The organism is Pseudomonas sp. 51_B, from assembly GCF_017491595.1.
Lineage (GTDB): Bacteria > Pseudomonadota > Gammaproteobacteria > Pseudomonadales > Pseudomonadaceae > Aquipseudomonas > Aquipseudomonas promysalinigenes.
The window spans coordinates 1-115,343 of record NZ_JAFGYW010000007.1 but is presented as its reverse complement, the minus strand read 5'-3'; the positions used below and the strand labels follow the sequence as shown (position 1 = coordinate 115,343).

The 115,343-nt window shown below is 60.7% G+C and carries 99 protein-coding genes (1 of these 99 running past the window's edge); 37 read left to right on the top strand and 62 right to left on the bottom strand.

The features are described from left to right. From lon to J5M56_RS10905, 4 genes are all read right to left on the bottom strand, one after another. On the bottom strand, positions 1–192 hold the 5' portion of the coding sequence (gene lon / locus J5M56_RS10920; RefSeq protein ID WP_060477874.1) for an endopeptidase La. The gene continues 2,229 nt to the left of window position 1, outside the view; 192 of the gene's 2,421 nt are visible here — the first part of the coding sequence; the start codon lies at positions 190–192; its stop codon lies beyond the left edge, outside the window. A gap of 152 nt (positions 193–344) precedes the next feature. Beyond that, positions 345–2,756, bottom strand: coding sequence for a glucose/quinate/shikimate family membrane-bound PQQ-dependent dehydrogenase (locus J5M56_RS10915; RefSeq protein ID WP_207936832.1), 2,412 nt, complete (start codon positions 2,754–2,756; stop codon positions 345–347). 42 nt (positions 2,757–2,798) lie between these two features. Continuing rightward, positions 2,799–4,145: a carbohydrate porin gene (locus tag J5M56_RS10910; protein ID WP_207936830.1), complete on the bottom strand. Its 1,347-nt coding sequence runs from the start codon at positions 4,143–4,145 to the stop codon at positions 2,799–2,801. A 297-nt stretch (positions 4,146–4,442) separates the two neighbouring features. Next, positions 4,443–6,482: a TonB-dependent receptor gene (locus J5M56_RS10905; RefSeq protein WP_207936895.1), complete on the bottom strand. Its 2,040-nt coding sequence runs from the start codon at positions 6,480–6,482 to the stop codon at positions 4,443–4,445. Positions 6,483–6,645: 163 nt separating this feature from the next. Between J5M56_RS10905 and J5M56_RS10900 the strand changes: the two genes are divergently transcribed. Then, positions 6,646–6,867: a VF530 family protein gene (locus J5M56_RS10900; protein ID WP_060477870.1), complete on the top strand. Its 222-nt coding sequence runs from the start codon at positions 6,646–6,648 to the stop codon at positions 6,865–6,867. A gap of 1 nt (position 6,868) precedes the next feature. Further along, complete coding sequence (locus tag J5M56_RS10895) at positions 6,869–7,504, top strand: Pr6Pr family membrane protein (protein ID WP_207936828.1); 636 nt, start codon at positions 6,869–6,871, stop codon at positions 7,502–7,504. A 172-nt stretch (positions 7,505–7,676) separates the two neighbouring features. Here J5M56_RS10895 and J5M56_RS10890 read toward each other — a convergent pair whose 3' ends face one another. From J5M56_RS10890 to J5M56_RS10880, 3 genes are all read right to left on the bottom strand, one after another. Further along, positions 7,677–8,435 carry a siderophore-interacting protein gene (locus tag J5M56_RS10890; protein ID WP_207936826.1) on the bottom strand — a complete coding sequence of 253 codons (759 nt, stop codon included), beginning with the start codon at positions 8,433–8,435 and terminating at the stop codon, positions 7,677–7,679. Next, on the bottom strand, positions 8,428–8,970 hold the full coding sequence (locus J5M56_RS10885) for a PadR family transcriptional regulator (RefSeq protein ID WP_207936825.1): 543 nt from the start codon (positions 8,968–8,970) through the stop codon (positions 8,428–8,430). The genes J5M56_RS10890 and J5M56_RS10885 overlap by 8 nt, the downstream gene beginning before the upstream one ends. An 85-nt stretch (positions 8,971–9,055) precedes the next feature. After that, positions 9,056–12,193, bottom strand: a complete 3,138-nt coding sequence (locus J5M56_RS10880) for a transglycosylase domain-containing protein (protein ID WP_207936823.1) — start codon at positions 12,191–12,193, stop codon at positions 9,056–9,058. A gap of 378 nt (positions 12,194–12,571) precedes the next feature. Here J5M56_RS10880 and J5M56_RS10875 point away from each other — a divergent pair, with 378 nt between their 5' ends. Then, on the top strand, positions 12,572–13,990 hold the full coding sequence (locus J5M56_RS10875) for an amino acid permease (protein ID WP_207936821.1): 1,419 nt from the start codon (positions 12,572–12,574) through the stop codon (positions 13,988–13,990). A 51-nt stretch (positions 13,991–14,041) separates the two neighbouring features. On the opposite strand, the gene J5M56_RS10870 is transcribed toward J5M56_RS10875, so the two are convergent. Then, positions 14,042–15,661, bottom strand: coding sequence for an FMN-binding glutamate synthase family protein (locus J5M56_RS10870; RefSeq protein ID WP_186477578.1), 1,620 nt, complete (start codon positions 15,659–15,661; stop codon positions 14,042–14,044). An 88-nt stretch (positions 15,662–15,749) separates the two neighbouring features. Here J5M56_RS10870 and J5M56_RS10865 point away from each other — a divergent pair, with 88 nt between their 5' ends. Further along, on the top strand, positions 15,750–16,055 hold the full coding sequence (locus J5M56_RS10865; protein ID WP_186477579.1) for a DUF3077 domain-containing protein: 306 nt from the start codon (positions 15,750–15,752) through the stop codon (positions 16,053–16,055). Positions 16,056–16,114: 59 nt separating this feature from the next. Here J5M56_RS10865 and J5M56_RS10860 read toward each other — a convergent pair whose 3' ends face one another. Further along, positions 16,115–20,410 (bottom strand): DEAD/DEAH box helicase, encoded by a 4,296-nt coding sequence (locus J5M56_RS10860; protein WP_207936819.1) that lies wholly within the window; start codon positions 20,408–20,410, stop codon positions 16,115–16,117. Between the two features lie 91 nt (positions 20,411–20,501). On the opposite strand from J5M56_RS10860, the gene J5M56_RS10855 reads away from it, so the two are divergent. Continuing rightward, a complete protein-coding gene (locus J5M56_RS10855; protein ID WP_060477862.1) occupies positions 20,502–20,915 on the top strand; it encodes an NUDIX domain-containing protein in 414 nt (137 codons plus the stop codon). Here J5M56_RS10855 and metR read toward each other — a convergent pair. Beyond that, positions 20,899–21,816, bottom strand: coding sequence for a transcriptional regulator MetR (gene metR / locus J5M56_RS10850; protein WP_060477861.1), 918 nt, complete (start codon positions 21,814–21,816; stop codon positions 20,899–20,901). The two genes, J5M56_RS10855 and metR, sit on opposite strands and share 17 nt — an antisense overlap. 197 nt (positions 21,817–22,013) lie before the next feature. Here metR and J5M56_RS10845 point away from each other — a divergent pair, with 197 nt between their 5' ends. Further along, positions 22,014–23,009, top strand: coding sequence for an alpha/beta hydrolase (locus J5M56_RS10845; RefSeq protein WP_207936817.1), 996 nt, complete (start codon positions 22,014–22,016; stop codon positions 23,007–23,009). A 53-nt stretch (positions 23,010–23,062) separates the two neighbouring features. Here J5M56_RS10845 and J5M56_RS10840 read toward each other — a convergent pair whose 3' ends face one another. The 6 genes from J5M56_RS10840 to J5M56_RS10815 all read right to left on the bottom strand — a co-directional run bounded on the left by J5M56_RS10840 (position 23,063) and on the right by J5M56_RS10815 (position 29,571). Next, positions 23,063–24,391 (bottom strand): sigma-54 dependent transcriptional regulator, encoded by a 1,329-nt coding sequence (locus J5M56_RS10840; RefSeq protein ID WP_186477583.1) that lies wholly within the window; start codon positions 24,389–24,391, stop codon positions 23,063–23,065. Next, positions 24,388–26,292, bottom strand: a complete 1,905-nt coding sequence (locus tag J5M56_RS10835) for an ATP-binding protein (RefSeq protein WP_207936815.1) — start codon at positions 26,290–26,292, stop codon at positions 24,388–24,390. Before J5M56_RS10835 ends, J5M56_RS10840 begins: the two co-directional genes overlap by 4 nt. 69 nt (positions 26,293–26,361) lie before the next feature. After that, positions 26,362–27,096 carry an amino acid ABC transporter ATP-binding protein gene (locus J5M56_RS10830; protein WP_060477857.1) on the bottom strand — a complete coding sequence of 245 codons (735 nt, stop codon included), beginning with the start codon at positions 27,094–27,096 and terminating at the stop codon, positions 26,362–26,364. After that, positions 27,093–27,764: an ABC transporter permease subunit gene (locus tag J5M56_RS10825; RefSeq protein WP_060477856.1), complete on the bottom strand. Its 672-nt coding sequence runs from the start codon at positions 27,762–27,764 to the stop codon at positions 27,093–27,095. Before J5M56_RS10825 ends, J5M56_RS10830 begins: the two co-directional genes overlap by 4 nt. Continuing rightward, complete coding sequence (locus J5M56_RS10820) at positions 27,765–28,511, bottom strand: amino acid ABC transporter permease (protein ID WP_060477855.1); 747 nt, start codon at positions 28,509–28,511, stop codon at positions 27,765–27,767. Positions 28,512–28,653: 142 nt separating this feature from the next. After that, a complete protein-coding gene (locus J5M56_RS10815; RefSeq protein ID WP_186477585.1) occupies positions 28,654–29,571 on the bottom strand; it encodes a glutamate/aspartate ABC transporter substrate-binding protein in 918 nt (305 codons plus the stop codon). 336 nt (positions 29,572–29,907) lie between these two features. Between J5M56_RS10815 and J5M56_RS10810 the strand changes: the two genes are divergently transcribed. Further along, positions 29,908–34,041, top strand: coding sequence for an NEL-type E3 ubiquitin ligase domain-containing protein (locus tag J5M56_RS10810; RefSeq protein ID WP_207936813.1), 4,134 nt, complete (start codon positions 29,908–29,910; stop codon positions 34,039–34,041). 34 nt (positions 34,042–34,075) lie between these two features. On the opposite strand, the gene glpD is transcribed toward J5M56_RS10810, so the two are convergent. The 4 genes from glpD to J5M56_RS10790 all read right to left on the bottom strand — a co-directional run bounded on the left by glpD (position 34,076) and on the right by J5M56_RS10790 (position 39,102). Further along, on the bottom strand, positions 34,076–35,605 hold the full coding sequence (gene glpD / locus J5M56_RS10805) for a glycerol-3-phosphate dehydrogenase (RefSeq protein WP_186477587.1): 1,530 nt from the start codon (positions 35,603–35,605) through the stop codon (positions 34,076–34,078). 249 nt (positions 35,606–35,854) lie between these two features. Then, positions 35,855–36,610 (bottom strand): DNA-binding transcriptional repressor GlpR, encoded by a 756-nt coding sequence (gene glpR, locus J5M56_RS10800; RefSeq protein WP_060477851.1) that lies wholly within the window; start codon positions 36,608–36,610, stop codon positions 35,855–35,857. A gap of 99 nt (positions 36,611–36,709) precedes the next feature. Then, positions 36,710–38,209, bottom strand: coding sequence for a glycerol kinase GlpK (gene glpK / locus J5M56_RS10795; RefSeq protein ID WP_060477850.1), 1,500 nt, complete (start codon positions 38,207–38,209; stop codon positions 36,710–36,712). A gap of 41 nt (positions 38,210–38,250) precedes the next feature. Next, positions 38,251–39,102 carry an MIP/aquaporin family protein gene (locus J5M56_RS10790; protein WP_186477588.1) on the bottom strand — a complete coding sequence of 284 codons (852 nt, stop codon included), beginning with the start codon at positions 39,100–39,102 and terminating at the stop codon, positions 38,251–38,253. A gap of 301 nt (positions 39,103–39,403) precedes the next feature. Here J5M56_RS10790 and ybaK point away from each other — a divergent pair, with 301 nt between their 5' ends. Continuing rightward, a complete protein-coding gene (gene ybaK, locus J5M56_RS10785) occupies positions 39,404–39,874 on the top strand; it encodes a Cys-tRNA(Pro) deacylase (protein WP_186477589.1) in 471 nt (156 codons plus the stop codon). A gap of 37 nt (positions 39,875–39,911) precedes the next feature. On the opposite strand, the gene J5M56_RS10780 is transcribed toward ybaK, so the two are convergent. Both J5M56_RS10780 and argF read right to left on the bottom strand, forming a co-directional pair. After that, complete coding sequence (locus tag J5M56_RS10780) at positions 39,912–41,021, bottom strand: ABC transporter ATP-binding protein (protein WP_060477847.1); 1,110 nt, start codon at positions 41,019–41,021, stop codon at positions 39,912–39,914. Then, the gene (gene argF, locus J5M56_RS10775) at positions 41,018–41,938 is read right to left on the bottom strand and encodes an ornithine carbamoyltransferase (RefSeq protein WP_060477846.1); all 921 of its coding nucleotides are present in this window, start codon (positions 41,936–41,938) and stop codon (positions 41,018–41,020) included. Before argF ends, J5M56_RS10780 begins: the two co-directional genes overlap by 4 nt. A 385-nt stretch (positions 41,939–42,323) precedes the next feature. Between argF and J5M56_RS10770 the strand changes: the two genes are divergently transcribed. Together J5M56_RS10770 and grxD are read left to right on the top strand one after the other, a co-directional pair. Continuing rightward, the gene (locus J5M56_RS10770) at positions 42,324–44,432 is read left to right on the top strand and encodes a molybdopterin oxidoreductase family protein (RefSeq protein WP_207936811.1); all 2,109 of its coding nucleotides are present in this window, start codon (positions 42,324–42,326) and stop codon (positions 44,430–44,432) included. 91 nt (positions 44,433–44,523) lie between these two features. After that, positions 44,524–44,859: a Grx4 family monothiol glutaredoxin gene (grxD, locus tag J5M56_RS10765; protein ID WP_010952251.1), complete on the top strand. Its 336-nt coding sequence runs from the start codon at positions 44,524–44,526 to the stop codon at positions 44,857–44,859. A 57-nt stretch (positions 44,860–44,916) separates the two neighbouring features. Here the strand turns inward: grxD and bfr are convergent, their stop codons facing one another. Together bfr and J5M56_RS10755 are read right to left on the bottom strand one after the other, a co-directional pair. Further along, on the bottom strand, positions 44,917–45,393 hold the full coding sequence (gene bfr, locus J5M56_RS10760) for a bacterioferritin (protein WP_060477844.1): 477 nt from the start codon (positions 45,391–45,393) through the stop codon (positions 44,917–44,919). Between the two features lie 201 nt (positions 45,394–45,594). Beyond that, positions 45,595–45,816, bottom strand: coding sequence for a bacterioferritin-associated ferredoxin (locus J5M56_RS10755; RefSeq protein ID WP_060477843.1), 222 nt, complete (start codon positions 45,814–45,816; stop codon positions 45,595–45,597). 214 nt (positions 45,817–46,030) lie between these two features. Here J5M56_RS10755 and J5M56_RS10750 point away from each other — a divergent pair, with 214 nt between their 5' ends. Further along, on the top strand, positions 46,031–46,633 hold the full coding sequence (locus tag J5M56_RS10750; protein WP_060477842.1) for a peroxiredoxin C: 603 nt from the start codon (positions 46,031–46,033) through the stop codon (positions 46,631–46,633). Between the two features lie 180 nt (positions 46,634–46,813). Here the strand turns inward: J5M56_RS10750 and rnt are convergent, their stop codons facing one another. Together rnt and pyrC are read right to left on the bottom strand one after the other, a co-directional pair. Further along, positions 46,814–47,488 (bottom strand): ribonuclease T, encoded by a 675-nt coding sequence (gene rnt, locus J5M56_RS10745; RefSeq protein WP_060477841.1) that lies wholly within the window; start codon positions 47,486–47,488, stop codon positions 46,814–46,816. Then, on the bottom strand, positions 47,485–48,531 hold the full coding sequence (gene pyrC, locus J5M56_RS10740; protein WP_060477840.1) for a dihydroorotase: 1,047 nt from the start codon (positions 48,529–48,531) through the stop codon (positions 47,485–47,487). The genes rnt and pyrC overlap by 4 nt, the downstream gene beginning before the upstream one ends. A 130-nt stretch (positions 48,532–48,661) precedes the next feature. Here pyrC and J5M56_RS10735 point away from each other — a divergent pair, with 130 nt between their 5' ends. After that, positions 48,662–49,597 (top strand): OmpA family protein, encoded by a 936-nt coding sequence (locus J5M56_RS10735; protein ID WP_207936809.1) that lies wholly within the window; start codon positions 48,662–48,664, stop codon positions 49,595–49,597. A 142-nt stretch (positions 49,598–49,739) separates the two neighbouring features. Then, a complete protein-coding gene (locus J5M56_RS10730) occupies positions 49,740–50,957 on the top strand; it encodes an argininosuccinate synthase (RefSeq protein WP_060477838.1) in 1,218 nt (405 codons plus the stop codon). 69 nt (positions 50,958–51,026) lie between these two features. Here J5M56_RS10730 and J5M56_RS10725 read toward each other — a convergent pair whose 3' ends face one another. After that, positions 51,027–51,470, bottom strand: a complete 444-nt coding sequence (locus J5M56_RS10725) for a hypothetical protein (RefSeq protein WP_186477594.1) — start codon at positions 51,468–51,470, stop codon at positions 51,027–51,029. A gap of 303 nt (positions 51,471–51,773) precedes the next feature. Here J5M56_RS10725 and J5M56_RS10720 point away from each other — a divergent pair, with 303 nt between their 5' ends. Next, entirely contained in the window at positions 51,774–52,400 is a 627-nt protein-coding gene (locus J5M56_RS10720; RefSeq protein WP_060477836.1) for a response regulator transcription factor, read from the top strand. A gap of 42 nt (positions 52,401–52,442) precedes the next feature. Here J5M56_RS10720 and J5M56_RS10715 read toward each other — a convergent pair whose 3' ends face one another. The 4 genes from J5M56_RS10715 to metG all read right to left on the bottom strand — a co-directional run bounded on the left by J5M56_RS10715 (position 52,443) and on the right by metG (position 55,870). After that, positions 52,443–52,619, bottom strand: a complete 177-nt coding sequence (locus J5M56_RS10715) for a hypothetical protein (protein WP_186477595.1) — start codon at positions 52,617–52,619, stop codon at positions 52,443–52,445. Between the two features lie 103 nt (positions 52,620–52,722). Then, entirely contained in the window at positions 52,723–53,361 is a 639-nt protein-coding gene (gene nth / locus J5M56_RS10710; RefSeq protein WP_060477835.1) for an endonuclease III, read from the bottom strand. A gap of 114 nt (positions 53,362–53,475) precedes the next feature. Further along, the gene (locus J5M56_RS10705; RefSeq protein ID WP_207936808.1) at positions 53,476–53,781 is read right to left on the bottom strand and encodes a hypothetical protein; all 306 of its coding nucleotides are present in this window, start codon (positions 53,779–53,781) and stop codon (positions 53,476–53,478) included. A 49-nt stretch (positions 53,782–53,830) separates the two neighbouring features. Beyond that, complete coding sequence (gene metG / locus J5M56_RS10700; protein WP_207936807.1) at positions 53,831–55,870, bottom strand: methionine--tRNA ligase; 2,040 nt, start codon at positions 55,868–55,870, stop codon at positions 53,831–53,833. A gap of 156 nt (positions 55,871–56,026) precedes the next feature. On the opposite strand from metG, the gene apbC reads away from it, so the two are divergent. Then, the gene (apbC, locus tag J5M56_RS10695) at positions 56,027–57,121 is read left to right on the top strand and encodes an iron-sulfur cluster carrier protein ApbC (RefSeq protein ID WP_186477598.1); all 1,095 of its coding nucleotides are present in this window, start codon (positions 56,027–56,029) and stop codon (positions 57,119–57,121) included. A 190-nt stretch (positions 57,122–57,311) separates the two neighbouring features. On the opposite strand, the gene J5M56_RS10690 is transcribed toward apbC, so the two are convergent. Beyond that, complete coding sequence (locus J5M56_RS10690) at positions 57,312–57,521, bottom strand: cold-shock protein (RefSeq protein WP_016488765.1); 210 nt, start codon at positions 57,519–57,521, stop codon at positions 57,312–57,314. A 327-nt stretch (positions 57,522–57,848) separates the two neighbouring features. On the opposite strand from J5M56_RS10690, the gene dcd reads away from it, so the two are divergent. Then, positions 57,849–58,415 carry a dCTP deaminase gene (gene dcd, locus J5M56_RS10685; protein WP_008096785.1) on the top strand — a complete coding sequence of 189 codons (567 nt, stop codon included), beginning with the start codon at positions 57,849–57,851 and terminating at the stop codon, positions 58,413–58,415. 98 nt (positions 58,416–58,513) lie between these two features. Next, positions 58,514–58,738 carry a hypothetical protein gene (locus J5M56_RS10680; RefSeq protein ID WP_207936802.1) on the top strand — a complete coding sequence of 75 codons (225 nt, stop codon included), beginning with the start codon at positions 58,514–58,516 and terminating at the stop codon, positions 58,736–58,738. A 3-nt stretch (positions 58,739–58,741) separates the two neighbouring features. On the opposite strand, the gene pdeM is transcribed toward J5M56_RS10680, so the two are convergent. From pdeM to J5M56_RS10600, 16 genes are all read right to left on the bottom strand, one after another. Next, entirely contained in the window at positions 58,742–59,401 is a 660-nt protein-coding gene (pdeM, locus tag J5M56_RS10675; protein WP_207936801.1) for a ligase-associated DNA damage response endonuclease PdeM, read from the bottom strand. Continuing rightward, on the bottom strand, positions 59,398–61,845 hold the full coding sequence (locus J5M56_RS10670; protein ID WP_207936799.1) for a ligase-associated DNA damage response DEXH box helicase: 2,448 nt from the start codon (positions 61,843–61,845) through the stop codon (positions 59,398–59,400). Before J5M56_RS10670 ends, pdeM begins: the two co-directional genes overlap by 4 nt. A 65-nt stretch (positions 61,846–61,910) precedes the next feature. After that, the gene (locus tag J5M56_RS10665; RefSeq protein WP_207936797.1) at positions 61,911–63,026 is read right to left on the bottom strand and encodes a succinylglutamate desuccinylase/aspartoacylase family protein; all 1,116 of its coding nucleotides are present in this window, start codon (positions 63,024–63,026) and stop codon (positions 61,911–61,913) included. A gap of 96 nt (positions 63,027–63,122) precedes the next feature. Further along, positions 63,123–64,781, bottom strand: coding sequence for an ATP-dependent DNA ligase (locus J5M56_RS10660; RefSeq protein WP_186477603.1), 1,659 nt, complete (start codon positions 64,779–64,781; stop codon positions 63,123–63,125). Continuing rightward, entirely contained in the window at positions 64,778–65,794 is a 1,017-nt protein-coding gene (locus tag J5M56_RS10655; RefSeq protein ID WP_186477604.1) for a ligase-associated DNA damage response exonuclease, read from the bottom strand. Before J5M56_RS10655 ends, J5M56_RS10660 begins: the two co-directional genes overlap by 4 nt. A 197-nt stretch (positions 65,795–65,991) precedes the next feature. Continuing rightward, positions 65,992–68,433, bottom strand: a complete 2,442-nt coding sequence (locus tag J5M56_RS10650; RefSeq protein ID WP_207936795.1) for a penicillin acylase family protein — start codon at positions 68,431–68,433, stop codon at positions 65,992–65,994. 145 nt (positions 68,434–68,578) lie between these two features. After that, positions 68,579–68,779, bottom strand: coding sequence for an SEC-C metal-binding domain-containing protein (locus tag J5M56_RS10645; protein WP_060477824.1), 201 nt, complete (start codon positions 68,777–68,779; stop codon positions 68,579–68,581). A gap of 6 nt (positions 68,780–68,785) precedes the next feature. Further along, entirely contained in the window at positions 68,786–69,262 is a 477-nt protein-coding gene (locus J5M56_RS10640) for an LEA type 2 family protein (RefSeq protein WP_207936794.1), read from the bottom strand. Between the two features lie 2 nt (positions 69,263–69,264). After that, positions 69,265–69,741, bottom strand: a complete 477-nt coding sequence (locus J5M56_RS10635; RefSeq protein ID WP_060477822.1) for a YchJ family protein — start codon at positions 69,739–69,741, stop codon at positions 69,265–69,267. Between the two features lie 377 nt (positions 69,742–70,118). Further along, complete coding sequence (locus J5M56_RS10630) at positions 70,119–71,006, bottom strand: FRG domain-containing protein (RefSeq protein ID WP_207936792.1); 888 nt, start codon at positions 71,004–71,006, stop codon at positions 70,119–70,121. A 131-nt stretch (positions 71,007–71,137) separates the two neighbouring features. Beyond that, complete coding sequence (locus tag J5M56_RS10625; protein ID WP_207936790.1) at positions 71,138–72,142, bottom strand: hypothetical protein; 1,005 nt, start codon at positions 72,140–72,142, stop codon at positions 71,138–71,140. A gap of 54 nt (positions 72,143–72,196) precedes the next feature. Next, on the bottom strand, positions 72,197–72,598 hold the full coding sequence (locus J5M56_RS10620; protein ID WP_207936788.1) for a hypothetical protein: 402 nt from the start codon (positions 72,596–72,598) through the stop codon (positions 72,197–72,199). 779 nt (positions 72,599–73,377) lie between these two features. Next, positions 73,378–74,013: a hypothetical protein gene (locus J5M56_RS10615; protein WP_207936786.1), complete on the bottom strand. Its 636-nt coding sequence runs from the start codon at positions 74,011–74,013 to the stop codon at positions 73,378–73,380. Positions 74,014–74,088: 75 nt separating this feature from the next. Further along, a complete protein-coding gene (locus tag J5M56_RS10610) occupies positions 74,089–74,664 on the bottom strand; it encodes a hypothetical protein (protein WP_207936784.1) in 576 nt (191 codons plus the stop codon). 154 nt (positions 74,665–74,818) lie between these two features. Then, positions 74,819–76,084, bottom strand: a complete 1,266-nt coding sequence (locus J5M56_RS10605; protein ID WP_207936782.1) for a site-specific integrase — start codon at positions 76,082–76,084, stop codon at positions 74,819–74,821. Positions 76,085–76,311: 227 nt separating this feature from the next. Continuing rightward, the gene (locus J5M56_RS10600) at positions 76,312–76,806 is read right to left on the bottom strand and encodes a DUF6231 family protein (RefSeq protein ID WP_207936780.1); all 495 of its coding nucleotides are present in this window, start codon (positions 76,804–76,806) and stop codon (positions 76,312–76,314) included. A 158-nt stretch (positions 76,807–76,964) separates the two neighbouring features. Here J5M56_RS10600 and J5M56_RS10595 point away from each other — a divergent pair, with 158 nt between their 5' ends. From J5M56_RS10595 to J5M56_RS10585, 3 genes are all read left to right on the top strand, one after another. Beyond that, on the top strand, positions 76,965–77,660 hold the full coding sequence (locus J5M56_RS10595; protein ID WP_207936778.1) for an OmpA family protein: 696 nt from the start codon (positions 76,965–76,967) through the stop codon (positions 77,658–77,660). 285 nt (positions 77,661–77,945) lie between these two features. Then, on the top strand, positions 77,946–78,221 hold the full coding sequence (locus J5M56_RS10590) for a DUF1145 domain-containing protein (RefSeq protein WP_060477819.1): 276 nt from the start codon (positions 77,946–77,948) through the stop codon (positions 78,219–78,221). Next, positions 78,214–78,972 (top strand): collagen-like protein, encoded by a 759-nt coding sequence (locus J5M56_RS10585; RefSeq protein ID WP_207936776.1) that lies wholly within the window; start codon positions 78,214–78,216, stop codon positions 78,970–78,972. The genes J5M56_RS10590 and J5M56_RS10585 overlap by 8 nt, the downstream gene beginning before the upstream one ends. Before the next feature lie 36 nt (positions 78,973–79,008). Here J5M56_RS10585 and J5M56_RS10580 read toward each other — a convergent pair whose 3' ends face one another. After that, the gene (locus J5M56_RS10580; RefSeq protein WP_207936774.1) at positions 79,009–79,473 is read right to left on the bottom strand and encodes a CopD family protein; all 465 of its coding nucleotides are present in this window, start codon (positions 79,471–79,473) and stop codon (positions 79,009–79,011) included. Between the two features lie 98 nt (positions 79,474–79,571). Here J5M56_RS10580 and dinG point away from each other — a divergent pair, with 98 nt between their 5' ends. The 6 genes from dinG (at position 79,572) to J5M56_RS10550 (ending at position 87,757) form a co-directional block, all read left to right on the top strand. Further along, positions 79,572–81,716 carry an ATP-dependent DNA helicase DinG gene (gene dinG, locus J5M56_RS10575; RefSeq protein WP_060477816.1) on the top strand — a complete coding sequence of 715 codons (2,145 nt, stop codon included), beginning with the start codon at positions 79,572–79,574 and terminating at the stop codon, positions 81,714–81,716. A gap of 81 nt (positions 81,717–81,797) precedes the next feature. After that, entirely contained in the window at positions 81,798–84,035 is a 2,238-nt protein-coding gene (locus J5M56_RS10570; RefSeq protein ID WP_207936773.1) for a beta-galactosidase, read from the top strand. Between the two features lie 144 nt (positions 84,036–84,179). Beyond that, positions 84,180–85,325, top strand: a complete 1,146-nt coding sequence (locus J5M56_RS10565; RefSeq protein ID WP_207936893.1) for a serine hydrolase domain-containing protein — start codon at positions 84,180–84,182, stop codon at positions 85,323–85,325. A gap of 99 nt (positions 85,326–85,424) precedes the next feature. Continuing rightward, positions 85,425–86,402 carry an OmpA family protein gene (locus tag J5M56_RS10560; protein WP_186477608.1) on the top strand — a complete coding sequence of 326 codons (978 nt, stop codon included), beginning with the start codon at positions 85,425–85,427 and terminating at the stop codon, positions 86,400–86,402. Between the two features lie 19 nt (positions 86,403–86,421). Continuing rightward, a complete protein-coding gene (pdxH, locus tag J5M56_RS10555) occupies positions 86,422–87,069 on the top strand; it encodes a pyridoxamine 5'-phosphate oxidase (RefSeq protein WP_186477609.1) in 648 nt (215 codons plus the stop codon). Positions 87,070–87,292: 223 nt separating this feature from the next. Continuing rightward, positions 87,293–87,757, top strand: coding sequence for a glycine zipper 2TM domain-containing protein (locus tag J5M56_RS10550; RefSeq protein ID WP_060477812.1), 465 nt, complete (start codon positions 87,293–87,295; stop codon positions 87,755–87,757). A 150-nt stretch (positions 87,758–87,907) separates the two neighbouring features. On the opposite strand, the gene J5M56_RS10545 is transcribed toward J5M56_RS10550, so the two are convergent. The 7 genes from J5M56_RS10545 to J5M56_RS10515 all read right to left on the bottom strand — a co-directional run bounded on the left by J5M56_RS10545 (position 87,908) and on the right by J5M56_RS10515 (position 95,456). Next, a complete protein-coding gene (locus J5M56_RS10545) occupies positions 87,908–89,515 on the bottom strand; it encodes an NAD(P)/FAD-dependent oxidoreductase (protein ID WP_186477610.1) in 1,608 nt (535 codons plus the stop codon). Positions 89,516–89,619: 104 nt separating this feature from the next. Then, positions 89,620–90,294: a hypothetical protein gene (locus J5M56_RS10540; RefSeq protein WP_207936772.1), complete on the bottom strand. Its 675-nt coding sequence runs from the start codon at positions 90,292–90,294 to the stop codon at positions 89,620–89,622. 217 nt (positions 90,295–90,511) lie between these two features. Then, on the bottom strand, positions 90,512–91,213 hold the full coding sequence (locus J5M56_RS10535; protein ID WP_046787727.1) for an ATP-binding cassette domain-containing protein: 702 nt from the start codon (positions 91,211–91,213) through the stop codon (positions 90,512–90,514). Beyond that, a complete protein-coding gene (gene livG, locus J5M56_RS10530; RefSeq protein ID WP_186477612.1) occupies positions 91,214–91,981 on the bottom strand; it encodes a high-affinity branched-chain amino acid ABC transporter ATP-binding protein LivG in 768 nt (255 codons plus the stop codon). Next, on the bottom strand, positions 91,978–93,234 hold the full coding sequence (locus tag J5M56_RS10525) for a high-affinity branched-chain amino acid ABC transporter permease LivM (protein WP_207936771.1): 1,257 nt from the start codon (positions 93,232–93,234) through the stop codon (positions 91,978–91,980). Before J5M56_RS10525 ends, livG begins: the two co-directional genes overlap by 4 nt. After that, positions 93,231–94,154, bottom strand: coding sequence for a high-affinity branched-chain amino acid ABC transporter permease LivH (livH, locus tag J5M56_RS10520; protein WP_145187715.1), 924 nt, complete (start codon positions 94,152–94,154; stop codon positions 93,231–93,233). The genes J5M56_RS10525 and livH overlap by 4 nt, the downstream gene beginning before the upstream one ends. Positions 94,155–94,340: 186 nt before the next feature. Continuing rightward, a complete protein-coding gene (locus J5M56_RS10515; protein WP_060477806.1) occupies positions 94,341–95,456 on the bottom strand; it encodes a branched-chain amino acid ABC transporter substrate-binding protein in 1,116 nt (371 codons plus the stop codon). Positions 95,457–95,814: 358 nt separating this feature from the next. Here J5M56_RS10515 and J5M56_RS10510 point away from each other — a divergent pair, with 358 nt between their 5' ends. Then, on the top strand, positions 95,815–96,114 hold the full coding sequence (locus J5M56_RS10510) for a DUF2288 domain-containing protein (protein ID WP_207936891.1): 300 nt from the start codon (positions 95,815–95,817) through the stop codon (positions 96,112–96,114). Between the two features lie 174 nt (positions 96,115–96,288). Further along, complete coding sequence (locus J5M56_RS10505; protein WP_186477614.1) at positions 96,289–97,176, top strand: NAD(P)-dependent oxidoreductase; 888 nt, start codon at positions 96,289–96,291, stop codon at positions 97,174–97,176. Here J5M56_RS10505 and J5M56_RS10500 read toward each other — a convergent pair. Next, on the bottom strand, positions 97,076–99,340 hold the full coding sequence (locus tag J5M56_RS10500; RefSeq protein ID WP_186477615.1) for an EAL domain-containing protein: 2,265 nt from the start codon (positions 99,338–99,340) through the stop codon (positions 97,076–97,078). The genes J5M56_RS10505 and J5M56_RS10500 overlap by 101 nt on opposite strands. A gap of 192 nt (positions 99,341–99,532) precedes the next feature. After that, on the bottom strand, positions 99,533–102,379 hold the full coding sequence (gene rapA / locus J5M56_RS10495; protein ID WP_060477802.1) for an RNA polymerase-associated protein RapA: 2,847 nt from the start codon (positions 102,377–102,379) through the stop codon (positions 99,533–99,535). Between the two features lie 132 nt (positions 102,380–102,511). On the opposite strand from rapA, the gene J5M56_RS10490 reads away from it, so the two are divergent. The 7 genes from J5M56_RS10490 (at position 102,512) to J5M56_RS10460 (ending at position 107,357) form a co-directional block, all read left to right on the top strand. After that, positions 102,512–103,207, top strand: coding sequence for a hypothetical protein (locus J5M56_RS10490; protein WP_060477801.1), 696 nt, complete (start codon positions 102,512–102,514; stop codon positions 103,205–103,207). A gap of 106 nt (positions 103,208–103,313) precedes the next feature. Continuing rightward, entirely contained in the window at positions 103,314–103,643 is a 330-nt protein-coding gene (locus tag J5M56_RS10485) for a hypothetical protein (RefSeq protein ID WP_060477800.1), read from the top strand. Positions 103,644–103,710: 67 nt separating this feature from the next. Then, the gene (locus J5M56_RS10480) at positions 103,711–103,872 is read left to right on the top strand and encodes a hypothetical protein (RefSeq protein WP_186477617.1); all 162 of its coding nucleotides are present in this window, start codon (positions 103,711–103,713) and stop codon (positions 103,870–103,872) included. Between the two features lie 135 nt (positions 103,873–104,007). Beyond that, positions 104,008–104,124: a cytochrome c oxidase subunit CcoM gene (ccoM, locus tag J5M56_RS27055; protein WP_279381815.1), complete on the top strand. Its 117-nt coding sequence runs from the start codon at positions 104,008–104,010 to the stop codon at positions 104,122–104,124. A gap of 170 nt (positions 104,125–104,294) precedes the next feature. Continuing rightward, positions 104,295–106,283, top strand: a complete 1,989-nt coding sequence (locus J5M56_RS10470; RefSeq protein ID WP_207936770.1) for an FUSC family protein — start codon at positions 104,295–104,297, stop codon at positions 106,281–106,283. Next, entirely contained in the window at positions 106,270–106,476 is a 207-nt protein-coding gene (locus J5M56_RS10465) for a DUF1656 domain-containing protein (RefSeq protein ID WP_060477797.1), read from the top strand. Before J5M56_RS10470 ends, J5M56_RS10465 begins: the two co-directional genes overlap by 14 nt. 11 nt (positions 106,477–106,487) lie before the next feature. Next, positions 106,488–107,357: an HlyD family secretion protein gene (locus tag J5M56_RS10460; protein WP_207936769.1), complete on the top strand. Its 870-nt coding sequence runs from the start codon at positions 106,488–106,490 to the stop codon at positions 107,355–107,357. Between the two features lie 38 nt (positions 107,358–107,395). On the opposite strand, the gene J5M56_RS10455 is transcribed toward J5M56_RS10460, so the two are convergent. Beyond that, on the bottom strand, positions 107,396–108,154 hold the full coding sequence (locus J5M56_RS10455) for an SDR family oxidoreductase (protein WP_207936768.1): 759 nt from the start codon (positions 108,152–108,154) through the stop codon (positions 107,396–107,398). Between the two features lie 111 nt (positions 108,155–108,265). Here J5M56_RS10455 and J5M56_RS10450 point away from each other — a divergent pair, with 111 nt between their 5' ends. Continuing rightward, positions 108,266–109,183 (top strand): LysR family transcriptional regulator, encoded by a 918-nt coding sequence (locus J5M56_RS10450; protein WP_186477621.1) that lies wholly within the window; start codon positions 108,266–108,268, stop codon positions 109,181–109,183. Between the two features lie 29 nt (positions 109,184–109,212). Here J5M56_RS10450 and J5M56_RS10445 read toward each other — a convergent pair whose 3' ends face one another. Continuing rightward, on the bottom strand, positions 109,213–111,783 hold the full coding sequence (locus J5M56_RS10445; RefSeq protein WP_207936767.1) for an EAL domain-containing protein: 2,571 nt from the start codon (positions 111,781–111,783) through the stop codon (positions 109,213–109,215). 55 nt (positions 111,784–111,838) lie between these two features. Further along, positions 111,839–112,921, bottom strand: a complete 1,083-nt coding sequence (locus J5M56_RS10440) for a diguanylate cyclase (protein WP_186477623.1) — start codon at positions 112,919–112,921, stop codon at positions 111,839–111,841. 120 nt (positions 112,922–113,041) lie between these two features. Between J5M56_RS10440 and J5M56_RS10435 the strand changes: the two genes are divergently transcribed. Beyond that, on the top strand, positions 113,042–114,136 hold the full coding sequence (locus tag J5M56_RS10435) for an MBL fold metallo-hydrolase (RefSeq protein WP_186477624.1): 1,095 nt from the start codon (positions 113,042–113,044) through the stop codon (positions 114,134–114,136). 2 nt (positions 114,137–114,138) lie between these two features. Here J5M56_RS10435 and J5M56_RS10430 read toward each other — a convergent pair whose 3' ends face one another. Beyond that, positions 114,139–115,011 carry a formate/nitrite transporter family protein gene (locus J5M56_RS10430; protein WP_207936765.1) on the bottom strand — a complete coding sequence of 291 codons (873 nt, stop codon included), beginning with the start codon at positions 115,009–115,011 and terminating at the stop codon, positions 114,139–114,141. Positions 115,012–115,343 lie beyond the last annotated feature (332 nt).

Genomic DNA, 115,343 nt, shown 5'->3' with positions numbered 1-115,343 from the left:
CTCTTCATTGACGATCACCGGCAGCACTTGCGCCGGGAAGAACGGGCGATTGTGGATGGGGATCACATAGACCTTGTCCGGCAACTGCTGGCCGGGCAGGGCCAGGGCGTGGCCGGTACTGGCCGGGGTGTCGGATTGGTCGATTGCGCTGTGTTCGTCAGGGTGTTCGGGGAAATCCTGCTGGTCGCTCATGGGGCACCTGCGTGAATGACTATGGTGCTTAGATGGGGCGCAGGGGGATCGGTTTCAATGGTCTAGCGAGGTGTGAAGTTGCTCGACAGCAGATGAGCTGCCCGCAAAGGGAAGAGGCCCCTACAGGGCTGTGCCTGTAGGGGCTGCATGGCTTAGTCGGGAAGTTTGTAAGCGATGATGTAATCGCCCATTTTGGTGCCGAGCGAGCCGTGGCCGCCGGCGACGATCAGCACATACTGCTTGCCGTCCTTGCCTGTGTAGGTCATCGGTGTGGCTTGGCCACCCGCTGGCAGGCGAGCCTTCCAGATTTCCTTGCCATTGTTCACGTCATAGGCACGCAGATACTGGTCCAAGGTACCGCTTAGGAAGCCGACGCCACCTGCGGTGACGATCGAGCCGCCCATGCTTGGCACGCCTACCGGCATACCGATCGGTACTGGGGTGCTATCACGGGTGGTGCCATTTTTGTGTTTCCACACGACCTTGTTGGTGAACAGGTCGATGGCGGCGACATAGCCCCAGGCTGGCGCCTGGCATGGGATGCCCAGCGGCGACATGAACGGGTGCATGGTCACCGCGTACGGAGCGCCGGTATTGGGCTGCACACCACTGGTTTCACTTTCGCGTTTGCTGCCAGCGGCCACTTGCTCGCGCGGCACCATTTTCGACACGAAGGCCATGTAGTTGGGCGAGGTGAACAGCAGCTGGCGCACTGGGTCGACCGATACGCTGCCCCAGTTGAAGACGCCGACGTTGCCTGGGTATACCAGGGTGCCCTGCTCGGATGGCGGCGTGTACTGGCCTTCATAGCGCAGTTCGCGGAACTGGATGCGGCACAGCATCTGGTCGAAGGGTGTGGCACCCCACATGGCCTGTTCGGTCAGCTCTGGGCCAAGCAGGTTGAGGTCGGAACGGGCCTGGGTTGGAGCGGTGTGGTCACCTTTGACCGCGCCTTGCGGCACCGGGATCTCGCGAATCGGCACGATCGGCGTGCCGTCGCGGCGGTCGAGCACGTACAGGCTACCTTGCTTGGTCGGCACAATGATGGCCGGCTTCACGCCTTCTTTGGTCTTCAAGTGGACCAGCGTTGGCTGGCTGCCGACGTCCATATCCCACAGGTCGTGATGGGTGAACTGGTAGTTCCAGCGGGCTTTGCCGGTGGCAAGGTCAAGTGCGACCACGCCGGCGCTGTACTTCTCGGCGCCGGGGGTACGGTCGGCGCCCCATTGGTCAGGGGTCTGGTTGCCCAGGGGCAGGTAGACCATGCCAAGGTCTTCATCGACGCTGGCCAGCGACCACATGTTGGCCGAGTTGCGGCTGTACATCTTGCCAGGGGCCAATGGCTTGGTGTCGTCCGGGTTGTTGCTGTCCCAGTTCCACACCAGGTGACCATCATGCACGTCGTAGGCACGGATCACACCCGAAGGCTCGTTGGTCGACTCGTTGTCGGTGACGTGGCCACCGATGATCACCAGGCTGCGGGTGACGGCTACCGGCGAAGTGGAGTAGTAGCCGCCCGCAGTGAATGGGCCGATACCAGTGGTCAGGTCAATTGCGCCCTGGTTGGCGAAGCCTTCGCAGACCTTGCCGTTGTCGGCGTTGATGGCGATCAGGCGGGCGTCGGCGGTGGGCAGATAGAGACGGCGTGGGCAGGCTTGTGCCACGGCCTGACCGGCATCCGATACCTTCGGCGCCGGGCTGCCGTCGCGGCTGACGTAACTGTTCTCGTCGTAGTACGAAACGCCGCGGCAGGTCATGTGGGCGAAGCCCTTGAAGGTGCCGACCGGGGTCTTGATCTGCGGGTCGTAGCGCCAGATCTCGGTCCCGGTGTCCGGGTCAAGTGCCAACACCTTGCTGTGGGCGGTGCAGGCATACAACATGCCGTTGGCCTTGAGCGGGGTGTTTTCGTTGGTCAGCTCGACCGGGTCGTTATCGGTCGGCAAATCGCCAGTGCGGATGCGCCAGGCTTCTTCCAGGCGGTAGGCGTTCTGTGGGGTGATCTGGCGCAGCGGCGAATAGCGGTCGCCATGCTCGGTACGGCCGTAGGCCTGCCAGTCGCCATCCGGCATGGCCGGTGCAGCGGCGCCCATTTCACTGCTGTCGCGGCCCAGCTCGCCGAACACTTCACCTGGGTGAGTGAACTGGCTACCCAAGGCGCAAGCACCCGAAGCCAGCACGGCAACGCTGAGCAATGCGGTGTTGGCTTTGGCAGCGGGGCCGATCAGTGGGCGACGAGCCCACGGTAGCAGCAGCACCACGCCAATGGCGAACCAGATGGCCAGGCGCGGCACCAGTTGCCACCAGTCCAGGCCCACTTCGTGCAAGGCCCAGGCAGTGCTGCCCAGCAACACCAGGCCATAAAGGCCCAGGCCAAGGCGGCGGCTGGCCAGCAACAGGGCGCCCGATACGGCGAAGCCGAGACCGGCGATCAGGTAGTACAGCGATCCGCCCAGTTGGCTCAGCTTGATGCCGCCGGCCAGCAAGGCCAGGCCCATCAGCAGCAGCAGCACGCCCATCAGGCGCGGGAGCCAGCGGGTTCCTGGATTGGCACCGTCAGTGCTCATTTTAGGTTCTCCGTTATGTGAAGTTGGTCAGTTTGAATGGGGTCAGAATGTGCTTTGAATCTTGAGGCCGCCGACCAGCGCGTCGTCGACGTGCGATACCCCGCCCGGATGGCGGATGTACTGAAGGTTAGGGCGCACGGTGAGCCAATTGGCCAAGTGAATGCCGTAATAGAGCTCGGCGCTGTACTCGGTGTCTTGCACCGGCAGGTAGCCTGGGTTGTCGTAGTCGTCCAGGCCGGCCACCTGGTTGGCCAGGCGGGCGTTTTTGCGGTAGGCGGGGTTGGCGTGCACGCGGGCGAGAGCAAAGCCAATGTCGTCCTTGGCGCGGGCGTCAAAGGGGCCTTTGTAAACCAGTCCTGCTTGAACATAGTTATCGATGACATTGGTTTTCTTGTCGTGCATCGTGGCGTTAGCGAACAGGGTCAGGCCGCGTGACTGGTCGGATGCCAGCGAAGTGATCTGCTGCTGCGCTCCAAGCCACACGCCATGCTTGCTCGAACTGCTGCGGTAGGCGGCGCCACTGAGGGCGGCCGGCTGGCCGTTGCTGTCCTTCAGAACATCCTGTGCCTTGGCATTACTGTAGTAGTAGCCGGCGCGATATTCCCCTTTCAGGCCTTTGACGTGCGGGCTCCACACCAGTTCGATCGGCATTACAGCACCTTGCGTGCCGCTGCCGCTGAGCTTGAAACCATTGCCTGATTCAAGGTTCGACGGATTCTGCTCGTACACGCCAACCTGGGCATACAGCGCGGGGGTCAGGTCATAGCGCACGCGCATCGCCCACTGGCTGACCGGCCAGTTGTACCAGATGCCGCCCACCCAGTTGCCTACCTGCGAGCCACAGAAGGCCAGGTTTTGGAAGTCACACGGGAAGCTGTTGAAGTCCTCGCCTTCGCCGAAGCGGCCGACTTTAACGTCCAGGGCGCCATCGAAATACTTCTGCTTGATCCACATCTGCGTCAGCCGCCAGGTCTGGCCACGGCCCCAGACTTCCTGGGCGGAGGTAAAACCGCCGACACGAGGGTCGTTGATACGGTCGTTGCTGATGTTGTCACCATGGCGTTCGGTGACGGTCAGCTGGGCCTCGGTGTCGTTCCAGCCGAGGATCTTTTGCAGGTCCAGATGGCTGGTGAAGGTGAATTGGTCGCTGTAACGCGCTGTGCGGTCATGATCAAACCCGCCATGCAGGTTGCTGCCCATCTCGCCGGTGTAGCCGAGGGTGAAGTCGTAGCCTTGCGCTTGCAGCGCGCTGCGGGTGCCGCCCCAGTCGCCGAACATCCAGGGTGAGTCCTGGGTGAATGCGTCGCTGGCATTGGCTGTGGCGGGTAGGCCTGCAGCCAGGGCGATGAAAGCCAGGCTGGTGTAGCGGGGTTTGGGCAGTTGGAACATGAGATAGCGCTGTCTTTTTGATTTTTGAGAAAACGGCAAGCGCATCGAGGAGGTAACTCTTCGATGGTGATGGCTTATAGGTATGTTGGATGAAGCGATTCAGCTGCGGCGGGAGGATATAGGGGAAGCCATAGAAAAAAAAGACAAATTGTCGCAGTTCATTGTTGCAGTTCTGGTAACAAACCTCCGTGCGTTGGCCAGCGCCCATGCTGTGAATCAGCGTGCTCACCCGCGCCTACCATGCAGTGTTGAACTCTGCACTCGCGAGTGAACCGCTGCTCTGGTAGTTACTTCAGGTCAAAATGTGGTTCGCAAGCCCACCTCAACGCTGCGCCCTGGTGCCGGCGCGATATCTCGCAGAATCGAGCTGGCGTAGCGCACGGTCTGGTCCGTCAGGTTCTCACCGCGCACAAAGGCCAGCCACTGGCTCTGGCCAACGTCGAAGCGGTAGCCGACGCTGGCCCCAAGGGTGGTGTAGCCGGCAGTGCTGGTTTCATTCTCAGGCTTGCGGTGCTGCGATGCGGCATGTTGTACATCAATGCGAGCCTGCCAGCGCTCGAGTTCCCAAACCAGGCCACTGTTCAAGCGCAGTGGCGCAATGCGTGGCAGCGGCTGGCCATTGTCGAGGTTCTTGGCCCGGGTGTAATCGCCGGACAGCTCCAGCGCGAAACTGCCCAAGCGGTTCTCGGCCAGCTGCCAGCGGTCCTGGGCTTCAATGCCGTAGAAGCGTGCGCGCACGCCTTGATACTGGTATTCAGGGAAGCCGCTGTGATCGTGGTCATCGTCTTCATGGTCATGGTCGTGGTCATGGCCTTCACGCACATTTCCGGTGCCGATCAGGCCTATATAGTTGCGGAAGTGGCTGTAGAACACCCCAACGCTCCCTTTGTGGGTGCCATTGTCGAAGCGCAGCGCCAGGTCGGTGGAAATGGCCTTTTCCTTGGTCAGGTTCGGATCACCGACTTCATAGGCGCCGGTAGCCACATGGGCGCCGTTGGCGTAGAGCTCGTAGAACGTTGGCGCCCGCTCGGTGTAGCCGAGGTTGGCGGCCAGCGACCAGATTGGGTCGAGCTGATACACCGCACCCGATGACAGGCTAAAGGCGTTGAAGCTGCTGGCGCTGTCGGCGTCGGCGAATGTGGCGTTGCCCTTTGCGTCGGGGTCGACACGGGTGTGCTCCATGCGGGCACCAAGGCTCAGTTTCAGGTGCTCGGAGGCCTGCCACTGCTCAAGCATGAACAGCGCCAGGCTGTCGGTGTCGGTGTGGGGGACAAATGCTTCCTCACCCAGGGCGGAAAACTCATTGCGGCTGACCTGGGCACCGACCACGCCTTCAAGCGGGCCAAGGGGTTGATGGCGGGCTTCTACGCGTGCCTCGTAACCTTTGTTGCGGAAGGTGGTATGGACTTCGCCTTCTTCGATTTCGCGATGTTCGTAGTCGGTGTAGCCGGCATCGACCTTTACCGAGGTGAAAGGGCCGGTCAGGTCGCGCAGTTGTGAGGTGAAGGCGTAATGGTCCTGCTTCATGTCCAGTCGCACACCAGGCTCTGCCACCGAGCCGTAGTTGCTGTCGTAGCGGCTGTAGGACAGGCCGGTATAGCCATGCTCCCAATTGTAGGAACCACCGATGGCGCCGCCGTCCTGACGGCCGTCGCTGTTCGCTAGGCGGTGACGGCTGCCTGGTGCGTCGGGGTCGCGCACCTTGGCGCTTTGCGCGTAACCGGGAATGCGCAGGTCATTGAACTGGCGGCTGTTGGCGTCCAGGTGCAGAGCGAACGTGCCGTTACCGGCCTCAAGCTTTCCGGCACTGCTGCGTGTGGTGTCGGCGCCGCCGTAGCGCAGTTCACCAGCGCCATGGATGCCCTCTATAGGCGAATCGGGGATGCGGTTATCGAAGGTATTGATCACCCCGCCAATGGCGTTACCGCCATAGAGCAAGGCGGCAGGGCCGCGGATGATTTCCACGCGCTCGACCGTGACCGGGTCCAGCGGCACAGCGTGGTCATAAGAAAGCGACGAAGCATCCAACGCACCCACACCGTTGCGCAGGATACGGATGCGGTCGCCATCGAGGCCCCGAATTACCGGGCGGCTGGCACCTGGGCCAAACCAGGTTGAGGCAACGCCGGGTTGCCTGTTCAAGGTTTCGCCAAGGCTGGCGTGCTGTTGTTGCAGCAATTGGTCGCCTTCGAGCACGGAACTCGGTGCAGCCGATTCACGGTTACCCAGCGGGTTGCCGGTGATGATCTGAGGTTCAAGTTCCACTGCCTGGGTGGGAGAGGCGGCCAGGCACAGGGCGACAGCGATGGGGGAGAGGCGAAGCGGTATGTACAGCATGGGGATGGGGCGTTCCTTGGCAGTCATGTTTTATTGTTACAATATAACATCTCTATTTCAGCACAGCCCTTTTTCCCCTGCCAGCGGTTTTTCAACACATCACACAGGTCCCGCCTGCCTCTACACTCGTGTAAGGTGCGCATCTTTGTAATGGAGCACTGGCATGAGTACGGCCCAACACAACGCGTTGCATGGTAAGACCCTCGAACAGATCCTCACTGAGCTGGTGGCGCACTACCAATGGAAGGGCCTGGCCGAGCGCGTTGATGTGCGCTGTTTCAAGAGCGACCCGAGCATCAAGTCGAGCCTGACCTTCCTGCGCAAGACGCCTTGGGCGCGGGAGAAGGTCGAGCAGCTGTACGTACAACTGCAGCGCCGGGGCTGATATGCCACGGCGCCCCTGGCTGACGTCGATGGCGTTGCTTGGCTGGTTTGCTCTTACGGTGCAGGTCTATCTAGTGCTGCTGGCGCGCTGGCAGGAGCAAGCCAGCTTGATTGGCGGCCTGATCAATGTGTTCGGCTATTTCACGGTGCTGACCAACACTTTGGTTGCCACGGTCCTGAGTTATGCGGCGTTCGGCCGCGAATCTGCGGCCAAGCGTTTCTTTCTGACGCCGGCTGTGAGCTCTGCGGTGGCGGCCAGCATCATGTTGGTGGCGCTCGCTTACAGCATACTGTTGCGTCACCTATGGCACCCAGAAGGCTGGCAGTGGCTGGCCGATGAGCTGCTGCACGATGTGATGCCGTTGCTGTTCACCCTTTACTGGTGGTTCGAGGTGCCCAAGGGCAGCCTGCGGCTCAAGCACCTAGGGATCTGGGCACTGTACCCTGCGGTATATTTCGCTTATGCGCTGTGGCGGGGAAGTGAGATCGGGGCTTATCCGTACCCGTTCATCGATGTGGCAAGCCTGGGGTATGGGCCGGTGTTACTCAACGCCCTTGGGGTATTGGCGGGTTTCTGGGCGATCGGGTTGGTATTGCTGGGGTTGGATCGGTGGCGGGGAAGGGACAGGTTGGCTTGACCTGCACTGGCCAGTGCTCGGGTAAACCCGCTTACACCGCAGATGCTCGGACGGTGAATCCGTGCAGTACTGGTGAAACCGGGCGCAGCGGTGCGCAGGCCAACGCCGCAGGGAGCAGCCAAGCACCTTGGGTGGGTTTACCCGCGAACTGGCCAATGCACGAGAGAACCCATTACGCGTGGTCGCCACCCCCATCGGCACGCCAGTAAGCGGCGGCCTTGAGAGCATCTTCAGCGATACCTTTTTCCAGCAGCAGCGCCTTAGCCTGCCGGGTTAGCGCTTTTTCCAGCGCCACCCAGCTGTACAGCTTGCCTTCGGGCAGGCTTAAATCTTTCAGCAACGCCAAAAGGTCTTGGTCCCGCTTGACCCACATGACTTCCACCTGCGCTGCGCTGGGCAGAGGTTGGCGCTCGTGCTCATCCTCGATCTGGATCACGGCCAGCACACGGCGCCCGGCTGGCAATTCCTGCAGACGCCGGCCAATGGCCGGGATTGCTGTTTCGTCACCCACCAGCAGGTAGCTGTCAAAGATATCCGGCACCACCATCGAAGCCCGTGGCCCGGCGATGTTCAGCACCTGCCCAGGGGTTGCCTGGGCCGCCCAAGTGGAAGCGGGGCCGTCGCCGTGCAGCACGAAATCGATATCCAGCTCGTTGGCCTGCAAGTCGATCCGCCGAGGCGTGTACTCGCGCATGGTTGGCCGGGTTGCGCCATCGCCCCCCAGTTGTCGGGCGTCGATAGCCTGTTGTTGTTCGGCGTTTTCGGCGAACAGCAGCTTGATGTGGTCGTCGCTGCCCAGGCTAGTGAAACCTTGCAACTCCTCACCCCCGAGGGTGATGCGGCGCATGCGCGGAGTCAGGTCGGTGACGCGTAGTACGTGCAGGCGACGTTGACGGATTTCGTGGTTGACGCGGTGAATGGTGTCACTCATGAGGGTTCTCCCTGACCGGTTCGGCCGGCCCGCAGGCGATGGCTTTGGCAGTGTCGTTGAGCAGGTTGCGCACCCGCTCGATTTCTTCAGGCGTCCAGCGGCCACTGTGCATGTGCAGGGCGTGGCGCAGGTTGCCAACCGCTTCATGGATTTCAGGTGGGCGGTCATGGCCACGCAAGGCGCGCTTGCTGACCTCGATACGCATGCGTACGCCGTCCAGGGCCACTGCCTGGTCGGCCAGCGCGTTGCGGCCCGCTGCAGTAATGGCGTAAAGACGTTTGCTGCCATGCACCTGGCCGCTGATCAACTCGGCTTCTTCGAGGAAGTTGAGGGTGGGGTAGATCACGCCAGGGCTTGGTGAGTAGCTGGCGTCGAAGAGGTTTTCGATCTGCCGGATCAGGTCGTAGCCGTGGCCTGGTTGCTCAGCCAGCATCGACAGCAACAGCAGCTTGAGGTCACCGGGTGCGAAGACCCGCGGGCCACGCTCACCGCGAGGGCGACGTTCAAAAAGGTCATGGGTGCCATGGTCACGCATGATGAGTTTCCTGTGTTTCGATATATCGCAAGATATTACTCAAGATATATCTAAACACAAGTCGCTAAATGCGGATAATTATCATCTAACTTTTAGATGGATCGCTGCCACGCATGGCAACCTGCGGTGGTTTGCATTCGTTGGGGTTACCCGGCTGCAGGTAAGGCATCAGGATCGGGGCCATGCCCTTGAGCACTTGCACCGGCAATGCCGAAGTGAAGGTGAAAGCCTCCGCAGTGCGCCCCGGCACGAAGGCAGTCAATGTGCCGAAGTGATTGTCGCCGAGGTAGAAAACGAACGTGGCCGTACGGTTGAGCGAGCGCGAGCCAATCAGGCGGCCGCCGGCGCCAAAGCTTTCGATACGGTTGTCGCCGGTGCCGGTCTTGCCACCCATCACCAACGGTGTGCCGTCATTGAGCTTGAAACTTCCGGAGATCCGCCTTGCAGTACCTGCGTCGACCACCTGCGACATGGCGCCTTTGAGTGCGCGAGCCACTTCCACTGGCAGAATCCGCACACCACGATCCGGGTCGCTGATCAGCTTGGTTTCATAGGGCGTATTGGCGGCAAAGTGCAAGGTATCGATGCGCAGCGTAGGCAGGCGCACACCGTCGTTCTGGATGATACCCACCAGCTCCGACAGCGCCGCCGGACGGTCGCCGGAACTGCCGATCGCGGTAGCCAGTGAGGGCACCAGGTGGTCGAACGGGTAGCCGACGCGCTTCCAGCGCTGGTGTATATCCAAGAACGCCTCGATCTCGACCATGGTGCGTATACGGCTGTCACGCGCCCCCTGATGACGGCTCTTGAACAGCCAGCCATACACTTCCTGGCGCTCGAAACGGCTGGCGTTGACCATTTCGCTGAGGGTGGAGCTCGGATGCTTCAACAGGTAGCCCAGCAACCACAGATCCAGTGGATGCACCTTGGCGATGTAGCCCTGGTCCGGTAGGTCGTACTTGCCGGGGCCATAGGCTTCGTACATCTCTGCCAGTTTGCCGTCGGTGAGCTTGCCCAGGGCGAGCTTGTCGTCCTTGCTATGGGCGCGCACGAAGGCGTTGAAGGTTTCCTGGCTGGCTTCCGGGAACAGGTAGCGGTGCACAGCCGCAAGGCGCTGCGGCGTGGCGCGCATGCTGTCGAGGAAGGTGTCCAGGCGCTGCTGCGAAGTCTTGCGCTGGTATTTCTTCCAGAAACGCATCAGGTAGCTGGTGCCTTCCTTGTCGGCGAAGCGAGCCAGGTATTCCTGGCGGCGCGGGTCAGCGTCGTCCTTGAGCAGTGGTACGCGGTTGTAGGGCTGTTGGTAGGTGACATAGCGCACCAGGTCGCGCATCAGCCGAATGAACGGCAGGTTGATCGACTCGCGCAGGGCATCCTTGAGGGTGGGGTTACGGTTGTTGTCTTCCTTGCGGAAGTTGTTGAACACATGCATGCCGCCGCCGGTGAAAAACGCCTCGCCGGTGTTTGCCGAGTACTTGCGCTCCAGCGCTGCATCGAGCATGGCGTCCAGGCTTTGGTTCTTGCTGTTTTGCGCCAGCCACTCCAGTGACCATTGAGTGATGCGGTCCAGTTCGGCGACGTCCACCTTCTTCAGCTCGCCCGGGGATTTGCCGGCGTATTTGTCATGCAGTTCGGCAATGATTTCAAGGTAGGTGGTCAGCACACGCAACTTGGCGGTCGAGCCCAGCTCCAGCTTGCTGCCTTCGTTGATGTCGAAGGGTTGGTTGGTGCTGTCGGTCTGCACCCGTACCCGCGAACCATCGGCGGTGCGCTCGAACAAGGTGAAGCTGTAACTGACTTGGTCGGTGGTCTTGGCGGTGAGCAGACGTTCGCCGATCAGGCCCATTTGTGCAGCGAACTGTGGGTCGGCGAGGTTTTTCAGGTACTGGCTGACTTGCACTTGCAGGTCGGCCTGCAGGGTGCTGGTGGCCGAAAGGTCCAGCCGGTCAAGGTCGTACAGTGGGCGGTTGAGCATGGCTGCCAGGCGATTGCGGGCCAGGCTGATACCTTTGTTGGTGATGATTGGCACGATGGTCGGCTGCGCCACCCAATCGCGATACACCGCCTTGCTGGCCAGCGCCGCATCGGCCAGCGGCTGATCGATGATGTGGTTGGCGGCCAGCACGCGGATATGTGAGTCGGTAAGCTCTGCCAATTCGACCCGCCCTTTGGACAGGTAATGCGAAGGGCGGCGTTGAGCAATCATCAGCGACAGCACCTGCCGCAACGCCAGGCCCCGGGCAGCCATGCTCTGCGGGTCAGTGGCCGTGGAGGTCAACGCCTGGTTGACTTGATCGAAATCGGCGCCGTACCACACCCGCAAGCCTTCGGCCATGCCGTGCACTTCGCCATGGCCGGGCACCGCCGACAGCGGCACGCTGTTGAGGTAGTCCCGCACGATCCGCTGGCGCGCCTGGCTGGTATCTGGGCCGCCCTGGTAGGCACGCACGCTCGCCGAGATCATCTGGCGGATTTTTTCCGCGCCACTGACGGTCAGGCCATCGGGCGAGTGTCGGTATTTCTCCAGTTGAGTAGCCAGGGTGCTACCACCAGCGGATTGGCCCGGCAGTGCCAGGTACTTGGCCACTTGGCTGTAGGCAGCTTTGGCAAAGCGCGGCCAATCGACAGCCGGGTTATTGCGCACATCCTTGGTATCGAGCAAGTCGCGGTTCTCGATGAACAGCAGGCTATTGACCATCACCGAAGGGATGGAGGCGAAATCCGGGTACAGATGCTGCGGGTAGTTGTACTGGTAAAGCGTGTCGCCCCGGCAGTCGGTAATTGACAGACCTGCCTGGATCTTTTCGATGTAAGGGGCGAACAGGCCGTGATTGACGTAACTCATCAGCGCGGGGGAAAAGCGTACTTGCTCGCTGATCAGATAATCGCGTTTAAGTAGGCGTGGCAAAAATTCACCCAGCCCACTGTAGCCCAGGCGTTTGTCGAAAGGCCCTTCACCCGGATACACAATGGCATCGCTCGGCCCCGGCTGCAGCGAATAGGTGAGGGTAGTGGCCAACTTGCTGAACTCACGGGATTGCAGGTTGGAAGTGCGGAACTCGTCATACGCTGCGAAACCGATGGCAATCAGGGCTACCAGCACGATCAGGATGATCAGCCGCCACCAGAGCCTGCGCTGACGAGGTGGCTGTGGTTGTGGCGCGCTGGCTGGTGGTGCATCTGTTGCTTGCGTTGTACTTGGTTCCGATTGCCACAGTGCGCCCATAGTCTTCAATCCGGCCGGGTATTTTCGTCTTGCTTGTCTGAAGCTTAGACGTTGACAGCAGCAGGTGAAGAAATTGTCGGACAAGGAAAAACTGACCGAACGCTTTGCGCCCAGGGTTTGGCTTCGGTCCTGATGGGGGTGAGGCACAGTCGGGTAAGCACCCAGGTTCCCGGAAACTCTTGCTGATTTTTCACGTTTATATAGCGAAAACGCCTATACCGAACTTCCTATACTGCCCGACCCTTCGCCCTGCCGACCGCTCTGGGCCGGCATGCAGGGTGGCCCACAAGGCCAGCCTGGCAAGCCAACACTGTGCCTATCGGCACAGCCGGTGCTGCACGAAGGTCAAATCCAATAACAAAATGAGGTTGTATTGCTATGCCAGTCGGCAACCATCCTGCCCCGGCCCAGCCCGCACAGGGCGGCCCGCTCAAGCGAGAGTTGAGCGAACGCCACATCCGTCTGATGGCCCTGGGCGCCTGTATCGGCGTCGGCCTTTTCCTCGGTTCGGCCAAAGCCATCGAAATGGCCGGCCCCGCAATCATGCTTTCCTACATTATCGGCGGCCTGGCCATTCTGGTGATCATGCGCGCCCTAGGCGAGATGGCCGTACATAACCCGGTCGCCGGCTCGTTCAGCCGCTACGCCCAAGACTACCTGGGCCCGCTGGCGGGCTTTCTGACCGGCTGGAATTACTGGTTTCTGTGGCTGGTGACCTGTGTCGCGGAAATCACCGCCGTGGCCATCTACATGGGTATCTGGTTCCCTGACGTGCCACGCTGGATCTGGGCCCTGTCGGCGCTGGCCAGCATGGGGGCGGTCAACCTTATCGCGGTGAAAGCATTCGGCGAGTTCGAATTCTGGTTCGCCTTGATCAAGATCGTCACCATCATCGCCATGGTCGTTGGCGGCATCGGTGTAATCGCGTTCGGCTTGGGCAACGGGGGCGTTGCCGTGGGTATCTCCAACCTGTGGAGCAACGGCGGTTTCATGCCCAATGGGGTGACCGGCGTGCTGATGTCGTTGCAAATGGTGATGTTCGCTTACTTGGGCGTCGAAATGATCGGCCTGACCGCCGGGGAAGCACGCAACCCGCAAAAAACCATCCCTCAGGCCATCGGCTCGGTGTTCTGGCGCATCCTGTTGTTCTATGTTGGCGCACTGTTCGTGATCCTGTCCCTGTATCCGTGGGACGCCATCGGCAGCCAGGGCAGCCCGTTCGTCATGACCTTCGAGCGCTTAGGGATCAAGACGGCTGCCGGCATCATCAACTTCGTGGTGATCACCGCCGCGCTGTCCTCGTGCAATGGCGGTATCTTCAGCACTGGCCGCATGCTCTACAGCCTGGCTGAGAATGGCCAGGCGCCCGCCATCTTCGCCCGCACCTCGAAAAGTGGCGTGCCGCGCAATGCCTTGCTGCTGTCCATCGCCGCGCTACTGCTGGGGGTTCTGGCCAACTACCTGGTACCGGAGAAGGTGTTCGTCTGGGTGACTACGATCGCGACCTTCGGCGCCATCTGGACCTGGGTGATGATCCTGTTGGCCCAGATCAGGTTCCGTGCAGGCCTGTCCAGCGCTGAGCAGAAGGCGCTCAAGTACCGCATGTGGCTGTGGCCACTGAGTTCCTACCTGGCTCTGGCATTTCTGGTGCTGGTGGTGGGGCTGATGGCGTACTTCGAGGATACCCGCGTGGCGCTGTACGTCGGCCCGGCATTCCTGCTATTGCTGACCGTGCTCTATTACGCATTGCGCCTGGCGCCGAAACAGGCGCGCAATGAGGCCAGCAGCGCGTGTTGATGCCCAGCCGCTAGGGCCGCCTGGCGGCCCTCTCGCGCTAGCCTGGCCTTGTCAGGCAGCCACATCATCGTGCGGTTCGAAGCTGTCTGCCCGGGCTAGTTGCCACATGCGCGAGTAGAACTGCCCATCGACTTCCCCGGTCAGCAGTTCGCCCGGCTTGAGGAACACATGCATCTGCGAGAACAGCTTGATCTCGGTCGCTGACACGCGCCGCACAAGGTGCTTGGCTTCCAGCTGCGCTGGGTGCTCCAGGCCCGCGGCCGCCAGCATTTCAGCCAGCGCGCGCAAGGTGTTGTGGTGGAAGTTCAGCACCCGCTGGGCTTTGTCCGGCACTACCAGGGCACGCTGACGCAGTGGGTCTTGAGTGGCCACGCCGGTCGGGCACTTGTTGGTGTGGCAACTTTGCGACTGAATGCAGCCGATGGCGAACATGAAGCCGCGTGCCGAGTTGGCCCAGTCGGCGCCGATGGCCAGCACGCTTGCGATGTCGAAGGCGCTGACGATCTTGCCGCTGGCACCGAGCTTGATCTTGTCGCGCAGGTTCAGGCCCACCAAGGTGTTGTGCACGAACAGCAGCCCTTCGCGCAGCGGCACGCCGATATGGTCGGTGAACTCGACCGGTGCGGCGCCTGTGCCACCTTCCTTGCCGTCGACGACGATGAAGTCTGGCAAAATGCCGGTTTCCAGCATGGCTTTGGCGATGCCCATGAACTCCCATGGGTGGCCGAGGCAGAACTTGAAGCCCACCGGTTTGCCGCCCGACAGTTCTCGCAGCTGAGCAATGAAGTGCATCATCTCTATCGGTGTTGAGAAAGCGCTGTGCCGTGACGGTGAGATGCAGTCCTCACCCATCAGTACCCCACGGGTTTCGGCGATTTCCTCGGTCACCTTGTGCTTGGGCAAAATCCCGCCATGGCCGGGCTTGGCGCCTTGGCTCATCTTGATTTCGATCATCCGCACCTGCGGGGTGCGAGCCTGGGCGGCAAAGCGTTGCGGGTCGAAACGGCCATCAGCGGTGCGGCAGCCAAAGTAACCGCTGCCCAGTTCCCAGACCAGGTCGCCACCGTTTTCGCGGTGATAGGGGCTGATGCTGCCCTCGCCGGTGTCGTGGTGGAAATTGCCCAGCTTCGCCCCTTTGTTCAGGGCGCGGATGGCGTTGGCACTGAGTGAGCCGAAACTCATGGCCGAAATATTGAAGATCGAAGCCGAATAGGGCTGGCTGCATTGCGGGCCGCCGATCGTGATTCGAAAGCTGGCCGGGTCGCTCAGGGGCGCAGGGCGCATGGAGTGGCCGATGAACTCAAAGCCTGCCTCGTAAACGTCGATAAGCGTGCCAAAAGGTTTGTCCGAGGGTTCGTTCTTGGCCCGTGCGTATACCAGCGAGCGCTGTGCGCGGGAGAACGGCAGGGCGTCACTGTCGGCTTCGAGCAAGTACTGGCGAATTTCTGGGCGGATGGCTTCGACCAGGTAGCGAATGTTGCCCAGGATCGGGTAATTGCGACGTACCGCGTGGCGTTGCTGCAGAAGGTCGAACACCCCGATCAGGCTAAGGGCTGCAGTGGTAAGGGTGAATGGCCATAGCCATTGATGATGCAGCAGAGGCAGGCTTGCCAGGGTGAACAGGACGCAGGCGGTGAAGAAGGCATAACGGCTCAGAAGTGACAGGCTCATACGGGGTCCTTGCTATGGCGCGGTCAGGCTCAGGGCCTGGGGCAAACTTCGACCATAGCCAAGTCCAGTCGCGCTGCACAATTAAATAGTGCGGGCGAGCGTCAATGCCGTTGCGCCGCAACGCGGCCCAACGGCCTCAGATAACACTCGATTCACTGTCGGCAAAACCACATGCTTTCAGGGTGAGCATCAAACACACCCACTATTTCGCATCGAGCCGGGCATTCCCTGCCGTGATGCTCGCGAGCAGGCATCGGAATTGATGGGCTATGTGCGAGAGCTGACCATCATCGGCCTGATGGACGTGAAACCGATGATGATCTGGGTATCCCATTACCTGAGCGCCATGGCCAAGGCATTGATGGATGATGCCGAGCTGGGCATGGCCGGATAGGTATTGGCGAAAGGTTCGCAGCGCCCGGCAGACCGAGCGCCACCCGGCTGGGCTCGATCTCAAAGGTGCTGCAACCCTGCCGGCATCCTCAGCAATTTCTCCTTCCAACTCGCCTGTTCCTGCGCCGACCCTTCGACCAGATAGCTGTATCGCCCAGCTATGCGCACGGCTACAGGCACGCCATCGCGATACAGCAGCCGGTTACCGCTGACCGCCGGCACTTTCGCGCCTGGCAGCAGCGCCCCGATCAAGTTCAGCGGGTCGCTTGCACTGACCACCACCAGCGTCTGTTCCAACGGCCGCCGGCGCACTTGCCTGAGCAAGCCGACTGCCTCCGGCAATGCGAATTGCTCACCAGCTAGCCCAGCAATGAAACGTCCCCCGCGTATTTCGCCACGCGCCTCCAGCCGCTGGTAGCAGCGCAACAACTCACGCCAGGGCGGCAGCACATCGCTTTCCCTTTCCAGCAGGCGCCAGCAAATCACGCCGTAACGTTGCAGCAGGGCGCGGGCGATATGTTCCGTGCGCAGGCTATGGTCGATGCTCGCCCCGCCCCGGCGCAGCAATGCCCAGCGCCCGGCATGGGCCATGCTGCTGGAAAGCGGCGGGTGAACACGGCGGCTGCCGCGCGAGGAGCGTTTGGCCGCGGGGGTGATCAAGCTGCGCAGCCCGGCAAAGCTGTCAGCGCCGACCAGGCCTGCGCCGACCAGCTGCTGCAAGGCCGTCTCCAGTTCACTGGGCAGCAGGCGCGCTTCTTGTGTCAGTTCGTCGAAGAACAACGCGCCCTGTGCTTGCAAGGCTTGCAGTACGCGTTGCGCCCGCCCGCCGAGTGCTTCGTGGTCAGGCTCAGGGGCAAGGCTGCGCCACTGGCCCAGGTGCTCACGTGGCAGCAGCACCACAGGTGTACTGGACAAAGTATTGCTGGCCACCGTGCCGGCCATCCGGCTCCAGGCGAACTGCCCACTGCGGCAGGCATCGTCCAGCCAGTGTGGGCTGTAGTCCTTGATTCGCGCAGGCAGCAGTTCTGCTTCCCAGGCACCGGCTGCACTGGGGAAGCCCTGTAGCTGGCCGAGTATTTGCGCCACTGCCTGCGGGCCGCGCAGGCGCTCGTCGGCGGTCAGGTGTTGCCAGTCGAACAGAAAACGCATGAAGTCCTGCAGGCTGACCGGTTCGATTTCCCGGCGCAGGCGTTTGACCGTGTAGCGATGGATGCGTGCCAGCAGGTGGCGTTCACACCATTGCAGCGCGACTGCCGCTGGGCTGAAGTGGCCGCGCAGTACATAGCCTTCGGCTTCCAGGCCGGCCAGTGCCTGTTCGATCTGCGCCGCAGGCTTGCCCAAGGGCTCGCAGATCTGCGCCAGGCTCAGGGGGCCGTGGCCGCTCAAGCGGGCGCGCAGCAGCTCTTTCAACGCGCTTTCAGGGTCGATGCTTTGGTCGAAGCCGGGCAGGGGCTTTAGGGCGGGCGCAAGGTGCGCTGCCGGGTACAGCGTTTGCAGCAGGCTCTGACGCTCGCGCGCGAGCCAGAGGTTTTCATCGACCAGCTGCAAAGCCCGCCCAGCCTTGGCCAGTTGCCGCAGCAGCAGTGGCCAGCTCGGGTTAGCCTGGGCTTCATTCTCGCTGACAACGCCCAGGCTCATCAGTGCCTCGTGCATTTCGTCGGCATTGCTCGGCTGGGGCCAAGCTTCAGTCTGCACCGCAACAATGGCGTCGGCGTCCAGCGCGCCCAGGTCATCGCTGTTGTGCACCTCGCTCCAGCGCCGGTTGAGCACTGCCTGAGTGCGTCGTTCCTCCAGCGGCGCGTCGTCCAGAAAGGCGTACGGCCGTGCATTGAGAATGGCTGCGGCCAGCGGCGACGGCGCTGGCAGATCACGGCACAGCAGGCGCATCTGGCCGCTTTCGATGCGCCGCAGCAGCGCCAGCCAGCCTTCGCTGTCCATGGCTTCGTGCAGGCAGTCGTCGAGCGTCTGCTCGATCAGCGGGTGGTCGGGAATCTGCCGGTCGCCGGCGATGTTTTCAAGGCAGGCAATCTGGTCAGGGAACACCGCGGCAATCAGGTCCTCACCCTTCATGCGCTGGATCTGTGGTGCTACCTTGCGCCCGCCGACGAAACGCGGCAGCGCCATGGCCACGCCAGCGTTCCAGCGCCAGCGCACGCCGAACAGCGGTGCGTCCAGCAGCGCCTGGATCAACACCTGTTCAGCGTTGCGGCTGTTCAGAAAACGCCACACTTCATCGAGCTCGAAGCTGTGGCTGGTGGATAGCGAAAGCACGATAGCGTCTTCACTGGCCGCTGCCTGCAGTTCGAAATTGAAGGTGCGGCAAAAACGCTTGCGCAACGCCAGGCCCCAGGCACGGTTGATACGGCTGCCAAAGGGCGAGTGGATGATCAGCTGGGTACCGCCGGACTCATCGAAGAAACGCTCCATCAGCAAGGTCTGCTGTGATGGCAGGGCACCGAGTACTTCGCGGGCGCGTCCCAGGTAATCGAGCAGCTGGCTGGCGCTTGCCTCGTTCAATTCGAAGGTTTGCCTGAGCCAATCCAGCACGCCTGCTGGGTTGCCCTGGTCCAGCTCGAGCCGCTGGTCCAGCTGTGCCTGCAGCCGGGCGACTGCAGCGGACAGTTCATCGCTACGGCCTGGGGCTTCACCCAGCCAGAACGGAATGGTTGGCGGCTGGCCGTGAGCGTCCTCTACCCGTACTCGTCCGGGCTCGACTCGCACAATACGGTAAGAGGCATTGCCCAACTGGAAGATGTCACCTGCGATGCTTTCCACGGCGAAATCTTCGTTGACGCTGCCAATGTTCATCGCCTGTGGCTCGAGCAGCACGGCATAGTCGGCTGTCTCGGGGATGGTCCCGCCACTGGTCAACGCGGTTAGCTGGCTGCCCCGACGCCCGCGCAGGGTGCCAATGACCGCGTCGCGGTGCAGGTAGGCACTGCGCACGCCCAGGCGCCCGTTGTAGCCCTCGGCGAGCATGCGCAGCAGTGCCTGGTAGTGCTCGGCGTCCAGCGTGGCATAAGGCGTGGCCTGGCGCAGGCAGTCGAACAGTGCCTGTTCATGCCAGGCCTGATTGCTGACTTCGGCGATGATCTGCTGGGCCAGCACATCCAACGGCGCGCGGGGGATATGCAATTCTTCGAGCTCGCCGCGGCGGATGCAGTCGAGCAGGGCCGTGCATTCGATCAGGTCATCCCGCGAAGTGGCGAACAGTCGCCCCTTGGGGGTGCCATCGACCTGATGCCCGGAGCGCCCCACCCGCTGCAGAAAGGCGGCAATGGAGCCGGGCGACTCGATCTGACAGACCAGGTCGACTTCGCCGATGTCGATGCCCAGCTCCAGCGAGGCTGTGGCCACCAACACCTGCAACTGGCCGCCTTTCAAGCGCTGCTCGGCATCCAGGCGCATTTCCTTGGCCAGGCTGCCATGGTGTGCAGCTACAGCCTGCTTACCTAGCCGGTCGCTCAAGTGGCGGGTAATGCGTTCAGCCAGTCGGCGAGTGTTGACGAACACCAGCGTGGTGCGGTGTTGCCGGGCCAAGTCTGCCAAACGGTCGTACACCAAGCCCCAGACGTCGGTGGCCATGACCGCGCCGAGTGGCACCGGGGGCACCTCGATGGCCAGGTCACGCTGACGGGCATGGCCGACATCGATCACGGCGCAAGGGCGGTGCTGGCCGACCAGGAACTGCGCCACTCGCTCCACCGGGCGTTGCGTGGCAGACAGCCCTATCCGGCGCAGGGGGCGTGCGCAAAGGGCTTGTAGACGCTCCAGGGTCAGCGCCAGGTGAGCACCGCGTTTGTTGCCGGCCAGGGCATGGATCTCGTCGACGATGACCGTGCCTACATGGGCAAGGCCGGCGCGTCCGGAAGCCGAGCCCATCAGCACGTACAACGACTCGGGCGTGGTGACCAGAATATGCGGTGCCAGTTTGCGCATCGCCGCGCGGGCCTTCTGCGGGGTGTCGCCGGTGCGCACGGCAGTGGTGATGGCCGGCGCCTCAAGGCCCTGGTCTGCCAAGGCCTGGCTGATGCCTTCGAGCGGGGCCTGCAGGTTCAGGCGGATATCATTGGACAGCGCTTTGAGCGGTGACACATAGACTACCCGGGTTTGCGCAGGCAGTTCTCCGCCCTGCGTCAGGCCCTCGCGAAACAGTTCGTCGAGCACCGCCAAAAACGCGCTAAGGGTTTTGCCCGAGCCGGTCGGGGCGGCGAGCAACAGGGACTGGCCGGCATGGATCAGCGGCCAGGCACGGGCCTGGGCATCGGTGACCGTGGCGAAGTGGCGGCCGAACCAGCTGCTCACGGCCGGGTGGAACAGCTCGAGCACTGGATGCTGATGGGCAGGGAGATTCATTGGTTGGTTATGGCGGTTCAATGCCCGCTTGGCAAGGGGCCATTTGTCGTTGATGTTCTGTAGACTGTGGGTTTTTCAACGAGCTCCCCGAATGCCCAACATCATCCGCATCGCCGCTGCCCTGCTTATCGACCCGCAAGGCCGAACCCTGCTGGTGCGCAAGCGCGGCACGCAGGCCTTCATGCAACCGGGTGGCAAGATCGACGCGGGTGAGTCGGCGGTACAGGCGTTGGTGCGCGAGCTACACGAAGAGCTGGGGCTGCACATCGAGCCGGAGCAGGCGGTCCACTTGGGGCAGTTCAGCGCCCCTGCTGCCAACGAGCCGGGGTACCAGGTGCAGGCCGAACTGTTTCGCGTTGACAGTGCCGAGGCCGTAGCCCCGGCCGCAGAAATCGAAGAAGTGCTATGGCTGGCCGCCGATCAGGCTGCAAACCTGACGCTTGCGCCGCTGACCCGCGACCTGATACTGCCCTTGTACCGCCAGGCCGTCAGCGTACCGCACTGACCCCGTCCAGGGTGGCGAACGAGGTGTCCTTGGCGGTGAGCAGAAAGTCACGCATGTAAGGCGCATCGAGCATGTCGGTGCGTACCGCCGCGTACAGCGTGGCGAACAGCCCTTTCTCGCCAAGGCGTTTACCTTTCACATAGCCCCGCGAGCTGTATTCGTGCAGCGCCCAATGCGGCATACCGCAGACGCCCCGGCCGCTGGCTACCAACTGCATCATCATCACCGTCAGTTCCGAGGTGCGAACTGCGGCCGGCTCGATGTCGGCCGGTTCCAGAAAGCGGGTGAAGATGTCCAGACGGTCACGCTCCACCGGGTAGGTAATCAGGGTCTGGTCGAGCAGGTCCTGAGGCACGATGTATGGCTTGTTGGCCAAGGGGTGCTGGTTGGCCACTGCAAGCATGGCCTCGTAGGTGAACAGCGGCACGTAGGTGATACCGGCCAAGTCCAGGGGGTCGGAGGTCACCACCAGGTCGAGGTCACCCCGAGCCAGTGCTGGTAGCGGGGCGAAAGAGAAGCCAGAGGCCAGGTCCAGCTCCACTTCCGGCCAGGCGTCGCGGAACTGATCGATGGTTGGCATCAGCCACTGAAAGCAGCTGTGGCATTCGATGGCCATGTGCAGGCGCCCCGCCGTGCCGCCCGCCAGCCGGGCTATGTCACGCTCGGCGCCGCGCAGGAGCGGTAGCGTGGCATCGGCCAGTTGCAGCAAGCGTAGGCCGGCACTGGTGAAGCGGATCGGCTTGGTCTTGCGCACGAACAGCGGCAGGCCAAGGCGTTCTTCCAACTCCTTGAACTGGTGGGACAGCGCCGATTGTGTCAGGTGCAGGCGCTCGGCGGCCTCCACCAGGCTGTCAGCTTCGCGCAGGGCATGCAGGGTTTTCAGGTGGCGGATTTCCAGCACGGCTGACTCCAAGAAAATAATTTGAGCAAATGGGCGATAAGTTGAGTTTCGCTCATGTTGCCCTGGCCTGTCGACTGGGCGCCGTGCCGCACCACTGAGCAGGGTTCATCAAATTGTCACTGAACTGTGGCAGCACACCGCATTTAAATTCATCAGACTCGCGGTCTACTGGGGATCTGCAATCTGGTAATTCATTCATGCGGGCTTTTCTGCTCTTTGTTTTTCTACTGTTCACCGCCTCGTCAAGCATTGCCGACAGCCGCTGCGACACTCATGTGCCAGTTCAACGTGCCGAAATCGGCGAGCTGAGCCTGGTGTATCAAAGTGTCGGGGCCCCGCGTGACCCTGCCTTGCTGCTGGTCATGGGCCTGGGCGGGCAACTAATCCACTGGCCCGACGACGTCGTCCAAGCGCTGTGCCGCCAAGGTTTTCGGGTCATTCGCTACGACAATCGCGATGCTGGCCTGTCACGCTGGAACCAACTGCCGCCTTCGGCCAACCTGACGTGGGAGCTGTTGCGTTACAAGCTGGGCCTTGCGGTCGCAGCGCCCTACAGCCTGACCGACATGGCCAACGATGGCCTGCAACTGATGGAATCACTGGGCATTGGCCGTTTTCATGTGCTGGGTGTGAGCATGGGTGGGATGATCGCCCAACACATGGCTGCCATGGCCCCTGAGCGGGTACGTAGCCTGACGCTGGTGATGTCCAGCTCTGGTGCCGCTGGGCTGCCCGAACCCAGCCCGGCATTGGTTCAGTTGCTGGCGCGGCGCAGCGCACCGAATCGCCAGGTGGCGATCGAGCAGCAGGCCGACCTGTTAGCGGCATTGGGCAGCCCACAGGTGCAGGATGATCGAGCGGCGCTGTTGCAGCAGGCGGCGGTGGCGTATGACCGGGCGTTCAACCCTGAAGGGGCCCAGCGACAGATCATGGCGATCTTGGCAGAACCTAGCCGAGTGCGGTTGCTCGAAGGGCTACGGGTGCCCACGCTGGTGGTACATGGCACCGCCGACCCGCTGTTGCCGGTAATGCATGGGGTGCATCTGGCGGCGCATATCCAGGGCAGCCAATTGCGCTTGATTCCTGGGCTTGCGCACCGCTTTCAGGAGCCGTTCAAAGCACCCTTGCTGGCGGCGGTATTACCGTATCTGCAAGCGCAGCGCCAGGATTTCACCCATATCGCCGGGCTTTGAATCGGTGTTGCCCGTTTCGCGGGGCAACCGGCGAATCAGGCGACGCTGGCGCATCATCCAAGCCCGTACTTCTTGACCTTGTCGAACAAGGTCGTCTTGGCCATCCCCAGCTCCTGGCTGGCCTGGCTGAGGTTGCCCCCGGTGCGCTGCAAGGCATCGCTGAGCAGGTTACGCTCGAACGCTTCGACCGCCTCTGCAAACCCAAGCCCCTGGCTGGCCCCCCCAGCGGGCCCCTTCTTGAAAGCGGGCAGGCCCAAGGCATAGCGCTCTGCCACATTGCGCAGTTCGCGTACGTTACCGGGCCAGTCGTGGGCCATCAGGCGCGACAGGGTCTGGCTGTCCAGCGCCGGTGCCTCGCGGTCGAAGCGCAGCGCCGATTGCAGCAGGAAGTGTTCGAACAGTTGCAGAATGTCCTCCCGGCGCTCGCGTAGCGGCGGCAGCTCCAGGGTGACCACGTTCAGGCGGTAATACAGGTCGCTGCGGAACTGACCGGCCTGTCCCAGCGCGTCGAGGTCGGACTTGGTGGCTGCAATGACCCGGCAATCCACCGCGATGCTCTGGTTCGAACCCAGGCGCTCCAAGGTGCGCTCCTGCAGCACGCGCAACAACTTGATCTGCAGGTTGATCGGCATGCTTTCCACTTCGTCCAGGAACAACGTGCCGCCATTGGCGTGTTCGATCTTGCCGATGCGGCGCTTGCCGGCGCCAGTGAATGCGTTGGCCTCGTGGCCGAAGATCTCGCTCTCGAACAGGTTTTCTGGCAGACCACCGCAATTGAGTGCCACGAATGGCTTGCCTTGGCGCCGGCTAAAATCATGCAGGCAACGGGCGACCAATTCCTTGCCGGTGCCCGTTTCGCCCTCGATCAACACATTGGCCGAGGTATCGGCGACATTGGCGATCAGTTCGCGCAGCTGCTCCATGGCTGGCGAGCGACCGATGATGCGGCCCTCCAGGCTACTCTGCTCGGCCAGCTGTCGACGCAGCGCCACCACTTCGCGGGACAGCCCGCGCTGCTCCAGCGCCCGACGCACCACATCGACCAGGCGCTCGGGCGAGAAGGGCTTTTCCATGAAGTCGTAAGCACCATTGCGCATGGCGCCGACCGCCATGTCGATGTCTCCGTGGCCGGTGATCAGTACGACCGGCAGGCTGCGATCGCGGGCCTTGAGGCGGTTGAGCAGTTCAAGGCCATCGATGCCAGGCAGGCGGATATCGCTGACGACGATGCCGGCAAAATCATCGCCGATGCGCTCCAAGGCCTGTTCGGCACTGCCGACACCCTCACAGGCGATGTCCTCCAGGGCCAATGCCTGCTGGCAGCCGAGCAGCACATGCGGGTCGTCTTCGACGATCAGAACGGTAAGGGGCGCTGGGTTCATGGTTGTTCTGCCGTTTCGCTAGGGGGGGTGGCCAGGGGGAGGGCGAGGACGAAAGCGGTGCCGCCCGTGGCGGGATGCTCGACGTTGAGGCTGCCCTTGGCGGCGGCGGCAAGGCTCGCCGACAGAGTCAACCCCAGGCCCAGGCCATGCTCGCCCGGTTTGGTGGTGAAGAAAGGTTCGAACAGGTGCTTGCGGGTTTCGGCATCGATACCGTGGCCATTATCCCGCACGCGAAGGCGGTATTTTTCGCCGAAAAGCTCCCCTTCGAGCCAAAGCTCTGGCTGGGGCTGGCTGGCCATGGCATCGAGAGCATTGCCGATCAGGTTGACCAGGATCTGTTCCAGGCGCGTCTGATCGATAGCCAGTTGATGGTCTTCGAAATGGTTGTGCAGCTGCAACTGGCACCCGGCAATACGGTTGTGCAGCACTTGCAGGGATGCTTCTACGGCCTTGGCCAACGATGCCTGGCCGCTGTCGTCGCCGCGCCGGGCGAACGAGCGCAGGCTGGCGGTGATGCGGCCCATGCGGTCGATAAGTTCGTTCATGGTGCGCAGATTGGTGCTGGCGGTATCCAGCGCCCCGCGTTCGAGAAAACGCACCGTGTTGCCGGACAACGTACGCAGGGCTGCTAATGGTTGGTTCAGCTCATGGGCGATGCTGGTGGACATTTGCCCGATGGCGGCCAGCTTGCCGGCTTGCACCAGCTCATCCTGGGCATGGCGCAGGGTCTGTTCGGCATGCCGGCGTTCGCGGATCTGGCCCTTGAGCCGCTCGTTGCTGGCGCGCAGGTCAGCGGTGCGTTCGGTAATCCGTCGTTCCAGCTGGCTGTTGGCTTCCTGCAGAGCTTCGCGCGCCGCCAGGCGCGTGGCAATCACCTTGCGCCGTTCGTTCCAAGCGATAGCAAGAATGGTCAGCAGGGCAAAGGCGACGCCGACCAGCACCCCTTGCACCATGGATTCGCGGCGCAGATCCTGCAATGGCGTGAGCAGGGTGAACTGCCAGGGCGTATCAGCCAGGCGGCGAGTCTGGGCCAGGTAGCTCACCTCATGGGGTTTGCCTTGGGCGGTTTCAGCATTGGCCGGGAAGGTCAGTTTCTCCACGCCATCGGCCAGGGTTTCGCGCGCCAGGGGCTGCAGTTCGTTCAATGGCCACCAATAGTATTGTAGGCTGCGCGCCAGCCGCTCTTTGGTCTGAGGGGAGAGCGGGCGCACCGACTTCAAGCGCCGCGCCGGGTCGCTGGAAAGAATGATGATGCCATTCTCGTCGCTGACGAAGGCCTCCAGGCGCGCGCGTTGCCAACGCTCTTCCAGGGTATCCAGGCGTACTTTGATCACGGCTACGCCAATGATCTTGCCGTGCTCCTCAAGGCCATGGGCAAGGTAATAGCCAGCCTCGCCTGTGGTGCTGCCGATACCGTAGAAGCGGCCTGGCTCGCCGCGCACCGCATTCTGGAAATAGGCCCGGAACGACAAGTCTTCACCCAGGAACGAGTCGGCATCACGCCAGTTGCTGCTGGCCTGGACCCGGCCGGTGGTATCGAGTACGAAGATCACCCGGCTGCGGCTGCGCCGGTTGAGGCCCTCGAGGTATTCGTTGACGGTCTGCCGGTTGGCCCCATCGGGGTCGGTGAGCAGTTGCGAGACGCTGTCTTCGAGCTCTAGCAAGCTTGGCAGGTACGTGTATTTGCTGATTTCGCTCTCGACCGTGCGCGCGTGCAGTTCCAGGGCGCGCTCGCCGTTATCGATGAGGGTGCGTATGCCGTTGCTCTCGCTGATCATGAAACCGGCCATGCCCAGGCCGACCATCAGCAGAATGATCAGGGGGGGCAGTAGCAGTTGGCGAATCAGGCGGGATTTCACGGCGGGCTTGGCAGGCGAAAGAAGCGAGGGGTCGCATTTCATCACAGTGGCCCTGTCACGGCCAGCATCCGCTGCCGGGCGCGCCCGGGCAGCGGTGCTGTCGTTGCCGAATCAGTGTTGCAGGATCTTGCTGAGGAAGTGCTGAGTACGTTCGTGGCGGGCGGTTGGGTTGCCGAAGAAGTCTTCCTTCTGGCAGTCCTCGATGATGTGCCCCTTGTCCATGAAGATCACCCGATTGGCCACCTTGCGAGCGAAGCCCATTTCGTGGGTCACGCACATCATGGTCATGCCTTCGTTAGCCAGTTCCACCATCACATCCAGCACTTCGTTGACCATCTCTGGGTCCAGCGCCGAGGTCGGTTCGTCGAACAGCATGACGATTGGGTCCATCGACAGTGCACGGGCGATCGCCACACGCTGCTGCTGGCCACCGGACAACTGGCCGGGGTGTTTCTTGGCATGGGCACTGAGGCCTACGCGCTCGAGCAGCGCCAGGCCCTTCTTGGTCGCTTCTGCTTCACTGCGGCCGAGCACCTTGCGTTGGGCGATGGTCAGGTTTTCGGTGATGGTCAGATGCGGGAACAGTTCGAAGTGCTGGAACACCATGCCGACCCGCGAGCGCAGCTTGGGCAGGTTGGTCTTGGAATCGGCGATCGAGGTGCCGTCGACCACGATGTCACCCTTCTGGAACGGTTCCAGGGCGTTCACGCACTTGATGAGGGTCGACTTGCCCGAGCCCGATGGGCCGCAAACAACCACGACTTCACCTTTCTTGACCTCGGTGCTGCAGTCGGTCAGCACCTGGAAGTCGCCGTACCACTTGTTGACGTTCTTGATGGAAATCATACGGTGATCCTTTTTTGCAGGCGCTTGACCAGCCACGAAGCGGAGAAGCTGATGACGAAGTACACGACCCCAGCGAAGATCAGGAACTCATGGGAGCGCCCGATGATGTCGCCGTTGGAGCGTGCCGAGTTGAGGAAGTCCACCAGGCCCACGGTGTAGACCAAAGAGGTGTCCTGGAACAGGATGATGCTCTGCTGCAACAGCAGTGGGGTCATCTTGCGAAAGGCCTGGGGCAGGATGATCAGGCGCATGGTCTGGCCGTAGGTCATGCCCAGGGCCTGGGCGGCACCCATCTGCCCCTTGGAGATCGACTGCACGCCAGCACGGACGATTTCGCAGAAGTAAGCGGCCTCGAACATCATGAACGCCACCACGCAGGACGTGAAGGCACCTACCGGGGTGTCCTGCCCGGTGATCCAGCGCAGTACGAACGGCACCGCCAGATAGAACCAGGTAATGACCAGCAGCAGTGGGATCGAGCGGAAGTAGTTGACGTAGGCGCCTGCCAGGCGTGACAGCAGCTTGCTCGATGACAGGCGCATCAGTGCCAGGATGGTGCCCAGCACGATGCCGCCAATAACGCCCATGACCATCAGTTGTAGCGTCATGACCATGCCATCCCACAAAGCAGGCAGGGCCGGGATGATTTCGCTGAAGTCCATTTCCATTTACTTGCCCCCCACGGAGATCAGGCCAGGCACGGCAACTTTCTTCTCGACCAGGCGCATCAGCAGCATCAAGCCCATGTTCAGGGTGAAGTAGATAAGGGTGGCCAGGGTGAAGGCCTCGAACAGGTTGGCCGAAAATTCGGCGGTCTGCTTGGTCTGCGCCAGCAGCTCCATCAGGCCGATCAGCGAGGCTACCGAAGAGTTCTTGAACACGTTCAGGAATTCAGAGGTGAGCGGCGGGATGATGATCCGGAACGCCTGTGGCAGCAGCACATTGGTGTAGATCTGTGGCAGGCTGAAGCCCATGGCGCGGGCTGCGGATTCCTGGCCACGGGGCAGGGCCTGGATGCCGGTGCGCACCTGCTCGCAAACTCGAGCGGCGGTGAACAAGCCAAGGCAGATGACCACACTGATCAGTGCCGAGGTGGTCGGGTTGAGGTCTTGCTTGAACCACTCCTGCAGGCCTTCCGGTAGCAGGTCCGGTACCAGGAAGTACCAGATGAACAGCTGCACCAGCAGCGGCACATTGCGGAACAGTTCCACATAAGCGGTGGCAATACCCGAGACCAGGCGATTGGGCACGGTGCGCATCACGCCCAGTACCGAGCCCAGCAGCAATGCGATGATCCAGGCGGAGATGGCGATGGCGATGGTCCAGCCTAGGCCGGTGATGTACCAGTCCAGATAGGTTTCGCTGCCCACGCCGGTGGACTTGAAGAACACGCCCCAGTCCCAGTTGTAATTCATCGGGATTTCCCCTCAGACGATTGTTTCACGGGCACCTTCGAGCATCCGAGGGCGGTGGGCGCCCTCGGATGAAAGGTTAGTCACTATTGCGCAGCCTGCAGAGTTGAAACCTGTGCTTGCGCACCAGGCCACGCGCTGAGGATCAGGACTTCTTCTCGTCCGCAGCTTTATCGGTAGGCTCGGCGATCAGTTTTTTCAGTTCGTCGCTCATCGGGAACTGCAGGTTCAGGCCTTTTGGCGGAATTGGCTGCTGGAACCACTTGTCGTAGCTCTTGTTGACTTCGCCCGACTTGAAGTAGGCAATGATGGCGTCATCGACAGCTTTCTTGAACGCTGGGTCATCCTTGCGCACCATGCAGCCGTAGATTTCATACGACTGGGGAGTACCGGTGATAACCCAGTCCGACGGCTTGCGAGCCTTGGCCATTTCACCGGCGAGCAGGGCGTCGTCCATCATGAAGGCCACGGCGCGGCCGCTTTCGAGCATGTTGAAGGCTTCACCGTGGTCCTTGGCGGAGATCACGTTCATCTTCATTTGCTTGTCGGCATTCATCGCTTTGAGAATGCGCTCGGAGGTAGTACCCGCGGTGGTCACCACGTTCTTCTCTTTCAGGTCCCCAAAGTCTTTGTAAGCAGGCTGACCGTCCTTGACCTTGGTCAACAGGCGGGTACCGACCTCGAAGATACCGACCGAGAAGCCGACTTGCTGCTGACGTTCGACGTTATTGGTGGTGGAGCCGCACTCCAGGTCGACGGTGCCGTTCTGCACCAGCGGGATGCGGGTCTGGGAGGTGACCAGGTTGTACTTGACCTTGATGTCGGTGCCCAGTTGCTTTTTCAGGGCATCGACGACGGCCAGTTGGATGTCATGGGAATAACCCACAGGCTCGGGCTTGCCGGCCAGGTAGGAAAACGGGATGGAGGAGTCGCGGTGGCCCAGTGTAATGGTGCCCGAATCCTTGATCTTCTTCAGGGTGCCGGTCAGCTCATCGGCCATGGCCGGCGAAGCGATCACAGCGGCCGCGATGGCGGCGCCCAGCAATTGACGAACGATACGCATCAAATTTTCCTCGACGTGTTTGTTTTTTTTATGGAGCCGTTGGCGGACTCTTTCGTTCAACGAATACAACATCAAGCGTGTGCATTCGGCTCCAAGTATAGAGCATGAGTCGTGCCAAGCTCTGGCGTCGATCATAACCCCTTGAATATTCGGCGTCTGGCCGTTTTAACAGGGCATCAACCTAACATAGCGAGTTCGGCAATCCGAACGACATGCCTGTTGCTGTTCGGTTATCCGTATGAAGTGTTCCGGCTTCATCTGCGCCAGCATTAATTAGGCCCAGACGCAGCTCTCAGGCAGGTTGAGTACGCATTCACTTTCCCAGGAACCGCGCCCATGCCTGACTCTCTGATGACTCCTGACTCTGTCGACGCATTGATTGGCCAGCAATTGCCTAAGTGGCTCAAAGGTGTCGATGAAGACCTGCTCCAGGGCTTTCATCAAGCTTTGCGCAATCAACAGGCTGCAGCACAAGCAGTGAAAAACCGGCTTGAGGGCATCCCGAGCCTGGAAGTATTCGCCGCTGCGCGACTGGAGCAAGCGCTGCACGCACAGGGCCTTTCAACGGTGGACGTGCGTGGCAGCAACGTACATGTGCAGGAGGATGTAGAGCTTCCAAGTGTGTCTCCTCGCCTATTCACGCCTGTGCAGACGATACGCTCCAGGCAATCCTTACTGGCGGCTGCTTTGCACAACTTTCATGAGTCTGAAACGCATCCGGCATTGAATCGAAAAGCTCATTTAAGAGACTTAGACGGTAACAAATTACCCCTGAGTTTCGAGGCGTTCGCGCGCTGTTGCCGTAAGTTGGACCTGGGCGGGGAATATCAAGCGGTGCTGCGCAAGCACCTGTTTCCCAAAAGCCGTCCCCCAGCGCCCTCGGACTACGCCCATAAAGCCGTGCAGCAAGTGCTTGAGGAAAACCTTCGCACGCAGATGGAGGTCGCTGTGCGAATGGCCAGGATCAAAGGCGAGTTGCTCGACGAGGATTATCTGCGTCTGTTGCCGGTGGTAGCGGGCGCCCCGCGGGGCCCGGCAGTCCAGGGCCTTGCTACACCCCGCCAGTTATTTCTGCTTGGCAAGCGCCTGTGCGGCGTGGTGACGCTGGAGATGCGCCACAGCGCGCAAGGGCCGCTGGATGGGATTATTGTTTGGGTGCCTCAGGATCCGTATTTACCTCTGGCACGCTATAACTCCTGGGAGGCGCTGTACAGGGCATTTGCCAAACGCCTGCGTTCAGCGTTCTATCGATCCTTCTTTGGGCGTTTTATCAGCGAGCGTGACCGCCCGGCATTCATCTCCACATTACTGCCGTTGATCGAGGCCAGCAGTGCTCAGGTGCCCGCTGAGCTCGACGGTCGCAACTTCGCCGTGGATTCAGCACTGTTCGTCCACTTGCGCACCTTGCAAGTCGACAAGCTACTCGACGATGCAAGAGTCCTAGCAGTACCCACGGACGATGAAACCCAGCTCGAACGTGACCAGCGCATCCAGGCTGCGTTGGGCGCGGGGCTGGAGATGCTTAACCTGGCGGCCCTGTTCATTCCTGTGCTGGGCCAGGTGATGTTTGCAGTGGCCGCACTGGGGGTTGCCAGCGAGGTATACAAAGGTTACGAAGACTGGCAATTGGGCGACCGTCAGGGGGCACTGCAGCATCTTTTCAATGTTGCGCAGGGCCTGGCGACTGGCGCTGCTCTGGGCGCAGCTCAGGCGGGTATCGGGCGCTTGCTGCCGCGCGTTCCGTTCGTTGATGGGTTGACGCCTGTGCATGAGGGCGATGGCCGGATGAGGCTGGCCCATGCGCCTGAAACGGCTCATTACCTGGACGGTAACGGCCCGCTGCTGCGTCAGTTTGGCGGAAACTTCGCCACTGTGCCTGATGCCATGGCCGATGCGTTGCTTCGAGTCATCGGGCTGACACCTGAACAGTTGCGCCAACTGCACCTTGAGTCGGCGCCAGTTCCGGCGCGATTGAACGATGCCTTTGATCGCTGGCTGCTTCACGAGCGATCCCCCCAGCTGCGCGGGAGCGCATTCGATCGGGATCTCACTACTCAACAGGGTGAAGCGTCGCCCGCCGCTGGCATGCTCCTCAGGTCGTTCCCGGGGCTGTCGGTACGGTCGGCAGAAGAAGTACTGGCCAACGCTAGCGGGACGCAGCTCAAAGCGCTGCTCGACAGTGGCCGGGTGCCTTTAGCGATGGCCGAGCACGCGCGCTGGATGCTGCATGACAGCCGCTTAGACCGTGCCTTTATAGGTTTCGAGCATGAATCCGGGGTCAATGCCGACACCCAGCGCCTGGCTATTGGCATGATCGATGAGTTGGCCCCATGGCCGGCAGCCAGGCGTATCGAGCTTCGCTTAGGCGAGGTGTCGGGCCGGCTCATCGCGTCGCGCGGGCATCCTCAAGCCACTGAGGTGCTGACCGTGATTCAGACCGCTCAAGGTTACCGGCTGCTAGGGGCGCCCGAGCCCTCGATCGAACAGCGGCTATGGGCGTGCCTGCTGCAGACGCTGGATGCTGCCCAAAAAGGCCTTATCGGCGACAACCAGCCGCTGAGTGCCGAAACCCTTGCTGAAAAACTGGCTGTGCAGGCCGCCAGCGATCGGCGCAAGGCTGCGCAATTGTTAGGTATGCAGCCCATCGGCGGTCGCTGGCGGCCACCGCGGCGCTTAGCCAATGGGCGGGTCGGCTACCCCTTGAGCGGACGCGCAGAAAGCAGCCGGCAAGCGCTGCGGCGCGGTATCCATGGCGTCTTTCCTACGCTGAGCGAGGCCCTGTTGGACGACTACCTCGAAGGCCTCGTGGTACACCATATCGGTCTGTGGGAGCACCTTGGCCAGCTTCAGCAACATCTGGCCAACCTGCGCGCGGCGCTTGAGGCTTGGCAGCGTCAACGCGTGAGTTTTCTCGACGGGGTCCGCCGGCGACGTGTCGTCACCCAGATTCGGCGCGCTTGGAGGCGCAAGTCTGTCGGGGCCTCCGATGACGATTACATCCTGCACATCGAGGGCGAACGGGTAGGCAGCCTACCTGTTCTTCCAGCCGGCATCGATTTTGGACACATCAGGCAATTGACGTTGCGGGACATGGACCTTGCGCACATCGACGAAGATTTTTTGCGCCGTTTCAGTGGCTTGCGCGAGCTTAGGCTGCAAGATAATCGGCTCACCAGCCTGCCTGCCGGGCTCGAGCGCCTGACCTCGTTAAGAACCCTTAACCTGGCAGGCAATCGACTGACCTTGGATGCGTCTGGGGTCAGTCGCCTGGCCATGCTCTCAATGCTACGCGAACTGGATCTGAGCGCAAATCCCTTGGGGAACGTGCCCGATCTTTCCCGTCTGCAGCACGTGCGGGTGCTTTCACTCCGAGCGACAGGGCTGCAAACAATACCCAGTGCACGCGAATTACCCTGGCGTGGCCTGACCGATCTTCGGGAAAACCAGATTCGCCAGGTGACGGGTCATGTGGCCAACCTGCAAGCGCGGTTACATCGTCTAGCACTGCATGACAACCCTTTGGAGCCGGTGAGCGAATCGTTGCTCGAGAGCCTGAGCGAGCAAACCCCGACAGCGTCACGGCGTGGGTCATATCAACATGCTGATGCCGATTCGAAATGTCTGAATCAGTGGCTAGGAGAGGGCTCCCAATCGGCTCGGCTGCATCGAACCGATGTCTGGGAGCGCTTGCAGCAAGAGCCACAATCGACGGACCTGTTTCGTTTCCTGGCTGACTTTGCGGCCTCAGATGATTTTCGGCGCCACCCGCGTTACTACCGGGCAAGAGTATGGCGGGTACTCGAGTTGTGCGCCGAAAACACTGATGTTCGGGAAGCAATTTTCTGGCAAGCCGCTGGCCCCCGCAGCTGTGAGGATCAATTGCTATTTCTGCTGAGTCAGATTGAGATCCGGGGAATAATCGCGCTGAGTGGGGCAGGGGAGGGGCGAGCACAGGATGAAGCGACTTTGTTGCGTTTAGGTCGCTCGTTATACCGCCTGGACCAAATAGACCGCATCGCCGCCAGGCATATCCAGTTTGTGGAGCAAAATCCCTATGCCCTGGTAGACGATGTAGAGGTTTACCTGGCTTATCGGATCAATTTGGCCGGCAGGCTCGACTTGCCAGGGCAACCTCTGAACATGCACTACGCGGACTACAGCGGCCTGACTGGCGCAGACATCCTCAGGGCAGGAACAGAAGTTCTCGAGGGTGAAAACATCGAGGTGCTCAGTGCTTCACTGGCGGAGCGGGAGTTTTGGCAAAGCTATGTCCGTAACCGTTACCCTGAGCGTTTCGAAGCACTGGCCGCGCCTTACCATGAGCGGCTGGCGGCCTATGAAAGCGAAGCCGATTCCACCGGTGAGCAGGTTTATTTGACCCGCGCCGATGAGCTGATGCGCCGACTCAACGCCGATGAGCGTGCGCTTTACCTGGAGCTGGCACGCGATGCCTACGGGCGCGAAGCCTGAGAAATGGGCGACCCTTGAGGTCGCCCATTGTGCTTCAGGCTGCGTGACTGCGAGCAGCGCCTTGCGCCAGGTAGGCCGCCAAAGCGCGCTGTTCGTCTTCATTGGTGAACAAACCAAGCTTGGTCCGCCGCCACAGGATATCGTCGGCGCTGACCGCCCACTCCTCGCTGCGCAGGTAGTCGACTTCCCGCGTGAACAGCCCTGCGCCAATCGCCTGGCCCAGGTCGTCGGGGCCATTTACGCCCTCGAGCAACTGCCACACACGGCTACCGTAGGTCTGCGCCCAACGCTTGGCGATCTCGACCGGCACCCAGCCGTTGCGTGCCTGCAGTTCATCCACCAGCCCCTGCACGCTGGCCATGCCCTCGCCACCTGGCAGCGGCGCGGTGGCGGTCCAGCTGCCGCGCATCTGGCTGAAGAACGGTTTGAGCTCGGCCATGGCCGACTCGGCGAGCTTGCGATAGGTTGTCAGCTTGCCGCCGAACACCGAAAGCAGAGGCGCCTGGCCGTCACCGGCGGACAGCGCCAGGGTGTAGTCCCTTGTGACTGCCGAAGGATTATCGGATTCGTCGTTGCACAGCGGGCGTACACCGGAATAGGTGTGCAGGATGTCGCTACGGCTTAGCTGATGATTGAAATGGGCGTTCACTACCTTAAGGATGTAATCGGTCTCTTGCTCGGTGATCGCTACCTTGGCCGGATCCCCGCTGTATTCGCGATCGGTAGTACCAATCAAGGTGAAGCGGTCCAGGTAGGGGATACAGAAGACGATGCGCTGGTCCTCGTTCTGCAAAATGTAGGCATGTTCGCCTTCATAAAGCCGCGGCACGATGACATGGCTGCCCTGGATCAAACGGATGCCATATGGCGCATCGAGCTTAAGATCGTCCTTGATGAAGCTGGCAACCCACGGGCCGGCCGCATTGACCAGGGCACGGGCGCGTATGGTTTGCAGGCTGCCATCGGCGTGCTGCAGCTCCACCTGCCATAAACCATTCACGCGCTCTGCACGCAGGCAGCGGGTATGGGTAAGAATGTGCGCACCGTGTTCGCGGGCGGCCATGGCGTTGAGGACTACCAGGCGGGCATCATCCACAGCGCAATCGGCGTATTCGAAGCCGCGGGTGATCGCCGGCTTCAGTGGGTAGCCAGGGCCGAAGCGCAGGCTGCGCGAGGCACCAAGACGCTTGCGCTTGCCCAAGTTGTCGTACAGAAACAGGCCGGCACGGATCATCCATGCAGGGCGCAGATGAGGGCGATGGGGCAGCACGAAGCGCATCGGTTTGACGATATGCGGGGCTTTGGCCAGCAGCACTTCACGTTCGGCCAGCGCTTCGCGCACCAGGCGGAATTCGTAATGCTCAAGGTAGCGCAGGCCACCATGGATGAGTTTGCTACTGGCCGACGATGTATGTTGGGCCAGGTCATCCTTTTCGCACAGCATGACTTTCAGGCCGCGACCTGCGGCGTCGGCAGCGATGCCCACACCATTGATGCCACCGCCAATCACGGCGAGGTCGTAGCAGTCGGCAAGTGATGGCTGGGACGAAACGGGCTGGGACACGGCAAGGCCTCCTGAGGCTGTTCATATCGAATATGAACATATATGTTCGTTTCCGAAAATGCTAGCGCAAAAGGATGACCGTCGCCAGTCAGTCTCTATAGAAAAAACTGATCAGATGACAAGAAAATGAACATTTACGAAAATTTCAGGGGGCGGTGTGAGTGAGCACATCAGTGGGATCGAGCATCACCCGTGCAGCGCCCGATCCCATTGACGGCAGGCAGATTCAAGGCAAGCACATGCCAGCCTTCAAACCACCTCTAGCCGGATCTTATTCTGGTTCAACAGCTGTGCGAGCCCCGGCGCGGGCGTCTGGTCGGTCACCAGGCAATCGACCAGGCTGATCGAACCCAACCGTACCATGGCGTTGCGCCCGAACTTGCTTGAGTCGGCAGCCAGAATCACCTGGCGAGCATTGGCAATGATGGCCTGCGATACCCGCACTTCCTGGTAATCGAAATCGAGCAGGCTGCCGTCTTCATCGATGCCGCTGATACCAACCAAGGCAAAATCCACCTTGAACTGGTTGATGAAATCCACGCTGGCCTGGCCGACCACGCCGCCATCTCGGCGTACCGTGCCGCCAGCTACCAACACTTCGAAGTCATCCTTGGCGGCGAGAATGGCAGCAACGTGCAGGTTATTGGTGATGACCTTCAAGTGGTTGTGGTTGAGCAGCGCCCTGGCAATCGATTCGGTCGTTGTACCAATATTGATGAACAGCGAAGCATGGTCGGGAATCTGCTTGGCCACGGCCTCGGCGATGCGCTGTTTTTCGTCGCGCATCTGATCGGCGCGCATGGCATAGGCGGTGTTCTCGATGCTGGAATCGTAAGCGGCACCGCCGTGGTAGCGACGCAGCAGATTGAGCTCGGCCAGCTGATTGATATCGCGCCTGATGGTTTGCGGGGTGACGACGAACAACTGCGCCATTTCTTCGATACTGACATACCCGCGGTCGCGTACCAGTTCGAGGATTTGTTGTTGGCGTGGGGGCAGATTCATGGGCGGTCCTTTGGGGCTGCCGGACAAATTCTGCAATGATGCCGTAGGAAGGGGACTACGACCAGTAGGCAACGGGGCCGCAGCGCGGCCCCTGATGCATCACGCCTCGTGATCTTCCCAGTCACGTGTGCGATCAACGGCTTTTCTCCAGCCGGCATACAGCTTCTCTTTCTGCGCCTCGTCCAGCTGTGGGCTGAATTCGCGCTCGATGATCGCCTTGTCACGCAATTCATCCAAGCCACTCCAGAAACCACAAGCCAAACCGGCCAGGTAGGCCGCGCCCAGTGCAGTGGTTTCGCGCATTTTCGGGCGCTCCACGCAGGTGCCAAGGATATCGGCCTGGAACTGCATCAGGAAGTTGTTGGCCACAGCGCCACCATCCACGCGCAGCTCGGACAAGCGTGCACCGCAATCCTGCTGCATGGCATCGAGAACATCGCGGGTCTGATAGGCGATCGACTCGAGGGCCGCGCGGATAATGTGGTCGACCTTCACACCACGGGTGAGCCCAAACAGCGCGCCGCGTGCATAGGGATCCCAATACGGGGCGCCCAGGCCGGTGAACGCCGGTACCAGATAGACGCCGTTGCTGTCCTTGACCTTACTGGCGAAGTACTCGGTGTCCAGTGCGTCATTGACGATTTTCAGCTCGTCGCGCAGCCACTGCACGGTGGAGCCACCGTTGAACACGGCGCCTTCCAGGGCGTACGCCACCTCGCCGCGTGGGCCGCAGGCGATGGTGGTGAGCAGGCCGTGGGAGGACTTCACAGCCTTGTCGCCGGTATTCATCAGCAGGAAGCAGCCGGTGCCATAGGTGTTCTTGGCCTGGCCGGGCTCTACGCACATCTGGCCAAACAGCGCCGACTGCTGGTCGCCGGCAATCCCGGCAATGGCAATGCCGCTCTTGGTATGACCGTACACTTCGGAAGACGGGCGCACCTGCGGCAGCATCTGACGGGGAATGCCGAGGATCTCGAGCAGCTTGTCATCCCACTGCAAGGTGTGGATGTTGAACATCAGGGTGCGCGAGGCGTTGGTGTAGTCGGTGACATGCACCTTGCCGCCGGAAAACTTCCAGATCAGCCAGGTATCGACGGTGCCGAACAGCAGTTCGCCGCGCTCGGCGCGTTCACGCACCCCTTCGACGTTGTCGAGTATCCACTTCAGCTTGGTGCCGGAAAAGTACGGATCGGTCACCAGCCCGGTGGCTTCGCGGATGTATTGCTCATGCCCATCGCGTTTGAGCTGGGCGCAGATCTCGGTGCTGCGCCGGCATTGCCATACGATGGCGTTGTAAACCGGGCGCCCGGTTTCCTTGTCCCACACCACGGTGGTTTCGCGTTGATTGGTGATACCCAGCGCGGCGACTTGGGCATGACTGATACCGGCCTGCGCCAGGGCTTCGACCATCGTCGCGCTCTGGGTTGCGAAAATTTCCATCGGGTCATGTTCGACCCAGCCGGCCTGTGGATAGTGCTGGGCGAATTCGCGCTGCGAGGTGCCGACCACATTGGCATCGCGGTCGAAGATGATGGCTCGCGAGCTGGTGGTGCCCTGGTCCAGGGCGATGATGTAGTTCTTATCCTGGGTGTCTGTCATGGTCGTAGGCCTTGCATAAAGAGGAGTTCAGGGCGCTTGCATCAGTTGGCTTGAGTATCGCCCTGGCGATTGTCGGTTGTCTCGCCACTTGGGCTTGGCACCATTGGCAGGTTGCGGGCGATAAGGCCGCGATAGGACGCGGCACCCAGGCAAGCCCCGACGATCGGTGCGAACACCGGGATCAGAAAGTACGGAATGTCCCGGCCGCCAGTGAAGGCGATTTCACCCCAGCCGGCCAGGAAGGTCATCAATTTTGGCCCGAAATCCCGGGCTGGGTTCATCGCGAAGCCGGTCAAAGGGCCCATGGCGCTGCCAATCACTGCAATCAGCAGCCCGATCAGCAGCGGTGCCATCGGCCCCCGTGGCAGGCCGTTGTTGTCATCGGTCAGAGCCATGATCACCGCCATGAGGATTGCGGTGATAACCACTTCGACTAGAAATGCCTGGCCGGTGGAGAGTGCTGGGTGTGGGTAGGTCGAGAAAACCGAGGCCAGCTCCAGGCTCTGGGCGCTGCCGCGCAACATGCTGTGGGCTTGTTCGTAATCGAAGAACAGGTTGCTGTACAGGGTATAGACCAGCGCTGCGCCGCAAAAGGCGCCGCATACCTGGGCAAGGGCGTAAAACGGGAGTTTGCGCTTGTCGAAGCCGGCGAAAAGCGTGAGCGCAATGCTCACTGCCGGGTTCAGGTGCGCACCGGAAATACCAGCCGTGAAATAGATCGCCATGCTGACACCGACGCCCCAGATGATGCTGATTTCCCACAGCCCGAAGCTGGCGCCGGCGACCTTGAGTGCGGCGACGCATCCGGTACCGAAGAAGATCAACAAGGCGGTGCCGAGGAACTCGGCCAGGCATTGGCTGGACAGTGTGGGTTCGCGTAGAGCAGTCGTCATGTGTGACCTCGTTGTTTTTGTTGTGAGGCGCTAAGCGCTCGACAGCAAAGCCTGATGCCTATCCCCATTGACTTCAGGCAGATGTACATAAGCGCACCTTAAAAGGGCACCCTTTATTCAGAAACGAAAAAATATAGACAAGAAACGCTGATGTCAAAGGTCGAAAGTGAACGGTCAGTCACGTTTTGATCGCATATTTAAAGGCTGATCCCTGATTTAGAGAGGTGCGTCAGCCATTAGCTAGCTGGAGTGTAGGAATTGCCCTAAAGTAGCCGCGACCTGTCCCAGACTGGAGCACCGCATGACCCCTGCACTCGATTTGCTGAAGAAAGTTCGCGCCGAACACCGCGTGCACAGCTATGAACACGACCCCAAGTCGGCGTCATATGGCCTTGAGGCAGCAGAGAAGCTCGGTCTGGATGCGCAACAGGTGTTCAAGACCTTGCTGGCGAGCAGCGAAAAAGGTGAGTTGTTGGTTGCGGTGGTGCCGGTGATCGGAACCCTCGATCTGAAGGCCCTAGCCCATGCGGCCGGCGTCAAGAAATGCGAAATGGCCGACCCGGCGGCAGCGCAGCGGGCGACGGGGTATCTAGTGGGTGGCATAAGCCCGCTCGGGCAGAAGAAGCGCCTGCGCACGTTCATTGATGAATCGGCGCAAAACTTTACAACCATTCACGTCAGCGCCGGGCGTCGTGGCTTGGAGGTCGAACTGGCAGCGGCTGTGCTGGCCCAACATACCCAGGGCGCGTTCGCTGCAATCGGCAAGGGGTAGGTGCATCGGGGCCGCAACGCGGCCCTTCATACCGGTGTCAGTTCGTGGAACTGTAGCGGCGTACGCCATTTTCCTGACGAGACAACTGCGCCGAGACGCTGCCGGGTACCGCAAACAACACCAGATGCTCCGCCTTGACCGCGATCCCTACCTGTTCACCGACCTGATGGTCGATATGGCTTGGAAAGATCGCTTCGAGTTGGCTGCCAGTTGGCAACTGCAAGCGGTACAGTGTCGATGCACCCAGAAAACTCTTGCCGACGATGTTCGCCTGAAGTGCGCTGCCAGGTGCAGGAACGATGTCGTCCGGGCGCAGCAATACATCCACCGAACTGCCCGGCGCCATTGTGTAAGCGCGGTTGCCACGCAGCTCGCCCAGTTCGGTGTTGACCGCTTCATGGCTGCTCATCTGGCCACGGATGAAGTAGCCCTGGCCGACGAAGCTGGCCACGAACGGCGTCTGAGGTTCGTGGTATAGGTTGTAGGGGGTATCCCACTGCTCCAGTCGACCTTCCTTGAATACGCCCACGTGGTCGCTCACGGCAAACGCTTCTTCCTGGTCATGGGTCACCAGTATCGCGCTGGTGCCGCGGCTCTTGAGAATATCGCGCACCTCGTGACTCAGGCGCCGGCGTAGCTCGACGTCAAGGTTGGAGAACGGTTCGTCGAGCAGCAGCAGTTGTGGTTCGGGTGCCAGGGCCCTGGCCAAAGCGACGCGCTGTTGTTGACCGCCCGACAGCTCGTGGGGGTAGCGGCCGCCGAGACCGCCCAGCTTGACCAGTTCGAGCATCTCGTCGATCACCTGCGCCTGCTTCGGGTGCTTGGCGATGCCGAAGGCGATGTTCTGCGCGACGGTCAGGTGCGGGAACAGTGCGTAATCCTGAAACACCATGCCGATCCGGCGCTTTTCCGGTGCCAGCGTGAAGCCTGCACGGGAAATCACCTCACCTGCCAGCTGGATCTCGCCTTCATGCACCGGCTCGAAGCCGGCGATGGCGCGTAGGGTGGTGGTCTTGCCGCAACCGGAGGAACCCAGCAGGCAACCGATGTCGCCTGCGTTCAGGTGCAGATTGAGGTTCTGGACGATGCGCTGCTCGCCGTAACCGCAGGCGAGGTTGCGCAGGTTGAGCAATAGGGGTTGACTCATGCGTGGTGGTAAGCCGGTTCTACAAGGAATTCGAGAAGGGCCTTTTGTGCATGCAAGCGGTTTTCAGCCTGATCCCACGCGACCGAACGAGGGTCGTCTAGCAGATCATGGCTGATTTCCTCGCCACGGTGGGCGGGCAGGCAGTGCATGAACAGGGCGTCGGGTGCCGCCAGGTCGAGCAGTGCGCGGGTGACCTGGTAAGGCGCGAAATGCGCCAGGCGCCGTGCAGTTTCCTCCTCCTGGCCCATGGAAGTCCAGACATCCGTGGTCACCAGATGCGCACCTTGCACAGCTTGCCGCGGATCACGGACGACCTGCACACGGTCACCGCCCAGGGCCACGAAGCGCGGGTCAGGGTCGTAACCTTCGGGGCAGGCGATGCGCAACTGGAAATCGAACTGCTTGGCCGCTTCTATGTAGGAGTTGCACATATTGAAGCCGTCACCGATCCACGCCACGGTTTTGCCCTGGATCGAGCCGCGATGTTCGAGGAAAGTCTGCATATCTGCCAGCAATTGGCACGGGTGAGACTCATCAGACAAAGCGTTGATCACAGGTACCCGGGACTTGGCGGCGAATTCGGTCAGGGTGCTATGGGCGTGGGTGCGGATCATCACGGCATCGAGCATGCTCGATAGCACGATGGCGCTGTCACCGATCGGCTCGCCACGGCCCAATTGAGTGTCACGGGGCGAAAGGAAGATCGCCTGGCCACCCAGTTGGATCATGCCGGCCTCGAAGGATACGCGAGTACGGGTCGAGGATTTCTCGAAGATCATGCCCAGAACGCGATTCTTCAGGGGCTCGAACAGCACGCCGCGTTTGCGCAGGTCCTTCAGCTCGATGCCTCGGCGGATCACACCGAGCAATTCGTCGGTGGTGAAATCCAGCAGGGAGAGAAAGTGCCTAGCGCTCATGATTGACTACCTTATTTGCAACAGTATGCAGGTCGACCGTGCAGTTTTTTTTAACAACGGGGGATGACCTGCGGCGTAAGCCGCACGGGGCGGACAAAATTGGGAAAGGCGCAATACTATAATTAAATGTCGCCTGAAACCAAGAGGGGAAACAGCAGCTCCATCTAAAGGATGTTGCAAGGGTTGTCGTAACCCTTTGGCCTGTGCTGTTTTTTATTTGCTACAGCAGTTTGTACACGGCTTGCTGGCGATTTGGCAAATGCCTGTCGCGAATCGTGCGCCTGATGTCGTGCGATTCATGTCTTGAAGTGCGATGGTCGGAGCAAGGGCCGCGGTGCATAGTCAGGGTTTGACGACTCCTCACTACAACAAGGCAGAGGCGGCCATGACCACAACCTTGCATCATCGTGCCTGTCACCTGTGTGAAGCGATCTGCGGGCTGAATATCGAGATCCGCCAGGGAGACGAAGGTCAGGCCCTGATCAGTTCGATCAAAGGCGACGCCGCCGACCCGTTCAGCCGCGGGCATATCTGCCCCAAGGCGGTAGCGCTTCAGGATATTCAGAATGATCCGGATCGCTTGCGCCAGCCCCACAGGCGGGTGGGCAACCAGTGGCTGCCGATCGGCTGGGACGAGGCATTCGCACTGGCCGCCGACAGGCTGTGGGAAATCCAGCAGGCATACGGGCGCAACGCAGTGGCGGTGTATCAAGGCAACCCAAGTGTGCATAACTACGGGCTGATGACTCACAGCAACTACTTCCTCGGCCTGCTCAAGACCCGTAATCGGTTTTCCGCCACGTCGGTCGACCAGTTGCCGCAGCATCTGACCAGTCACCTGATGTATGGCCACGGCCTGCTTTTGCCGATACCGGATATCGACCATACCGATTTCATGCTGATCCTCGGTGGCAACCCGCTGGCATCCAACGGCAGCATCATGACCGTACCGGATGTCGAAAAGCGCCTGAAGGCCTTGCGTGGCCGCGGCGGTCGTCTGGTGGTGGTCGACCCCCGGCGCAGCGAAACTGCGGCTATTGCAGACCAGCATCTATTCATTCGGCCTGGCGGCGATGCTGCCTTGCTCTGTGGTCTGCTCAACACGCTGTTCGACGAGCAACTGGCGCGTGGTTCGCATTTGCCAGTAAGCGGGTTGGATCAGGTGCGTGAAGCGATCGTGCCATTCACGCCGGAGGCGATGAGTGCCCACTGCGGGATCGAGGCCACCGCCATTCGCCGCTTGGCTCGGGACTTCGCATCTGCCGACAAAGCGGTCTGCTATGGGCGCATGGGTGTTTCAACCCAAACTTTCGGCACGCTTTGCCATTGGCTGGTGCAGGTGATCAACCTGGTTACCGGCAACCTGGATCGTGAAGGCGGGGCGCTGTGTACCGAACCTGCGGTGGATCTTGTTTCGACGACCTCAGGGGGTCATTTCAACGCCTGGCAGAGCCGAGTGTCAGGCCTGCCCGAGTACGGGGGAGAATTACCGGTAGCGGCCCTGGCCGAGGAGATGTTGGTCGCAGGCGAAGGCCAGGTGCGGGCATTGGTGACGGTTGCTGGTAATCCGGTGCTGTCCACGCCCAACGGCAGGCAATTGGACGGGGCGTTGCAAGGCCTGGAGTTCATGCTCAGCATCGACCTCTACATCAACGAAACCACCCGCCATGCCGACCTGATCCTGCCTTCGACAACGGCGCTGGAAAACGATCACTACGACAGCACCTTCAACTTGCTGGCCGTACGCAATGTGACCCGCTTCAACCGCGCCATCCTGCCCAAGCCCGATGGTGCTTTGCATGACTGGGAAATTTTCGTCGGCCTTGCCCAGGCGTTCGCCAAACGTGCCGGCGTGGAGCTCAAGCCCACCATCGCGCCGGCTCAGATGATCGATGTTGCGCTTCGCAGAGGGCGTTATGGTCAAGGCAGTGTCTGGAATCTTTCGCTGCAGGCCTTGGATGAGCATCCTCACGGCCTCGATCTTGGCCCGTTGCGCGCCAACTTGCAGGGGCGCCTGGCAACTGCCAGCAAAACCGTCGAAGCGGCGCCGCAGGTGGTGCTGGATGACTTGCAGCGCTTGGCCGGGCAGGCGCCTGGGGCGCCAGCCCAGTTGCTGTTGATTGGCCGTCGCCACGTACGCAGCAACAACTCATGGATGCATAACTATCATCGGCTGGTCAAAGGCAAGCCGCGCCATCAATTGCTGATGCATCCGCAGGACTTGCTGCAACGTCGACTACACGACGGCCAGCGTGTGCGGGTTCGTTCACGTACCGGTTCTCTGGAGGTCGAGGTTCAGGCTTGTGAGGACATGATGCCCGGTGTTGTCAGCTTGCCCCATGGTTTTGGCCATGGGCGAACGGGCGTGCAGTTACAGGTCGCCCAGGCTCAAGCAGGTGTCAGTGCCAACGACCTCACAGATGAGCACCTGCGCGATCAGGTTTCCGGTAATGCGGCCCTCAATGGCGTGCCGGTGGATGTAGAGGCGGCCTGAGCCACGGTAAGGCCGAGCATGCCGCTCGGCTTTCCGTTACAATGCGTCACCGTGCCGACGATCGCGTCGGAAAGTTCAGCCGAGGTGCTACATGGATATCATCGAAACGATCAAAGAGCAGATTGCCAACAACACCATTCTGCTTTACATGAAAGGCTCGCCGAATGCCCCCCAGTGTGGCTTTTCTGCGCGTGCCTCGCAGGCTGTGATGGGTTGCGGCGAGAAGTTCGCCTACGTCGACATCCTGCAGAACCCGGAAATCCGCGCCAACCTGCCAAAATACGCCAACTGGCCGACCTTCCCGCAGCTGTGGGTAGCCGGTGAGCTGGTGGGTGGTAGCGACATCATGCTGGAAATGTTCGAAAAGGGTGAGCTGCAGACCTTGATCAAAGACGCAGCCGCTAAAGCCAAGGCTTCTGAAGCCTGAGCTTGCGCCAGCCATAAAAAAACCCGCTGAATGCGGGTTTTTTATGGCTGGCGAATTTTATGACTCTTCACCCATCTGCGACTGCAGGTAATTCTCGATGCCGATCTTGTCGATCAGGCCGAGCTGGGTTTCCAGCCAGTCGATGTGCTCTTCTTCGGACTCGAGAATATCTTCCAGCATGTCACGGGAGCCGAAGTCGCCAGCGGTTTCGCAGTGGGCAATGGCGGCTTTGAGATCGATGAGGCCTTTCTGTTCGATTTTCAGATCGCATTCGAGCATCTCTTTGGTGTGCTCGCCGATCAGCAGCTTGCCCAGATCCTGAACGTTAGGAATGCCTTCGAGGAAGAGAATACGCTTGATCAGTTTGTCAGCGTGCTTCATCTCATCGATGGATTCCTTGTACTCGTGCTTGCCGAGTTTGTTCAGGCCCCAGTCTTCGTACATGCGTGCGTGCAGGAAGTACTGGTTGATCGCGACCAGCTCGTTTCCGAGGATCTTGTTGAGATGCTGGATGACGCTTACGTCGCCTTTCATGCCGGGTTCCTGCCCTGTGGAAATGTGCCAATTCAGTGAAGTTTGAGCGCGTTACCCAAGGCTGTCAAACCTAAGTGATTGAATAATAAATGAAAATTAATAGGAATAAGAATGTTTGTGAACCGCGTTGGAGCGCTAACTTATTGATATGCAGGCATAAAAAAACCGGACGCAGGGTCCGGTTCTTCGAATTCTGTAATATCAGGCTGCAGAAAATTCCACTGGGTAGGGCAGGGCGGCGTGCTGGCTCACCTGTAACTCGGTGAGGGTCTCGCGAACCACCTCTTTGGCCAAGCAAGCGCATTTGCCACATTGGCTGGCGACGTTGGTCGCCGCTCGGACTTCCTTGTAACTGCAGCATCCTTCATAGATCGCATCGCGGATCTGTCCGTCGGTGACGCCGACACAAAGACACACATACATAGGGCTGACCATCGCGGGGTTGAGTCGATGGATTGGAGCTTAATGTTAATGAGAATGCTTGTCAAAGCACTTTCAGAAGGCGCTTGCCTTGAGCGACCGACGGTTGCATTCGGCCTGTCACGGGAAGCCGTGTATGATGGTCAGCCTTTGTTGGATGTCGGGCAGGCCTGCCTTGGCCCGGCAAACGGTTTTTCACCCTCATCAGGAGATTACAATGAGCGTACTCGTTGGCAAACAAGCCCCCGACTTCACCGTCCCAGCCGTGCTCGGCAACGGCGAGATCGTCGACAGCTTCAACCTGGCCTCGGCCATCAAGGGCAAGTACGGCCTGGTGTTCTTCTACCCACTGGACTTCACCTTCGTCTGCCCGTCCGAGCTGATCGCGCTGGACAACCGCATTCCTGATTTCCAAGCGCGCAACGTTGAAGTGATTGGTGTTTCGATCGACTCGCATTTCACCCACAACGCATGGCGCAACACCTCGGTGAACGCCGGCGGTATCGGCCCGGTCAAGTACACCCTGGCTGCCGACATGACCCACGAAATTTGCAAGGCTTACGACGTGGAGTCCGAGGGCGGCGTAGCGTTCCGTGGCGCCTTCCTGATCGACACCAACGGTGTCGTGCGTTCGCAGATCGTCAACGACCTGCCGCTGGGCCGCAACATGGACGAGCTGCTGCGCCTGGTTGATGCCCTGCAGTTCCACGAAGAGCACGGCGAAGTCTGCCCTGCCAACTGGAAAAAAGGCGACCAGGGCATGACCGCTTCGCCAGAAGGCGTTGCTGCTTACCTGAGCGAGAACGCTGGCAAGCTGTAATTGCCCTGCGTATGAAAACCGGCCCCGTTGGCTAGTGCCTGACTGTCAAGCCAATTGGGGCTGCGTTGCAGCCCCAATGGATAAGCATCAAACCTTGACTGACTGGTACTAGGCCCTGGTGGCCGGTTTTTTTGTGCCTAGCATTCAGCTAGGCCTCGCAAAGTGCTCCAGGAATCGGGCTTAGTCGCTGAAGTCGCGCCAGCCGCCCAGTTCTTTCCAGCGGTTGACGATGCCGCAGAACAGTTCGGCAGTCTTTTCGGTGTCGTAACGGGCCGAGTGCGCTTCACGACCATCGAAGTCGATGTCGGCGCTCTGGCAAGCGCGTGCAAGTACCGTCTGGCCGTACGCCAGGCCAGCCAGGGTTGCGGTGTCGAAGCTGGAAAACGGATGGAACGGGTTGCGCTTGATATCGTTGCGCGCTACCGCTGCATTGAGGAAACCCAGGTCGAAGCTGCTGTTGTGGCCGACCAGAATCGCTCGCTTGCAGCCATTGGCCTTCAGCGCTTTGCGCACGCCGCGGAAGATGTCGGTGAGCGCGCTTTCCTCGCTCACTGCCATGCGCAGCGGGTGGTCCAGCTTGATACCGGTGAACTCCAGCGCAGCCGCCTCGATGTTGGCCCCTTCGAACGGTTCTACCCGATAGAAATAGGTGTGCTCAGGGAACAGAAAGCCTTTTTCGTCCATGCCGATGGTCACGGCGGCAATTTCCAGCAGTGCGTCGGTTGCGCTGTTGAAACCGCCGGTCTCGACGTCCACTACTACCGGTAGGTAACCGCGGAAGCGTTCGGCCATGGGGTGGCGCGAGCCGCTGCCGCCCTGGCTGTCCTGATCGTCTTCGTAGAGGTCTTCGCTCACGCGTTGTCCTCCAGCAGGCGCCAGCGCAGTTTTTCACCAGCGCGCAGCGGGATTACGGTCTGCTCGCCAAATGGCAGGCTGTCCGGAGCGGTCCATTCTTCGCGGACCAGGGTGATGGTATCGGTGTTTGCAGGCAGGCCATAGAAAGCCGGGCCGTGCAGGCTGGCGAAGCCTTCCAGTTTATCCAGCGCATTGCGCTGTTCGAACGCCTCGGCGTACATCTCGATCGCCGCGTAAGCTGTGTAGCAGCCGGCACAACCGCAGGCAGCTTCCTTGGCGTGACGGGCGTGCGGTGCCGAGTCGGTGCCGAGGAAGAACTTGGGGTTGCCACTGGTGGCCGCATCCAGCAGCGCTACCTGGTGGGTATTGCGCTTGAGGATCGGCAGGCAGTAGAAGTGCGGGCGGATACCGCCGACCAGCATGTGGTTGCGGTTGTACAGCAGGTGCTGAGCGGTGATGGTCGCGCCGACGTTGGCAGGCGCTTCGCTGACGAACTGTGCGGCGTCGCCGGTGGTGATGTGTTCGAACACTACTTTGAGGGTCGGGAAGCGTTCGACCAGGCGGCGCATGTGCTCGTCAATGAAGCGCTTCTCGCGGTCGAATACATCGATCTCGCTGCGCGTCACTTCACCATGAACCAGCAACGGCATGCCCACTTCTGCCAGCGCCTCGATAGCGGGGAAGATGTTGTCGATGCTGGTCACGCCCGAGTCGGAGTTGGTCGTGGCTCCAGCCGGGTACAGCTTGGCTGCGTACACGATGCCGCTGGCCTTGGCCGCACGGATGTCCTCGGGGCTGGTGCGGTCGGTGAGATACAGCACCATCAGCGGTTCAAAGCGGCTGCCAGCCGGGCGGGCGGCAAGGATGCGCTCGCGGTAGGCACTGGCTTCTACGGCACTGCGCACCGGCGGGACCAGGTTGGGCATGATGATGGCACGGGCGAAAGTACGCGCCACATCGCCAACGGTATGGGGCAGGACGGCACCATCGCGCAGATGGATGTGCCAGTCGTCGGGACGCAGGAGGGTCAGGCGATCGGACATTGGGGATTCCAGGCGGGTCGAACTCAGGCCCCAATGCTACCGGAAAACCCCGGCCCGAGCACGGCTATCAAGTTTTCCGGCACGCGCCCGATAGCCTGCCTGTGAGCCGTCTGAATTTGTGGAGCCGCCCGTGCGCCAGCATTACCTAGCCCTGTTGACCCTTGTCGCCAGCCTGCCGGCCGGCGCCATGACGTTCCAGACCCGCATCGAGAATGTCGCCTGGAAGGTCGAGGGTGACCAGTTCGAATGCCGGCTGATCCAGCCGATCGAAGGCTTCGGCAGTGGCGAGTTCGTGCGCAAGGCAGGTGAGCAGCCGGTGTTCCAGCTGCGCTCGGCCAGCAACGTGCTGGGCGCAGGGTCAGCCACGCTGCTAGCTGCTGCGGCGCCTTGGCAACCAGGCCGTGGCGACGTCAATCTGGGCGCAGTACGCATGGCGCGCAGCGGAGTGCTGTTCAGTTCGTCGCAAAGCCAGGCCAGCCGCCTGATCAATGGGCTTCTTGACGGCCGCAGTACGGTGGTGCGCAACTACAGCGGCGAGGGTGGGCGCCCGACGGAAGTGCGAGTGTTGCCGGTGAGCTTCGTCAAGGCCTACAGCGACTATCAAGTGTGTACCAGCAAGTTGTTGGCAATGAATTACGACCAGATACGCCAGACCCAGGTCGGCTTCCCAGGCGGCGGGTTCGACCTCAGTGCCGACGCTCGCGCCCGGCTGGATGTGCTCCTCGATTACCTCAAGGCCGACCCGAGCGTGAATCATATCGAGCTCAATGGCCATTCCGACAACAGCGGCAATCGCCTGACCAACCGCGATACCTCGCGGCGGCGCGCGTTGGCGGTGGCTGATTACCTCAAGGCCCATGGGGTACCAGAAGAGCAGATCGTGGTGCGCTTTCACGGCGAGCGCTACCCACTGGTGAAGAACAACAGCCCAGCCAATCGGGCGCGCAATCGACGGGTCAACATCGAACTGGATCGAGTAGCACCCGTGGAAAAGCCAGCTGCTGCCGTTGTCCAGCAAGCTGCTCCCCCGGCGACTGCCCCTGCGCCGCAAGCCAAGGCCCTATAGGGGTAAAAAGGGAGTTACCGGCAGACGTCGCGCGGCCGACAGTTCTTGTCGCTTTGTCGTCACAAGCTGTCGCGCCACTGTAAATTTCCCGGCAAGGCCGGTAGAATCGGGCCTTTTCCGTACAACCCCGTGGAGTGATGGCATGGCGGACGTAAAAAAGGTCGTACTGGCGTATTCCGGCGGCCTTGATACTTCGGTGATTCTCAAGTGGCTGCAGGATACCTACGACTGTGAAGTGGTGACCTTCACCGCTGACCTGGGTCAGGGCGAGGAGGTCGAACCGGCCCGCGCCAAAGCTCAGGCGATGGGCGTCAAAGAGATCTACATCGACGACCTGCGCGAAGAATTCGTGCGCGATTTCGTCTTCCCGATGTTCCGCGCCAACACTGTCTATGAAGGTGAGTACCTGCTGGGTACTTCCATCGCCCGCCCGCTGATCGCCAAGCGCCTGATCGAAATCGCCAACGAAACCGGCGCCGATGCCATTTCCCACGGCGCTACCGGCAAAGGTAACGACCAGGTTCGCTTCGAGCTGGGTGCCTACGCGCTGAAGCCGGGTGTCAAGGTGATCGCGCCCTGGCGTGAGTGGGACCTGCTGTCCCGCGAGAAGCTGATGGACTACGCCGAGAAGCACGGCATTCCGATCGAGCGCCACGGCAAGAAGAAGTCGCCTTACTCGATGGACGCCAACCTGCTGCACATCTCCTACGAAGGCGGCGTTCTGGAAGACACCTGGACCGAGCACGAAGAGGACATGTGGCGCTGGAGCGTCTCGCCAGAGAACGCACCCGACCAGGCCACCTACCTGGAGCTGACCTACCGCAACGGTGACATCGTCGCCATCGACGGCGTCGACATGAGCCCGGCCACCGTGCTCGCCGAGCTGAACCGTATTGGCGGCGCCAACGGTGTTGGCCGTCTGGATATCGTGGAAAACCGCTACGTGGGCATGAAGTCCCGCGGTTGCTACGAAACCCCTGGCGGTACCATCATGCTCAAGGCTCACCGTGCCATCGAGTCGATCACCCTGGACCGCGAAGTCGCTCACCTGAAAGACGAGCTGATGCCTAAGTACGCCAGCCTGATCTACACCGGTTACTGGTGGAGCCCGGAACGCCTGATGCTGCAGCAGATGATCGACGCTTCGCAGGTCAACGTGAATGGCGTCGTTCGCCTCAAGCTGTACAAGGGCAACGTGATCGTTGTTGGCCGCAAGTCCGACGACTCGCTGTTCGATGCCAACATCGCGACCTTCGAAGAAGATGGCGGCGCCTACAACCAGGCCGATGCTGCCGGCTTCATCAAGCTCAATGCGCTGCGCATGCGAATCGCTGCCAACAAAGGCCGCGGGATGCTCTGAGCACCGGGCTGACCTGGTAAATGAACCCTGGCTTCGGCCGGGGTTTTTTTTTTGAGTGCGAATCAGCACTTACGCCCGGGCACTGGTCACCTCCTGCGGCAAGGCCGTGATCGACAGATTTACGCATTGTTGCAAGTCCACATTGCACAAGCGCCACTGCCTGTTATCCCTGGATGGCAGGGCAATGGCTTGCATGATCTGCTGCTGGATCAGTTTCTGCGCCTCGGGGCCTGAGAACATCATGGTCACCGTGTCGCGGCTTTCCACATGCATCGCGGGTTCGACTGGATGTTTCTGTTCAGCTGTATCAGGCATGTAAAACGATTTGGCGTTGAAGTTCAGGGTTAAAAAGAACAGCGCTGTCAGAAAGAATGGAAACCCTACAAGGAACCAAGTGTAATAAGTCTGACTTTTCTCGCTGAGAAACGGCAGGGTTGCCAATGCAGAAGCTTCAATGATGCCGGCGAAGATGGCAATTAAGGTTAATGGCGCAACAGGTTGATTATCAGTCATGTCCTCGACTCCTGCAGGTTCTGCTTATCAATAACCTACTCATCGCCTCAGCCAAATTCTGGAGTATTTCCGTGTGAACAAAATCTCGGTCGAGTCATCACTGTGTGACTGACTGAGGGTTTGATCTGCTTGCTTGTAAGTACTATCCCTGGGGGCTGTGAATTTTTTCTTGTAGGAAAATTCCGAAACAGATGTAAGGTTCATCTATTCGGCTATTTGTGCGGAGATTGTGCGCGCCTTTGAGTGTCCTGCTCGGTTATGGTGAGGCTGTCGTCAAAGCAAATAACGAATAATGGATATCGCATGAATAAAGTCCTTATCGTGGATGATCATCCGGTCATACGCTTGGCAGTGCGCATGCTGATGGAGCGGCATGGGTACGATGTTGTCGCAGAGACCGACAACGGCATAGCGGCCCTGCAGCTCACTCGCGAACACCATCCCGATGTCGTCGTGCTCGATATCGGCATTCCCAAGCTCGATGGACTGGAGGTGATCGCCCGGCTGGCCGCTGCATGCCCTGGCAGCCGTGTGCTGGTGCTGACGTCTCAGGCGCCTGGGCATTTCTCGATGCGCTGCATGCAGGCGGGAGCTTCGGGCTATGTGTGCAAGCAGCAAGAGCTCACCGAGCTGCTCAGTGCCATCAAGGCTGTACTTTCGGGATATAGCTATTTCCCGAACCAGGCGCTGCACAAGTCACGCGGCCGGGTGGGCGGGGCTAGCGAAGCGGAGATGGTCGAGCGCTTGTCGGCGCGTGAAATGATGGTGCTGCAGCAGCTTGCCAAGGGGCGGTCGAACAAGGAGATAGCCGACAGCATGTTCCTCAGCAACAAGACGGTCAGTACCTACAAGACGCGCTTGCTGCTAAAGCTCAATGCCCAGTCGCTGGTAGACCTGATCGAACTCGCCCGGCGCCACGATCTGAACTGAGTCAGCATGTACCACGCCCGCGACACAGTGGCTTAGTGTGGATTACAGGTCGTAGTCGAAATCGGCCAGTTGCCGCTGCAGGCGCCGCTCCTCGAGCAGGTTGTCGATGGTACGGCGCTTGCTCAGGTTGGTCTTGGCAGGTTCCACCTGAGGCTCTACGTCGTCATCAGCAGTGACAAAGTCATCTTCGATAGACAGCTCTTCTTTATCTGTACTCATGAGTCGCTCCACGCCAAAGGGCCATTGGCCGTCCTTATAGCGAGAAAGCGCAGCCTGGTAAAAAAGATTTTTTCAATCGCTGCACCGGTTTTTTGCTATTGGCTCAATCGTCGCATGCCTTGTGCTTGTATTCGCACAGGTCTTCGATGCGGCAGCTGCCGCAGCGAGGCTTACGTGCCTGGCAGACATAGCGCCCATGCAGGATAAGCCAATGGTGGGCGTCGAGTAGGTAGTCCTTGGGGACGAACTTGATCAGCTTCTTTTCCACTTCGAGCACTGTCTTGCCCGGCGCGATGCCAGTGCGATTGCTGACCCGGAAAATATGGGTGTCCACGGCCATGGTTGGCTGGCGGAAGGCGGTATTGAGCACGACATTGGCCGTCTTGCGGCCCACACCCGGCAACGCTTCCAGGGCTTCACGGGTTTGTGGGACTTCGCCGCCATGGCGCTCGATCAGCAACCTGCACGCCTCGATGACATTCTTGGCTTTGCTGTTGTAAAGGCCGATGGTCTTGATGTATTCGCTCAGCCCCTCGACTCCCAACGCATGGATGGCTTGCGGTGTGTTGGCAACTGGAAACAGGCGCGCAGTGGCCTTGTTGACGCCAACATCGGTGGACTGGGCCGAAAGCGTCACGGCAACTAGAAGCTCGAACGGGGTGCTGTACGCAAGTTCCGTTTTGGGGTCGGGGTTGTCTTCGTGCAGCCTGCGAAAAATCTCCAGGCGTTTGGCGGCATTCATGGGGTCAACGCTTTCCTTGAAGGCAGGTGAAGTTAGGCGGCCGCCAAGTGTACTAGGCCAGCAGCTGACCTAGCATCAGCGGTGCATCTGTCGGCACCTCGCAAGGCGTGGTCATCACTTTGCTTGGTAATGACGTTGTTTAGTAGCGGTTAGGCCGGTCTGGCTGGCCTTGATCCGTTCGAGGGCGGCCTTGATCGTGTCTGCGGCGCCCTGTGCACCGGCATCTTCGACCGCGGGGCGCTGGGCTTCACGGCTCTCTTTATTGCGCTGCAGGCGTGCGCTGCGTTGTTCGATGCGCTGGCGCGCATGCTCACGTCGCAGCGCACGAGCTTGAAGCTGCTCGGGGCTGTGAGCCAGGCATCCCAGAAACCCGGTAGCCCAGGCGCACCGTTGACCACCGGTCACCGTGAAGCCTGGCATGGCTGCCGCAGAGGAAGTTGCCCCGGCGATCAGGCCGGGGCAGGGTAGGTTACTTGATGCGCTGACCTGGCTTGGCGCCGCTGTCAGGGCTGAGCAGGTAGATCTCTTCACCGCCAGGCCCTGCGGCCATGACCATGCCCTCAGACACACCAAAGCGCATTTTGCGCGGTTTGAGGTTGGCGACCATCATGGTCAGGCGGCCTTCAAGCTGGGAAGGGTCTGGATAGGCCGACTTGATGCCGGAGAACACATTGCGCTGCTCGTCACCGATGTCCAGGGTCAGCTGCAGCAGTTTGTCGGCACCGGGTACGGCTTGCGCCTTGACGATCAGCGCCACGCGCAGATCGACGGCGGCGAAGGTGTCGAACTCGATCTCGGCCGACAGTGGGTCTTTGGCCAGTTCACCATTGCCGACTGGCGCCTGTGTTTCGGCGGCCAGCAGATCTTCCTTGCTGGCGGCGATCATGGCTTCGATCTTGGCCGGTTCGATACGGCTCATCAGTGCTTTGAACGGGTTCAGCTGGTGGTTTTCCAGGCGCGACTGATGGTCGTTCCAGGTCAGTGGCGCTACGTTGAGGAATGCCTCGGCATCAGCGGCGAGCAGCGGCAACACCGGCTTGAGGAAGATCACCAACTGGCGGAACAGGTTGATGCCCTGAGCGCAAATGGCCTGGACCTCTTCCTGCTTGCCTTCCTGCTTGGCCAGCGACCAAGGCGCCTTGTCGGCGATCCAGGCATTGGCGCGGTCGGCCAGGGCCATGATTTCGCGCATTGCACGGCCGAAGTCGCGGCTCTCGTAGGCCTCGGCGATCAATGGAGCAGCGGCGAGGAAGGCCTCGGTCAACTCCGGCGCTGCATCGCCTGCAACCATCACGCCGGCATTGCCCTTGTGAATGAAGCCTGCGCAGCGGCTGGCGATATTGACCACCTTGCCGACCAGATCGGAATTGACCTTCTGCACGAAGTCTTCGAGGTTCAGGTCAAGGTCATCGACGCCACGGCCGAGCTTGGCGGCGTAGTAGTAACGCAGGTACTCCGGCTGCAGGTGGTCCAGGTAGGTGCGTGCCTTGATGAACGTACCGCGGGATTTGGACATTTTCGCGCCGTTGACGGTCAGGTACCCGTGTACGTTGACCGCCGTCGGTTTGCGCAAGCCTGCGCCTTCGAGCATGGCCGGCCAGAACAGGGCGTGGAAGTTGACGATGTCCTTGCCGATGAAATGGTACAGCTCGGCCTTCGAGCCTTCGTTCCAGAACGCATCGAAATCCAGTTCCGGACGACGTGCGCACAGGTTCTTGAAGCTGGCCATGTAGCCGATCGGTGCGTCGAGCCAGACGTAGAAGTACTTGCCCGGCTCGCCCGGGATCTCGAAACCGAAATAAGGCGCATCACGGGAAATGTCCCACTCTTGCAGGCCGGCATCCAGCCATTCGGCCAGCTTGTTGGCGACTGCGTCCTGAAGCGTGCCGCTACGGGTCCATTGCTGCAGCATGGCCTGGAAATCCGGCAGCTTGAAGAAGAAGTGCTGGGAATCGCGCAGCACCGGAGTGGCACCGGAAATGGCCGACTTGGGGTTCTTCAGTTCGGTTGGGGCGTAGGTGGCGCCGCATTTTTCGCAATTGTCGCCGTACTGGTCTTCAGCGGCGCACTTCGGGCAAGTGCCCTTGATGAAGCGGTCGGCGAGGAACATGCCCTTCTCTGGGTCGAAGTACTGAGTCACCGAACGGGTAGCGATATGCCCGGCGTCGCGCAGGCGCGTGTATATGAGTTCCGACAGTTCGCGGTTTTCGTCACTGTGGGTCGAATGGAAGTTGTCGAAGTCCACCAGGAAGTCGGCGAAGTCGCTGCTGTGTTCGGCCTGGACGTTGGCGATCAGCTGTTCCGGGGTGATGCCTTCCTTTTCTGCGCGCAGCATGATGGCTGAGCCGTGGGCATCGTCGGCACAAACGTAGATGCACTGGTTGCCGCGCAGCTTCTGGAAGCGCACCCACATGTCCGTCTGGATGTATTCCAGCATATGGCCAAGGTGGATGGATCCATTGGCATAGGGCAGGGCGCTGGTGACGAGAATCTGGCGTGGCTCGGACATGGTGGCTCGGCTACTTATCTGGCTCAGGTAAAGATGAGGGTGATCGGCCACTATAAAGGCCCAGCAAAGATATTTCACCCCAAGCGCGCATCTGCTGACGATTGACGGGTTAGGATAGGCGCCTGTTTCGTACTCAGTTTGCCAATGGGAGTGTCCATGAGTGCCGTCACCCGTGCCGCCGTCGAAGGCGTGCTTCGCCAGTACACCGACCCTTACCTGAACCAGGACCCAGTCAGCGCCGGTTGCGTGCGCGCGATCGACATCCAGGCCGGACAGGTCACTGTGCAACTGCAACTGGGGTATGCCGCGGGCCTGTTCAAAAATGGCTGGGCCCAGGTGCTGCAGACCGCCATCGAAAACCTCGATGGGGTCAGTGCTGCACAGGTGGCGATCGACTGTCAGATCGCCACGCACAAGGCTCAGGCGCAAGTCCCGGCCATGGCCAACGTCAAGAACATCATTGCCGTGGCCTCGGGCAAGGGTGGTGTCGGCAAGTCGACCACCGCGGCCAATCTGGCGCTGGCCCTGGCCCGTGAGGGGGCCCGCGTGGGTATTCTCGATGCCGACATCTACGGCCCCAGCCAGGGCGTGATGTTTGGCATTCCCGAAGGCACCCGCCCGCAGATCCGCGAGCAGAAATGGTTCGTGCCGATCAAGGCCCATGGCGTGGAAGTGATGTCCATGGCGTTTCTCACCGATGACAACACCCCAATGGTCTGGCGTGGGCCGATGGTATCGGGTGCGCTGCTGCAATTGGTGACTCAGACCGCCTGGGACGATCTGGATTATCTGGTCATCGACATGCCGCCGGGTACTGGCGATATCCAGCTGACGTTGGCGCAGAAAGTGCCGGTGGCAGGCTCGGTGATCGTCACCACACCGCAAGACTTGGCATTGCTGGATGCCAAGAAGGGTGTGGAAATGTTCCGCAAGGTCAACATCCCGGTGCTGGGCGTGGTGGAGAACATGGCCGTGCACATCTGTTCGAACTGCGGCCATGCCGAGCATTTGTTCGGCGAGGGTGGCGGTGAAAAGCTGGCGGCGCAGTATGGTGTCGACCTGCTGGCCTCGTTGCCTCTATCGATGCTGATCCGCGAGCAGGCCGACAGCGGCAAACCGACCGCGATCGCCGAGCCGGAAAGCCAGATTGCCATGGTCTATCAAGAGCTGGCGCGCCAGGTAGGCGCACGGATCGTGCTGCAGGAAGCGGCCGCACCGGCAATGCCGAGCATCACCATCAGCGAAGATTGAAGGTAGCGTGTGCATTTTGCGGGTGAGCTCGAAGGTTGCAGCTCACCCCAAATCATGTGCCGTGATTGCGGCGTGAGTTCAGCCGCGAACCAAGCGACGCGGGGTACGGCACGGGCGCTGATTAGCAGTCAGGCATAAAAAAACCCGCCAGAAGGCGGGTTTTTTTGAAAGCTAGAAAGCTGAGATCGACTTAGGCGATCTGAACTTCTTCAGCCTGCATGCCTTTCTGGCCGCGGGTAGCGACGAAAGTAACAGCCTGGCCTTCTTTCAGGGTTTTGAAGCCGTCAGCTTGGATGGCTTTGAAGTGCACGAACAGGTCATCGCCCGACTGAGGGGTGATGAAGCCGTAGCCTTTCTCATCGTTGAACCACTTAACGGTACCGGATTGACGGTTGGACATTTTTCTGTCTCCTTGGACAATTTGATAACGGTCAGGAAAAACCCTGCCCGGGACTGAGCGCAAAGAGAGCAGAAAATTCAGCGATGGGCCGATCAGGATCGTGCATCAAACTAGAGATTCTCGGTGTCACGTGCAGCACAGTGGCGCCACCTTACCCCACTTTCCGCAAGCTGCCAATGGTCTGTGAACGCTTTAGGCAAATTCGGATCGGCGGCGGCTGCAAGCCTCGTGCGACGCGGGGTGAGGCTTGGAACTTTAACCCTGGCCTCGGGACCGGTAATATGCGCGTCTGGATTTTCCCCTCGCAACTCTTCAGGACACCCCGCCATGAGCATCAAATCGGACAAGTGGATTCGCCGCATGGCGCAGGAACACGGCATGATCGAGCCATTCGTCGAGCGCCAAGTGCGCGGCGAGCAGGACAGCCGGGTCATCTCCTTCGGCGTCTCCAGCTACGGCTACGACGTACGCTGCGCTGATGAATTCAAAGTGTTCACCAACATCAACTCGGCCACCGTCGACCCGAAAAACTTCGATGCCGGCAGCTTCGTCGACGTCAAGAGCGATGTGTGCATCATCCCGCCCAACTCCTTCGCCCTGGCCCGTACCGTCGAATATTTCCGTATTCCGCGCAACGTTCTGACCATCTGCCTGGGCAAAAGCACCTATGCCCGTTGCGGCATCATCGTGAACGTGACGCCGCTGGAGCCTGAGTGGGAGGGCCACGTGACGTTGGAGTTTTCCAACACCACTACCTTGCCGGCGAAGATCTACGCCAATGAAGGTGTGGCGCAGATGCTGTTCCTCGAATCCGATGAAGAGTGCGAAGTGTCGTACAAGGACCGTGGCGGCAAGTACCAAGGACAACGCGGCGTTACCCTGCCTCGCACCTGATCCGACGAGCGCGGGGAATTAGTTTCGACGTTGGCACTCCAAGAGATTGAACAGTGCCGATACGTATGCAACGTGTCGGCCCTAGTCAGGAGTTGCCTATGAAACTTGACCCCTCAATCAGTGCCAAGCTGGCTGTCATGCAGCCCAACCAGATTGGGTTGCTGGCCTGGTCAGTACTCGCGCATCCACTTCCCCTTCAGGCCGGTGGTGTGCCGCACCAGCCCGATCCTGATACGCCGCAACCTACACAGCCTGGCGATACGCCTAATGAGCCGGGTAACCCCACCCGTCCTGATGATCCGCCTCCTTCACCCGTAGTGTGACTGCTAGGCCAGCGCCCAGATCTGGTCGCCTCCAGTGAGGTAGACGCGGGCGCCATGGCCGGGCTCAACCAACCATCCACCGGTGAACTCCCCAAAGGCCGGTAGCAGGCTGACCTGTGCGTCCATGAGGAAGCACGGCAGCCTGAGCCTTTGACGTGCGCGCCCACGCAGCAGGTATGCCGGATGCACGTGTCCGGCCAGCACCGGGTACTCTGGATGCGGCTGGGGCTCATGTTGTAAGGCAAAAGGAGCCATCAACAGGGGCTCGTCCTGTACCTCTATGGCTAATGTGGCAGGTGGGTCCCCTGCGTGGTGGTCATGGTTGCCACGTACCAGTACGACCTTCAACCGATCATGCCGGGCTCTCCACTCATGCAGCCTGGCCAGGGTGGCCGGGGCATGGGCTTTGCGCGCATGCAGGAAGTCGCCAAGGATGATCAACTGCTCGCACGGGTACTGCTGCAGCAAGCCGTCCAGGCGCGCCAGGGTCGCCGATGTGGTGCCGCGGGGAACGGGTTGATGCAGCGCTCGGTAACTGGCTGCCTTGCCGATATGCACGTCGGCCACCAGCAGGGCGCAACGTGCCGGCCAATAGATGGCCTTGTCCGCCAGCAACCAGAGCGTCTCGCCGCAGTGTTCGATAACCAGGTGATTACTCGTCATCGATTGGCCGCTTTTTCCAAGTCTGCCACCATGCGCGCGATACGGTCTGCCAGCTTTTCGGTACTCAAGGTTTCCCGCATGCCCTCGACCAGCAGAGCGAAAGCCAGCGGGCCAGGCCGCTGCAGCGGGCGCAGGTCCAGTTGCAACTGCTGCATCTTGGTTAACTGACGGTGTAGCCGTTCGATTTCCAACTCCTCGTTCAGCACCTCATCGCGCGCCTGGCCAAGCAGCAAGTTGCCAGCATCATGCTTGCGGAACACTTCGTAGAACAGGCCGCTGGACGCCTGGATCTGCCGTGTGCTTTTTTGCGCGGCAGGGTACCCACCGAACACCAGCCCGGCGATCTGAGCGATCTCACGAAAACGCCGCAGCGCCATTTCCCCAGCATTCAGGCTGGCCATAACATCCTCCAGCAGGTTGTCGCCGCCAAGCGCACCCGGCAAGCAACCTGCCCAATTTACATCGCTAGGGCTGAGCAGTTCGAAACCGTAGTCGTTCACAGCGATGGATACCGATAACGGCTGCTCGCGGCTCACCCGCCAGGCGATCAGGTTGGCCAAGCCCAGGTTGGCCATGCGCCCGGCGAATGGGTAGAGAAACAGGTGCGAGCCCTGGCGGGTGCTGAGCGTTTCTGCCAATAGGGTGTTGCAGGTTGGCAAGGCTGACCACTGCGCCTGCAACGTGAGCAGGGGCCGTACCGCTTGCATCTCTGGCCCTCGGAACTGTTCCTGTGAGGCAGCATCGAGCTGTTCGACCAGTGCGTCAGCCAGTTCGCTGGACAGTGGCATGCGCCCCCCATTCCAGCGCGCCAGCGCAGCCTTGCGCGAAGTGCTGCGCCGTACATAGGCGGTCATGCCTTCCACCCGCACCAGCTCCAGGATACGGCCCCCGAATACCAGGCTGTCACCGGGCCGCAAGCGGGCGATGAAGGCTTCTTCGACGCTCCCCAGGTGTTTGCCGCCGCCGCCCTTGCTCCAGTATTTGAGCTGCAGGCTGGCCTCGCTGACGATGGTGCCGATACCCATGCGCTGGCGGCGCGCCAGGCGTTCGCTGGCTACCCGCCAGACACCGTCGGGGTGTGCCTCGACGCGCTGGTAATCCGGGTATGCGGTCAGGGCGTGGCCGCCGTGGTTGACGAAGTCCAGCGCCCATTGCCACTGGCTGTCGCGCAGCTCGCGGAACGCCCAGGTACTGCGCACTTCGGCGAGCAATTGGTCCGGGCGAAAACCACTGCCCAACGCCATGCTCACCAGGTGCTGGACCAGCACGTCCATACACAGGCGTGGCGAGCGACGCGCTTCGATATGCCCCTCAGTCAGTGCTGCCCGGGCTGCGGCGGCCTCAACCAACTCCAGGCTGTGGGTCGGCACCAAGGTGATGCGCGAACGCCGCCCTGGGGCATGGCCAGAGCGACCGGCGCGCTGCATGAGGCGGGCAATGCCTTTGGTCGAGCCGATCTGCAGCACACGTTCCACCGGGAGGAAGTCCACGCCCAGGTCGAGGCTGGAGGTGCAGATCACGGCCTTGAGCGTGCCCTGCTTGAGGCTTTGCTCGACCCAGTCACGTGTTGCCCGGGCCAGCGATGCATGGTGCAAGGCAATCTGCCCGGCCCAGTCGGGGCGGGCATCAAGCAATGCCTGGTACCAGAGTTCGGCCTGGGCGCGGGTGTTGGTGAATACCAGGCTGCTGGTGCTGGCATCGAGTTCCTGGGCAACCTGGTCAAGCATTTTCAGCCCCATGTGCCCGGCCCAGGGAAAGCGCTCAATCGCTGTGGGCAGCAAGGTGTCGACCAGCAATTGCTTGTCCTGGCGGCCTTTGACCAATTGGCCGCCACCCGGTAGCAGCACCTCCAGGGCGTGGGACAGGTTGCCTAGAGTCGCCGACAAGCCCCAGGTTACCAGCCCCGGGTGCCATCGACGCAAACGCGCCAATGCCAGCTGCAACTGCACGCCACGCTTGTTGCCGAGCAGTTCATGCCACTCATCCACCACCACTAGGCGCAGGTTAGCGAAGTCTTCAGCCGCCTGAGCTCGGGTCAGCAGCAGTGTCAGGCTTTCTGGTGTGGTGATCAGGGTGCTTGGCAAACGCCGGGCCTGCCGAGCGCGCTCGGCGCTGCCAGTGTCGCCACTGCGTACGCCAACCGTCCAGTCCAAGCCAAGCTCATCCAATGGCGCTTGCAGGGCGCGCGCAGTATCTGCGGCCAGTGCGCGCATTGGGGTGATCCATAACACCTGCAGCGGTGCAGGCTGGCGCCCCTTGGTTGGCTTGGCGAATGCGCGCAGCGCTGCCAGCCATAGCGCGTAGGTTTTGCCTGCCCCGGTGCTGGCATGCAGCAGCCCGGATTCGCCGCGACCTACTGCTGCCCACACCTGGCGCTGAAACGCAAATGGCTTCCAGTTGCGGGCTTTGAACCAGGCATTGGCTAGGTCGGAATGAGCGGGCATGGTGCCGAAGGTCCTGAGAGATCGTGTTCTACAGACCACCGGCCACCAGTATTGGTTTTAATCGATCAATTGGCCAAGAGGTAACCGCTGCGGCACACCTGCTCGCCTGCGACATGGGCAATCACCATGCCTGCCGTGGCCATGCGCCGAACATTGCGCGCATACAACAGGCCCGGCTGGCTGTTGCGGATTGCGCTCACACGGTCGCTCAACGGGTCAATGACTTCGGCGATCAGTTGCCCTGCCTGCAGATACTGGCCAGGGCGCGCGTGGTACACCACCAGCCCACCTAGCGGGGCAATCACCGGCTCCACAGCGGCCAGCGGGGTGGCTGGGTGAGGCAGCGCTGGCAATGGGGCAGGGGTGCCCTGGATGACTTTCGTGTGGGTCAGGTACTCGAGTATGGCCTGGCTGTCTTGATTGGCCAGCTCATGGGTCACATCCGCCTGGCCGCGCAGCTCCACAGTGACCGCGAGGCTGCCCAGTGGGATCGGGAAGCGCTTGGTAAAGCGCTGTTGCAGTTGCCACCACACCAGGCTGAAACACTCATCAAACGACTGCCCGCCTGAGTCGGTGGCCAGCAGGCTCGCCTGCGCCCCCAGGTAGCGCGCCAGTGGCTCGACCTGAGGCCAGGCTTCGGGGGTGGTGTAGAGGTGCTCGACTGCCTCGAAATCACAGTGCAGGTCCAGCACCATGTCGGCATCGCACGCCAGACGTTGCAAGGCCAGGCGTTGAGACTGCAGTGGCGTCTGCGCCGTCTGGGCATCCAGGCCGCGACGCAGATACTCGCGTATCAGTGCCCGGTTGTGGGTTGGGTCTTGAGTCAGATGGCCTTCGATCTGGTCACCGATGCTGTCGGAGAGGTCGACGAAGTTGCGGTTGAAGTTCTCCCCGCTTTGCAGCTCGAAACGGCCCAAGGGGGCGTCCAGCATCACCTGCGCCAGGCCAACCGGGTTGGCCACCGGTACAAGGATGATCTCGCCGAGCAGGCGGCCTTGCTGTTCAAGTTCGCTCAGGCGGCGTTTGAGGTGCCAGGCTACGAGCATACCGGGCAGTTCGTCGGCGTGTAGCGAAGCCTGGATATACACCTTCGCCCCCCCTTTTGGGCCGAAGTGGAAGCTGTGCAGTTGGCGGGTGATGCCCGGCACGGGCGAAAGCAGTTCGTGGGTCGAGTGATGCATGGTGGTCCTGGCTGCGTGGCGAAAACGGTCTGCGACACGGGTCGGCAGAAAGATAGAAGCATACTTTCTGCGATAGCGCCTCACCGTGTGCCTTGTTCAGACCAGCAAGGCCTGCAGACTGGCCAGGTCGTCGGCTTCGTCCACCGGCTTGTCCAGGCGCCAGCGCAGCATCCGTGGAAAGCGCACGGCGATGCCGCTCTTGTGGCGTTTGGAAAGTGCAATGCCCTCGAAGCCCAACTCGAATACCAGCGTGGGCTTGACGCTTCGCACTGGCCCGAACGTCTCCACCGTGGTTTTGCGAATGATCGCATCGACCTTGCGCATTTCCTCGTCGCTAAGCCCGGAGTACGCCTTGGCGAATGGCACCAGGGCCCTGTCGGGAGTGCCGGGTGGCGCATTCCACACAGCGAAGGTGTAGTCGCTGTACAAACTGGCGCGGCGGCCGTGGCCGCGCTGGGCGTAGATCAGAACCGCATCGACGCTGAACGGGTCGATCTTCCACTTCCACCACAGGCCCATGTCTTTGGTGCGGCCTACGCCGTACAGGGCATCGCGCTGCTTGAGCATCAGGCCCTCGACACCCAGAACACGGGACTGCTCCCGTTGTTGGGCCAGGTCGCTCCAATCGTTACCCTCAAGCAAGGGCGAAAGCAGCAACGGTGCCAGTGGCTGTTCCTGCACCAGACGCTCTAGCTGTTGACGCCGCTCGTGTTGCGGCCGGCTGCGCCAGTCTTCGCCTTGCCATTCCAACAGGTCATAGGCTTGCAGCACTACCGGAGCGTCGGCCAGTAGTTTCTTGCCCAAGGTTTTGCGGCCGATGCGTTGCTGCAGCACCGCGAAGGGTTGTACGGCCGGCACATCAGGGTCGCCAGCGGGCTTCCAGACCAGAATCTCGCCGTCCAGTACTGTGCCGTCAGGTAGGCTTTCAGCCAATGCATGCAGCTCGGGAAAGCGGTCGGTGACCAGCTCTTCGCCGCGTGACCAGATCCACAGCTGGCCCTCACGCTTGACCACCTGGGCACGTATGCCATCCCACTTCCATTCGATCTGCCATTCAGAGGGCGGGCCGAGCTGAGCCTGAAACTCCTCAGCCGGGGCTTGCAGCGGGTGAGCGAGAAAGAACGGATAAGGCTGGCCGCCGCGCTGGCTGTGTTCATCGGCGGATTCTTCAGCGACCAGCTTGTGGTAACTGGTGGCCGTCGGCCGATGGCTGATGTCGGTGTAGCCTACCATTCGTTGAGCGACGCGCTTGGCGTCCAGGCCTGCGAGTTGGGCCAGGGCGCGAGTGACCAGCAATTTGGAAACGCCTACGCGAAAACTGCCCGTGATCAGCTTCAGGCAGAGCATCAGGCTAGGGCGGTCCAATTGTGCCCACAAAGGCGGCAGGCGCTGCTGGATGACCTCTGCGGGCAGCCCACGCAAGGGCAGCAGATGAGTTTCGACCCAGTAGGCCAGGCCCTCGTCGCTGCCCTGGCTAGCGTCAGGCAGCAGCAGCGAAATGGCTTCTGCCAAATCGCCTACGGCTTGATAGCTCTCTTCGAACAACCACTCAGGCAAACCGGCCATCGCCGTTGCCAGTTCACGTAGTGTTCGTGTGGGCACCAATTGCCGAGGGCGGCCCCCAGCAAGAAAATACACAGCCCATGCAGCATCTTCGGCAGGCGCCGATGCGAAGTAGTCGCGCAACGCCTCCAGCTTGGCATTGCTGGACGTAGTGGCATCCAGGCGCAGGTAAAGTTCGGCGAATGCTTTCATGCCTCGGGCTCCGTGGCCGGGGTGTCATCCTCTTCGCCATACTCGGTGACGAAAGCCCGAGCATCCAGGCCTTGCTCATTGAGGTAGCGCACCAGCACGTTCACTGAGCCGTGGGTCACCATGACCCGCTCGGCGCCGGTCTGGCCGATGGCCCAGAGCAGCCCTGGCCAGTCGGCATGGTCGGACAACACGAAGCCGCGGTCCACACCGCGGCGCCGCCGTGTTCCGCGCAGCAGCATCCAGCCGCTGGCGAAGGCGTCGCTGTAATCGCCGAAACGGCGCATCCACGTGCTGCCAGCGGCCGAAGGTGGCGCCAGCACCAGCGCTCTTTGCATCAGTGGGTCTTTGCGCGGAATATCGCCGGCATACCGAGTAGGCGGCAGGTACACCCCAGCTTCGCGGTAGACCCGGTTCAGTGGCTCGACAGCGCCATGCACCAGAATCGGGCCGATGTCCGGGTCCAGGCCATGCAGAATCCGCTGCGCCTTGCCGAAGGCATAGCAGAATAAAACGCTGGCCTTGCCTTGCTCACAATTGCTGCGCCACCAAGCATTGATGCCAGCGAAGATTTCCGCCTGGCTGGGCCAGCGATAGATCGGCAGGCCGAACGTGGATTCGGTGATGAAGGTATGGCAGCGCACCGGCTCGAAGGCGCTACAGGTGCCATCCGGTTCGACTTTGTAATCGCCCGACGCGACCCAGACTTCGCCTTGGTATTCCAGGCGCACCTGCGCCGACCCCAACACGTGGCCGGCCGGGTGCAGGCTGAGGGTGACGCCATGGTGCTGGATGCGCTCACCGTAGGCCAGGGTCTGCAAGTCGATGCCCTGGCCCAAGCGGCTGCGCAGGATGCCCTCACCGGGTGCAGCGGTCAGGTAATGGCTATTGCCCGTGCGGGCATGGTCGCCGTGCCCGTGGGTGATCACTGCGCGCTCGACCGGGCGCCAGGGGTCTATGTAAAAGTCGCCGGGCGGGCAGTACAGGCCTTCGGGGCGGGCGATGACGAGGTCCATGGCATGCCTGTGCTGGTTGTGGGTTACCAGTTAGGAGCTTTGGCCACGGGGGGAAGTTCGTATGGAATTGGCTCACAGCTGCCTGGCTTGGCTAAGGCGGCGGCTGGAGTGCAGCCGGCTGCTCGATCCCTCAGGCGCTGAAGATGCTGAGGCGTGCCCACTGACACGCCTCGCTTTGCGTCATTGTGCTGCAACCCTCAACGCCCCGGCACCAAGGTCAAGCGCTGGCTGCCATAAGCCCGTGCGAAATGCTGCGGCTGCAGCGGCAGGCTCATGAAGCGCCCTTTGAACCAGGCATCCAGGCCGTCGGCGTAGTGCGCGCTGGCCGGGTTGCCGGACTGTCCGCTGCTGGTCAGCACCTGTAGGGGTTCGGCCTGGCTGAAATCGACGATCATCCGTGCCGAAGCCGGCAGGCGCGTGTCGAAATCGCTACCCCAGGCGTATGGGGTCAGGCTCAGCGTGGTGAAGTCGCCACCGGCGGCCAGTGGTGAGTGGCTAAGCGCGTCACCCAGGCCGTGATAAGCGGGCGCCGGCCAGCGATACTGGTGCAGCTTGCCCCATTGCCAGGCGCTTAGGTCGCTGCCCAGTTGCGCGGAGCCAACATCTACCGCAGCTGCCAGGCTGCGGGCGAGGATGGCCGGTTTGTCCTCTTTTTGCGCTGTGCTGCGATCATCCCAGAATGGGCTGTCGTCGCGCCCCAGCAGGTGGTCGGCCTGAGCCGAGTAAGACAACCGGGCATTACTGACGAATGCTTGCCAGGCAGGGCCCGACTCCGGGCCGAGGTCGTCGAGGAAGGTCTGCCGAGTGACTTCCTGAAGGAACAGCTCGTAAAGCGCTGCATCCGCCGAAACCGGGCTCAGTCGGCCATCGAATGCCTTCAGACGAGCAAGCGCGTTGCGCGCTTTGTCGCGCTGAGCCGGCGGCAGGGCATCGATGGCCTGCTTGAGCGGCTGGGCCATGCCGGGAGCCTCGAACATCTGCTTGAGCTTGGCGGCCATCAGCGTCACCTGATCATTCTGCATGGCCATCAGGCTGCGCGCGTCGTGTCGGCCGTTGCCGGCCAGCTGGGCCAGGCGCTCTGCACGCTCAGGGTAGTACCAGGTGCTGGACAGCTGCATGCCATAGCCACGGGGCAGGCTGCGCTGGTTGGCGTGGGCGATCCAGCCGGCCGGAGGGTCCTGGTCATAGGGGTGCAGCATCGGGTCGGCATAGCCGTCCCAGTCATAGCGCCCATCCCAGCCTGGCGACGGCAGCAGGCCCTGGCCCTCACGGCGGTTGGGGTAGCGGCCGCTAACCTGCCAGCCGATATGCTCAGGTTCGGCGAAGACGAAGTTCAGGGCAGCGCTGGCCACCTCACGGGTACTGTCGAAGGCACGCTCCACATTCTGTGCCCGGGTCAGGTCGAACAGTGCGTCGAGGCTGCGGTCGCCCTTGAGGTGTGGCAGGCTCAGGGCCAGGCCTAGGCTCGGGTTGCCGGCCTGGGGCAGCAGGGTGCCGTGGCGAGTGTCGTACATCACTTCGCGCTGTGGGCGCTGGCCGCGTACGAAGAACGTCTCGCTGCGCGCCCGCGCCGCTAGCCATTTGCCGTCGGCCAGGTAGCTCACCTGGCTGCCGGCGTGCCGCAGTTGCTCCAGGTACAGGTCTTGGTTATCAGCCATTACTGCGCTGCTGCTCCAGGCCAGTTTGCCGTTGTAACCGGCCAACACGATGGGAAAGCCCGGCAGAGAAAGGCCCGCGACCTGATACTTGCCCGTGTGGATCTGCACCGGGCTCAAGGCCCAGGTGGCGCGGCTGTCACTGGCCAACAGGCTCTTGCCACTGCGGCTGCGCTGCGGGCCGAGCGCCAGGTTGGCTGACCCAGGGCTGCCGAGCAGGTCGAGGTCGGCGAGTTTCTGGCTGGCTGCCGCCAATGCGGGCAAGCCTGGTAATTGGCTGCCCAGGTTCAGGCCTTTGAGTTTCTCCACCTCGGCGTCAGGCAGAGGTTCGTCCGGTGCGCCGGGCAGCAGCCAAGGCAATTTGGCGCTGCCCACCTTTTGCGCCAGGGTCAGGGCGCTGAGCTCTTCGTGCAAATTCACCGACTGGCTGAAGGCGTAGAGGCTGAAAATCAATGCCGAATCCTCAGGCTTCCAGTACTCCGCCCGATACCCGGTGCTGGCCAGGTTTGCCGGTAGTTTGTCGCGGTATCGGAACAGGTAGGCATTGACGCCTCGTGCATACACCTCGAAAAAGCGCTTCAAGCGCGGCGAGGCATCGGCGTATTGCTGGGCAGCACGCTGCTTGAGGTTGGCGGCGCGCATCAGGCGGTCGATATCCAGCGCCTCGCTCCCGGCCAACTCTGCCAGGCGGCCTTGGGCCAGCAGGCGCATGGCGAGCATCTGCTCGATGCGATCACCGGCATGCACATAGCCAAGGGTGAACAGGGCATCATGGAAGCTGCTGCTTTCGATCAGCGCTGCACCCATGGCGTTGCGCCGTACCGATACGTTCTGGGCCAGGCCCTTGAGCGGCTGTACCCCCGTGGTTGGCGGCACGCTGTCCTGATAGCCCCCCATCTGACAGCCGGCCAGGCCGAGCATGCCTAGCAAGGTGGCGGCGGCTGTGAACCGCAGGCGGAAGGGAGGGCGGACGAGGGCGGCCATGACAAGGGCTCCTGCAAGGCGTGGCGAGGTTGGAAAGGCGCTAAGGTAGTGAGCGCGCAGGCGCCGTGCAAGGTGTGCGCAAGCTTTATTTACCAGCGGTCGCTGCAGCGCATTCGGGCAACTGCAACGACCGGCATTCAAGGTGTCAGGCGCCGTGGCACTTCTTGAACTTCTTCTCGCTGCCGCATGGGCATGGATCGTTGCGACCAACGTCTTTCAGGGCGTTGCGCACCGGCTCCTGGTGGCCGTGGTTGCAGTGCGGGCCGTGCACATGGCCGTGGTCGTGATCATGATGATCGTGACCGTGGTTGCAGTCTGGGCCATGAACATGGGGTTGCTGGGTCATTGCTGGTTACTCCGGTTTGAGATCGCCGGGCATTATCTCACCGCTGCGGCGCAAGTGCAGGTCCTGATGGATGATCAGCCCGGTTTCGAGCTCGCCTTGCAGGCGATAATGCAGCGCCTGGTTGCTTTTGAGTAATTTGACCAACGGCTTCAGGTGCTGCCATAGATTGGTCCGCGCGGTGATCTTGAACGTGCGCCGTGCGTGCCCGCCGACACTGCGCCAGAGGCTGACATCATCCTGCACCAGCAAAAGGTCGTTCAGCCATACCGAGTAACTGAGGTTGCGGATGAACAGGCGGCTGTCATTGGGGTTGTCGACGCGAAAGTGCAGGACGAACTCCTGTTGCAGCAACCGTGCCTTGACCGTTTCGACCTTGTCCAGGTGTAACTGAGGTTCGCGCCAGTCGTCATCGCCCCAGCTCGCACAGCCTCCCAGCAGCACCAGAAGGACACTTAACAAGAGCAGGCGGCTGGCGGCAATCATGCTCAATTACCGACGTAACTGGCGCAGCATTTCTTGAACTTCTGCCCGCTGGCGCAGGGGCAGGGGTCGTTGCGACCGGCCTTGAGTGCGACGGTGGGGTCGATGAAGTACCAGCGCCCCTCGTGCTGCACGAAAGCGGAGCGTTCTCGGTGTTGATGGTCGCCTTGCAGGTCATGCCAGCGCGCGATGAAGGTCACGAAGGCGTGCTCGGGCTTACCGCCAAGCACTTCAGCGCTCTGCACCTGTAGCCCCAACCAGGTGCTCTGGGCGCTCCAGGCTGCAATCGCATCACGGTCCAGTTCGTCTTGTTGGGCAGGCAGGGTGGTAGCCACCAGGTAGTCGACCAGCCCCAATACATAGGCGCTGTAACGCGAGCGCATCAATGCCTGGGCGTCGGGAGCCGGGGTGCCGGCGTGGTAATGCCCACAGCAGGCCTCGAGCAGATTGCCGCTGCCACACGGGCAAACCGAGACACTCATCATCACCACCAATACTTGCCGAAATTTTCAGGGTTGGCCCAGAACTGAGTGGGGTATGGCGGCAGGCCAAGCGTAGCGGGCTTCATAGAGGACCTCAAGGAATTTGGTGACAAAGCTGGTGACAGTGTTGGTGACAGACAGCAAGACCGCAAGGGCGAATTAACTGGGGTCCTTAACGCGCCCACAGGCACCCATGCGAGGGCCTACGGGGGAGCCTGCGCGGGTTAGTCTTGTCAGATGGGGGCTCGGAAATTTTCTTCATATTTCTATCAGGGCCCTTAAGATGCTCATGTAGCCAACAGACCAGACGGACAGCTACGCAGACCAGATAGGCAGCCTGCAAGATATCCATTAGGTTCTCCTGTAGAGGTTGCAAACTATCGTATTTTTACTATGTCGGTATTCCACATGCTCTTGGCGTTTTCTATATTGATGCAATCAACAGCGGATTTTCCAGCGCCATCGGCAGAGGGGTAGATATTCGCAGCACTAAATCCTGCACTTTCACAGTATTCGATAAGTTTGGCGGCCTCAAATACTGGAAGAGTGAGCTTGATGAGAGGAGTTGGTTGCTCAGGAAAAATGACCTCTAATCCCCGTGGAGCAAGGTCTTGCGTGGGGAACAGATTATTTGGATGGACGGTGAATAGTCCTGCCTGCGCTGCAAGGTGAGGGCTCGTTGATCCGGGTGAGGTATGGAGTATCAAGTCATCATAGAGGCCGCTATGCTCAATATTCAAAGCCCAGACTGCTAAGCGGGATTTTTCTTTCCATTCCTTAAAACACGCAAGAGCCGAGCTTGCAGCGAAGTAACATGCAGTGAAACTCTGAGTCGTCCAATCAAGGAGTCGAGTGGGTACGCCGTGGTGCTGAGCCTTTGCCATCAGATTAAAAAGGCTCTTTTCGGGGGTTGGTTTGCTCCCTTTGAATCTGTTAATGGCGGCTGAAGGGTTGACAATGAGGTTGCGAAACTCAGAACTATCATTTGGGATAGTTAGACCTACGCGATCCAGTTGCTCCATAAACTTCTGTAGCCACCGATGTTCCAAAAAGAAAAATTCTTTGGAGCAGAATTTCTTAGTCGAATCTGAGCATTGATTCTGATACGGGCGGAGTAAGGAGGGAACAAGCTTCCAATTTGCGTCAGCCTGTCCACGGTAGATAAATTGGTGTGGACCTTTGACGAGAGGTCTGGTGGGCGACAGTGCGTCCCAAAAACTTTCAGCGGTTTCAAACGTTTTAACTTCAAAATTATCGACACCCATTACAGTCATCCTAACTATGTTCGAGATCTTTGATCTTCAGGGGTAAGGCGCAGGTTTGTCCATACATATCCTGTTTCTCAGTAGCCCCTGCCGGTCCCTCTTTAGGTCCGGCCTTACGGGGCGCTTTTAGATCAGCTCAGGGCAATGCGAGTGACCAGCGGGAACGGCACTTGGACAGTCTGAAGACCATCGGTAGTGAGTTTCACCTTGACCATGCCATTGGCGATGATGTCCACCACAGCCATGATCTCAAGGTCCCAGCCTTGGGCGTTCGGATTGCGGGTCGCTTCGATACGCCACACGCTGCCGTCTTGGCGCTCACGGTAGCTCAGTGAGGTGAACAGCTTGGGCAACATAAAGATGCCATGGTCGGTCCCGGTGTACGGCTGGATGCCTGCTCCAATGAGGGCCTCGACATCATCTCCAAGACCGGCACGGTTGGCAGCACGTTCCAGAGTGCTCAGGAGAGCAGCAGGCAGCAGGACCACGAAGTCAGACAGCGAGGTGCCTACGGTGTGGTTGATGTTCATGGCCATGATGTCGATGAGGTCCTCAGAGACCTCCATAGGCTTGCCTGTTGGCATGGCCTCAGAGACCACTTCGGTGCTTGGGGCAGTCGCCAAGATGGCAGCGACCTTACCGGCTGCGCTGTGCTCGATGTCACGGAGCATCTTGTCAGCGGTTTGCTCCATAGACTGCACGGTGAAGCCTGCCATCAGATTGTGGTCGAGGATGGTGGCACGGTGGCTGATGACCAATGCCGTGTCGGTGGTCTCGGTGAAGATCACAGAACCGGCCAGGACTTCACCCTTGCTGATGGTCTCGTTATCCCAGTTCTTGCGAGGGTCGAAGGCGACAGAGCGGTCGGCCATGGTGATGATTTGTTGCCCAGTGGCCTCAGAGCCAGCCGGACGGAACTCACAAGGAGTCGCCTCCATGGCAGCCTCTCGCCACTCATCGCCGTTCAAGTAGTCCTCAGCGGCTTCCACAAGGGCCTCCACATAGACGGACACATCGGTGGCCGCTTGGGTCTCAGGGCGAACATCGGCAGTGTTGAATCGAATCGACCCGGTGTGCTCATCAGTGACGGCGGTGGTGTAGGTCGATGGCTTGGTGTACTGGAATGGTTGTTTCATGGGAATAGTTCTCCTGAATAGATGAATGAAGTGTGTGTGTCGAGGAACGCGCTGTTACCAACCACCGCTATTGCTACGGGAGGCGGCACGCATACGGGCACCATGCTCACGAATGGCAGCGTTTCGGGCTTCCCGATCCGCCTTCGCTTGGGCGATCTCTCGATCCGTGGGCACACGGCATCGCTCAGCATGGGCATCTGCCTCAGCCTGCAAGCGAGCACGCTCCTGAGCCTTTTGGTGTTGGTCTTGGCGGTACTCTCGGGCAACTACGGGAATCGCTTGGAGCGACAGACCGGCCTCATCGAACGCCTTAACGATCTCGAATTGCTGGCCCTTAACGGTCCCGCATTGGGCGACCAGCATGGGCAGCATGATGTTCTCGACGTACTCACGGTTCAGGGTCTGGCCCGACACGGTGACTTCGTTCTTCAGGACTTTCGTGATAGTGATTTTCATGTTTGGGTTCTCCTATTGGGGACCCTTTGATTCGTCCTTGCGCCATAGACGCGCACGACCAGACGGCCAAGGAGAAAGCCTTCGCGGGCATCTTCAAGGACGATCAAAAGGTTCTGGGTTTCAAGTGGTGTTGATGACGCTGATTCAGGACATGGCAAGCCTGAAGGGCATCGAAGGGCGCAGCGTTAGCTCGCTACTGGATCAACCGTGGCGACGGCTGTTGTGCAGGGTCGAGGAAATTATTTTGTTGTTGGTCTTCCTGTCTTACCCATAGTGAGGGTATTTGGCGACAGCCTTGACGGAAGCCTTTAAGTTGTGAGTGAGATTCCCTCAGAGCCACTCAATGGAATCCTCAAGTGAGTCGAGGCGATGGCTTGCAGACACAACCCTTGTTCAAGTAGCTGGTTCAAACGGTCGAGGGTCTTTTGGGGACACTTAGCGAGGACCCGTTGGGCCACACCGTCCATATCGAAGGTGACCTGTCCAGCCTTGTAGGTCCTGAAGTTGAAACGGTGGTCACTGAGGGTTCGGCGTAGCTCAATGAGCTGGGTTCGAGCAGGTCGAGGGAATACAGTGGACAAGATAGACACGTCCTGATCGGTGAGGCGTGAATTAGCTGGGCAGACAATGATGGTCATGGTGTGAGGTCTCCTTTGAGGTGTTCTTAAAGATGCCCTTTGAGATGAGGGGAGTTGTAATTAACAACCCCTCTCCCTCTGGGTCTGGTCGATGCTTTGACCTGAAGATGGTCCTTGAGATTTTCTTTTATATATCCGGCGTTAAGTCGCCAAGCCCCGGAATAGAGCCTCTGCGCCTACCTCAGCCACAATCTCAGCCTTGATGTCTGGGTGTCTCTCAACATACGAAGCGATCCCATTGGCAGCGTGTCGGGCAGCCTTGGCGATTCGCTGGGCGGTTCTCAAGGAATACTCATTGGTCTTGCAGGCGTCCGCTGTGATCTCCGAAAGGAACAACGCACCGATGACCGCTCGGGCCTTGACGTTGATCTTTCCGTTGGTGACTCCTGCACTGGTGATGATTGACCCGGTAATGATGTCGTCTACCCATGGCAGCGGATCGGGAATCGCAAGGAGGTACATATAGGCTGCGACAGGGTTGGCGAAGGTGGCCTTTGGGCGTCCACGTCCTCGCTTAGGCTCATCGCTTGGGGTCTCTTGGGGTTGCCCTTGGGGGTCGCTGGAAAGGCCCTTGGCGGCTTTCTGGTGGTCCTCAGAGAGGGACTCATCGGCACGACGCTCAGCGGCCCATGCCTGATACTGGGCCTCAAGGTTGGCAGGTCGGACCATATCCTTGCGGCGAATAACCTCGCCAGAGATTGGGTCAGTGTGAAGGATGGTGCCGGTTTCGTGATCGACGTGGCGGTGTAGTGGTCCGGGTTGGGTGAGCAGGGTCATGGAAGTGGTCCTCAAATGGCCGCTGCGAACGTGCAGCCATAGTGAGGGTTTTTAACGACACCAACAGATGGGCGTTTATTTAGAGACCTTCCGACGGTCGTATTTCTTAGCTGTGCATCCAGTTGAAGGGTCGCAAGGAATCACGTCATATATTTGAGCTTTGACAATAGGCTTAGGGTCCCCTTTGATTTTTTTCTTGGCTACATTGAAACTGTAAGTCATAGAACCTCCTTTAGGGAATTTTCCCCAGCCATCCATAAGGATTGAAGGTTGCCAATCGTCAAGAAAGGATGCATCTATGCCCACGGCAGTTCCTTTCATGTACTTGCTTAGGCTCTTGTTTATTGTGCAGAATTCATTATGGTTGCATTGGTCAACTCTGGCGAATAAAGCTTCTTTGCCTATTCCTGTTGATGTGGTGAAGTACTTGCTTAGCACGCTTTCGATCTCATCCATATCTGTGTCTTCAACGTGCCAATAAACTCGGATGGATATTTTTGCCGTCCTCTCGTAGACCTCTGTCACATCAGTTGTGATACTGTCGATCTTTATCGAATCTCTGTATCTAACTATTGCATTGTCACGTAAGTCTCGAAGTGCTGCCGCATTGCGTTGCTCAACCGTCTGGACTCGGCTTTGAAGGTTATTCATTTGACTCTCTAATGTCTCAGCCGTCGCATTCATATAGAGACTTCCCAGAACAGCGATTTGTAGGAGGCGCATCATGTCATTGTGTCACTCATAATTTTGAAATGGATTAGGGTGGGCAGGACAATTGCATCAACCCACCCAATGCTCCTACTGCTTAATCCCCAAAAGCTTTTACCAGAGCTTCATGGAGTGTCCCCACAGGAACCCTCTGAGACCCCGCGTAGAGGTCGTAAGTGATGTTCCCTGAGCTGTGCCCGGTGATGCTCTGAGCGATGACCTCAGGGGTCGCTGCGGCCTTCAGCAGGCCCGACAGAGAATGTCTCAGCGAGTGGAACGACTGGTCACTGCCTGCCTTCAGCCCCAGCGGCTCACGTAGGGCCTCATTGAGCGGCTTGTTGAAATAGTGAGCCTTCGCTTTGAACAGATTGCCGGGTTCCGATGCGACCCACTCAAGGAAGGTCTTGAGGGAGAACCCATAGGCCCCATCGACCAGAGGGACTTGCCGGACGGAGAAGTCATTCTTCAGGGTCTTTCCCTTCTCGTCCTTGTTGATGTCGATGACGGTGATCCCGTCCACTTGCTTTATGTCGTCCTGAGTCAGTTGGTACAGCTCACCAATACGGGCACCTGTGAGGACTCCCAGAGACAGCGCCCAGCGCTTCCAGTCAGTTGCAGGCAAGGCGTTGGCATGGTCCATGATGGTTGCCACCTCATCACGAGAGAAGGGCCTACGCTCACTGTCAGCCCCTTTCTCGATCTTCAGGCCCTTGTCATAGGAGCGCTCAAGGAAGCCATTGTTTACGGCCCAATCCATGACAGTGGATAGCTGGGTCAATAGCTTGTTGACTGTCAGGACCTTGCGGCCATCCATTACACGCTCTTTGAGCGCCACCATGTCAGCCCGTGTGTGGGTCTTGATGTTGAGATCCCCGAGAAGTCCTGAGAGCGTCCTACAGTTCGATTGGATGGCTTTCAGGGTTGAGCCTTCCACGTTGCCTTGGCGTTCCTTAATGAACAGCTCAGAGAGGCCCTCGAAGGTAATCGGGTCTGTCGAGGACGCATTTACAGATAGGGACGCGGAAGGGGCTACAGACGTGCTACAATACAGCTCCCCAATGATCTCTGTGAGTTCCTGAGGGCGACCCTCAAGACGCTCCTGAGCAGCCCTGAGAACCCGCTGGCCTGTCCCGATGGCTCGCTGCTGGCTCCCAGTGAACCGACCAAGCGAGGCAGCCTCAGCGAGGTGGTTGCTCATCTGGTCATAGATTTCCATGTAGAGGCCCCGAGAGTCCTCGCTATGGCCCTGTAGGGCGTCCTCAGCGATCTCCTTGAGTCGTTCCTTGAGGTCCTCCCACGAAGCCTCAGGGCGGTCGAGGTGGAAGACAGCCAGTGTCTTGAGGATGTCCTTTGAGAACTGCATAGCGGTTGGCCTATCGGTGGAACGGAGAGAGATGGCGAGACTACGGGTTGAGCATCCCCGAGGGCGAACCCTCAGATAGTAGATTCCTGACCTTCTGTAGTGCCAGACCGAAAGGGCCTGAGATGGTCGATGGTGACAAGGCTGGTTACAGGCTGGTGACAGTTGGCCCTGCTCGGGCATAGCAATGCTGGTGGTCATGGTGAGGTAAGCCCTTGATATTCATGGGTTTACCACCAGTACTTCCCAAACATTTCCGGGTTGGCCCAGAACTTGGCGTTGAGCCAGTCCGGGACCTGCTTGTAGTCATGTAGATCATAGGTGAACAAGCTCAAGACCTGCTGGTCACGGCGGAATTTCTCGCTGGCCGACAGTGCCAGGGAGAAGAAATCGGTATCCCGCCAGCCACAGGCGGGTAGGTCGGCCAGTACCGCCACGCGGCTGGCATTGAGGTTGCGAATGCCGCCCAACAATTGCAGGCCCGTGCGTTTGGGCAGGTGCTCCAGGCAGTCCACCAGTACGGCCAGGTCAAAGCGCTGAGCCGCCACCGTTGCCGGCAAGGGCCCTGGCGGGCAGGTTTCGATCGTGACCTGCGGGTGAGCATCGGCAAAGGCGTCCAGGGCTGGGAAGCGGGTGCCCACCAGCAGCAGACGCTGCGGCGTAAAGCGTTCTAGCAGGGCGGCCAAAGCTTGTTGCGGGGTGCGCTGGGAAAAACCGTCGGTCATTGCCAATCCTCGTTCTAGACACCCAAGACTAGCGGGCCATTGCCCGTCGGCATAGAGGAAAGTGGCTGCGCAGTGGCTTATTGCTGGCAGGGATGGATAGTGCCGTCTTTACTCCGAAAGATCGGCCTTGAGTCGATTCCCCTAGGAGAAGCTACGAAATGAGCATAGTACGCACAGCATTACCCTTGGTGTTGCTCACCAGTGTGTTGACTGGTTGCGCAGGTTTGCAAAAAACCGACTGGCCGAAGTGTGCTGCCGTCGGGGGTATCACCGGAGCCGGCCTGGGCGCCATCGAAAGCTCCAGTTGGGCGGGTTGGGGCGCGCTGCTTGGTGGTGGTCTGGCGGCGGGTTATTGCTGGGCTCACGGCGACGGTGACGAGGATGGCGATGGCGTGCCGGACAGCCGCGACAAGTGCCCAGGCACGCCCCATGGCGTGAAGGTCGATGCCAATGGTTGCCCTCCACCAGCGCCTGCTCCGGTGGTCGAGGAAGTAGTTGTTGTGCAGGAGGAAGTGATCGTCATTCGTGATGTGCACTTCGAGTTCAACTCGTCACGCCTGACGGCTGCTGACAAAGACCGCCTGAATACTGTTGCCACTCGCCTCAAGCAAGAAGCGCCGAGTGCGCGCCTCAGTGTGACCGGCCACACCGACAGCGTGGGCTCGGACGCCTACAACCAGAAACTCTCCGAGCATCGTGCCCATGCGGTAACCGACTACCTGATCGACAGCGGCGTACCGCGCTCAAGCTTCGTATCGGTAGTGGGTGCTGGCGAGACCCAGCCAGTGGCAGACAATGCCACCGCCGAGGGCCGCGCCATGAACCGGCGTACCGAGATCAAAATCCAGCGTTGACCGCCCTGTGCCCGTGCCTCGAAAAGGGGCACGGGCGCGTTTTCAATCCTGTTATTGAGCCTCGGCCGATGGCTCAGCAGCACTCACCCCAATGCAATATCGCAGGCAGTGTCGCCATTGCCGAGGGTGCCGGCTTGCGCCAAGGCTGCGCCATTCACAACGACGTGATGCGCTGTTCAACGGACAAGCTGGCGCGTGCTGCGTCATTGCAGTTAGTGTTGGTTGCGCGGCTCGCTTGCCAGGGCCGCTTGAGCCTGACAATAAACAGACACGAAGGGGCGGGGTATGAAGTTCATTCTGGGCCTGGGCAAGATCCTGACCGTAGCATTTTGGGGCGTCGTGCTATTCAATCTGATGACGCCGCAACCGGTGCCGTTGAACCTGCTGATCAATGCGCTGGGCATTGTCGTGCTGAGCCTGCATGTTCTTGAGGTGCTGTTTTTCAATGCCAGCTTGCGAGGCCGAAGCCACCGCTGGTTCGATCGGCTGCAGATTCTGCTGACCGGTATCTTTCATGTCATGTCCATTCCCCGTCCGCAGGAGGCGCCTCGCCATGCGTAAATTGATAGTGCTGGCGGCATTGGCCGCGCCCATGGTCCAGGCCCAGAGCCTGGAGGTTGCCTCCCACTCCATATTGCGCCTGCCCAGCAAGTCGGCCGCGGTGCACCTTGAGCAGTTACGTGTGGCAGATTCTGCCACCTTACTGTTACCGGCCTCGTTGACCGAGCTGCGAGTCGACCACCTGCAGTTGGGGCGCGATGCGCGTATTGCCATCGCCCCGGCCGAAGCACCTCTGCTTATCGACGTCGCTAGCGCTGTGCTGGGTGAGGGCAGCGAATTCAGCGCGCCGGGTGCGCCTGGCACCTATGAACGGGCCGCTCGCTCTGGGCGAAGCCTTGAGTTGAAACTGACCGAGGTCGATGCCGAGCGCCTGGCCATCGATGCCCGGGGCGGCGCAGGCGCACCGGGTTACGTGGGCCTGGATGGTGCCAATGGCCAGGCCGGTGGTTGCGCGTGGGGCCAGGCGAGCAGAGGGGCCAACGGCGATGACGGTGGCAATGGGCATGACGGTGCCCCCGGCGGGCATGTTCGGCTGAGCCTACCGCAGGATTTTCCCCAGGATCGCGTTCTGGTTCGATTGGACGGCGGGGCACCGGGTAAGCCAGGTGCCGCAGGTAAACCGGGTAACGGCGGGGCGAGCAAGGGCTGCCTGGTGTATCGCACCGATGCGGGGGCCAATGGTCGACCGGGCCAGGAGGGGCAGCCCGGGCTGGCCGGCGCGCAGGGTGAGTTGATCCTGCAGCGCTTGTGAACGCCTGCGTGCGCCCGGTTCAGGGCGCGCCAGCCTTTAGGTCATCAGCCGCGAGCTGGCGACCGCGACCACCGCCAGGCCGAGCAGCAGATTCAGGCCCACCAACCGGCGGATACGCCCGAGCACCACAGCGCCCGCCGGCCAGTTCTCGGCGTGCACTGCCGCCTTGAGCTCGGGCAGCAGCAATGCCTGAATGCGCATGAACAGCGCAAACATCGCTATCGCGCCACCGATCATCACCTGCACGTACTTGGGCGCGGTTTCCAGGCCGCTGAAGCGCATGTGCAACATGCCGATGCCACTTATCGCCAGAATCGCTATTGCTAGCCAGACCCAGACGAAGAAGCGTCGGAAAACTTCCACCCACAGCTTCAACCGGGCAGGCCCCTCAAGGGCTGCGACCGTTGCTGGGCGCAGAACGAGCCAGGCGAAGAACATGCCGCCGACCCAAACCAGGGCGGCAAGTACATGCAGTGCATAGGGCAAGGCAAAGGCAACCATCTGGATCTCCATGCGGCATAAAGGGCAAGAGCGGGGTATGATAGCCGGCCCATGCAAAACACTGAAAATATATCCAGCCCTTCGGGCGCCTGCAGACCATGATCAGCAACGAACTCAAAGCCACCATCCAGGGCGCCTATACGCGTTTTCTCGAAGCCAAGAGCCTCAAGCCGCGTTATGGCCAGCGCCTGATGATCGCCGAAGTGGCCAAAGTGCTCGGCGACATCGCCTGCGACGATGAAGGCCGCCGCGCGGGCGAGCCTGCCGTGGTCGCGGTGGAGGCCGGCACCGGTACCGGCAAGACGGTCGCCTATGCGCTGGCGGCGATCCCGGCTGCCAAGGCCGCCGGCAAACGCCTGGTGATCGCGACCGCAACCGTGGCGCTGCAGGAGCAGATCGTCATCAAGGACCTGCCAGACCTGATGCGCAACAGCGGCCTGAACTTCAGTTTCGCCCTGGCCAAGGGCCGGGGCCGCTACCTGTGCCTGTCCAAACTCGACATATTGCTGCAAGAAGGCCATGCGCAATCGGCCACTGCGCAATTGTTCGAAGAAGAAGGCTTCCATATCGAAGTCGACGAGCGCAGCCAGAAGCTGTTCAACAGCATGATCGAGAAGCTCGCTGGCAACCGTTGGGACGGTGACCGCGACAGTTGGTCGGAGGCCATCGAAGACCAGGACTGGGCGCGCCTGACCACCGACCATAGCCAGTGTACTGGCCGTCACTGCCCAAACTTTCAGCAGTGCGTGTTCTACAAGGCCCGCGAAGGTATGGGCAAGGTCGATGTGATCGTCACCAACCACGACATGGTACTGGCGGACCTGGCGCTGGGCGGCGGCGCGGTGCTGCCTGACCCTCGCGACACGCTCTACGTATTCGACGAAGGCCACCACCTGCCAGACAAGGCCATCGGCCATTTCGCCCATTATTCGCGACTGCGCTCCACTGCCGACTGGCTGGAGCAGACCGCCAAGAACCTTACCAAGCTGTTGGCCCAGCATCCGCTGCCGGGCGATTTGGGCAAGTACATCGAGCAGGTCCCGGAGTTGGCGCGGGAGGTGCGTACCCAGCAGCAGTTCATGTTCACCTTGTGCGAGCAGGTTGCCGATTTCCGTCCCAGCGAGGACACCGAAGGCCGCGAGCGCCCGCGCTACCGCTTCGAAGGTGGTGTGGTGCCCGAGCAGATCCGCGAAGTGGGCATCGAACTGAAAAAGGGCTTCGCCCGCCTCAATGACCTGTTCACGCGCCTGGCCGACCTGCTCAAGGAGGGCATGGACGGCGAAGTCAACATCGGCATCGCCAGCCACCAGGCCGAGGAGTGGTACCCGCTGTTCGGCAGCCTGGTCACCCGTGCCCAGGGCAACTGGGAGCTATGGACCGCCTTCACCGCTGAAGACCCGGAGGACAGCCCGCCCATGGCCCGGTGGCTGACCCTGGCCGAAAGCGGAGCCTTGTTCGACATCGAGGTCAATGCCAGCCCGATTCTGGCTGCCGAGATGCTGCGCCGCAGCCTGTGGAGCGTTGCCCATGGCGCGTTGGTGACGTCGGCCACGCTGACCGCGCTGGGCAAGTTCGATCGCTTTCGCATGCGTTCAGGCTTGCCCCGAGATGCGGTTACCTGCGTGGTACCAAGCCCGTTCGTGCACGGCGATGCCGGCTTGCTGCGGGTGCCCGACCTCAAGGCCGACCCGCGTGACGCTGCCGCGCACACCGCGGCGATCATCCGCGAGTTGCCCGGCATCGTGGAGGACGCCCGTGGCGCACTGGTGCTGTTCTCTTCGCGCAAACAGATGCAGGAAGTGTTCGACGGTGTTGACCGCGAATGGCGCAAGCTGGTGCTGATCCAAGGTAACTTGTCCAAGCAGGAAACCCTGAACAAACACAAGGCTCGGGTCGACGACGGCCAGCACAGTGTGCTGTTCGGCCTGGCCAGTTTCGCCGAAGGTGTCGACCTGCCAGGCGCCTACTGTGAGCATGTGGTGATCGCCAAGATACCCTTCGCCGTGCCTGACGACCCGGTCGAGGCAGCGCTGGCCGAATGGATCGAAGCCCGCGGTGGCAACCCGTTCATGGAAATCGCCGTGCCCGATGCTTCGCTGCGCCTGATCCAGGCTTGCGGTCGCCTACTGCGTACCGAGCAGGACCGAGGGGTCATCACCCTGCTGGATCGACGCCTGGTCACGCAGCGTTACGGCAAGGCTATCCTCAATGCGCTACCGCCCTTCCGGCGGGAGATATCCTAAGGGCCGGAGCACGATGCACCGGCCTGTTGTCCATTACTCAGTCGCGGGCTCAAGAGGGCCTGGAAGGAGACCCCCAGCCCTATGATCCGCCGAAGCTTGCCCGTGGTACTCACCCTGTTGTTCAGCACGTCCGCGTGGGCCGGGCAACAAACTTTGTTCAGCTTCGTGCGCCCGGCCTCGGTGGTCAACGTGGCGACCGAGGGGGCCGGCATGCCGCAGTACAATGCCGAGCAGACGGCCGAGGGCGAGGTACTCAGGCGGGTGGTGTTCAGCCCGGTCGAGCGGCCAACCTTGCGCTTGAGCCCGCAGAGCGGTGTGTGGGACTGGTCGACAGGGCGGTTTCTGACCCTGCGTATGCAAAGCGCCCAAGACTGGGCCTTGACCGTGGATGTGACCATCGTTGGCAGCGATGGGCGCAAACTAACCAGCCGTATCGACCTGCCGGCAGGCCCTGCGCAAACCGTGCTGGTGCCGCTTACGGCCAGTTCGCCGTTGAGCCAGGGCATGCGTGCCGGCCCGCCCATGCCGTGGGTCTACGAAGGGCAGCGGTTACTGTTGACCAGCAGCGCCGGGGAGCTCGACCTCAAACAGGTGGCCGCTGTCAGCCTGACCATCCCCAAACCGAAGGTGGCGCAGAACCTGCTGATCGAAAAGGTAGGGCTCCAGGATGATGACGTGGCCTTTCAGGCTGCCTACCGCGAGCTGATAGACGCCTATGGGCAATCCACCCGAGGCCAATGGCCCGAAAAAATCACTCAAGACGATCAACTCAAGGCCGCTGACGCCCGCGAACAGCAACAGCTCAAGGTTTGGCTGGCCGAGCGCGAGAAACAGCAACTCGATAGCTACGGCGGTGTGCTCGGTGGGCCTGCATTCGAAGCCCAAGGGTTCTTCCGCACGCAAAAACGCGATGGCCGCTGGTACCTGGTGACGCCCGAGGGGCATCCGTTCTTCTCGCTGGGGGTCAATGCCGTGGCTGCCGATGGTGGGCGCACCTACGTGGCCGGTCGCGAAGCCATGTTCAAGGGTTTGCCAGCCGATGGCGACACGATGGCGGCGTTTTATGGTGAGGGCAACAATGACGATGGCAACGCTTCGTCCATCGGGCGCAGCTTCAAGCAGGGGCGCTGGTTCGACTTCTATGCCGCCAACCTGCAGCGCACCTACGGCAAACCCTGCCCGCCCGCAGACACCGAGCAAGCCGCCGCGCCATGTCCTGCACCGCAACTGGATGCCGAGCGTTGGCAGACGCACACGCTGGACCGCTTACAGGCCTGGGGCTTCAACACGTTGGGCAACTGGAGCGACCCAGGCATCGGCCTGGTCAAGCGCATGCCTTACACCTTGCCGCTGTCGATTGTTGGCGACTATGCAAGCATCAGCACGGGCATGGACTGGTGGGGCCGCATGCCCGATCCGTTCGACCCGCGCTTTGCCATGGCCACCGAGCGTGCTGTGGCGATCGCCACACGCGATCACCGAGACGATCCTTGGCTGATAGGCTACTTCGCCGATAACGAACTGGCCTGGGCTGCGCCAGGCAACGACCCAAGGGCCCGGTATGGCCTGGCCTACGGTACGTTGCGCCTGACCACCGACGTGCCGGCCAAGCGCGCGTTTCTCAAGCAGTTGCGCGACAAGTACCGTAATCAACAAGGGCTGTCCAAGGCGTGGGGCATCGAGTTGCAAGCCTGGGAGTTGATGGAAGACCCAGGCTTCGAGGCGCCATTGCCCGATCCTGAGCACCCGGAGATCGAGCGTGACTACCAGTACTTCCAGCATGTATTCGCCGAAACCTATTTCAAGACCATTTCCGATGCGCTGAAGTGGCATGCGCCCAACCACTTACTGCTGGGCGGTCGCTATGCCGTGAGCACGCCCGAAGCCGTCAAAGCCTGCGCCGAATTCTGCGATGTGCTGAGTTTCAATTTCTATACCCTTAAACCCGAAGATGGCTATGACTTTGCAAAGCTTGCCGAGCTCGACAAGCCGGTACTGGTGTCGGAGTTTCAGTTTGGCTCCCGCGATCGCGGGCCGTTCTGGCCAGGGCCAGTTGAAGTGGCAAGGGAAGAAGACCGGGGGCCAGCCTATGGCAACTTCCTCAAGGCCGCTCTAGCGCAACCGATGATCGTCGGCGCACATTGGTTTCAATACCTCGATCAGCCAGCCAGCGGGCGCTTGCTCGATGGGGAAAATGGCCATCTGGGCTTGGTTGCGATCACTGATGTTGCATATCCAGGTTTCGTAGAGGCCGTGCGCAAGAGCAACCTGCAGGCCATTGGTCAGTTGCGCGCAGAGGCGCAGCAAAAAGCCCCGTGAATCTCAAAGTGGGGGCATGCAATGCCTCTGGCGCCGATGAAACGGTTATCTGGGGGCAGGCCGCTGGGCCTTGCCCAGTAGGCAAAACGGCCAACTACTGAAACAATGCACGCCCTTGTCGGCAAGATGTACGGAGAACAGTGGGTGCAGATCCAGGGTCACTATGAGCTGAAGTTCGAAGCCGTGCGCGAGGCATTCGCCGCGTTGTTCGAGGATTCTCAAGAGCGTGGAGCGGCGCTGTGCATCCAGGTCGGTGGCCAGACTGTGGTCGACCTCTGGGCCGGCAGCGCCGACAAGGATGGCCAGCAGGCTTGGCACAGCGATACCATCGCCAACCTGTTCTCCTGCACCAAGACGTTCACCGCCGTCACCGCGCTGCAGTTGGTCGCAGAGGGCAAGCTTGAGCTGGACGCCCCAGTCGCGCGCTATTGGCCAGAGTTCGCTCAGGCCGGCAAGCAGCACATCACCCTGCGTCAGCTGCTCAGCCACCGTGCCGGCCTGCCGGCCATACGCGAGCTGCTACCGGCGCAGGCCCTCTACGACTGGCAGGCCATGGTTGACGCCCTGGCTGCCGAAACGCCCTGGTGGACACCCGGCACGGAACACGGTTATGCCGCCATCACCTATGGCTGGCTGGTCGGGGAATTGATCCGCCGTGTCGATGGCCGTGGCCCTGGGGAGTCGATCGTCGCGCGCACCGCCCGGCCGCTAGGCCTGGACTTCCACATTGGCCTTGCCGACGAGGAGTTCCACCGCGTGGCGCATATCGCCCGGGGCAAGGGCAATGCAGGCGATGCTGCCGCCCAGCGCCTGCTGCAGGTCACCCTGTGTGAGCCAGAGGCGTTGTCGACCCGCGCCTTCACCAATCCGCCTGCAATCCTTACCAGCACCAACAAGCCTGAGTGGCGGCGCATGCAGCAGCCAGCGGCCAATGGCCATGGCAATGCGCGCAGTCTGGCCGGGTTTTATACGGGCCTACTCGACGGCAGCCTGCTCGAATCCGAGCTGCTCAACGAGCTCACTCGCGAGCATAGCCTGGGCCAGGACCGCACCCTGCTGACCCAGACCCGTTTCGGTCTTGGCTGCATGCTCGATCAGCCGGAGGTGGCCAATGCCACCTTCGGCCTCGGTGCCCGTGCCTTCGGTCATCCAGGTGCTGGGGGCTCGGTGGGCTTCGCCGACCCGGAGCATGATGTGGCCTTTGGCTTCGTGGTCAACACCTTGGGCCCCTATGTGCTGATGGACCCCAGAGCCCAGCAGCTGGTGCGAGTGCTCGGCAATTGCCTTTGATCGGGTAACGCGGGTGTTAAGCCATCCCTTTGACTATCCTCAATGCCACCGCCCCCTGTGCGTGGGCAAAATATCTTTCAATTTCATGGTGTATCGCTGATGTCTTCACATAAAACCTTAGCTCTCGCACTGTGCCTGACCGCAATGACCGGTTGTGCCAGCCATTCTCAGGACGGCGCCAAGGATGGCAGCAGCAGCTGGTGGCCGTTCGGTTCGGACAAGGTTGCCGACAAGGAAGTGAAGGCAGCGGTGACTGAAAACGTCGCCAAGGCTGATGCCAAGTCTGACAGCGCCAGCCGCTGGTGGTGGCCGTTTGGTGGTGACGACAAGCAGGCCAAAGGGCCAGTTGTGCCAAAAATCGATGAAAAAGCCACTCAGGCCTGGCTGGATCAGTACGAGCCCAAGCTGCGTGAAGCAGTCAAGGACAGCAAGCTGGAGTTGGAGCGCCGTGACAACGTGCTGGTGGTGATCATCCCAGTGGACGGCTCCTACAACCCAGACCGCCCGAACATGCTGCTGCCGCTGACCTTGTCGCCGATCACCCGGGTGGCCAAGGCTGTCGAGGGCGATGCCAAGACTGCGGTGCTGGTGCTAGGCCATGCTGACAGCAGCGGCGCTGCTGCTGCCAACCAAAAGCTGAGCCTGGAGCGTGCCGCTTCGGTATCGGCCATCTTCCGCCTGAGCGGCCTGCAGCGTGACCGCCTGTCGCTCAAAGGGATGGGGTCGGTGATGCCGCGTGCTGCCAACGACAGCGCCGAAGGACGTGCCCTGAACCGTCGGGTTGAAATGCTCTTCACCCCGCAGAACACCATGCTTGCCTTGCTGGCCAAGTACCAACAGTCAGCGCCAGTGGCCACCCCGGCGACCTTGGTCGCGGTACAGGATGCCAAAGCGCCAGCTGCCAAGCCTGCTGAAACCAAGAAGGCGGCGGCCAAGCCTGTCGCCAAGAAGGCGGCTGCCAAACCGGCGACCAAGGCCACAGCCAAGAAAAAAGCCACATCGGCCAAGCCTGTCGCCAAGAAAGCTGCTACCGCTGACAAAAAGGTAGCCGCCAATACCTCTGCGAAGACCAACTGATCGCCAAGGAAGCGCAGCCATGACCCAATCTTTGGCCGATATGCGCCGCGATTACACCCGCGATGGCCTGGCAGAAGCCCAGGCCCCGGGTGAGCCGTTCGCGCTGTTCCACCAGTGGTTTGCCGATGCAGTCAAAACCGAGCAACCTCCGGTGGAGGCCAACGCCTTGACCCTCGCCACCGTCGATGCCGAAGGCCGCCCGCATTGTCGGGTGCTGCTGCTCAAGGGCCTTGATGACCGTGGCTTTACCTTTTTCACCAACTATGACAGCGCCAAGGGCCAACAACTGCTGGCCAATCCATTCGCTGCCATGACCTTCTTCTGGCCAGCGTTGGAACGCCAGGTGCGGGTTGAAGGGCGGGTAGAAAAGGTCACGGCCAAGGAGTCGGATGACTACTATCAGGTGCGCCCCCTGGGAAGCCGCCTGGGTGCTTGGGCTTCGCCACAGAGCCGGGTGATTGCCGACCGTCAGGAACTCGAGGGGCTGGTCAAGGCAACCGAGGCGCGGTTCTCTCAGACCCAGCCGCATTGCCCGGAACATTGGGGCGGCTACCGGTTGTTACCCGAGCGGGTGGAGTTCTGGCAAGGCCGTGCCAGCCGCCTGCATGACCGCTTGAACTACCGACTGGTCGATGGCCAATGGTTGCGCGAGCGACTCGCGCCATGACTGACAGGGGCCGCATTAGCGGCCCTTGGTTTTTCTGTGGGCACCGTGCTGCATACGACGATGCAGTAATCAGTGGCTATCCTTGGTCTGAGCTGTAACGTCGGCATTACTGCCGACCGAAGGCTGTACAGGGCCTGAATGGAAATACTTTTTTTACCTGCGCGCCGTGACAGCCGTCTATGCGCAGCGTCTAATGGACACCTGTTTTCTGGAGATTGTACCCATGCGTAAATCCGCTTTGCTGGTGGCGACTTTTACCGCCATGTCGCTGCTTCTCGGTGGCTGTGCCTCGAGCTTGACTGGTGACAGCTACTCCCGTGATGAAGCCCGTCGCGTGCAGACCGTACGCATGGGTACCATCGAATCCCTGCGCCCGGTGAAGATCGAAGGCACCAAGACGCCGATCGGCGGTGGCGCTGGCGCAATCGTAGGTGGTGTTGCCGGCAGCGCAGTCGGCGGTGGCCGTGGCAGCATTGTCGCTGCCGTGATCGGTGCAGTAGCTGGTGGTTTGGCGGGCTCTGCCGCCGAAGAAGGCCTGACCCGTACCCAGGGTGTGGAGATCACCGTCCGTGAAGATGATGGCAGCATGCGTGCCTACGTGCAGGCCGTGCAGGAGAATGAAATCTTCCGTGTCGGCGACCGCGTCCGCATCATGACCGTGGACGGCACCAGCCGCGTCACGCACTGACTGGCGCTTGAAACCAAAAACCCCGAACCGGCGTGAGCTGTTCGGGGTTTTTGGTTTTCTGGGCCGGCCTGTACGCGGCTAAACCCGCTCCTACAGGGTTTGGGCAGGCTGCGAGTTCATCCGTCAACCGGCCTGGCCTGGCCGCACGGGTCAGAGCCCGAGAATATCCCGCGCTACTGCCTCGGCAATGCGGATACCATCTACACCGGCCGAAAGAATCCCCCCGGCATAACCTGCGCCTTCGCCTGCCGGGAACAGCCCCTTGAGGTTCAGGCTTTGCAGGTCCGCACCACGGGTGATGCGCAGCGGCGACGAGGTGCGGGTTTCGATGCCGGTCAACACTGCGTCGTGCAGGTTGTAGCCTTTGATCTGGCGGTCGAATGCGGGCAGTGCCTCGCGGATCGCTTCGATGGCGAAGTCCGGTAGGCTTGGCGCGAGGTCACCCAGGGTTACGCCTGGTTTGTAAGACGGCTCGACGCTGCCCAGGGCGGTGGACGGTTTGCCCGCAACGAAGTCACCTACCAGCTGAGCCGGCGCTTGATAGTTACTGCCTCCCATGACGTAGGCATGGGCTTCCAGGCGTTCCTGCAACTCGATGCCTGCCAGTGGCCCGCCCGGATAGTCGCGCTCGGGGTCGATCCCGACGACGATGCCGGAGTTGGCATTGCGCTCGTTACGCGAGTACTGGCTCATGCCGTTGGTGACCACGCGCCCCGGTTCGCTGGTGGCAGCTACCACGGTGCCGCCTGGGCACATGCAGAAGCTGTAGACCGAGCGGCCGTTCTTGGCGTGGTACACCAGCTTGTAGTCAGCGGCGCCCAGCTTAGGGTGGCCGGCGTACTTGCCCAGGCGCGCTTTGTCGATCAGCGTCTGCGGGTGCTCGATACGGAAACCGACCGAGAACGGCTTGGCCTCCATGTACACCCCTCTGGCGTGCAGCATGCGGAAGGTGTCACGGGCGCTGTGGCCCAAGGCCAAAACCACATGGCGCGAATGCAGTTGTTCACCGCTCTGGAGCACAACGCCAGTCACCTGACCGTCTTCGATCAGCAGGTCGGTGACCTTTTCCTGGAAACGCACTTCGGCGCCGAGGGCTATCATGTCCTGGCGCATCTGCTCGACCATGCCGGTCAGGCGGAAGGTACCGATGTGCGGCTTGTTGATGTATAGAATCTCGTCCGGCGCGCCGGCCTTGACGAACTCTTCCAGTACCTTGCGACCGTGGTGCTGCGGGTCTTTGATCTGGCTGTAGAGCTTGCCGTCGGAGAAGGTCCCGGCGCCGCCTTCGCCAAATTGCACGTTGGACTCAGGGTTGAGCACACTTTTGCGCCACAGGCCCCAGGTGTCCTTGGTGCGCTGGCGCACCTCTTTGCCACGTTCGAGAATGATCGGCTTGAAGCCCATCTGCGCCAGCAGCAGGCCGGCGAAAATGCCGCAGGGGCCAAAACCGACCACGATCGGGCGTTCCTGCAAATCGGCAGGGGCTTGGCCAACGAACTTGTAGGTGACATCCGGTGCCACGCCGATATTGCGATCATCGGCGAACTTGCTGAGCAGCTCGGCTTCGTTGCTGGCTTCAAGGTCAATGGTGTAGATGAACAGCAGCTCGCTGTTCTTCTTGCGCGCATCGTAACTGCGCTTGAACAGGTTGAAGCTCAGCAGTTGCTCGTCGCTGATGCCCAGGCGCTGGACGATGGCCTCACGCAGGGCTTCGTCGGGATGGTCCAGGGGCAGCTTCAGTTCGGTGATTCGTAGCATGGCAGGGTCCAGTATCCCGGCCATGGGCGGCCGGCGGCTTTACACAAACCGCCAAGTATAAGCTGTTAGCCGCCATGACTGGCAGGATAAAACGCGCCCGGTGATCAGTTGTCCCGTGCGCCACCGTAGTAACCGCAGCCTTGCAGGGTCTGGCCGTCGATACGCAGCTCAGCGCGCAGGTGACGCACGGCGCCCGTCCCACCATCGACGCATCGCTGCGGGGCGACCCACAGTTCCACGCGCTGGCCGTTGGCCTCACTGCTCAGGGTCAGGCCGCCGCCGGGCACTTCTTCTTCGAGGAATGGCAACGGCAGTGGCTCCTTGCCTGTGCGGTTGAGCACCATGCCTTTACCGCTGGCCTTGATGTCCCAGTCAGGTTCGTGGCCGCTGGCTCGCAGGGTCAACTGCTTGAAGTTGGGGTCATCGCACGCACGGGTGGACGATTCCAGACGGTACAGGCGGCTGACCTGTAACTGGCCATCATTATCGGCCTGCTTGCTGCCGGTCAGGCGCCCGCGCACATCGCCGAACAATTTGGCGTTGGCGTCCTTGGCCAAGTTGACGGACTCTTGGAGGATGCCGGTGCCGGCCACGTCGTTGATCACGAAACGGCGGCTTTCGCCACACGGCTTGAACAACAGCCGCCCACCGCCTGCGCTCAGTTCGCCCTGCATGCGAGTGGTGCCGATGTTTGGGTCGCGTTGCTGTTCGGCCAGCATCTGGCAGCCAGCGAACATCGGTAGCAGTGCACTGAGCAGCAGGGTTGGGGTGACGCGCATGGGGGTGGGCTCCGGAGAATCTTTGCCAAAGAGCTGGCCACGTTACTCAGGCTTGCGGCGGATCTCAAGTTAATGGTGGCCTGTTCCGGCTTCCTTGCCGGTGAACCCGCTCCTGCAGGGGCCGCAGCAACTGTGGGTGCGGGTTTATCGGCAATCAGGCCAATACATTCGGTGCGAGCCAGGCAGAAAAAAGGGCCAGTAAATGGCCCTTTGTGGATCAACCCCCGAGGTACGCGTCGCGCACCTTCGGGTCGGTCAGCAGTGCCTCGCCGGTGCCTTGCATCACCACCCGGCCGTTTTCCAGCACATACGCCCGGTCAGCGACCTTCAGTGCCTGGTTGGCGTTCTGCTCCACCAGGAACACCGTCACGCCGTCGCGGCGTAGCTGTTCGATGATGTCGAAGATCTGCTGGATGATGATCGGTGCCAAGCCCAAAGAAGGCTCGTCGAGCAGCAGTAGCTTGGGTTTGCTCATGAGCGCCCGGCCGATGGCCAGCATTTGCTGCTCGCCGCCGGACATGGTGCCGCCACGTTGCAAGTACCGCTCCTTCAGGCGCGGGAACAGTTGCAGGACCTTGTCCAGTTGCTCTTGGTAATCGCCCTTGTCGGTGAAGAAACCACCCATGGCCAGGTTTTCTTCGACGGTCAGGCGGGCGAACACGCGGCGGCCTTCAGGCACCACCGCGATGCTTTTGCGCATGATGTGCGAGGACGGCTGGCCGACCAGTTCCTCACCCAGGTATTTGATGCTGCCGCTGTGGGCCTGAGGCGAGCCGCACAAGGTCATCAACAGGGTTGATTTACCCGCACCGTTGGCACCGATCAGGGTGACAATCTCGCCTTGGTTGATTTCCACGTTGACGCTGTGCAGTGCCTGGATCTTGCCGTAGAAGGTGGAGACGTTTTCGAACTTCAGCATTTACGCTTCCCCCAGGTAGGCTTTGATCACTTCAGGGTTGTCGCGGATCTCCTGCGGCGTGCCATGGGCCAGGGGTGTGCCCTGATTGATCACCACGATGTGGTCAGAGATGCTCATCACCAGCTTCATGTCGTGCTCGATCAGCAGGACCGTGACATTGTGCGACTCGCGCAGGTAGGCGATGAGCGCCTTGAGGTCCTCGGTTTCCTTCGGGTTCAGGCCCGCAGCCGGTTCGTCGAGCATGATGATCCGTGGCTGGGTCATCATGCAGCGGGCGATTTCCAGGCGGCGCTGCTGGCCGTAGGCGAGGGTGCCTGCGGTACGGTTGGCGAATTCGGTCAGGTTGACCTTCTCCAACCAGTATTGTGCGCGCTCCATGGCCTCCTTCTCGCTGCGGCGGAAGCTCGGGGTCTTGAACAGGCCGGCGAAGAAGTTGGTGTTCAGGTGGCGGTGCTGGGCGATCAGCAGGTTTTCCAGTGCAGTCATTTCCTTGAACAGGCGTACGTTCTGGAAGGTCCGCACCACGCCCCTGCGGGCAATCTGATGGCCGGCCAGGCCTTGGATAGGCTGGCCGTCGAGCAGAATGGTACCGCCGCTTGGCTTGTAGAAGCCGGTCAGGCAGTTGAACACCGTGGTTTTGCCAGCGCCGTTCGGGCCGATCAACGCCACGACCTGTTTTTCCTTGACGGTCAGGCCCACGCCGTTGACCGCCAACAAGCCGCCGAAGCGCATGCTAAGGCCGCTGACTTGCAGAATTTCGCGGCTCATCGACGCAGCTCCATGTGGGGGCGTTGCATTGGCAGCAGGCCTTGCGGACGCCAGATCATCATCAACACCATCAGCGCACCGAACATCAGCATTCGGTATTCGCTGAACTCTCGCATCAGCTCAGGCAGCAGGATCATCACGATGGCCGCGAGAATCACGCCCAATTGTGAGCCCATGCCGCCGAGCACGACGATGGCGAGGATGATCGCCGACTCGATGAACGTGAACGACTCGGGGGTCACCAGGCCTTGGCGTGCAGCGAAGAAGCTACCGGCAAACCCTGCGAAGCAGGCACCCAGGGTGAACGCCGAAAGCTTGATCACGGTCGGGTTCAGGCCCAGCGCGCGGCAGGCGATCTCGTCCTCGCGCAGCGCCTCCCAGGCACGGCCGATAGGCATGCGCAGCAGGCGGTTGATGACAAACAGCGCCAACAGCGCCAGCAGCAAGGCAACCAGGTAGAGGAAGATGACCTTGTTGATCGAGTTGTATTGCAACCCGAAGAACTCGTGGAAGGTCTGCATCCCCTCGGCAGCCCGGCGCTCGAAGGTCAGGCCGAAGAATTCCGGTTTCGGGATGTTACTGATGCCGTTGGGGCCGCCTGTCCAGTCGGTGAGGTTGCGCAGGAACAAACGGATGATTTCGCCAAAGCCCAGGGTCACGATCGCCAGATAGTCACCGCGCAGGCGCAGCACCGGGAAGCCCAGCAGGAAGCCGAAGGTGGCCGCCATCAGGCCGGCGATCGGCAGGCAGACCCAGAAGCTCCAGCCCAGGTAGTGCGAGAGCATCGCGTAGCTGTAGGCGCCTACGGCGTAGAAACCCACATAGCCAAGATCCAGCAGGCCAGCCAGGCCGACCACGATGTTCAGGCCCAGGCCCAGCAACACGTAGATCAGGATCAGCGTGGCGATGTCGACGGCGCCGCGCGACCCGAAGAACGGCCACACCAATGCCACGATGATCAAGCCAATGATCACATAGCGCTGGGTTTTCGGCAGCGTCAGGTAGTTGCTGACGGCTGGCGGGATCAGTTTGCGCTCCGAGCGACGCCCCATCACCGCGTTCCACTGCTTGTCGAACAGCACGCGCAGGAACATCAACACCGAACATACGGCGATGATACTGATGGTGAACGAGCCCTGGCTATGCACCACCAGGCTGATACCGTCGATGCTCAGTTTAAGGCCCAATACCGGGAAGGCCACGGCCCAGACCAGCAAGGCGCTGAATAACGCCTGTTTGATATTTCTGTTCATACTTTTTCAACCTCCGGGCGGCCCAGGATGCCGGTCGGCCGGAACAGCAGGACAAGAACCAACAAGCCGAATGCCACCACGTCCTTGTACTGGTCGCCGAAAATATCGGCACCGAAGGCTTCGGCCACGCCCAACACCAGCCCGCCGAGCATGGCGCCCGGAATACTGCCGATGCCGCCCAGTACCGCCGCGGTGAAGGCCTTCAGGCCCACCAGGAAACCGGCGTTGGGGTTGATTACCCCGTACTGCATGCTTAGCAGCACGGCCGCCACCGCCGCCAGGGCGGCGCCAATGACGAAGGTCAGGGCAATGATGTTGTTGGTATTGATGCCCAGCAGGTTAGCCATCTTGATGTCCTCGGCGCAGGCGCGGCAGGCGCGACCCAGGCGGGAACGTGAGATGAACAGGGTCAGGCAGGTCATGGCTACCAGGGTGACCACGAACACCAGGATCTGCATGTAGGAAACCAGAACTTCCTCCGCACCCCCTGGCCCGAAGGAGAAGCTTCCTGGGATCAGGTTGGGAATGGATTTGTCCTTGGAGTCTTGCGACAGCAAGACCGTGTTCTGCAGGAAGATCGACATGCCGATGGCAGAAATCAGCGGAATCAGGCGGTTGCTGTTGCGCAGGGGGCGGTAGGCAACCCGTTCGATGCTGTAGCCATAGGCACTGGTGACGCAGATCGTCGCGACGAAGGCGACGGTCATCAGGATCGGCAGCGAATGGATACCCATCATGGCCAGCCCTGCCAGGGCGATGAAGGCCACGTAGGAACCGATCATGTACACCTCGCCGTGGGCGAAGTTGATCATGCCGATGATGCCATACACCATCGTGTAACCGATGGCGATCAAGGCATAGGTGCTGCCGATGGTCAATCCATTAACCAGTTGTTGGAAGAAATGGTAGATCTCAGGCATTACAGCGCTCCTAAAAACCTGATTTGCATTTCGCTGGCAGGGGTACGGCCAGGAAACCGCGGGTGACGGTTTTAAGATTTTCAGGTGAGCCCGCCCCCGGATCGCGGGGATCGAGCCCATGAACCTCGTAAAACAAAGCCCACTGCTCGCACAGTGGGCTTTTACGGTCAGCTATTAGTCACGCAGTTATTGAGGGGAGACTTCGGTCTTCGGCTTGCCGAAGTGCCATTCGTAGACCACGAACTTGAAGTCTTTGAGGTCGCCCTTTTCGTCGAACGACAGCTCGCCGGTCGGGGTCTTGAACGAACCTGCGTGGATGGCCGCTGCCACCTTGTCGGTGTCTTCGGACTTGGCCGCTTCGATACCTTTGGCGATCAGCTCCACAGCCGAGTAGGCCGGGAACACGAATGGGCCGCTTGGATCTTTGCCGTCGGCCTTGATGGCGTCGACGATGGCCTTGTTTTCCGGGTCTGCATCGAACGACTTCGGCAGGGTGACCAGCAGGCCTTCGGAGGCATTCTGGGCGATCTGCGAGATGGAATCGTTACCCACGCCTTCCGGGCCCATGAACTTGGCCTTCAGGCCTTTTTCCTGGGACTGGCGCAGGATCAAGCCCAGCTCTGGGTGGTATCCGCCGTAGTAGACGAAGTCGACGTTGTTTTGCTTGAGCTTCTGGATGATCGAGGAAAAGTCTTTGTCGCCAGCGTTCAGGCCTTCGAACACGGCAACCTTGACGCCTTTCTTCTCCAAGGTCTGCTTGACCGCTGTGGCGATGCCCTCGCCGTACTGCTGCTTGTCGTGCAGCACCGCGACCACTTTCGGTTTCACGTAGTCGGCGATGTAGTTGCCGGCCGCCGGGCCTTGGGCACTGTCCAGGCCAATGGTACGGAAGATCATCTTGTAGCCACGGGCGGTGATGTCCGGCGAGGTGGCCGCTGGCGTGATCATGATGACGCCTTCGTCTTCATAGACGTCGGACGCAGGTTGGGTGGAACTGGAGCACAGGTGACCGACCACGAACTTGACGCCGTCGTTGACCACTTTGTTGGCGACGGCCACGGCCTGTTTAGGGTCGCAGGCGTCGTCGTATTCCACGGCTACGAGTTGCTTGCCATCCACGCCGCCCTTGGCGTTGATGTCCTTGATAGCTTGTTTCGCGCCGATGAACTGCATGTCGCCGTACTGGGTCACAGGCCCGGTCTTAGGACCGGCAATGCCGATTTTGATGGTATCGGCGGCAAACGAATGGCTGGCTACCCCGGCCAGTACCATTGCGGCGAACAGCTTGGAAATCTTGATCATAGTGCTCCACTCATTCTGTTGTAATTCTTATAGTCCTGGCGGCCAGGGCTACAGACCGGGCGGGCATTGCGATATGGCCACGCCATACTGCATGCCCACCTTCCCCCGGAACATGTCCCGGAACTGTACCGGTACAGTGTAGAGCGCTGTTTACGCGCTTGAAAAGCGGGCAAAAAGTGCCTGTTTCACGGGTTGTCGCATGATCGACACAAAGATACAGAAAAGCGCCATCACTTTGCCTGCATCCACGGCTCTACCCCTCAGTTTCAAAGCCAATCGACCAAATTACATATTTGAAACCGGGTTTTTCTGCAAAAATGCCGGCCTTTTTAATTGGCCGAATTTGCGGGTAAAACCCATGACTGATGACACAAGCACCCTCTATGCCAAACTGCTAGGTGAGACGGCGACAATCGAGTGGAAAGCTTTGGAGCGTTTCTGGGCCAAAGGTGACCTGATTTGGGTCGACCCCGGGCTCGACCTCATCGAGGTTGCTACAGTAATGGCCGAGAATCGCAGCGAAATCGTCGCCAAGTGGCGTAGTGCTGGCACTGTTGGGCCGGTCACCGCAGAGCAAGCGCTCGACCTGCAAAGCCGCGATCCAGAGATCTGGGCCGTGGTCGTTTCACCGTTCATCGTGATTCAGGTGAAACAATAAGAATAACGATGCTTCGTTTCAGTGCTTGAAAATACACAAACGCCCCAGTTTGGTGCTTATTGACGCTCACGTAAGGTGGAAGTAAGTAACAACGGCCGAGTGGTTCGGCGGGGCGGTAACAGTTTACGGCATGCGTAATGCTGCCACCTTTCCATCCTCTGCCAGGAGTCGTTCATGAGTGCTGCACTGCCTTCGCTTGGGTTTGCCGGTATCGGCTTGATGGGCTTGCCAATGTGCCGACGTCTGTTGGCCGCCGGTTTTGGCCTGACGGTCTGGAACCGTAGCCCGGAAAAGTGCGATGCGTTGGTGGGCGCAGGCGCGCGCTTGGCCGCCAGCCCCGCCGATTTGTGCCGTGAGAGCGATATTGTGCTGCTGTGCCTGGCCGACACAGCGGTGGTGCGCGAGGTGGTGTTCGGTGAGCAAGGCATCGCCCAGGGCGGGCGCAGCGGGCAACTGCTGATTGACTTGTCGAGCCTGGAGCCTACAGCTACCCGGGAAATGGCTGCCGAACTGGCTGCCCTGTGCGGTATGGCTTGGTTGGATGCCCCCGTATCTGGCGGCACGCCAGGGGCTGAGGCTGGTACGCTGGCGATCATGGTGGGCGGCGAAGCTTCGGACTTGCAGCGTGCGCTGCCGATCCTGCAGGTACTTGGGCAACGGGTGACGCACATGGGCGGGGTAGGGGCAGGGCAGGTGACCAAGGCCTGCAATCAGATGATCGTGGCATGCAACGCGTTGGTGATCGCTGAGGTGGTTGCCCTGGCTGAGCAGTCCGGCGTTGACGCGACTTTGATCGCGCAAGCCCTGGCCGGTGGATTTGCCGATTCCAAGCCGCTGCAGATCCTGGCCCCACAGATGGCCGAAAGCCGTTTCGAACCGATCAAGTGGCACGTACGCACTTTGCTCAAAGACCTTGACGGAGCAGTAAAGCTTTCCCGCGAACAGGGCACGGCAACGCCGCTCAGCGGCCTCGCCGCGCAGTTGATGCGCCTGCACGGTAGCCAAGGGTATCTGCAAAAAGATCCGGCGACCCTTGTAGAGCTATATCGCAACAGGGAGTGAATGCTGGGGCTTGGCGCTCGAGCTGGTCGAGCATTGGCCGCAGTTCGCTCATGGGTACAGGGCGGCTGAGTAAGTAGCCCTGCAGGTAGTCGCAGCCATTTTCGGCCAGAAACTCGTATTGCTCGACGGTCTCTACGCCTTCGCAAACCACTTCCAGGTGCAGGGTGTGAGCCATGGCGATAATGGCTTGAATGATTTGGCGATCCTTGAGGATGGCGGGCACATCCTGCAGGAACGAGCGGTCGATTTTCAGCACGTCCAGCGGCAAGCGTTTTAGATAGGCCAGAGACGAGTAGCCGGTACCGAAGTCGTCGATCGACAGCCCCACCCCATAGTTTCGGATGCGTTTAAGCAGTTTGACGGTCTGCTGGATGTCGCCCATCAGGGCGTTTTCGGTGACTTCAAGTTCCAGACGGCCAGGCGCCAGGCCCGCCTCAAGCAATGCCATCTCTACTTCGTTGGGCAAGTTTTCGTGGCCCAAGGTTACAGCCGAGCAATTGGCCGTAATCTTCAGGCCGGCGTAGCCGTGCTGGTGCAGGCGAGCCAGATCCTGGCAGGCGTGGCGCAACACCCACAGGTCGAGATCGATGATCATGCCATTGGCTTCGGCAATGCCGATGAACTTGTCTGGCCCGATCAGTCCATGCAGAGGATGCAGCCAACGCACCAATGCCTCCAGCTTGGCCACCTGGCCTGTGCGCAGGTCGAAGATGGGTTGGTAGTGCACGCACAAGCCACGCTCTTCCAGCAGTGCAAGCCGTAGTTCCTCCTCCAGTTGCAGTGCCAGAGTGGCGCGGTTTTTCAAGCTGCTGTTGAAGAAGTGCAGGCTGTTGCGCCCGCTGCCCTTGGACTGGTAGAGGGCCAGGTCGGCATTCTTGAGCAGTTCTTCGGCAGTCTGACCGTCGTCAGGGTAAATGCTGATGCCAATGCTGGTGGTCATGACCATGCGCCGGCCACCCAGCTCGATTGGCTCCTTCATCCGTTGCATTATCCGCTGAGCCAAGTGGCAGGCTTCGTCCCGGTTATGCAGGCTGGTGACCACGCAGAATTCGTCGCCGCCCAAGCGTGCAACCAAGTCTTGGCTGCGGGTGGCGGCCTTGATGTGATCGGCGATCACCTTGAGAAGCTCGTCGCCCACGTCATGGCCCAAGCTGTCGTTGATCCGTTTGAAGTGGTCGATGTCCAGGAACATCAATGCCAGGCGCGTTTGATCTGAACTTTGTTGCGCCATGCGTTCGGCAAACAGCTGGTTGAAACCGCGGCGGTTGACCAGATTGGTCAGGGCATCATAGTGGGCCGCTTGCTGCAATGACGCTCGTGCCTGATCCAGCTGGTTGAGCAGCACCCCGTAACGGCGCAGGTCCTCTTCCTTGCTTTGCAGTTTTTTATCGGACAGGGCGGCACTGATGCTGCTGGCACTGATCAGCAGCGTGATCAAGGCTACCGTCAGCCCCAGTTGCAGGCTGTTGTCGGTAGAGGGCAGGTTCAGTGCAGTGGTGTCGGGGAGCACCAGGGTCATGCCGGCCATGGCGGTGAAATGGGTGGCGACGATGCCACTGGCCATCAGCAAGCTGGCACCATACTTCATGGCTTGATGCATGGTTCCGCTACCATTGCGAAAATAGCGAGCCAGCAGCAACGCCGCCAGGCTGGTCAACAGCGCGATCGCAGTGCTGGCCAACAGCAAGCTGGTTTTGTAGTACTGCTGGGCTCCTGTCTGTAGTGCGGCCATGCCAACGAAATGCATCAGAACGATGCCCAGGCCGATCAACAGCGCGCTTTGCAGGTAATGATGCAGGCGCATTTGCGTGCGGTCCAGGCTGGTCATTGCCAGCCAGGCCGCCAGCAGCGCGATGACCAGCGACAGGCCGGTCAACGTTACGTCGTAGTGCATTTCGATCGGGGCTTGAAACGCCAGCATGCTGATGAAATGCATCGCCCAGATACCGCCTGCCAGGCAGCATGCACCGAGCATGCGCCATTGCCGCTGGGCGGAGCGGTGTTCGCTATTAGATTGACGCTCCGCCATGTCCAGGGTTGCGAAGCAGCCTGCGGTGGCCACCGCGAAGGCGATGACGATGAGCAGCGGCTCATGGCGGCAGTCGATGAGGGTGCGCCCGGTGTCCGGCAGTTCAGTGAACAGTTGCAAACCCAGCCAATCCATTGCTAGCCCTTTGCTCGAGTTTTCACTCGTCTCCTTCAAAGCCATTTGGAGACTGTCGTGGGCAGTATAGAAAGTACGGGTTAAAACATCACCGATAATGGCACTTTGGCTTCAACGATTTGGTTATTCGTTAAATAGCCGTCGGGCATAACAAACCGAGGCCACTTGGGCCCCGGTTATAGAGCGGGTCGATCAACCAGCCACGAGTACGCGGATCGCTTCCAGTCGCAGTGCTGCCTTATCGAGCATGGCCAGGCCTTGCTCGCGCTGCTTGCGCAGGGCTTCGATCTCGCTGTCACGTACGCTGGGGTTGACGGCCTGCAGGGCAGTCAAGCGCGCCAGTTCCTCATCGGCTTCGGCAGCCAGGCGGCGCTGGGCTTCAGCCACGCGCTCGACATGCACCGGCATGACCTTCGCTTCACCACCGCTGATGCGCTTGGCCAGCACGTCACGCTGAGCCTGAACGAACTTGTTTGCGCTGGCCCGTGGCACGCTTTCGAGTTGGTCGTTGAGGGTTTCGAAAGCCACCCGTGCAGCCAGGTCGTTGCCATTGGCATCGAGCAGGCAACGCAAGGCCGCCGGCGGCAGGTAGCGGCCCAGTTGCAGGCTGCGGGGTGCGACCACTTCACTGACGAACAGCAGTTCGAGCAGCACGGTGCCGGGCTTGAGCGCCTTGTTCTTGATCAACGCTACCGCCGTGTTGCCCATCGAACCGGACAGTACCAGGTCCATGCCGCCCTGCACCATCGGGTGCTCCCAGGTGAGGAATTGCATGTCTTCACGCGACAGTGCCTGGCCGCGGTCGTAGGTGATGGTCACGCCTTCGTCGTCACCCAGCGGGAAGCTGGCGTCGAGCATCTTCTCGCTCGGTTTGAGGATCAATGCGTTTTCCGAGTGGTCCTCACTGTCGATGCCGAAAGCGTCGAACAAGGTTTCCATGTAGATCGGCAGGGCGAACTGGTCGTCCTGTTCAAGGATGGCCTCGACCAGCGCCTGGCCTTCGCCAGCGCCACCGGAGTTGAGCTCCAGCAGGCGGTCACGGCCGCTGTGCAACTCGGCTTCCAGGCGCTCGCGCTCTGCACGGGCTTCACTGACCAGCCCCGACCAGGCTTTGTCATCGCCACCTTCGAGCAGTGGCAGCAGGCGCGGGCCGAACTGATGCTGCAGGGCATTGCCGGTCGGGCAGGTATTGAGAAATGCGTTGAGAGCCTCGTGGTACCACTGGAACAGCCGCTCCTGTGGGCTGTTCTGCAGGTATGGGATGTGCAGTTCGATGGTGTGCTTCTGACCGATACGGTCCAGACGACCGATACGCTGTTCGAGCAGGTCCGGGTGTGCAGGAAGGTCGAACATCACCAGGTGGTGGGCGAACTGGAAGTTACGGCCTTCACTGCCGATCTCCGAGCAGATCAACACTTGGGCACCGAACTCTTCGTCAGCGAAGTAGGCGGCGGCGCGGTCGCGCTCGAGGATGCTCATGCCTTCGTGGAACACCGTGGCTGGGATGCCGGAACGCACGCGCAGGGCGTCTTCCAGGTCCATGGCGGTTTCGGCATGGGCACAGATCACCAACACCTTGGTGCGCTTGAGCATCTTCAGGGTGTCGATCAGCCAGTCTACGCGTGGGTCGAAACGCCACCAGCGTTCGTCGTCACTGATCTCACCCTGGGCCTGGAAGGCCACCTCGGGGTACAACTCGGCATGCTCACCGGCTGGCAGGTCCTGATATTGCTCAGGATTGGCCAGCGGATACGGATGCAGCTGGCGCTCAGGGAAGCCCTGAACTGCCGCACGGGTGTTGCGAAACAGCACGCGGCCGGTACCGTGACGGTCGAGCAACTCGCGGATCAGCCGGGCGCTGGCCTGAGTATCGCCATCGTTGACTGCTGCCAGCAAGGCTTCGCCCTCTGCGCCCAGGAAACCATGGATCGTGGCATGGGCCTTGGGTGACAGTCGGCCCTGTTCGAGCAGCTCCTGTACGGCCTCGGCGACCGGGCGGTAGTTTTCACTCTCGGCGCGGAACGCGGCGAGGTCGTGGAAGCGATTTGGATCGAGCAGACGCAGGCGTGCAAAGTGGCTGTCCTGGCCGAGCTGTTCTGGGGTGGCGGTCAGCAGCAGCACGCCCGGGATCACCTGAGCCAGTTGCTCGACCAAGCCGTACTCGGCGCTGACCTGTTCTTCATGCCACACCAGATGGTGCGCCTCGTCGACCACCATCAGATCCCAGCCAGCGGCGAACAATGCGTCCTGGGCCTTCTCGTCATCGACCAGCCATTCCAGGGCCACCAGCGCCAGCTGGGCATCCTCGAAGGGGTTGCTGGCGTCGCTTTCAATGAAACGCTCGGCATCGAACAGGGCCACCTGCAGGTTGAAGCGCCGGCGCATTTCCACCAGCCACTGGTGCTGGAGGTTTTCCGGAACCAGGATCAACACGCGGCTGGCACGGCCCGACAGCAACTGGCGGTGAATCACAAGGCCCGCCTCGATGGTCTTGCCCAAGCCCACTTCGTCGGCCAGCAAAACCCGCGGGGCGGTGCGGTCTGCGACTTCGCGGGCGATGTGCAACTGGTGGGCGATCGGTTGCGCACGGCAACCCCCCAGCCCCCACAGCGACGATTGCATCTGCTTGCTGGTGTGGTGCAGCGTGTTGTAACGCAGGCTGAACCAAGAGAGCGGGTCGATTTGCCCGGCGAACAGGCGGTCGCTGGCCAGGCGGAACTGGATGAAGTTAGACAGCTGGGTTTCCGGCAGAGTGCGTGGTTGGTTCTGCCCGTCCAAGCCGTGGTAGACCATCAGCCCATCGATGTCCTCGACTTCGCGTACGGTCAGCTTCCAGCCCTCGAAATGGGTGATCTGGTCACCTGGCGAGAAGCGCACGCGGGTCAGCGGCGCATTGCGCAGGGAATACTGGCGAGTGTCGCCAGTGGCCGGGTAGAGCACGGTCAGCAAGCGGCCATCCTGCGCCAGAATGGTCCCAAGGCCAAGCTCCGCTTCGCTGTCGCTGATCCAGCGTTGCCCCGGTTGATACTGCTGCGCCATACTGCGTGAACTCCCGCGATGAAAAAGCCGGCTATGTTAACGGATAGGCCGGGCGGACCATAGACCAGAAGTCCAACAGTCTAGCCGTTTCATCGCAGAACACCGTTTTGCTGACGAGGGCCACGCACCGATATGCCGCTCAAGCACCGCTGGTTGAACACTTCGCTGGCCTTGGGCGGCTTGCTGCTGCTGGGTGCCTGTGAGCAGAAAAATTTTGAAATGCTGCCAGCGATACCTGTCGAGCAGCTCGAAGTGCTTGGCGTACAGACGCCGATCAAGAGCGTGCACTTTCGTGACCACGATGGTGAAGGGCTGTTGGTGCTCAGCCGCAGTGATGGCCAGGCCGTAGACGCCGAATCGGAGCAGGAAGTCGACAAGGTGGTGCTTAAGGCCACCTTGTATGGCCGTGCCGCTGAGCGCGATGCGTTCAAGCCGCGCTGGCAGATCGAGCAGGAAACCACGTGCCCTGGGCTGGACCTGGATGTCGATTTTTATGCCGACGTGAGCGACGTCACGGACCTTGACAAGGATGGTACGGCGGAAGTGACCGTGGCCAGTCATGCCTTTTGCGGAGGGGGCATCGACCCCCATGACATCGCCATCGAAATGCGCGAGGGGCAGAACGTCTACACCATCACTGGCCAGTCGCTGATCACCCCCGCCGGTGAAGATCCGGTCGGCGGCGAGCGCGAAGACAGCGCTTCACTGAAGCAAGCCCCTGAGCTATTGCGCCAGCATATGGACTCGGTTTGGCAGCAGGTCTATAAACGGCCCTGGAGCGAAGTCAGCTCACCGACCGACGACGACCTCGATGACGATAGCGAGTAGCCGCTAGCTATACTGGCAAGGCATGGTCTTCAGAGGCCGCCCATTGCTCACTAGTCCCTCAAGCTGGCTGACGCTCGGCCGATACAGTGGGCACAGGAGAATTCCCATGCTGCCGCCACTCATCCCGCTCAGTGCTGCTCCGGTGACCTCGCAAATGGACCCGGTCAAACCGACACCCGACGTCAAGCCGGTGGTGCCTGTGCAGCCTTCATCCAATGAGAGCGCAATCGACCTCAAGCAACAGCGTGACCCGCAAGAGCAAGTACTGTTGCTGCGCGAGGAACAGCGCCGCCAGCAGCGGCGGCGCAACAAAGACGATGCGCAGCTCTACAGTGCCGTGCCCGGTGATGAGGTCAATGCCGACAACACCGTGCCGGTGGCGCCGTTGATGGGGGAAAGCCCGCGTCAGGGCCTGCTGGTCGATATCGAAGTCTGACACGGGGCTGGTCAGGGCCAGCGCCCGGTTGCATGATGCAATCCTCTGTAGACCATCGAGCCTTCCCATGAGCCAAGACAACCTCATCGATTTCGATGCCGAACGTGCCAAGCGCATTCATGACCTCAAGGAAAAACGCCTGAACGAAGTGCGTCAGGCGTTCGAGCAGGCCATGCCGCTGGGTGCGGCGAAGAAAAAGAAGCCCAAGGGCAAGCCCAAAAAGCGTTGAAACATGACGCAGGTCAACCCTGCACCTGCCTTCTGTGCCCGGCCCTGGGCAACATTGACCCTGATCAAAACTTCCCGCTGCGCTAGTCGTTACCTTGCATCCATCGGACAACGGCAAACGAATCGGGAGGCCAGCATGTTCTTCGACAATGTGGTTATCGCGGGCGTGGTAACGGTCGGGTTGATGCTGGTTTTCTTTGCCGGTCTGGGCATTTTCATCTGGAAGGACTCGCACAAGCGCAAGTCGCGCTGACCTTTCAGGTTCACGAGCACGCAAGGCATTTAGGGCGACTTCGGTCGCCTTTTTTTTTGTTCCTGCTTTTCATCATGCATAGATGATTAGCTAGCTAATTAAATAGCTTAGCAGTATTCTCCATTCCGTTGTCTATCGTTTAATTGCCTACACTCCGCAAGGTCCGATTCGTGCCCATCACCTTCCAGGCCCTGTTCGCACCCAATAGCGTCGCTATCAAGTTCGCCATCAAAACCCTGCTCGGGGCTGGCCTGGCACTGTGGCTGGCTATGCGCTGGGGGCTGGAGCAACCCTCATGGGCGCTGATGACCGCGTTCATCGTTGCCCAGCCGCTGTCCGGGATGGTGGTGCAGAAGGGCCTGGCACGCTTGGCCGGCACCTTGGTCGGAACTGTGATGTCAGTGGTGTTCATTGGCTTGTTCGCGCAAACGCCCTGGCTGTTTCTGATCAGCCTGGCGCTGTGGCTGGCACTGTGCACTGCGGCTTCCACGCAACTGCGCAGCGCCTGGGCTTACTCGTTTGTGCTGGCAGGCTATACGGCGGCCATCATTGCCTTGCCCGCCATCAGTCATCCTTTGCAGGTGTTCGACCAGGCCGTGGCGCGGTGTACCGAAATCTGCCTGGGTATCTGCTGTGCGACCGCCAGCAGTGCTTTGATTTGGCCGATGAGGGTCGAGCAGCAGCTTGCTGGCCAGGCGCGCCAGGCCTGGCAAAATGGCCTGCAGGCCGCCAGCGCCATGCTGGGCGGCGAGGATGAAGCGCGCAAGGGCTTGCTTGAAAGCCTTGGGCGAATCGTAGCCATCGATACCCAGCGCGAGCATGCCTGGTTCGAAGGGCCACGCGGCCGGCTGCGGGCCAAGGCCATCCGCGGGTTGAGCCAGAAACTCATGGTACTGCTGCGTATTTCCCGCTCTGTGCGCCGGCAGTGGCAGCAATTGAGTGAACACGAAGCCGAACGCCTTGCCCCCTGGCTCGAACAGTTGCGCGCGCAGTTGGCCTACGCCGAGCAGAGCGGCGCTTTGTTGCTGCGACAGCGGATTTGGGACGCCGCGCAGGATGAACAGATAAGCTCTGCCGAGCATTACTGCCTGGCGCGCATGGCCTTGTTGCTGGACTACACCATGGCTGCCACCCAGGCCCTGGACGATGTAGAGGCGGGCAGGGAGCCCAAGAATGTCGCCCAGGGCCTGGCGGTGCACCGCGATTGGTCGCTGGCTCTGCTGTTTGGCTCACGCAGCGCCCTGGCGTTTCTGACGATGAGTGGCTTTTGGCTGGCCACTGCCTGGCCGTCGGCACCTGGCGGCCTGGTGTTGACGTGCGTGGTGTGTAGCCTGTTTGCCAGCCGCGAGAATGGTGCGCAGATAGGCCTGAGTTTTTTGCGTGGGATCCTGCTGGCCATTCCCGCAGCGTTTCTGGTCGGGGAGATTCTGCTGCCACAGTGGAGTAGTTTCGCCATGCTCTGCCTGGGCATGGGCGTGCCGCTGTTTTTCGGTGCCCTGGGTATGGCGCATCCGCGTACTGGAGCAACAGCCACATCCTATTGCCTGCATTTCATCGTGCTGGTGGCGCCGCTCAACGTCATGGCGTTCAGTGTGGCGACCCTGCTCAATAATGCCCTGGCCATGTTGGTGGGGGTGGGCGCGGCGGTGTTGGCGTTTCGCTTGTTGGTGTTCCGCAACCCGGCCTGGCTCGGCCGGCGCTTGCGCGCGGCTACCCAGAGCGACTTGGTGCGCCTCACTCGGCGTGATCTGCGTGGAGCCGATACCTGGTTCGGTGGACGCATGGCCGACCGCTTGATGCAATTGGCTCGGCATGCCAGCGAGCTACCGGCCACCGAGCGCAAGCGCTGGGATGACGGCCTGCATGGCTTGGACATGGGCGATGAGCTGGTGCACCTGCGTATGTGCCTTGCCGTGGCACAGGCGCCCTTGGCCGGTGCCGAGCGCGACTACCTGCAGCAAGTCGAGGCCGTGCTCGCCCAGGGGCCGGGCGCCGGGCGTGAGCAGCGCCTGGACCAGGCCAGCGAGCGATTCTTGGCGGTTTTGCAGCGGGCGCCGGCCAGCGATCCGTTGCGCCTTGCCCAGGGCGCTGTGTTGCAACTGCAGAAAAGCTGGAGGCGGTGGTGCCGTGCGCAGGAGGATGCCCATGGGCTTGCGTGAATGGGAGTTTGGCGGGGTATTGCTAAGCCCGTTTCTAATTTATGTATTGGTGGCGCTGGCGCTGACAGCGGGGTTGCGCCTGCTGGTGCATGCCACGCCATTGGCGCGCTGGATCTGGCATGAAGCACTGTTCGATGCAGCGCTGTTCGTGTGTGTGCTGTACCTGGTCGTTCGCCTGATGGGGCTTTTGTAAGGAGCTATTCGATGCGTGCCGTCGTCCGTACCCTGGTGACCCTGTGCGTGGTCGCCATCGCCGTTCTGGCTGGCTACAAACTCTGGCAATACTACATGCTCACGCCTTGGACGCGCGATGCACGGGTGCGCGCTGATGTGGTGGTGATCGCCCCGGACGTGTCTGGCTGGGTGCGTGAACTCAAGGTTCAGGACAACCAGCAGGTCAAGGCAGGCGACCTGTTGATGACGATCGATCGCGAGCGCTTCCAGGCGGCGTTCGATCAGGCCAGTGCGTTGGCTGAAACCCGTACTCAGCAGTTGCACCTGCGCGAGCGTGAAGCCGCACGGCGCACAGCATTGGGCCCTGAAGCGATCAGCGCCGAGCTGCGCGAGAATGCCCAGATCAACGCCGCCATTGCCCGGGGCGAACTGCGTGAAGCCCAGGCGCAATTGCAAGTGGCCCGAATTAACCTGGCCCGTAGTGAAGTACGGGCGCCGCGCAGTGGGCACATTACCAACCTGCGCCTGGCCCAGGGCAACTACGTGAACACCGGCCAATCGGTCATGGCGCTGGTGGATGACTCGACGTTCTATATCCAGGCTTATTTCGAAGAGACCAAGTTGCCGCGCATCCGGGTGGGCGATGAGGTCAAAGTCTGGCTGATGGGGGCGGGTGAACCGATGCAGGGCCACGTGCAAAGCATCAGCCGGGGTATTACCGACAGCAATAGCAATCCCGACGGCCAGCTGCTGCCGGTGGTCGAACCGACCTTTAACTGGGTGCGGCTGGCCCAACGCATCCCGGTGCGCATCAGGCTCGACCAGATTTCTGAAGGGGTGCATCTGAGCGCCGGGATGACCGCCAGCGTGCAAGTAAATGAGGACAAGGCTGACCAGTGACTGGCAGTGCGCCGCTGGCCAGGCCGTTTGCTTGAACCTCAGAGGAACATGCCTCCAGAGACCTCCAGGCGCTGCCCGGTGATCCAGCCGTTACCGTCTTCGAGCAGCAGTGCAATGGCTGCCCCAATGTCGTTGGGCAGCCCAACCCGCCCTAGCGCAGTATTGCTGGCGATGAAGTCGTTGACCTGCTGATTGTCCCTTACCACGCCGCCACCGAAGTCTGTTTCGATGGCGCCGGGCGCGAGGATGTTGACGCGGATGCCCCGTGCACCCAATTCCTTGGCCTGGTAGCGGGTCAGTACCTCCATTGCCCCTTTCATGGCTGCATAGGCGGCGTAACCGGGTAACGCGAAACGCGCAAGACCGGACGATATGTTGACGATGCGTCCACCATCGACCAGCAGGGGTAGCATTCGCTGGGTCAGGAAGAACGGGCCCTTGAGCTGGATGTTCATCAACTGATCGAACTGCGCTTCGCTGGTCTCGCTGAAGGGCACGTTCAGCCCGATGCCGGCATTGTTCACCAGGAAATCGAAGCGCTCGCGGCCATACTGCTGTTGCAAAGTTGCACTCAGGCGCTCGGTGAAAGAGGCGAAGCTGCTGCTGTCGCTGACATCCAGTTGCAGCATGGCAGCCTTGACGCCGGCAGCTTCCAAGGCCTGTGTGACCTGTCGGGCTTGTTCGGCGTTGCTGTGGTAGGTGCCGATGATGTCTATTCCGCGGGCCGCCAGATGTTCGGCAGCATTGCGTCCCAGGCCGCGACTGGCACCGGTGATAAGCGCGATTTTGCGAGTCATGACTTGTTCCTCGTGGCTGTTGAATGAACGAGAGCTTATTGATCGCCCAGCAGCTGTTAAATCCTGCAAGTTCGGAAATACTGTTCGTCTGAGCCGAACAGAGGGCAGGGCATGAACAAGCTGGAACTGCTGCGTGTTTTCGTCCGCGTGAGTGAGCTACGCAGTTTTACCCTGGCCGCTGAGAGCCTCAGCCTCCCACGCTCGACGGTGTCCGAGCAGGTCAGAGCCCTGGAAGCGCTGCTCGGCACGCGTTTGTTCAACCGCACCACCCGGCGTGTGCAAACGACCCAGGACGGGGCTTTGCTGTATGAGCGCAGCAAAGACCTGTTGTCAGGCATGGACGAGATCGAAAGCCTGTTCCGCGCTGACGATGCCGAGCTTACCGGGTGCCTTCGAGTTGATATGCCGACGATGATGGCGCGGCGTGTGATCATCCCTGCTTTGCCAGCATTCCTGTCGCGGTTTCCCAGGCTTGAGGTAGAGATCAGTTGTACCGACCGCCAGGTCGATCTGCTGAGGGAGGGTTTCGATTGCGTGATGCGTATCGGCGCGCTCAGTGACCTGGATGTGGTGGCGCGCCCGATCGGCCAGTTGAGCATGCGCAATTGCGCCAGCCCCGATTATCTCGCCCATTTCGGTGTTCCGCAGAGCCTGGATGACCTGGCAGAGCACCGCCTGGTGCACTATGTGCGCAATTTGGGGGCTCGCAGTTCAGGCTTTGAATACCTGCAAGCCGGCCAAGTACGCTACCAGGCCATGGCTGGTGTGGTCACGGTCAACAATGCCGAGGCTTACTCGGCAGCCTGCCTTGCAGGCCTGGGTCTGATCCAGGTGCCGGGGGTTGGCGTTGAGCATCATTTGGCGAGCGGGCAGCTGATCGAGGTGATGCAGTGTTGGCGAGCTCAGGCCATGCCAGTGTCGTTGTTGTATGCTCGTCAGCGCCACGTGCCGCGGCGCGTTCAGGCATTCATGGGCTGGCTGGGCGAGCTGTTGGCCTCGCAAGTCGACGCTGTTTCGCAGGAACGCTAGCTTGGTGTACAACGCATTTAGGCTGCGGCTCAGCCGTCACCGGCGGGCACTGCTTGGGTATTTTGCAGCAGCTCTTCGAGGCCGGCCTTTTCCAGCGGCCTACTGAGATAGAACCCTTGCACTTCGTGGCAGCGATCGCTCTGCAGGGCCCGCAGTTGTTGCTCGGTCTCGACGCCTTCGGCGGTGACCGTCAGCCCCATCGCCTCGCCCAGGTTGATGATCGCCTGCACTACCGCGCGATCGTTACCGCTGGGGTTGGTAAGCCCGGCGATGAAGCGCTTGTCGATTTTGATGCTGTCGAATGGGTAGGTGCGCAGATAGCCCAATGAGGAATACCCTGTACCGAAGTCATCCATGTTCAGCCGTACCCCCAATTCTTTGAGCGCGAGCATGGTGCCCAAGGCACCCTCTATGTCGTTGAGCATTACGTTTTCGGTAATCTCCAGTTCCAGCCGCTGCGCAGGGAAGGAGGTTTGCAGAAGGATATCCCGCACATCTGCCACGACATCGCTGCGCAAGAACTGCGCAGGCGACAGGTTGACCGAAACCAGCAGGTGAGCCGGCCAGCCCAGCGCGGTGCGGCAGGCTTCGTGCAGTACCCAGCGGCCCAGGGAGACGATCAGTTCGCTCTGCTCGGCAAGGGGAATGAAGGTATCAGGAGCCAGCAAACCCTCTTGTGGATGCTGCCAGCGCAGCAAGGCTTCGCATGAGGCGATGCGCAAGTCGCTCAGGCAGTAGCGTGGCTGATAATGCAGGACGAACTCATTGTTCTTCAGCGCACGGCGCAGGTCGTTTTCCAGTTTGCGTCGGTATTGGATCTGCTGGTTCATATGAGCCGCGAAGTAGCGCCAGGTGCCTTTGCCATCTGCCTTGGCCTGGTACAGGGCTATATCGGCGCAGCGGATCAGTTCCCCGGCATCCAACCCCTCGCTACGTGTTTGCGCGATGCCAAGGCTGGCGCCGATATGAAGCGCCTGGTTCTCATACCAGATGGGTTGCTGCAGCAGATCGATCAACCGCCGGCACAGGCGGTCGATCTCGCTTCGGTTGTCGATGCCTTGCAGCACCAGGACGAATTCGTCAGCGCCCAGGCGTGCCACCAGGTCAACGTCGCGGGTGGTGTCGCGCAGGCGTGCGGCCACCTCCTGCAGCACTGCATCGCCGGCTGCGTGGCCCAGTGAGTCGTTGATGGCTTTGAAGTTGTCCAGGTCGATGAGCAGCAAGGTCAGTGGCGGCGAGTCGCTACCGCGCGTCAGCGCCAGCTCCAGATGTCGGGCCAGCTTGTTGCGGTTGGCAAGGCCGGTCAGTGGGTCGTGCAGCGACAGGTGCTGAATGCGTGCATGGGCCTCGACTTCGTCGGTAATGTCGCTGGCAGTACCTCGAAAGCCCACTAGCTCCCCACCGAGCTCAATTGCTCTGGCCGATAAACGACAATAGCGGCTCATGCCCTTGTGATCCCGATAGACGCAACGCAAGTTTGCCGGTTGTTCGCCTTCGCTACCGACCTGCCCATCGAGCCAGGCTGACAAGGGCGTGGTTTCACAACTGAGCAGTTGATTCAACGGCTGGCCAAGCCAGACTTCTATCGGGTCAGCGGTCACACTGACGAAACGCTGGGACAAGTACGTGAGCCTTTGTTGTCGGTCAGTTTCCCAGATCCAGTCAGACGTCGCCTCCGCCACTTCGCGAAAGCGTTGCTCGCTGGCTTCCAGCGCCAGGTTGCTCTGTTGCAGGCGTTCAACACTAAGATCGATGGCCCGGGAGCTGCGCAACGCATGGCGAAACAGGTAGAGCATGACCAGGCCAAGTACCGTCAGCACACCCAGCAACGGTGGCAGCACGGCCCATAGCAGCTGCCTGCCAGGTAGCGGGCTGATCCAGGCCAAACGATAGCCGGTGTCGCCCAGTGGCACGTGTTGATGGCCGATGTCGTGTTCTTCGGTCTTTTCGACATGCATACCTGCAAGGCCAGCGCGCTGCCCCAACTGGGCCAGCTTAGCTTCGGTGAGCTGGTCGACGAACAGCATCACAGGGGCCTGGCGCACCTGCGCTTCGGTGACCTGACTGTCAGGGTGTATGACAGCGGCGCTGAGTATGGCTGGCCAATGATTCAAGAGAACGAAATGGCTCACATGTTCGCGGGCGCTGGCGGCTGCTCGCGCAGCGGCGATGATCTGCGGCAGGGGAGCATCGATCAGGCTGCCCGCAGCGGCTTCGATCATTGCGCCTTTGAATAGCCCATAGGTGGTGCGCTGGTCGTTGACCACGAAGACGCCCTCATAGCCATTGACGCTGTACAGCGATTCCCCAAGGTTCTTTTCTGTATAGGCCCATTGCCGGTCAACTTCGCCCGACAGGTGCGCGGCGGCGTCGTCCCACACTGCATAGCTGTACAGATAATCGCTTGAAGCCTGCAAGCGTTGTTCCAGCGCTTGGGTGACATGGAATGCACTGCGCTGCTGCTCTTGCTGATCGAGAGTGGCGGCAATATTGAACAAAGCGCCCAGGGTGACCAGGCATGCCAGGCCGAAGACCACGCAGAAAACCGTGATGAGCCGGCGGATCTGAACGCGTGGGGGAGGGGGGGCGGTCCTGGCCATGCGCGCGCGACTCCTTGATGACTACAGGCCCCCGCCTAGGCAGCAGCAAGGCATTTCAATCAGGATAGGCCAGCCTCAGCGGGGTGGGTTCGTCCTGGGCAAAATTGACCCGGTCGCGCCCACGATGCTTGGCACTGTACAGCGCCTTGTCAGCCTGTTCCAGCCAGTGCTCGGGAGACTGCAGGCCGGCGTTGAACGGGGCGATGCCGATGCTCAGGCTGATGCGCAGATGCGGCAACGCTGGGTTGCGGTAGCTGGCGACATCTTCGCGCAACCGCTCCATGGCCTGCCAGGCCTGCGCCTCACCGGCAGCGGTCAGTATCACGCAGAACTCATCACCGCCATAACGGCCAGCCCTGTCGGCATCACGCAGGTTGCGCTTGAGCGCTTCACTGATCTGGCGCAGTACGCAATCACCTACCACATGGCCGAAAGTGTCATTGATGGATTTGAAATGATCGATGTCGATCAACGCTACCATGCTGGGTAACTGCTGCTGCCGGCACGTCTCGAACCTGATCAGCAGCAGGTCTTTCCAGGCCCCGTGGTTCAGCAGGCCTGTGAGGCTGTCGGTCAAGCTCAGGGCGCTGAGGCGGCGTTTGTGCTCGGCCAATTTGATCGCCAGGTAGTAACAGACCCCGCCCAGAGCCATCGGATACAGCGTGAGCATCGGCAGGCAGGCATAGATCTGTAATGGCGTGGTATGCAACTGCAGCCCGGTGCCCAGCAGGGCACTGCCCACTAGGATACCCGTCACTTGAGCGATGAAGCCACGAACGATCAAGCGCTTGCCGCCTGCGGCCACGTTGTTCATGGTCATCATCGACAATACCGTCACGCTTGGCAGGGGGTTGAAGTGCATAGCGGCGGCCCAGAAGCCGCCCGTCAGCGAGTCCAGCACCAGGTTGCGTTGTTCTGCCTGATAAGGGGAGGCCGAACGCGAAGCCCAGCGGTAAGCGACATGGGGCCACAGCAAACCGTTGATCAACATCAACAGCCAGACCCAGGGCGGTGGCGAGAGCGGCGCTACGGCGGCGGCTACGCACAACAGGCCCATGGCCATCCCGAGGATGCGTGGCAGGTAGATACGCTTGACGAATGAAAGTCCTTTGCCGCTGCGATTATCCATCATGGTCATGCTCTTCTGCCGGGGTGCCGTTTATCGCATAAATGCGGTGAATATTGTCGTGCAGCGTCGGGTAGATGAAAAATGACCTTACAAGCCAATTCACGGTTGATGTGACTCCAGTGGGGTAGCATGAAGCCTTTCTTCTTGCTTGGAGTGATGCTGCTAATGGCTCCCATGGCTAACCCTGGCGACCAGTCGGCGCCGCAGCGGGACGGACGTTTCCACAATCAGGCCAGCCTGCCCCAGGATGGCGTGCTGAAGAAACTACGCATCGGTTTGAAGTACCTGCTTTTGCGCAAACCACCGCAAACTCGGCCGGCGGGACCGATCAGCCTGCAACCCATGACTCGCCAAGAGGTACTCGAGGCCCCAGATCGCAGCCTCTGGCGCCTAGGGCATTCCACAGTGTTGCTGAAGTTGCGCGGGCACTATTTCATCACCGACCCGGTCTTCGCCGAGCGCGCCTCGCCTGTGCAATGGGCAGGGCCCCAGCGGTTCCATGCCCCGCCCCTGGCGCTCGATGATTTACCGCCCCTGGCAGCGGTCATTCTGTCCCATGACCACTTCGACCACCTCGATGAACAGGCGATCCGGTGTTTGGCCCCGCGCACTCGGCAATTTCTGACGCCGCTGGGTGTGGGAGATCGCCTGATCGGGTGGGGTGTGCCCGCAGTTCAAGTCACGCAACTGGACTGGTGGCAGGAAACCGAGATTGAGGGGATACGCTTTGTCGCCACACCCGCACAGCACTTTTCTGGGCGCGGGCTGTTCGACAGCAACCGCACCTTGTGGGCGTCTTGGGTGCTGATAGACCAACAGACTCGCGTGTTCTTCAGTGGTGATACCGGTTATTTCCCAGGTTTCGCGCAAATCGGCGAGCGATTCGGCCCGTTCGACCTGACCTTGATAGAGACCGGCGCCTACAACCAGGCCTGGCCAAACGTGCACATGCAGCCGGAACAGAGCCTGCAGGCGCACCTGGATTTGCGCGGGCGCTGGATGCTACCGATTCATAACGGCACCTTCGATCTTGCCATCCATGGGTGGCAAGAGCCGTTCGAGCGCATCGTTGCCCTGGCCGGTGCTGCGCAGGTACGCCTGAGCACACCGCTAATGGGAGAGCGGTTGAGCATCGATTCGCCCCACGAGGGGCAGAACTGGTGGCAGCCCAACCCAGTGCCTCGGCGCGGCCGGAACGCGGAGCCGGAGCTGCTGGCACGCTGAATTCAATCGCAGCGTTTTTCCTGCTTGGCTGGCGGTTCTGGCGGGGTGCCGCTTTCGCTGCGCACCTGGGCATGGCTGATCAGGGCGAAGATACAGCTCCCGCCGATGATGTTACCGGCCAGGGTCGGCAAGGCGAAGGTGAACAAGAAGTTGCGCCAGGTTTCCTCGCCAGCCCACACCAGATAGGAGACTTCGGCTGAGCCAACGACGATGTGAGTAAAGTCACCCAACGCCATCAGGTAGGTGATCATGATGATGATCCAGACCTTTGCGCTTTCCATGGACGGTATCATCCAGACCATGGTGGCGATCATCCAGCCCGAGATGATGCCTTTGGCAAACATCTGGCTGATGTCGTTTTCCATCACCTTGCGGCCTACCTCCAGAAATGCCTCGTCGGTCTTGCTGTCGAAGATCGGCAGCTCGAGCATCACCCAGGCAACCAGTAGCGTGCCTACCAGATTACCCAGCAGCACAACCCCCCAAAGGCGCAGTAGGCGCCCGAAGTTGGCCAGGGTTGGAGTGGTCATGACGGGCAGTACGGCGGTAATGGTGTTTTCGGTGAACAGCTGCTGGCGTGCGAGGATCACTGCCAGAAAACCTGCGCTGTAGCCGAGGCTGGCGATAACCTGAGCGCTTTCGCCCTCGGGAAGGCGGGAATAAAGCAAGCCCATGGCCATCAATGACAGGCCCATCGTCAAACCTGCGGCCAAGGCCGACCACCACAGTGCCCCCAATGTGCGCTCCAGTTCATGATCGCCCTGGAAACGAATGGTTTCGTGCAGCACGGCCGCTCTTGGTGGCTGATTATCACTGATCTCCTTTTCTTCATCTGCCGACAGGCCAGGGGTTTTCTCGCTTTCTACGTCGCTCATTGCCGCTTCGCTCCACGGGTGGGTTTCTCTACAGAGCGATACTTGATGCATTTAGTTGCCAGAGCCCTGTGATGAAGAAACGAAGTTTTTTCAGTGCAAGGTGTTGACTCTGATTTCAAAGGGCGTATTATTCGCCTCCTCGCAGCGTTGAACGCAGCGAGGCAAGCGGTAAGTTGTTGAAGTAGAACGGTTTTGAGAAAAACGGCTCGCAAAAAACTTCAAAATAAACGCTTGACAGCAAATGAGGAAAGCGTAGAATGCGCGCCTCGGTTGAGACGAAACGCTCTTAACCAAACGCTCTTTAACAAATCGAATCAAGCAATTCGTGTGGG

Bases quoted from the DNA above. Each gene is read 5' to 3' on its own strand.
- J5M56_RS10465 (WP_060477797.1), top strand. From the start codon at position 106,270: ATGGGCTTGCGTGAATGGGAGTTTGGCGGGGTATTGCTAAGCCCGTTT.
- ybaK (WP_186477589.1), top strand. From the start codon at position 39,404: ATGACCCCTGCACTCGATTTGCTGAAGAAAGTTCGCGCCGAACACCGC.
- J5M56_RS10595 (WP_207936778.1), top strand. From the start codon at position 76,965: ATGAGCATAGTACGCACAGCATTACCCTTGGTGTTGCTCACCAGTGTG.
- J5M56_RS10625 (WP_207936790.1), bottom strand. From the start codon at position 72,142: ATGAAACAACCATTCCAGTACACCAAGCCATCGACCTACACCACCGCC.
- J5M56_RS10810 (WP_207936813.1), top strand. From the start codon at position 29,908: ATGCCTGACTCTCTGATGACTCCTGACTCTGTCGACGCATTGATTGGC.
- J5M56_RS10560 (WP_186477608.1), top strand. From the start codon at position 85,425: ATGTCTTCACATAAAACCTTAGCTCTCGCACTGTGCCTGACCGCAATG.
- pdxH (WP_186477609.1), top strand. From the start codon at position 86,422: ATGACCCAATCTTTGGCCGATATGCGCCGCGATTACACCCGCGATGGC.
- J5M56_RS10645 (WP_060477824.1), bottom strand. From the start codon at position 68,779: ATGACCCAGCAACCCCATGTTCATGGCCCAGACTGCAACCACGGTCAC.
- J5M56_RS10890 (WP_207936826.1), bottom strand. From the start codon at position 8,435: ATGAGTGACACCATTCACCGCGTCAACCACGAAATCCGTCAACGTCGC.
- J5M56_RS10880 (WP_207936823.1), bottom strand. From the start codon at position 12,193: ATGGGCGCACTGTGGCAATCGGAACCAAGTACAACGCAAGCAACAGAT.
- J5M56_RS10535 (WP_046787727.1), bottom strand. From the start codon at position 91,213: ATGCTGAAGTTCGAAAACGTCTCCACCTTCTACGGCAAGATCCAGGCA.
- J5M56_RS10610 (WP_207936784.1), bottom strand. From the start codon at position 74,664: ATGAATAACCTTCAAAGCCGAGTCCAGACGGTTGAGCAACGCAATGCG.
- J5M56_RS10620 (WP_207936788.1), bottom strand. From the start codon at position 72,598: ATGAAAATCACTATCACGAAAGTCCTGAAGAACGAAGTCACCGTGTCG.
- J5M56_RS10450 (WP_186477621.1), top strand. From the start codon at position 108,266: ATGAACAAGCTGGAACTGCTGCGTGTTTTCGTCCGCGTGAGTGAGCTA.
- bfr (WP_060477844.1), bottom strand. From the start codon at position 45,393: ATGAAAGGCGACGTAAGCGTCATCCAGCATCTCAACAAGATCCTCGGA.
- dcd (WP_008096785.1), top strand. From the start codon at position 57,849: ATGAGCATCAAATCGGACAAGTGGATTCGCCGCATGGCGCAGGAACAC.
- J5M56_RS10915 (WP_207936832.1), bottom strand. From the start codon at position 2,756: ATGAGCACTGACGGTGCCAATCCAGGAACCCGCTGGCTCCCGCGCCTG.
- J5M56_RS10815 (WP_186477585.1), bottom strand. From the start codon at position 29,571: ATGCGTATCGTTCGTCAATTGCTGGGCGCCGCCATCGCGGCCGCTGTG.
- J5M56_RS10635 (WP_060477822.1), bottom strand. From the start codon at position 69,741: ATGAGTGTCTCGGTTTGCCCGTGTGGCAGCGGCAATCTGCTCGAGGCC.
- glpK (WP_060477850.1), bottom strand. From the start codon at position 38,209: ATGACAGACACCCAGGATAAGAACTACATCATCGCCCTGGACCAGGGC.
- pyrC (WP_060477840.1), bottom strand. From the start codon at position 48,531: ATGTCCGATCGCCTGACCCTCCTGCGTCCCGACGACTGGCACATCCAT.
- J5M56_RS10715 (WP_186477595.1), bottom strand. From the start codon at position 52,619: ATGAGTACAGATAAAGAAGAGCTGTCTATCGAAGATGACTTTGTCACT.
- J5M56_RS10730 (WP_060477838.1), top strand. From the start codon at position 49,740: ATGGCGGACGTAAAAAAGGTCGTACTGGCGTATTCCGGCGGCCTTGAT.
- J5M56_RS10480 (WP_186477617.1), top strand. From the start codon at position 103,711: ATGAGCCAAGACAACCTCATCGATTTCGATGCCGAACGTGCCAAGCGC.
- J5M56_RS10860 (WP_207936819.1), bottom strand. From the start codon at position 20,410: ATGAATCTCCCTGCCCATCAGCATCCAGTGCTCGAGCTGTTCCACCCG.
- J5M56_RS10515 (WP_060477806.1), bottom strand. From the start codon at position 95,456: ATGATCAAGATTTCCAAGCTGTTCGCCGCAATGGTACTGGCCGGGGTA.
- J5M56_RS10665 (WP_207936797.1), bottom strand. From the start codon at position 63,026: ATGCATCACTCGACCCACGAACTGCTTTCGCCCGTGCCGGGCATCACC.
- J5M56_RS10900 (WP_060477870.1), top strand. From the start codon at position 6,646: ATGAGTACGGCCCAACACAACGCGTTGCATGGTAAGACCCTCGAACAG.
- J5M56_RS10490 (WP_060477801.1), top strand. From the start codon at position 102,512: ATGCCGCTCAAGCACCGCTGGTTGAACACTTCGCTGGCCTTGGGCGGC.
- J5M56_RS10820 (WP_060477855.1), bottom strand. From the start codon at position 28,511: ATGAATTACAACTGGGACTGGGGCGTGTTCTTCAAGTCCACCGGCGTG.
- J5M56_RS10430 (WP_207936765.1), bottom strand. From the start codon at position 115,011: ATGAGCGACGTAGAAAGCGAGAAAACCCCTGGCCTGTCGGCAGATGAA.
- J5M56_RS10725 (WP_186477594.1), bottom strand. From the start codon at position 51,470: ATGACTGATAATCAACCTGTTGCGCCATTAACCTTAATTGCCATCTTC.
- J5M56_RS10445 (WP_207936767.1), bottom strand. From the start codon at position 111,783: ATGGCCAGGACCGCCCCCCCTCCCCCACGCGTTCAGATCCGCCGGCTC.
- J5M56_RS10910 (WP_207936830.1), bottom strand. From the start codon at position 4,145: ATGTTCCAACTGCCCAAACCCCGCTACACCAGCCTGGCTTTCATCGCC.
- J5M56_RS10840 (WP_186477583.1), bottom strand. From the start codon at position 24,391: ATGAACCCAGCGCCCCTTACCGTTCTGATCGTCGAAGACGACCCGCAT.
- J5M56_RS10680 (WP_207936802.1), top strand. From the start codon at position 58,514: ATGAAACTTGACCCCTCAATCAGTGCCAAGCTGGCTGTCATGCAGCCC.
- J5M56_RS10500 (WP_186477615.1), bottom strand. From the start codon at position 99,340: ATGGATTGGCTGGGTTTGCAACTGTTCACTGAACTGCCGGACACCGGG.
- ccoM (WP_279381815.1), top strand. From the start codon at position 104,008: ATGTTCTTCGACAATGTGGTTATCGCGGGCGTGGTAACGGTCGGGTTG.
- J5M56_RS10510 (WP_207936891.1), top strand. From the start codon at position 95,815: ATGACTGATGACACAAGCACCCTCTATGCCAAACTGCTAGGTGAGACG.
- J5M56_RS10485 (WP_060477800.1), top strand. From the start codon at position 103,314: ATGCTGCCGCCACTCATCCCGCTCAGTGCTGCTCCGGTGACCTCGCAA.
- J5M56_RS10905 (WP_207936895.1), bottom strand. From the start codon at position 6,482: ATGCTGTACATACCGCTTCGCCTCTCCCCCATCGCTGTCGCCCTGTGC.
- J5M56_RS10505 (WP_186477614.1), top strand. From the start codon at position 96,289: ATGAGTGCTGCACTGCCTTCGCTTGGGTTTGCCGGTATCGGCTTGATG.
- metG (WP_207936807.1), bottom strand. From the start codon at position 55,870: ATGTCCGAGCCACGCCAGATTCTCGTCACCAGCGCCCTGCCCTATGCC.
- J5M56_RS10830 (WP_060477857.1), bottom strand. From the start codon at position 27,096: ATGATTTCCATCAAGAACGTCAACAAGTGGTACGGCGACTTCCAGGTG.
- J5M56_RS10790 (WP_186477588.1), bottom strand. From the start codon at position 39,102: ATGACGACTGCTCTACGCGAACCCACACTGTCCAGCCAATGCCTGGCC.
- J5M56_RS10435 (WP_186477624.1), top strand. From the start codon at position 113,042: ATGAAGCCTTTCTTCTTGCTTGGAGTGATGCTGCTAATGGCTCCCATG.
- J5M56_RS10550 (WP_060477812.1), top strand. From the start codon at position 87,293: ATGCGTAAATCCGCTTTGCTGGTGGCGACTTTTACCGCCATGTCGCTG.
- J5M56_RS10655 (WP_186477604.1), bottom strand. From the start codon at position 65,794: ATGGACCTCGTCATCGCCCGCCCCGAAGGCCTGTACTGCCCGCCCGGC.
- J5M56_RS10540 (WP_207936772.1), bottom strand. From the start codon at position 90,294: ATGCGCGTCACCCCAACCCTGCTGCTCAGTGCACTGCTACCGATGTTC.
- J5M56_RS10570 (WP_207936773.1), top strand. From the start codon at position 81,798: ATGATCCGCCGAAGCTTGCCCGTGGTACTCACCCTGTTGTTCAGCACG.
- J5M56_RS10670 (WP_207936799.1), bottom strand. From the start codon at position 61,845: ATGCCCGCTCATTCCGACCTAGCCAATGCCTGGTTCAAAGCCCGCAAC.
- nth (WP_060477835.1), bottom strand. From the start codon at position 53,361: ATGAATGCCGCCAAACGCCTGGAGATTTTTCGCAGGCTGCACGAAGAC.
- J5M56_RS10690 (WP_016488765.1), bottom strand. From the start codon at position 57,521: ATGTCCAACCGTCAATCCGGTACCGTTAAGTGGTTCAACGATGAGAAA.
- J5M56_RS10825 (WP_060477856.1), bottom strand. From the start codon at position 27,764: ATGGAAATGGACTTCAGCGAAATCATCCCGGCCCTGCCTGCTTTGTGG.
- J5M56_RS10525 (WP_207936771.1), bottom strand. From the start codon at position 93,234: ATGAACAGAAATATCAAACAGGCGTTATTCAGCGCCTTGCTGGTCTGG.
- J5M56_RS10835 (WP_207936815.1), bottom strand. From the start codon at position 26,292: ATGAAATGCGACCCCTCGCTTCTTTCGCCTGCCAAGCCCGCCGTGAAA.
- J5M56_RS10705 (WP_207936808.1), bottom strand. From the start codon at position 53,781: ATGCCAGGCTTCACGGTGACCGGTGGTCAACGGTGCGCCTGGGCTACC.
- J5M56_RS10855 (WP_060477862.1), top strand. From the start codon at position 20,502: ATGCCCAACATCATCCGCATCGCCGCTGCCCTGCTTATCGACCCGCAA.
- J5M56_RS10755 (WP_060477843.1), bottom strand. From the start codon at position 45,816: ATGTATGTGTGTCTTTGTGTCGGCGTCACCGACGGACAGATCCGCGAT.
- J5M56_RS10545 (WP_186477610.1), bottom strand. From the start codon at position 89,515: ATGCTACGAATCACCGAACTGAAGCTGCCCCTGGACCATCCCGACGAA.
- J5M56_RS10460 (WP_207936769.1), top strand. From the start codon at position 106,488: ATGCGTGCCGTCGTCCGTACCCTGGTGACCCTGTGCGTGGTCGCCATC.
- rapA (WP_060477802.1), bottom strand. From the start codon at position 102,379: ATGGCGCAGCAGTATCAACCGGGGCAACGCTGGATCAGCGACAGCGAA.
- J5M56_RS10650 (WP_207936795.1), bottom strand. From the start codon at position 68,433: ATGGCCGCCCTCGTCCGCCCTCCCTTCCGCCTGCGGTTCACAGCCGCC.
- J5M56_RS10885 (WP_207936825.1), bottom strand. From the start codon at position 8,970: ATGCGTGACCATGGCACCCATGACCTTTTTGAACGTCGCCCTCGCGGT.
- argF (WP_060477846.1), bottom strand. From the start codon at position 41,938: ATGAGCGCTAGGCACTTTCTCTCCCTGCTGGATTTCACCACCGACGAA.
- J5M56_RS10895 (WP_207936828.1), top strand. From the start codon at position 6,869: ATGCCACGGCGCCCCTGGCTGACGTCGATGGCGTTGCTTGGCTGGTTT.
- J5M56_RS10580 (WP_207936774.1), bottom strand. From the start codon at position 79,473: ATGGTTGCCTTTGCCTTGCCCTATGCACTGCATGTACTTGCCGCCCTG.
- J5M56_RS10640 (WP_207936794.1), bottom strand. From the start codon at position 69,262: ATGATTGCCGCCAGCCGCCTGCTCTTGTTAAGTGTCCTTCTGGTGCTG.
- pdeM (WP_207936801.1), bottom strand. From the start codon at position 59,401: ATGACGAGTAATCACCTGGTTATCGAACACTGCGGCGAGACGCTCTGG.
- J5M56_RS10440 (WP_186477623.1), bottom strand. From the start codon at position 112,921: ATGACCATGATGGATAATCGCAGCGGCAAAGGACTTTCATTCGTCAAG.
- J5M56_RS10615 (WP_207936786.1), bottom strand. From the start codon at position 74,013: ATGACCCTGCTCACCCAACCCGGACCACTACACCGCCACGTCGATCAC.
- grxD (WP_010952251.1), top strand. From the start codon at position 44,524: ATGGATATCATCGAAACGATCAAAGAGCAGATTGCCAACAACACCATT.
- J5M56_RS10605 (WP_207936782.1), bottom strand. From the start codon at position 76,084: ATGCAGTTCTCAAAGGACATCCTCAAGACACTGGCTGTCTTCCACCTC.
- J5M56_RS10660 (WP_186477603.1), bottom strand. From the start codon at position 64,781: ATGAAAGCATTCGCCGAACTTTACCTGCGCCTGGATGCCACTACGTCC.
- J5M56_RS10770 (WP_207936811.1), top strand. From the start codon at position 42,324: ATGACCACAACCTTGCATCATCGTGCCTGTCACCTGTGTGAAGCGATC.
- livG (WP_186477612.1), bottom strand. From the start codon at position 91,981: ATGAGCCGCGAAATTCTGCAAGTCAGCGGCCTTAGCATGCGCTTCGGC.
- J5M56_RS10845 (WP_207936817.1), top strand. From the start codon at position 22,014: ATGCGGGCTTTTCTGCTCTTTGTTTTTCTACTGTTCACCGCCTCGTCA.
- J5M56_RS10455 (WP_207936768.1), bottom strand. From the start codon at position 108,154: ATGACTCGCAAAATCGCGCTTATCACCGGTGCCAGTCGCGGCCTGGGA.
- J5M56_RS10590 (WP_060477819.1), top strand. From the start codon at position 77,946: ATGAAGTTCATTCTGGGCCTGGGCAAGATCCTGACCGTAGCATTTTGG.
- apbC (WP_186477598.1), top strand. From the start codon at position 56,027: ATGAGTGCCGTCACCCGTGCCGCCGTCGAAGGCGTGCTTCGCCAGTAC.
- glpR (WP_060477851.1), bottom strand. From the start codon at position 36,610: ATGAATCTGCCCCCACGCCAACAACAAATCCTCGAACTGGTACGCGAC.
- J5M56_RS10720 (WP_060477836.1), top strand. From the start codon at position 51,774: ATGAATAAAGTCCTTATCGTGGATGATCATCCGGTCATACGCTTGGCA.
- J5M56_RS10870 (WP_186477578.1), bottom strand. From the start codon at position 15,661: ATGAGCCTGTCACTTCTGAGCCGTTATGCCTTCTTCACCGCCTGCGTC.
- J5M56_RS10875 (WP_207936821.1), top strand. From the start codon at position 12,572: ATGCCAGTCGGCAACCATCCTGCCCCGGCCCAGCCCGCACAGGGCGGC.
- J5M56_RS10750 (WP_060477842.1), top strand. From the start codon at position 46,031: ATGAGCGTACTCGTTGGCAAACAAGCCCCCGACTTCACCGTCCCAGCC.
- J5M56_RS10630 (WP_207936792.1), bottom strand. From the start codon at position 71,006: ATGGGTGTCGATAATTTTGAAGTTAAAACGTTTGAAACCGCTGAAAGT.
- J5M56_RS10600 (WP_207936780.1), bottom strand. From the start codon at position 76,806: ATGACCGACGGTTTTTCCCAGCGCACCCCGCAACAAGCTTTGGCCGCC.
- livH (WP_145187715.1), bottom strand. From the start codon at position 94,154: ATGCCTGAGATCTACCATTTCTTCCAACAACTGGTTAATGGATTGACC.
- J5M56_RS10780 (WP_060477847.1), bottom strand. From the start codon at position 41,021: ATGAGTCAACCCCTATTGCTCAACCTGCGCAACCTCGCCTGCGGTTAC.
- dinG (WP_060477816.1), top strand. From the start codon at position 79,572: ATGATCAGCAACGAACTCAAAGCCACCATCCAGGGCGCCTATACGCGT.
- J5M56_RS10585 (WP_207936776.1), top strand. From the start codon at position 78,214: ATGCGTAAATTGATAGTGCTGGCGGCATTGGCCGCGCCCATGGTCCAG.